Genomic DNA, 114,301 nt, shown 5'->3' with positions numbered 1-114,301 from the left:
GGAGCTCGACGAGAACTACGACCACACGATCGACGTGATCGTGGACCGCGTGAAGCTCGATCCCGCGGACCGCTCGCGGATCGCAGACTCCGTCGAGACGGCGCTCGATCGAGCCGACGGCGTGCTGAAGGTGATCCTCCCGGATGCGCCGGACGGCGCCGCCGACTCCCTGGGGTCCCGCGCTCGCTCGACCGGCGATCTGGCCGGGGGCGCGGATCACGACCACACCGAGATCGAAGCGGTCGATGCAGATGCCGAGGAAGTGGACGAAGCCGCGACCGACGATCGCCTCGTCGTCGAACTCTCCGAGGAACTCGCCTGCACCGACTGCGGCATCGACCTCCCGGAGATCGAGACCCGATCGTTCTCGTTCAACAGCCCGCACGGCGCCTGCCCGGAGTGTGAGGGGATCGGCGAGACGAAGGAGGTCAGCGAGGACCTCGTGATCGAGGACCCCTCGAAGCCGCTCAAGCACGTCTTCGAGCCCTGGAGCTTCAACCGGACGTACTACCGGCGGCGACTCCAGTCCGTCGCGGAGCACTTCGACGTTCCCCTGACGACGCCCTTCGAGGACCTCCCCGACGAGGTACAGGACGCCTTCCTCTATGGCACCTACGAGGACGTCGTCTTCGAGTGGACCACCTCGAACGGCACCCGGCACAAGGAACAGCCCTTCGAAGGGGTCATCCCGAACCTCGAGCGGCGCTACGTCGAGACGGATTCGGACGGCACCCGCGACCACATCGAGGAGTACATGTCGATCACGACGTGCCCGGAGTGTGAGGGGACGCGCCTGAAACCGGTCTCGCGCGCCGTCCTCGTCGACGACACCTCGATCACCGAGGTCAACCGGATGTCGATCGGCGACGCACTCGCACACTTTGAGGGGATGGAGGAAGGCATGAGCGCCCGCGACCGGACGATCGCCGAGGAGATCCTCAAGGAGATCCGGGCCCGGCTCGGCTTCATGTGCGAGGTCGGCCTCGATTATCTCACGCTCGATCGCGAGGCTTCCACGCTCTCCGGCGGGGAGAGCCAGCGGATCCGGCTCGCGACCCAGATCGGCTCCGGCCTCGTCGGCGTGCTCTACGTCCTCGACGAGCCATCGATCGGGCTCCACCAGCGCGACAACGACCGACTGTTGAACACGCTCGAGGAGCTTCGAGACCTCGGGAACACGCTACTCGTCGTCGAGCACGACACCGAGACGATGCGACGCGCGGACACCGTGATCGACCTCGGGCCGGGCCCAGGCAAGCGCGGTGGCGAGGTCGTCGTCCACGGCGACACGGAGGACGTGAAGGCCTGCGAGGAGTCGGTCACTGGCGACTACCTTTCGGGGCGGCGGCAGATCCCCGTTCCCGACGAGCGTCGCGAATCCGACGGGGAACTCGTCGTCGAGGGCGCTCGCCAGCACAACCTCCGGGACCTCGACGTCGAATTCCCGCTGGGGAACCTCGTGGCGATCACCGGCGTCTCCGGGTCCGGCAAGTCGACGCTGATGCACGAGGTGCTCTACAAGGCCCTCGCCCGCGAGATGCACGGCAACACCGAGGTCGACCCCGGCGAGCACGACGGGGTCGAGGGCTACGACGACGTCGAGACGATCCGCATGATCGACCAGAGCCCGATCGGGCGGACGCCCAGGTCGAACCCCGCGACGTACACCAACGTCTTCGATCACATCCGGGAGCTGTTCGCGGAGACGGAGCTCGCCAAGCGCCGGGGCTACGAGGTCGGCCGGTTCTCGTTCAATGTCAAGGGCGGTCGCTGCGAGGAGTGTGGCGGCCAGGGCACCGTCCGCATCGAGATGAACTTCCTCTCGGACGTCCACGTCCCCTGCGAGGAGTGCGGCGGGGCACGCTACAACGCCGAGACGCTCGACGTCGAGTACAAGGGGAAGACGATCGCCGACGTCCTCGACATGACGGTCGAGGAGGCCTACGACTTCTTCGAGCACGACTCCCGGATCGAACGCAGGCTCAAGCTCCTGAAGGACGTCGGGCTCACCTACATGAAGCTCGGGCAGCCCTCGACCACGCTCTCCGGCGGCGAGGCCCAGCGGATCAAGCTCGCCGAGGAGCTCGGGAAGAAAGACAAGGGCGACGCGCTCTACCTCCTCGACGAGCCGACCACCGGGCTCCACCCCGAGGACGAACGCAAGCTGATCGAAGTGCTCCACCGGCTGGCTGATCGGGGCAACACGGTGGTCGTCGTCGAACACGAACTCGACCTCGTCAAGAACGCCGACCACGTAGTCGACCTCGGCCCCGAAGGTGGCGAGGCCGGCGGCGACGTGGTGGCAGCGGGGACGCCCGAGGAGGTCGCGCGAACCGAGGAGAGCCACACCGGTCGGTACCTGCGTGATCTGCTACCCGACGTGGAGCTCGACGGACCGCGTGCCGATCGGGAGGAGGCGGCTGCCCCCGCAGCGGACGACGACTGATCGCTCGCACCGCGAATTTCTTCGCGAGCACCAGTTGATGCCCACGCGCACTCGACGAGTGCCGGCGGCCACGCCTACTGGTTCACACACCACCAGTCGAAGCGACTTTCCGTCGAACGCGGTCGTACTAGCCTGATGAGCAAGGCCACGAAACCGGACGCCCCTCCACGTCGCCGTTCGAGGCCATTCGAGCGATCTACGACCACTTCTGGAGCGTGTTCTTCCGGGGCGTCGCGATCATCGTCCCGGTCATCGTCACGGTCTTTCTGATCAGCGTCGCGCTGTCGTACATCGGCCGGGCGCTCGGACCGTTCGTCGACCTCCTCGAGTACGTCGGATTGATCGACACCTTCCGGCAGGTCGAGCTGGTCAGGTTCCTGATCGACATCGGGATCTACGAGTACGTCGTCGACTTCCTCGCGGAGCTGATCGCGCTGGTGATCCTCCTGGGGATCGTCCTCGCCGTCGGCTCGGTCGGGCACAACCGGTACGGCGAGCGCGTGATCGAGGTGCTGGACATGGCGATCGCGTCGATCCCCGGGATCGGGACCGTCTACAAGAGCTTCCGGCGGATGGGCGACGTGATGCTGACGACGGAGGACGAGAACTTCCAGGACGTCAAGCTCGTCCAGTGCCTGGACGAAGACATGTACGTGATCGGCTTTCAGACCAGTGCCGCGCCCGAGGCCGTCGAGGACGCGACCGATCACGAGGACATGATGACGCTGTTCGTGCCGATGGCGCCCAATCACGTGACCGGCGGCTTCCTCACCTGCGTTCCGACCGATCGCGTCTACGACGTCGACATGACGATCGAGGACGGCGTCAAGAGCATCCTGACGAGCGGCGTCGCGACCGGGAAGGGCGCGGCACAGCGGGACCAGCTGACGCTCGACAACGTTCGCAACGTCGCACAGGTCGATCGGATTCAGGACGCCTTCGCCGGTCAGCAGACCGCGGCGGTCTCACCCGATGATCCGACTGCCGTGCGTGAGGAGCGGGCTGACGAGGAGCCCCCGAACGAGGAGCGAGGAGCAGTGGACGACGCCGACGAAGAGCTCGACGAACTCGACTGAGGCCCTCGGTCAGTCGGCGGCGCCGAGCGGGTCGCGATCTGCGAGCCGGTCACGATCGTGGGGCGCTGCGAAGTCGAGCTCCGGGCCAACCGGGACGAACCCGGACGGGTTGAGCTCCTCGTGAGAGCGGTAGTAGTGGGCCTTGATCTGGTCGAGGTCGACCGTCCGTGCGACGGTGCCGGTCTGGAAGACGTCTCGGGTGAACCCCCAGAGATTCTGATACTCGACGATGCGCTTCCGATTGACGCCGAAGTGGGTGTAGTAGACCGCGTCGAACCGGACGAGCGTCGCGAACAGTCGGAGGTCGGCGAGCGTGAGCCGATCACCGAGCAGGAATCGCTGGTCGGCGAGCACGGATTCCCAGTGGTCGAGCGCGTCGAACACGGTCTCGACGGCCGCCTCGTGGTCGGACTGGCTGTCCGCGAACCCGGCGTAGTAGACGCCGCGGTTGATCGGTCCGTAGAGGGCCTCGATCGCCTCGTCGATCTCGGCGCGGCGGGCCTCGGGGTAGAGATCGACGTCGGCGTTCTCGTCGTTGGGGGCCCGGTCGCCGAACGCCGCGGCCAGCATGCGCATGATTTCGTCGGATTCCCCGTTCACGATCGTCCCGGCTTCCTCGTCCCAGAGCAGTGGCACGGAGACGCGGCCGGTGTAGGTCGGATCGGCGTCGGTGTAGACCTCGCGGAGGAAGTCGTTCCCGCCGATCCTGTCTGGGGTGCAGCCGTCTTTCTCCGGGGTGAACTCCCAGCCGTCGTCTTGCCGGTGGGGATCGACGACGCTGATGCCGATCTCGTCGTCGAGCCCGAGAAGGGCGCGCGTCAGCAGGGTGCCGTGAGCCCAGGGGCAGGCCCACGAGACGTAGAGGTGGTAGCGCTCGGGATCGGGTGGATGCGGGCCATCGGCGTCGATCCTACCGTCGAACGCGTCGGGTTCGAACGGTACGTCGTCGGTCGCGAGGTTCGATACGTCGGCGTGCCAGTCGCCGTCGATGAGTCGTCCCATGTGGATAGGAAGGTGATTGGTCGTGATTCCAGCGCGATCCGGATCGCCTACAGCACGGTGAGGCCCAGGGCGTAGGGCCAGGAGAGCGTCGCGAGGGCGGCGAAGACCGCAGCGCCACCGCCGAGACCGACGTTCTTCAGGAAGTGGATGAACTCGTTCTGGCGGTCCATCCCCTCCTGCGTCCAGAAGTCGTGCATGATCGGCGTGACGCCGACGAGGAAGGCGCCGATCGCGAGCGCGCCGACCAGCGGGAACGCGCCGAGGGCGATCGCCGCCGCGCCGGCCAGCAACGCGAGGCTGGAAAGCGGGACCGTCAGTCCGGCGAGCGGGGCGCCCTTGCTCTTCGCGTAGGCGATCGTCTCGTCCATGTCCTGGAGGTTCCCGACCGCCAGAAATCCGAGCACGCTCGCGAAGGCCAGGCGGCCGAGCAGCAGTGCGAGACCCGCTCCGGTCGATTCAAAGGCCATCAGGCGACCACCTCGGAGACAGCGACGCTGCAGGACGGTCGGTCAGTCGTCGACACGATCGAGTCGAGTGCGTTGGTTCGTTCCATCGCGTGTCGACGAACGACCGCGGACGACATAAGTGTCAGGTATATTATAGTATACCGGGTGGCGTCGGTCGGACCAGGTGTACCGAAGTACACCGGCGGCCTACGAGGACCACCCGCGGCTCTCGGCGGGCAGAGGATTTTTGCACGAACGACCAGTTGTACCGCCCATGCAGGCGGACGACGACGTGGCCGTGGATCCCCAGTCGTGTCCCACGGCCGAGACCATGGACGAGATCGGCACCCAGTGGCGACTCCACGTGCTCCACGACCTGCAGGACGGTGAACTACGGTTCAACGAACTGAAAGAGGCGACGGGAGCGAGCTCGCGGACGCTCTCCCAGAGCCTCGACGCGCTGATGGAGGCCGGTCTCGTCGAGCGTCGGACGGAAGAAGCGGCGCCGATCGCGGTGTTCTACGGACTCACGGAGAAGGGCGAGGATCTGGAGGTGGTGTTCGACGAACTCGACGCCTGGGCCGAGAAGTGGATCGACCCGAGCGAGTACGAGGCCTGACCCCACTGGCGCCTCGCACGCCTCGACGGGCCGAACGTTCGCACGAGGCGGGACCGCGCACCGATGCGTACCAACTGGATTCCACGTCGTGAGGTCGTTCCCGAGTATTATGCTCCGAGCTACCGAACCACACCTTGGTGTCCCCGATGGAAGCCTTCGTCATGCGATCGATCGGAGTGACGGGTATCGTCGAGAAAGAACGGCCCGAGCCAGGGCCGATGGACGCGATCGTCCGACCGACAGTGGGGCTGATCTGCACCTCGGACTGTCACACGGTCCACGGCGCGATCGGCGATCGGGAGGACCTCACGCTGGGCCACGAGGCCGTCGGTATCGTCGAGGAGGTAGGTGATCACGTCGAACGCTTCGAGCCCGGCGATCGCGTCGCCGTCGGTGCGATCACGCCGGACTGGAACTCCACGGCGGCCCAGGACGGCCACCCGTCCCAGTCGAACCAGGCCCTGGGCGGCTGGAAGTTCGCGAACGTCAAGGACGGCGCGTTCGCCGACTACTTCCACGTCAACGACGCCGACGGCAACGTCGCGCACATCCCCGACGGCGTCTCGGACCACGAAGCGTGCTACACGGCCGACATGCTCTCGACGGGCTTCGCCGGCGCGGAGAACGCCGACATCCCGATGGGCGGTACGGTCGCCGTCTTCGCGCAGGGGCCGGTCGGCCTGATGGCGACGAAGGGCGCCCGCCTCCAGGGCGCCGGCGAGGTGATCGCCGTCGAGACGATGGAGAACCGCAAGGAGCTCGCCCGCGAGTACGGCGCCGATCACGTCGTCGACTTCCAGGAGGGCGACCCCGTCGAGCAGATCATGGACCTCACGGACGGCGAGGGCGTCGATTCGGCGATCGAAGCCCTCGGCGCAGACGAGACGCTCAAGGACTGCATCCGCGCGACGAAACCCGGCGGCACGGTCTCGAACGTCGGCTACCACGGCGAGGGCGAGTTCAGGCACATCCCACGCGAGGAGTGGGGCGTCGGCATGGCCGAGATATCGATCGTCACCGACCTCTGTCCCGGCGGAAGCCTGCGGATCCGCCGGCTGCTCAGGATGCTCGAGCAGGACAGGGTCGACCCCACGAAGATGACGACCCACGAGTTCGACTTCGACGAGATCGAGACGGCCTTCGACATGATGGACGAGAAGTCCGACGACATCGTGAAGCCGCTCATCCACTTCGAGTGAGCGGCGGTCGGCCCGTCGAATCGACGGGAGCGACCCCGTCGGACACGTTGCCGTGACGACGGGATAGTACCTGCAATAATATCCAATTGCACTAGTATTACCGAGAGTCGTTGCGATCGTGCCAGTATGGGCGATACTATCGACGTCCGCCAGTACCGCTCCGAGGACGCGGACGAGGTCTGGGACGTTCACGAAGCCGCGCTCCGAGCGTCGCCACTGGCGTTCGTGGAGGAAGCGGCCGTGGACGAGGACATCTGCAACGTCGAGTCCCACTACATCGAGTCAGGCGGCGAATTTCTCGTCGGCGAGCGCCGTGACGCGACCGAAGACCACCGAGCGATCGTCGCGATCGGCGGGTGGCTGCCGATCGACGACCGGACGGTCGAGGTCAAACGAATGCGCGTCCATCCGGATCACCAGCGAAACGGGTACGCGCGGCGAATCCTCGCGGAACTGGAGCGCCGGGCGCGTGCGGCGGGGTTCGAGACCGCGGTGCTGGAGACGATCGAACCGCTTCGAGCCGCGCAAGCACTCTACGAGGACGAAGGGTACACCGTCGTGGAGACGACCGCAGACGACGTGACGGGCGTCGAACGGTATCGGTACCGGAGGACGCTCTGAGACCCGGTTTGTGGGGGTCGCGATTTGCCGCCAGTCGACCCCTTTTCAATGCGAGGCGGGGACGGGAGGGCATGACGCGAGATCCGACCCCGATCGGTTTCGGCACCTGGCAAAACGAAGATCCCGAGCAGTGCGCCGAGAGCGTGAAAAACGCGCTCGAGATGGGGTATCGCCATATCGACACCGCGCAGGGCTACGACAACGAGGATGCCGTGGGCGACGGCATCGCCGCCGCTGACGTCGATCGCGACGACATCTTCCTCGCGACGAAGGTCGACACCGGCGACCTGGGCCACGACGACGTGCTCCGGACGACCGAGGAGAGCCTCGAGAAACTCGGCGTGGACACGATCGACCTGCTGTACGTCCACTGGCCGCTGGACGCGTACGATCCGGAAGGGACACTCTCGGCGTTCGACGAGCTGGTCGACCGCGGCGACATTCGGCACGTCGGGCTCTCGAACTTCAATCCCGAACAGCTCGCGGAGGCACGGGAGATTCTCGACGCGCCGATCTTCGCACACCAGGTCGAGTGTCATCCCTACTGCCAGCAGGAGGAGCACCTCGCGCTGGCGGAGGAGCACGACTATCACCTGGTGGCCTACTCGCCGCTCGCGCAGACCGAGGTCTTCGACGATCCCGTGATTCAGGAGGTCGCCGAGGACCAGGACGCGAGCCCCGCGCAGGTCTGTCTCGCGTGGCTCCGCCAGCGTGGTGCCGTGGCAATTCCGAAGGCGACCAGCTACGAGCACATCGAGGACAACTACGGCTCGCTGGAGGTCGATCTGAGCGACGACGCGATGGAGCGGATCGATTCGATCGAGGAGGAGTACCGCGTGGTGGACTTCGACGGTGCTCCCTGGGACCTGGTCTAGGAATCGCTGCGCTCGGATTCGAATGTTCCGTTCGCGTCGGTAACGTGACCGCAACAGGAGACCACTTGGAAGCCCCCTCCCGCTCGTCGCTCCTAACTCGCTGTGCTCCTCGCCTCGCTCACTTCGTTCGCTCGGCTGCGGTGCTTGCTTCGTTACGAGCGACGAGCGGTCGGCCCCTTCCATTCCCACCGGGGAGGATCTGTCGAGGGTCACGAAACCCCGGTGGACTGTCAAATCCCGCCCAGCAGCCGCCGGCAGCTCTCGTCTTTGCAGAATACGAATCGCAGAAGCGGCGCCGACGGCCGATCTAATCCAGGAAGTCCGGCTCCGTCCGCTTCTCGGCGCGCTCGGCCTCGAGGTGTGCGTAAAAGTCGTCGGGGTCGACGCCGTGCTCCTGGCGCTCCTTCCGGTCGCGGACGGAGAGCGTGCCGTCCTCCTGCTCGTCGTCGCCGACGATGATCTGGTAGGGAACGCGGTCGTCGTGGGCGGCGCGGATCTTGCGCTGGAGCCGGTTGTCGGACTCGTCGACTTCGACGCGGACGCCGGCGTCGTCGAGTTCTGCCGCCACGGACTCGGCGTACTCGGCGTTGTCGTCCGTGATCGGGAGGACGCGGACCTGCTCGGGCGCGAGCCAGAGCGGGAACTTCCCCTCGAAGTGCTCGATGAGCATCATGAAGAAGCGCTCGTAGCTGCCGTAGAGCGCCCGGTGGATCATGACGGGGCGATGTTCCTCGTTGTCCTCGCCGACGTAGGAGAGGTCGAACTGCTCGGGCATCGTGAAGTCGAGCTGGACCGTCGGTCCGTCCCAGGACCGCCCGATCGCGTCCTCGAACTCGTAGTCGATCTTCGGGCCGTAGAAGGCGCCGTCGCCCTCCTCGACGCCGTAGTCGAGCTTCCGGTCCTCGAGGACGGACTCGAGGGCCGATTCGGCCTTCTCCCAGATCTCGTCGGAGCCGACGCTCTTCTCGGGTCGCGTCGCCAGCGACATCTGGTAGTCGAGGCCGAAGGTGTCGAGCACCTCCTTGATCATGTCCATGATCCGCTCGACCTCGGCCTGGATCTGGTCGGGCTTGACGAACAGGTGGCCGTCGTCGATCGTGAATGCCCAGACGCGGGAGAGCCCGGAAAGCTCGCCGCGCTGTTCCTTGCGGTACACCTTCCCGTTCTCGGCGTAGCGGATCGGCAGGTCGCGGTAGGACCAGGCGGAGTCGTCGAAGATCGCGGCGTGGCCCGGGCAGTTCATCGGCTTCAGCCCGAACTCGTCGTCGCCGACCTCGAAGAGGAACATGTCGTCGGCGTAGTTGTCGTAGTGCCCGCTCTCCTTCCAGAGGTCCGTCTTGAACACGTGGGGCGTCTCGACGTACTCGTAGTCCGCGTCGAGGTTGAGGTCCTCGACGAACCCCTCGAGCTCGCGGAGAATCGTCTTCCCGTTGGGGTGGTACAGCGGGAGGCCGGGCCCCGTGCGGTCCTGGATCGAGAACAGGTCCATCTCGTTCCCGATCTTGCGGTGGTCGCGCTCCTCGGCCTCGCGGCGGCGCTCCAGAAACGCTTCGAGGTCGTCCTCGCTCCGGAACGCCGTGCCGTAGATCCGCGTCTGCATCTCGTTCTCCTCGTCGCCGCGCCAGTAGGCGCCGGCGATCTCCAGCAGGTCCACGGCGCCGATCTCGCCCGTGGACTCGACGTGCGGTCCCTTGCAGAGGTCCTCCCACTCGCCCTGGGAGTAGAAGTGGACCGTGTCGTCCTCCTCGGCGAACTCTTCGAGGAGTTCGAGTTTGTAGGGCTGGTCGGCCAGGCGATCGCGGGCCTCCTCGATCGAGACGCGCTCGTACTCGACGTCGAGGTCCTCCTCGACGATCGCCTCCATCTCCTCGCGGATGGCGGGGAGGTCGTCTTCGTCGACGTCGAGGTCGTCGAAGTCGTAGTAGAACCCGTCGTCCGTGGGTGGCCCGATCGCGAGGTCGACGTCGTCGTAGTGGCGCTGTACGGCCTGGGCGAGGGCATGGGCGGCCGTGTGGCGCATTACCCGCAGATACTCGTCGCTGTCCTCGGTGACGATCTCGATCTCGGCGCCGTCCTCGGTCACCGCGAGTTCCTTGCCGACGAGTTCGCCGTCGATCCGGCCACCGGCGGTGGCGTCGCCGAGGCCGGGACCGATCTCGTAGGCGATCTCCTCGATCGTCGATCCACGCGGGACCTCGAGCTCGGAGCCGTCGGGCAGTACGACCGCGATGACGTCTGATTCCTGTTGTGACATGGCTGTGGCTGGGGTGTGTGGCTACGACGAGAACCGGTAGGTGAGGGAGTTATGCGGCCGAGGGCCGGCCTGTAAAGTAGCCACCTACCATCGTGCCCATTCGTACCCGGGAACCGGATATAAGGATTGTGATGGACGCAGACGGGAACGCTGGAGCACTCCCTCAGTTCCCTCGCTCACGCAGCGCGTGGTGCTGCAGTGCCGTCACCGCTCGCCCGTCGCGGAGGTCGTCGGCGAGGGCGGCCGATCGGAGGTCCGCGAGCGACGCCGTATCGACCCGGATCGTCTCGTTCGCGTCGAGGTCCTGTTCCGCGGTCGGCGTACAGCCCTCGGCGACGAAGTAGTGCAAGACGGAGTTCGCGATGCCGTTCACCGGTTCGGTCGTCAGCACGTGCTCGACCGAGTCCGCCTCGTAGCCGGTCTCCTCCCTGAGTTCGCGATGGGCTCCGAGGGTGAGGTCGTCGTCCTCGGGTTCCACGCTCCCGACGGGGATGCCACGGTTCAGCCGGCCGACGGCCTGGCGCCACTCTTCGATGACGACCACCTCGCGGTCGTCGGCGTCGATCTCGGCCGACGTCGCGTCGTCGGCGACGAACGGCAGGACGACGACCGCCGGCGGTTCGGTGAGGTAGTCGTAGTCCGTCTCCGTTCCGTCGGGGAGGCGAACGTCGTCGTGGACGATCTCGAAGCCGGGACACTCGTAGGCGACCTCGGAGGAGAGCGTCTCCCACGCGAGTTCGTCGTCGCTCATATCGGCGAGTCCGGACGCTCCCGAGATGAGTGGTTCGCTTCGGGCGCGAACGAAGAGTTCCCGCAACCCCCTGTGTGAACATCCCCACCAGCCACGGGTAGGGACCCCACGAGCGCCGGGCGTCAGGCCGCCTTGAGGAGATCCGTCGCGCCGATCGACTCGGTGACCATCCACGCGACGAACACGGCGTAGGCGAGCAGGAGGAGGTAGGACTCCCACCGGTAGAGCGTGAGATCGGTCCGCAAGAACGTGAAGAGGAGCACGGTCGCGAGCGTGAGGACGCCGAAGAGCGGGAGCGCGACCGCGAAGTTGATCGTCAGGCTCCCGACGAGCACGACGCCGACGGGGATCGCGACGAGCAGGTCGAACGTGTTCGAGCCGAGGACGTTTCCGAGGCTGGTCGTCCCGTTCCCACCCGACGCCGAACGAACGCTCACCAGCGTATCGGGCAGACTCGTCGCCGCTGCGAGGATCGTCACGCCCGCGAGGAACTCTGGGACTCCGAGCGCTGCGCCGAGGAACTCCACGCTACCAACGAGGAACTCGACGGCGACCAGGATGACGAGGAGGCCTGCGGCCAGCTTGCCCCAGGCCGGGAGGACATCGACGCCCTCGCCCTCGTCGCCGGGCGTGTGATCGCCGACGTCCTGCCACTGGATGAAGAGGTACAGTCCGTAGAGCAATAGCGGGATCACCGCGAGCGGCCGCGTGATCTCGCCGCTGAGGGCGTCGGCACTCTCGACGGGTTCGTAGATCACCGCGAGCGCGAACGTGATGATCAGCGCGGAGACCGCGATCATGTAGAACTGCGCCTCCTTGTAGACGATCGCGCGGTTCGCGTCGAGTTCCTCGCCCTCCGTCGATAGCCCGGAGAGCGCCGGGATCACTAGCACGTTGAACAGCGCGGAGCCGACGATAGCGCCGACGCCGAGGTCGAACGCGCCTGCAAACGCCGCGATCACCACGCTCGCGAACTCCGGGAAACTGGAACCGACGGCGACGACCACCGAGCCCTGGACGACCGGTGGGAGGCCGTAGTACGCCGAGAGGTCTTCAGCGGAGGTCTCGAGCCAGGCGCTCCCGATCCAGACCGCGACCGACGCGATGGCGATCACGACGAGGTGAACCGGGGTGACGTCCGGAACGATGCCGCTGATGACCATGCTAGACGGAACGTCCCGAGCGACGCTACAAGTGAGTGGCTATCCGATCTGGGAAATCGTGAAGCGGAGGGTCGCTACCCCGTAGCGATCAGTCGTACTCGTAGAAGCCCTGGCCGGTCTTCTTCCCGAGGTGGCCGGCTTCGACCTTCCGCTTCAGGAGGTACGCCGGCGTGTAGCGGTCGCCCAGTTCGTCGTGGAGCGTTTCGGAGGCGTGCAGACAGACGTCCAGCCCGATGTGGTCGGCGAGTTCGAGTGGCCCCATCGGCACGTTCGTGCCGAGTGTCATCCCGCGATCGATGTCCTCCTTCGTCGCGACGCCCTCGTCGAAGGCGCGGACTCCCTCGTTGATCCAGGGTATGAGGATCCGGTTCGTGACGAAGCCTGGCTTGTCGTCGGACTCCCAGGTCTCCTTGTCGAGGTCCGCGGCAAGTTCGTGGGCGAGGTCGACGGTATCCGGCGCCGTCGATTCCCCGGTCACGACCTCGACGCCGTCCATGATCGGCACGGGATTCATGAAGTGGAGGCCGACGACGTGGTCCGGACGATTCGTCGATGCCGCGATGGACGTGATCGAGAGCGTGCTGGTGTTCGTCGCGAGGACGACGTCCTCGTCGACGATCCGGTCGAGGTCTGCGAACGTCTCCTGCTTGATCTCGAGGTCCTCGACGATCGCCTCGATCACGAGGTCACAGGGGGCGAGGTCCTCGAGGTCGGTGGTGCCGTCGACCCGTCCGACGATCCGATCGACGTCGTCTGAGGGAATCGCGTCGCGATCCGCGAGCCGGTCGAGGCTCGACTCGATCGAGTCGAACCCGTTCTGCACCAGGTCGCGGTCGACGTCCCGCATCGCGACCTCGTAGCCGGCGGTCGCGAGCACCTGTGCGATGCCGGCGCCCATCGTTCCGGCACCGACGACGCCGACGCGATCGATCTCGTCGAGTGATCGAACCATACTCGAATCGTCGGCAGCCCGATCCCTAAGCGTGCCGATGCCGTCGACGTGATACTCGACATACCAGTCAGATAGTGCACGGGACAGGGACGATACTGCATTCATTTCGACATCGACTCACGAGTCGACTGTGCGAAACCGGGCGATACCAGCGCGCAGGACCGGACCGAACCGAGACCTCTCGATGGAGATACACCCGTCAGACATAGCTACGAAATCGGCCATGACGTTGAAGATACTCCACATGGATCCCCCCGCATGGGACCGCCGGAGACCGCGCAGGAGGACGATCCAGCCGTGACGGGGTCGGGCGAGGAGTCCCGGGAAGCGACCTCGCTCGAGGACCTCTCCTTCGTCGGCGCGTCGACGGCGGCCACGCTCTCCGCTGCTGACATCTCAGTCGAGGACGTCGACGAGAAGACCGTCTCCTACCGCGAACTGGTCGAGGCAGGTGTCAACCCGGGCGTCGCTGGCAAGATCCGGCGGGAACACTCGTTGCACTGGACCCACGACGAGGAGGCGTTCGACCTCGACCGGCGTTCGAAAAACGTGCGTGGGCTGCGTGAGGGCGAACGCGAGTGGGTCGCCTCGACGGAGGGCACCGAACTCGAGGTATCGACCGACCGTCCCGCGAGCCAGAACGATGACAGCGACGGCAGTCAGGACGTCGACGGATGGTACGACGGCAACGGTGATCGGATCGGGACGAACGAAGTGACCGGAACGGCGATGGACGGCGACGCTGCAGACGACGAACTCGCTGGGGACGGCGAAGACCCGTTCTCCGCTGAGGCAGCCTGGCGAGAGCGAGCATCGAGCCCCTCGGTCGCGACGGTCGGTCCGGTTCCAGCCGACGCGGCCGAGGCGCTCGAAACGGTCGGCGTCGAGACCGTCCGACAGCTCGCGACGGCGAACGTGGACCGGCTCGCGACGGAACTCGGACTCGATCGCGACGACCTCGATTACTGGCAAGCACTGGCGGCCCAGCGTATCGAATGAGCTGCGGCGGTGGCCGAAAGTAGCGTCGAGGAGTAACGACTATACAGCTGTGTACCGCGTTACGAAATAGAATGCACTCTCCGGCGCGGTGTGATCGTCCGGGCTGCGATCCGACCCGTCAATCCGGCAGACGACGTCGTTGGACGACGGTGATCCGACCGTGAGCACGGTCCACGCGGACGCGACCGTCGACGAGATTCTCGAAGAGCTGCTCGCCACGGCCCCCGAACTCCGGTCCCTCCAGGCCGCGCGCCGTGGTGGCGAGACGGACGAAGAGAATCCGACCGGCGACGAGTTGATCGCCGCCGACGCTGCCGCCGACGAGCACCTCGTCGACGCTCTCGCCGCCATCGACGGCGTCGGCACCGTGGCCAGCGAGGAGCGCGCCGAACTGGTGGACGCGGGCGACGGACTCTCGGTCACGGTCGATCCGCTCGACGGCTCCTCGAACCTCGCGGCGAACGCACCCACGGGGACGATCCTGGGCGTGTACGACGCCGACCTCCCCGCACCGGGACGCTCGATTCTCGCGTCCGCAATGGTGGTCTACGGCCCAGTGACGACGGCCTACGTCGCGATCGAGGGCGAGGGCGTCACCGAATACGAACTGCCCCCGGGCGACGACGCCGAGCCGACTGTCGCCGAGGCCGACGTCACGATCCCGAACGATCCCACGATCTACGGCGTCGGCGGCGGCGACGACGACTGGCCCGAGCCGGTCGCCGACGTGGTCGACGCGCTCCGCGAGCAGCACAAACTTCGCTACAGCGGCGCGCTCGTCGCCGACGTCTCCCAGGTGCTCACCAGCGGTGGCCTGTTCGCCTATCCCCAGCTCGAATCGAGTCCGACCGGGAAGCTCCGGCACCAGTTCGAGGTCGGCCCGATCGCCTTCCTCGTCGAGTCGGCTGGCGGCGCGTCGACCGACGGCAACGGATCCTTGCTCGATCGGCCGGCCCAGGAGCTCCACGGCCGCTCGCCGATCTACGTCGGGAGCGAGGCTGCGATCGAGCGCGTCGAAGCGATCCTCGGCGATCGAGTCGAGTAACGGAGCGGACCGGTCGCCACACCCGGGGACAGAATCGCACACTAGCGACGGGAATCGCATCGACCGGTGGGGAAAACGGTTTGGGGGTACCACCACCATGCAGAATCATGAAGCTCCGGATCGAGGCGACCGCCAGCGACGAGGAGGCGTCGGCGATCGCCGCCGCGCTCGCAGAGCATCTGGGTGAGTCAGTCGAGGTCGTCGCGGGCGACGGTGACGAACCGATTGCGAGCGCCGATCCGCCGGCGGACGCCTCGGCTGCCGGCGACGCGGACGAGTCCGCGGCCGAAGCGGAAGCGGCGGCGGAGGACCTGGGACCCACTGAACGCGAGGAGCACCTCCGCGAACTGCTCGAGGATCAGTACGAGGGCGGCCCCGAGAAGTACCGCGATCGCCTCGACGAGCAGGGGAAGCTGTTCGTTCGCGACCGACTCAAACTCTGGTTCGGCGAGGACGACGAGGGAAGCGCCGACATCGCGTTCGAGGACGGCACGTTCGCGAACTTCGACTCCTGGCACCCCGACAGCCCCGACGTCGACGAGTACGATCCGGACTCGCGCCTCCCTGCGGACGGCCTCTTGACAGGCGCCGCGGAGTTCGAGGGCCGAGACGTCCACTTCATGGCCAACGACTTCACCGTCAAGGCCGGCTCGATGGCAGAGCGCGGCGTCGAGAAGTTCCTCCGGATGCAACAGCGCGCGCTCAAGTCCGGCCAGCCGGTGCTCTACCTGATGGACTCCTCGGGCGGCCGGATCGACCAGCAGACCGGCTTTTTCGCGAACCGCGAGGGCATCGGGAAGTACTACTACAACCACTCGATGCTCTCGGGGCGCGTCCCCCAGATTTGCGTGCTCTACGGGCCCTGTTTCGCCGGCGCGGCCTACACGCCCGTCTTCGCCGACTTCACGATCATGGTCGAGGGGATGTCCTCGATGGCGATCGCCTCGCCGCGGATGGTCGAGATGGTCACTGGCGAGGAGATTACGGCGGACGAACTCGGCGGTCCAGAGGTCCACACCCAGGAGTCCGGCTCCGCGGACCTGATCGCCAGGGACGAGGAACACGCTCGTGAACTCGTCGCGCAGTTGCTGTCGTACCTTCCCGACAGCGCCGAGGACTCGCCGCCCCAGCAGGAGACGGTTGCGCCCGTCGCGTCACCCGAGGGCATCGACTCGGTGATTCCCCAGCACCCCGATCGGGGCTACGACATGACGGACCTGGTCGATCGGGTCGTCGACGGCGATTCCTGGTTCGAACTCCGGCCGAACTACGGCGGCGAGATACTGACCGGGTTCGCGCGGATCGACGGCCGGCCGGTCGGGATCGTCGCGAACCAGCCCGCGAAGCGCGCGGGTGCGATCTTCCCGGACGCCGCGGAGAAGGCCGCGGAGTTCATCTGGACCGCCGACGCCTACGACGTGCCGATCCTGTACCTCTGTGACACGCCTGGGTTCATGGCCGGCTCCTCCGTCGAAAAAGAGGGCATTCTCGAGAAGGGCAAGAAGTTCATCTACGCGACCTCTTCCGCGACGGTGCCCCAGCAGACTGTCGTGGTGCGGAAAGCCTACGGCGCCGGCATCTACGCGATGGGTGGGCCTGCCTACGATCCCGAGAGCGTGCTGGCGCTCCCCTCCGGCGAGATCGGGATCATGGGCCCCGAGGCCGCCATCAACGCGGTCTACGCACGAAAGCTCGCCGAGATCGAGGACGAGGAGGAGCGCGCCGAGCGCGCCGACGAACTCCGGGAGGAGTACCGGCGTGACATCGACGCGATGCGGATGGCCAGCGAGGTCGTCATCGACGAGGTGATCCCGCCCAGCGAACTGCGAACCGAACTCGCCGCGCGATTCGCCTTCTACGAGGACGTCGAGACCGAGCTTCCCGACAAGAAACACGGCACCGTGCTCTGATTTCGACGGCTGAGAACCAGCGGTGGCGAGCGGTTCTCACTGACGCGGGCGGTGTGACGCGGTAGAAGCCCGTGCGATCGCGTGGTTTGCTCTCGACGGCCGGCGACGACTTCGCTCAGTGAGCAGTCACAACGCACGCGATTCCCGGCCCTGATAATTATATTCGGTCTGTAGTCTGCGATAGTACAATACGTAACCATTATGAAAACAGTGGTCCCACTATTTGGTGGCACCTGCCCCCGTTCCATGGCACTCCTCGAACCCCTCCCGGCGCCCGCCGGACGATCGTCCACCCAGAAGGGCGAGTCGCTGACGGCCCACTTCGGGGCCATACTCGCCCGGAACGAACGGTGGCTCTGGGCCGTCGCGGTCCTCGCGCTGCTCGCCGACGTGGTGACGACGCTCGTCGGACTGCAAACGGGACTCGCGGAAGGGAATCCCGTCGTCGCCGGGGCGCTCGCGGACGCAGGGCTGCTCGGATTTTTCGGCGTCAAAGTCGGCGTCCTCGCGCTCGCGGTCGGTGGACGGATCGCCGCGCCCGGGTTTCGCGTGGCGATCCCGCTCGGTATCGCGGTGCCCTGGCTCGCCGCTGCAGGAACGAACGCATTGTTGCTGTTCGCCGTCGCCTGAGCAGCGTCCAACGACGCGTACACTGGTCGACGGCCCACAATCCCGTCGCCGTCCCCGAAATCCGCCCCGGTCGCATCATTTATGCACGCCCCTGTGCAAGAGCGGGGCATGGTTCGGTGTGAGATGTGCGGCGCCAGTACGTCGTCGCCGAAGACTATCAAGGTCGAGGGCGCCGAACTCGAGGTCTGTTCGGACTGTACGGACTTCGGGACCGAGGTCCGCGACCAGGACGCGAGTAGCTCCACGTCCACCAAGTACTCAACGAGCAGCAGTGGCTCGAGCGGGAGCAGTGGTGGCGGCGGGAGCAGTTCGAGCGGGTCCGGTCGTAGTTCCGGCGGTGGCGGCTCCAGCCAGCGCCGCTCGGACATGTTCGACGACATGGACGAAATCGCCACCGACTACGACGACCGGATTCGGTCCGCTCGCGAGGACGAGGGGCTCTCCCAGGCCGACCTCGCGAACGAACTCAACGAGAAGGCGAGCCTGATCCGCAAACTCGAGCGGGGTGAGACGCTCCCTAGCGACGAGGTCCAGTCCAAACTCGAGCGTCACTTCGATATCTCGCTGTCCGGCAGCGCGGGCACTGACGAGGACGCCGAGTGGGAGGGCGGCGGCGACGCCGGCGAGTACACGCTCGGCGACGTCGTGAAGCGAAAGGACTGAGCGTCGAGGACGCCGCGTTCTGATCGGTTTTCGACGACCGGTGGCGCTCACGCGCTGCCGTCGAATCGCGACCGGATGGCCGACCGTGCGAGCGACTGCTCGGCGGCGTCGAGCAACAGCAGCGCCGCGAACTCCATGGCGGCTCCCCGCGTCGTGGAATCGTCCGCCGGGACGAGCGAGACTGCCTTCTGCACGACTGCACTGGCGGGGGCGACTGAGCGCAAGCGCTCTGCCGCTCGATCCAGGGACGCCTCGACCTCGTGGGCCCGGGACTCGACGCTCGCTACCGTCAGGTCCTGTTCGAGATACGCGAGGAGCGCACCGGGGTCGGCGTCGAGCCGTGGCGAAATCCGCACCGGCTCGCTCGAGGCAGTGATCACCTCGCGAACTGCCTCCTCCTGCATCGCTTGGCCGACGGCCTCGAGCGCAGCCTCCGCGGCCGCGACGGTAACCTCGGCGACCTCGTCGGGGTCCTGCGTGCTCGTCGCGAAGTGCTGGCCAGCGTCGGGGAGGGTCGCGACGCACTCCATGAGAGCCTCGGTCACGCCGGCGAAGTACAGTGGGATCGTCGGATCGGCAGTCGCCTCTTCGGCGACTGACTGAATGGTGTTCTGGAGGCCGGCCGCCCGGCGTTGCACGTGCTCGACCGGCTCCCAGTCGAATCGAGCGTAGACCGCGACGGAGGTTTCGGCGTCTGGCTCGACGGTCGCCTGGCCGTCCTGCACGGCGAACAGGTCGGCGTTCGGCCCGTCGAGTGCCAGGTGGCAGCGATACCGGCCTGCAGGGAGATCGATCGACGCCTGGCCGTCCTCGTCTGTCTCGACCTCGGCGGTTCGGACGCCGATCTCGGGTGGCGTGCCCGTCGCGACGCTCTCTGTGGAGGTCGCGCTGTCGGGGTCCGCTGCGTCGTCGGACTTCGACTCCTCGTCGTCTTCCACCGCAGGCTCGATCTGGACCGTGGCGTCGGCGATCGGGGCGCCAGCGACGAGCGCGGAGACGACGAGCGTGCCCGACGACGGGTCGAGCGCCACGTCGACCGTCGTGAGCGACTCCTCGATCGGGACCTCGACCGTCGCGTCGTCGTAGCCGGGCGCACCCACGACCACAGACACGGACCCGGTGGCGATCGGCAACGTCGTCGTGACCGACCCCGCTTCGACGTCGGCTTGCTTCGTCTCCTCGCGGTCGGTCGTCACAGTTACCTGCCCCTCGGGGACGGCGTCGCCCGTCTGCGCGTCGGTGACCTCGACCTGGAGACCGGGGCGGCCGACCGTCAGGTGAACCGGGATCGGATCCGGCGTCGGCGTCGTCGGTTGCTCCACGGCCAGGTCGACGGCCTCGGACTCCCGCTCGGCGGTCAGCCCCTGGACGACGTACTCCCCCGGGGGCAGTTCGACCTCGGTCGTCGTCCCGGCGAGCCGGGTGGTTTCGACGATCGTACCGTCGGTGGCCTGGGCGACCTCCACGGTTTGCTCGCCGGGCAACTCCCCGTCCTCGTCGTCCGTGAAACGGATCCGGACCGGCACGGCGGTCTCGTCGATCACTCGTCGGGTCGGCCAGGCGCCGATCGTCCCCAGCCCGAGCCTGATGCCGGTCGCGGTCAGGCCCCCGTGAAAGACACCGACGAGCAGTGCGCCGAGGCCGACGACGGCCCCAGCGATATCGACGCTACCCAGTATCGGACCCCCGTAGCGCGACTGGAGGACGGCGATGCAGGCGGCACCGCCGATCCCGCCGAAGAGGAAGTGGCCGAGGACCGCACGAGGGCCGGCTGCTGCCGCTCGTGCGGGCGAGAGCCGCCGGAGCCCGTAGACGCTCGCGACCGCGAGGACGCTCCCGACCATCGCGAGAAAGAGCAGTCCGACGATGGCACCAACGTCGAGCCAGAGCGAGACGAACGCGTCCTCGTCCGGGTCCTCTGGCACCGGATCGGGACTGGAGCCCGTGGGCGGTGGTACGACGGTCAGATCGACGCGGGCCGGCCGGACGCCCTCGCCGACGAGGAGTGCCGCCGCGTCCGTGCTCGGCTCCGAGAGCATGCGCGGGAGCGGCTGTTCCTCACCCGCCGCGAGACTGTCGTCGAGGGGGACGTAGCTGACGTTGCCGTCGCGGAGGAGCAGCCCGTCGTAGGGCTCGATCGCAGCCGGATTCGGCGCGTGGAGGGACCCGTTCGCGATGCGGAGTTGAACGGTCGGACGTGCCGGTGCGGAGACCGGCGTCTGGAGGAGCGTCGTTCCGTTCGGCTCGTCGACCCGAACGTGGATCGAGCCCGCGCCCACCACGCTCGCCGGCACGGGGACGACCCCCGATCGGTCCGCGATCCGAACGTGATATCGGCCGTTCGGATCGCCAGTCGTCAGCGTCAGCGCGATTCGATCGGGGCCGATCGACGGATGGGCGAGCGGCTGGACGACGACCGGATCGGCGTCACGGTAGGCGATCGCGGTTGCACGGCCAGCTGCATCACCGATCGTGAACTGGAGCGGGGCCGCCGTCACGGTCGCGTTCGCGAGGACGGCGTCCGCCGTGATGGACTGGTTCGCCGGGACGCCTGCGAGCGTCCCCGGTGACAGCAGGAGCGTCGCGTTCGGTCCCACGCCAGCGACGGTCGCCGGGAAGCGACTGCCGTTCGCCTCGCCGACGAGCGTCGGGGGCGCGTCGCCGATGCCGCGGACGTCGGCGGGAATCGCCAGCGAACTGGCGCGGAAGGTCGCTGGCCCCGTCTGCTCGATCCAGCGAAGATCTGCCGCGTCCTCGACGACCACTGTCCCCCCGCGACTCGCGACGACAGTGGCAGCCGAGAGATTCGCAGTGGCGTTTCGACCGACGACCTCGGGCACCGGAACGCGAGCGGCGTACCGATCGCCGGATCTGCTCGCCTCGACCGTCGCCGAGCCGTTCGCCGCCGGAACCGAGACGGCGAACGTCGTCTCGTTGCCGAGATCACCCGTCCGATTCACGGACGTGGAGAGGGTGAGCGTGCTCCCGTTTCGCGCCGCCGAACCGATCGACCCGTTTCCGCCCGCCTGCTCGGACGAGTCCTGCTGGGCGGATAGCGCTGAAGCGGCCGCTCCGAGATCGAACTCCGCTGCCGGCGACGAGGCACCGCCGTCGTGGGGAACGGTCGCCCCAGCCGGGGCGGCTCCCAGCGCCCCGAGCACCGCGAGGAGACAGATCACCGCTGCGATCTGGCGAACAGACCACCTCACGGCGCCAGCACCTCGACGATCACGTCTCCGAACGTCACAGCGAGCCAGCCGATCCCGAGGCAGAGCAAGACGAGTCCGACCGCCGCGGGGAGCAGTATCGCCCGTCGCGAGTATGTCGTCCACTCGCCCTGGGCGAGTCGACGGCGTGCCGCCCGTCCCCGTCGGATCGGGAGGAGCGCCCCCGCGACGCCGCCGATCAGGATTCCGATTGCGCCGACTCCGAAGATTCGCAGGCGGAGCGACCAGGTGAGCGACCGCTGCCGATCCCTGAGGACCGCATCGTGTGCCTGCAATCGGTGCCGGGTTCGGTTCTCGAGTCCCGTCGAGCGGGCACCGAGAGCGCGGAGGGCGGCCGCACTACCGGGACCGCCCACGGATGAGTCGGCGACGGCGTACAGTTCCGCCCGGAACTGCTCGCTGGCGTTCCGGTACGCCTCACGCGTGGCCATCGTCTCACCGATCGGATCGCCCGTCGGTTCGCCGCCGTCCTCGACCGTCCCCGTCGCGTTCTCCAGGCGCTGGAGTTGCCGTTCGAGCAATCGCTCCCGTTGGACGTACGTCGACTCGGCGCGCCGGAGCGACGCACGCTGGTCGGCGGAAGCGACCGGGATCGACCCCGTCACGAGCGAGGTCTCGACGGTTCGATCGACGATGGCCAGGGACGGCCCCGATGCAGTCCCTGGCGTGACGAGGGTGCCGAGCGAATCGTTGGTGGGTCCCTCGACGCGAATTCGGAGCCGTTCGTCCGTCGATTCGAGGACGGTCCCCCACTGCAGCGCACCGTCGTCGAGCGTCCGCGTGCTGTTCTCGGACTGGCAGAGGTGGACGACGAGTTCGGAACCGTGGTAGACGGCGACCGTTCCGTCGGGCCCGATCGGATCGTCCGCCGGCGGCGTGGCGACGACGATGGTATCGTTTCCGGCGTCTGCGCATGGCGGTTGTGCCGCCCCAGCACCGCTCGGGACGGCAGCGAGGAAGAGAAGCGAGAGGGCGACGAGGAACACGGGCAGGAGGAGTCGCCTGGCAGGGACCTCAGGCATCCCGCTCACCCCGACGGATGCGGCGACGCTGGTGGAGGTAAGCCGCGATGCTTCCCCCGATCAGCCCGACGCCGATACCCGTGGCCAGCAGCGCCAGGGAGAGCGTCGGATCGGCAGCCAGCGCAGCTTCCAGCGAATCGACGGTAGCGTGACGACGCTGGATCGAGGCCCCGATCGCACGGGTCGAGCCCGATGCTGGACCCGCAACGCGAAACCAGGAGCCGATCGCGGCACGGAGCCCGAGCGGATCCAGCAGCGCCAGGACTGCGACCCCGAGCAGCGCGGCGCCAGCGACGACGGAGCGGCGATCGGGGCGCATGGTGTGATGGTAACGGTGCGGTGTGGACCCAGCAACGCGTGCGTCCACCCGCGGGCAGGTACTTCGAAGGAGTACCGAACGGGAGGGCAAAACCGTTCTGCCAGAATCGTTATAATCCCCCGACGGTCGGTGGCCTTCTCTCCCACGTTCGGATGGCCTGTTTCCACTTCGTTCGGATGGCCACTTCCCCACATTCGGATGAGGCCAGCTCTCTCACGATCGGGCAGCCTGCTCCCCCGCGACGTTGCGCCTCCAGACTCGATTCGCGCCGGCTGACTGGTACGCCACGGCGGGGAGCGACCCGACAGCTTATATCCGAGGCCGGGCCTACCGATCCCCGTGCGGATCGAGAACAGCTTCGTGCCGGTGGAGGGCGTCGGCGACGTGACCGAGCGGAAACTCTGGCGAGCGGGCGTCACCGAGTGGGCAGAGTTCGAGGGGCAGGTCGTCGGACCGACGCGCGCCGACCGCATCGAGTCGTTCGTCGAGGAAGCCGAACGCCGACTCGAGCGGGGCGACGCCCACTTCTTCGCCGATCGCGTGCCGGACGCCGAACACTGGCGGCTCTTCGAGAACGTTCGCGAGGAGACGACGTTTCTCGACATCGAGACGACCGGGCTCGACCAGTACACCGATCGGGTGACGACCGTCTCGATCCACCGCGACGGCGACACGAAGACGCTCGTCCGTGGCCACGACCTCGCGGCCGAGACGCTCCGCGCCGAACTGACCGAGTCCAGTCTCCTGGTCACGTTCAACGGCCGGCGGTTCGACGTGCCGTTCCTCGAAACCTCGTTCGACCTCTCGATCGACCTGCCGCATGCCGATCTCATGTCGATGTGCAACACGCTCGGGTACTCGGGCGGCCTCTCCGCCGTCGAGGGCCGATTCGGCATCGAGCGCGATCGACCCGACATCTCGGGGCGCGACGCAGTCCGGCTCTGGCACGAGTACGAGCGCGGCAAGGACGGGTCGCTTGAAACGCTCATCGAGTACAACCAGGAGGACACAGTCAACATGGAGCCGATCATGGAGCGCGCCTGCGAGGAACTCCACGAAGAGGTCTTCGAAGCTGCTCGACGGGACGACTGAGCGGCTCGGCGTGACGACTGAGTGGCGCTACGCGACGACCGGACGGCACTCGCTGACTCGCGGCCGCTGACCCCAGGTATCAGCGCTACAACCCTTCGTACCGCCAGACGTCCTCTCCCCAGGCAGGGTTGACCACGCCAGGGAGTCGCCGGAGCCGCGGGCGAACCAGCTCCCACCACGGCTCGGGGTCGTCGAACCCGGCCTGGTGGGCTGGGAACACGTCCTCGAAGAACTCGTCGACGCTGACGGCCTCCTGCTCGCGGAGGTGGTCGAACGACGCGCGAATCGCGTCGACGCGCCAGTCCCGCATCATCTCGCTCGTCCCCGGCACCTCGACGTCGGCGAGCAGTTCGTCGACGCGGGCGTCGACGTCGACGGTTTCGACGTCCTCGGGCTCATCGCCGATTGCGGTGCGGCTCCGGTACCAGACGGTGAGTGTCGCTGGCTCGTCGCGGACGGTCTTCCGCCCGACGTCGCCGCGCTCGTGGAGCGTCTCGAGCGCGGTCCTGGCGGTGTGTTCGGTCACGTTCATCGCCTCGGCTACTTCCCGCGTCGTGTGTGGCTCGGCCCCGGTGAAGACCGCGAGGGCGCGCTCGTCGGGGACCGTCTCGGCGTACTGGCCCCAGGCGCGCTCCTCGTTCTCGCTCATATCTGGATCTCACTTGCTCCAGGGGCTTGTTTATTTCGGACAGCTATCTGCAAATTGATACTCGCTCCCAGATCGGGGCGCTGCAGGTGACCGTCGGCGACGGTTTCTCGTCACTGGAACGCGGTCGAATCCTCCGAACCCATTAAGTCGTGGGCTCCGTACCGGCGCTCCATGCCCGCTGGACTCGACGTCGGGGCCGCCAGGATCGTCGCGGCGACGGCGGACGGCACCGACGGCGCGCGCAACGCAGCACTCGCGGTCGATCGAAGCGACTACGTCGAAGACTTCCTCGAGGGCGCGGACACGCCGTCGATCGAGACCGACGACGGGATCGTCGCACTCGGCGACGCGGCGCCCGAAGTGGCGACGATCGCGAACGACTCGCCGACGCGACTGCTCGCCGCCGACTCGACGCTCCCGATCGACGACGTGCCTGCAGCCGTGGAGGCACTGCTCCGGGGACTCGTCGGCGAGGGATCGGGACCGCTCCGGTACGCACCGCCGTCGGGCGTCGACGCGGGCCCGATCGAGGAGGCGGCGAGCGCACTCGGGTACGACCCTGCGCCCGTCGAACCCGGCCTCGCCGTCCTGTACGACGCTCTCGATGCCCCGCCGACCGGGCTCGGCGTCGTCGTCGACGGGACGCGAACGATCGCGACGCTCGTCGTCGCCGGCGTCCCCGTCTCGCGCTCGGAACTCTCCCGGGGCGGCGACTGGATCGACCAGGAGATCGCCAGTGCGACCGGCAACGATCCCGAGGAGGTCGCGGAACTCCGCGCCAACGCCGACCTCGAGGATCCGAACTCCGGCGCGCTCGCGCTTCGCTACGACACGCTCCTCTCGAACCTCGCGATCGCGATCGCCGAGGAATCACCGGCCGTGGACGAGCCAGTACCGATCGTCGTCGCCGGCGCGGCAGCACCGATGGGCATCGACGGCCGACTCGAGGACGCCCTCGACGACGTCGACCTGCCGTTCGCGGTCGCGTCGATCGACCGCGCCGAGGATCCCGAGTTCGCCGCGGCCCGTGGCGCGCTCGTCGCGGCCGAGGATGGCAGCCAGATCGAAACCGACGGCGCCGAGGCCGACCCGGCGACCGCTGGCTTCGCCACCGGACTCGCCGACGAATCGGCAGCGACCATCGCACTCGCGAGCGGTTCGGGAACTGCCGCAAGCGAATCCGGCACTGCCGCGAGTGGAGGAGCCGACGCCGCCCAGAAAGGCGGTGCCGACGCCCCGGCGCCGGCCACTGCTGCGGGCACAGACGCATCCGATCCCGGCGCCAGTGCCGCGAGCGGGTCGCCGGAACTGGACGCCGAGCGCGAGGAGCTTCGCGAACGTCTGCAGCGCCTCGAAGACCGCATCGGCATCGACGACGAGCAGCCCCTCGACGAGGACGTCGCAGCACTGGCCGAGGAGGTCGCTACCCTCGTCGCGCTCCGCGAGGACGTCTCGGCGCTCGAAGCCGCCGTGGAGGACGAGAGCGACGCGGGAGCGTCGGGGGTCGACGTGGAGGCCCTGCAGACCGAACTCGAGACGGTCGCGGATTCGCTCGAATCGCGTGCCGACGATCTCGAGGAGCAGGTGGCGGCCACACCGGACGCCGAGCGCGTCGAGGACCTCGAAGCCAGACTCGAAGCGTTGCCCCCGATCGCGGATCTCGCCGACATGGCCGAGCGCGTCGGGGCAATCGACGCGGAGGAGCTCTCCGAGGTCGCCGACTCCCTCGACGAACAGTCGGCGTCAGCGGAGGCAGTCGAGGAGCGAACCGATGCCCTGGCGGACGACGTCGACGGACTGCATGACGACCTCGATGGACTGCAGGAGGACGTCGACGACCTGCACGAGAATCTCGACGCGCTCGAGGACGTCTCGACAGACCTCGATGCACTCTCCGACGACGTGGACGCGGTCGAGTCGGCGGTGGAATCGCTCGAAGACGACGTCGTGGACGAGGCGACCATCGACGCGATCCGGGAGCGCGTCGACGTGGTCGAGACGACGGTCGAGGACGTCGAAGCCGACTTCGAGGACGCAGCGTCGACCACCGACCTCGAGGACGTCGAGGAGCGCCTCGAAGACGCCGACGAGGAGCTGGACGGAGCGCGAGCGGATATCGAGAACGTCGAGTCGCGGGTCGGCGACCTCGAAGGCGAGGTGCCCGATCCCGACCTCGTCGACGCGCTCTCCGTGGACCTCGAGGCGCTCCGGGGCCGGGTCGAGGAGCTCGAAGCAAGCGTCGAAGATCGATTCCAGGACACCCAGGACAGACTCCAGACCGTCGAAGACGATCTCGACGCGATCGACGCGAACGCAGCCGACGCCGAGGAACTCGCAACGATCGAGAGCGACGTTGCGACACTCGAGAGCACCGTCGAAGACGCGGAAGCCGATCGCGCGGAGCTAGACGGCGCCTTCGACGACCTCCGTGCCGATCACGGTGCAGCGATCGAGGACCTCGAAGCAGACGTCGCCGACCTCGAGACCGCCGTCGAGGAGTTCCCCGACGACAGCGTCGGCATCACGCAGCACCAGAACGCGATCACGCGAGTCGAGAGTCGGATGGACGAGATCGAGAAGACGATCGCCGAAGTCGATGCGAACGCCGAGAGCGGTCCCGGCCGTGCCGCAATCCTCGTGCTCGGACTGGGACTCGCCGCCGTCGGCGGACTCGGCGCAGGACTCGCAACACTCAGCGACCAGGTGGCGCTCGCCGGCGGCTTCGTGGGCGTGCCGCTCGTCGCGGTCGTCGTCGCCTGGTACGTGAGCTAACCGCTGACTGGCCAACGACGACTGGTGGAACGAAGCCGCCCTGCAGAACGTGAGCCATCTGCAAAACGAGAGGAACGTTCGGAGCGAACGCGATCGTCGATAACGAGACCTCCCGTCAGAAACGAACGCGATCGTTGGGAGGAACACAGACCGAACCGCAGAGCGGTCGAGGCGTCTACTCCTGCTTGGGCTGTCCCCAGTACTCCTGCATCCGGGGACGGCTCTGGACGGAGTGAACGTCGAGAGGCTCGTCCTTGGCCTCGATCGCCTCGAGCGCGGCCTTCGCGCTCGGGAGCGTCGAGAAGTAGGTGATCTCCTCCTCGACGGCGGCTTCGAGGGGCTTGCGACGGCGGCTGATGACGAGGTCGACCTCGCCGGACTGGATGGCCTCGACGAACGCCTCGTCGTCCTCGAAGTCGACCAGGTCGAAGTGCTCCTCGTAGCCGGCGCGCAGTTCCTCACCGGCCGCGGAGTCCGGTGCGGGGAACTCGCTTTCCGAGAGGTCGACGACCGCGGTGCCCTCAAGGGGGATCGGCTTGCCGACGGCCATCTGGGCCTTCTGGTAGGCCTTGCCGAATGTGTCGGCGGTGCCCATGACTTCGCCGGTGGACTTCATCTCCGGGCCGAGACGCGGGTCCGACCCCGGCAAGCGGTCGAACGGCAGGACGACCTCCTTGATCGAGGTCTGGCCGGGCACCTGCTCGTCGACGTCGAGGTCCTCGAGGGTCGCGCCCGCCATGACCTTCGCCGCGAGCTTCGCGATCGGGACGCCCGTCGCCTTCGAGACGAATGGGACGGTACGCGAGGAGCGGGGGTTCGCCTCCAGTACGTAGACCTCCTCGTCGCGAACGGCGAGCTGGACGTTGAGCAGGCCGACGGTGTCGAGGGCGCGAGCGATCTCCTCGGCGACCTCGCGGACGCGGCGGTTGACGTCGCGGCCAAGCGAGCGCGGCGGGATCATGCAGGCGGAGTCCCCGGAGTGGACGCCCGCGGACTCGACGTGCTCCATGATGCCCCCGATGAGGACGTCCTCGCCGTCCGAGACGGCGTCGACGTCCAGTTCCACGGCGCCCTCCAGGAAGTCGTCCACGAGGATCGGGCGGTCGGGGCTGACGCGGGCGGCCTCCTCGATGTACTTCTCGAGTGCCTCGTCGTCGTAGACCACGTCCATCGCGCGGCCGCCGAGCACGTAGCTCGGGCGGACGAGGACGGGGTAGCCGATCTCGTGGGCGAGTTCGAGTGCCTCCTCCTTGCTGTGTGCGGCACCTCCGTCGGGCTGTTTGATCCCGAGGTCGTCCATCAGCTCGTTGAACCGGTCGCGGTCCTCCGCGAGGTCCATCGCCTCGACGGTGGTGCCCATGATCTCACAGTCGAGGTCGCGGCGCGCCAGTTCGTCTTCGAGGGGCTCGCCGACGTCGACGGAGGTCTGGCCGCCGAACTGGACCATCACGCCGTCGGCGCCGGTCGCCTCGACGACGTCGGCGACCTCCTCCGCAGAGATCGGCTCGAAGAACAGGCCGTCGGAGGTGTCGTAGTCCGTCGAGACGGTCTCGGGGTTGTTGTTGACGACGTGCGCGTCGATGCCCATGTCGCGGAGGGCCTGCACGGCGTGGACCGAACAGTAGTCGAACTCGACGCCCTGGCCGATGCGGATCGGGCCGCCGCCCACCACGACGACGCTCTCGAGGTCGCGATCGACCTGTACCTCGTCGAACCCGGTCGAGGTGTCGGTCGCGGCGGGTTCACGTGCGGAGTAGTAGTACGGCGTCGAGGCCGCGAACTCGCCGGCGCAGGTGTCGACCTGCTTGAACGAGCGGTCGGGTGTCTGGGTCTCGACATCGGCGACGGTGCCGCCGTCGGCGCGCTCGAGTTCGGAAGCCTGGGTAGCGTCGACGCCCGCAGCGAGTTGTGCGTCGGTGAAGCCGAGTTCTGCAGCCTCGCCGAACTCGCCGTCCTGGGCGTTGCGGGCGGCCCCGGTGATGCGGCCGAAGCGCTCGAGGTACCACTCGCGGATGTCAGTCAGTTCGCGGAGTTCGTCGACGGTGTAGCCGCGGTCGAAGGCTTCGAAGATCGCGTAGGGACGATCGGGCGTGGGACGTTCCAGGTACTCGGCTTCCAGTTCCTCGTCGTCGACCGCGTCCCAGACGACGTCTGGCTCGTACTCGGAGGACCGGAGCGCCTTCAGGAGCGACTCCTCGAAGGTTCGACCGATCGCCATCGCCTCGCCGGTGGACTTCATCGCCGTCGTCAGCTCGAACTCGACGTCCTCGAACTTGTCCTTGGGCCACCGGGGCACCTTCGTGACGACGTAGTCGATCGCGGGCTCGAAGGCGGCAGTGGTCTCGCCGGTGATCTCGTTCTCGATCTCGTGGAGGCGCTTGCCGAGGGCGACCTTCGCGGTGACGCGCGCGATCGGATAGCCGGTTGCCTTGGAGGCGAGCGCGGATGAGCGAGAGACGCGGGGGTTGACCTCGACGACGCGGTACTCGCCGGAGGGCGTACCGTCGTCGCGCCAGGCGAACTGGATGTTACAGCCGCCGTGGATCTCGAGGTCGCGGATGACTTCGAGCGCGACGTTGCGCATCTCCTGGTGGCCCGGGTCGGGGATGACCTGACTGGGCGTGACGACCGTCGACTCCCCGGTGTGGATCCCCATCGGGTCGAGGTTCTCCATGTTGCAGATGATGACCGTGGAGTCGTCGGCGTCGCGCATGACCTCGTACTCCAACTCGATCCAGCCCTCGATGGACTCGGTGATCAGCACCTCGTTGTTCCGGGAGAGGCGCAGCCCTTTGCGGACGCGCTCGTAGAGCTCCTCCTTGTCGTCGACGACCCCGGAACCGGAGCCACCGAGCGTGTAGGTGGTGCGTGCGATGACCGGGAGCCCGCCGACCTCGTCGACGGCGTCGTCGACGAGTTGCTGGAGGTCGTCCTCGCCAAGCTTCTGCGTGGACTCGCCCTCGGGCAGCGAAATCGTCGTCGAGGCGGGGACCGGCTCGCCCAGTTCGTGCATCCGCTGGCGGAAGAGGTCGCGGTCCTCCGTCGCGTAGATGGTGTCCAGCGGCGTGCCCATGATCTCGACGTCGTGCTCCTCGAGGACGCCGAGTTCGGCGAGTTCCGCGGTGACGTTCAGGCCGGTCTGGCCGCCCAGACCCGCGATCACGCCGTCGGGCTCCTCCTTCCGGATGATCTCCGCGATCGCCTCGGGCGTGATCGGCTCGATGTACACCTCGTCGGCCATCTCCGGGTCGGTCATGATCGTCGCCGGGTTGGAGTTGACGAGGACGACCTCCGCGCCCTCCTCCTGGAGTGCCCGGCAGGCCTGCGCGCCGGAGTAGTCGAACTCCGCGGCCTGGCCGATCTGGATCGGGCCCGAACCGATCAACAGGATCGTGCGATCCTCCCCGTCCGAGCCACCGTCGGAGCGGAGCTCCGACGAGGCTCCCTTCGCGTCGCTCGGCTCGCCGCCGTCGGCGGCGAGGACGGCGTCGCCACCATCCTCCGCTGGTGCCTCCGCATCCACGTCGGTCTGCGCGTCACTCATTGCTATCGGATCGGAGTTCGCACATCGTAATAAGGCCGGCGATACAGTGCGAAAAGCGAAATCGAATTTCGAAATTCGAATCTGCGAACCGCTCACACGGGGGTCGTTCGCAGCTCAAGGGGTGCGAAGGGTCAGCGGCCTGCGGGACGCTGGTCGGGATCTCGATCCGCAGGATCCGGTCGCTTACCCTCGCAGCAGGTTCAACACTTCGTCGACGACACCGGGCTCCACGGCGACGACGTACCGGTTGCCCGGCGTCAGCGTCGTATCGGAACGCGCCACTCGTTCGCCCTCGTCGTCCGAGATCACGAGCGTTCCCGTCGGAAACCGGACCTCCGCGAGCTGCTTGTTGGCGGCGGGCGCGCCCTCGGCGACCCGGATCTGCATGATGTCGAGCGTCGCGGTCACGTCCGCGAGGGTCTGGACGTCCGAGCCGACGATCTGGTTGACGGCCACGTGCGCACCCGCTCGCTCGGGGAAGACGACGGCGTCGACGAACCGGGTGTAGCTCTGGGCGTCCGCGCGGTCGATGCGCGCGACGGTGCGAATCTCCGGGGACAGCTCCGAGCACGCCATGCAGGTCGCGAGGTTCACGCCGGTTTCGCCGGTCAGTGCGGCGACGACGTCGGCGTCCTCGACGCCGGCCTGTTCGAGCACGTCCGGATTCGCCGAGTCGCCCTGGATGATCGTCGTCAGCCACTCGTCGGCCAGGTCGTCACAGACGTCGGGGTCCCGCTCGACCACGGTGACGTCGTCGCCGCGGTCGGTGAGGATCGTCGCTGCCTGCCGACCGACCCTGCCGGCACCCGCGATGACGACGTCGAGAGAACGGGGCATGGTTCAGTGATCCCCCTCCGTCCCAAAGGTAGTGTCGGTGTCTCCATCGGAATCGGTCGGGATGGCGTCCTCGGATCCCTGATCCGTGGACCGCCGCCGGTGGTCCGACTCGGTTGGACTCCCAGCGGAGCCCGTAGCATGGATCAATTCGTCTCCTGTCGCATTGGCGTCCAGACCATCTGTCGGGTCGTCGATCGTTCCCGATTCAACTGCGGGCTCGGATCCGTTCCGTCGTCGTTTGAGCGCGTAGTACGCCAGCACGCCGAGAGCGATCCAGCCCGTACTGAGGCCCAGCGCGACCGGGTCGGTGCCGACCAGGTAGCCGACGAGCACGACCGTCAAGACGAGGTTGAATAGGATACCGAGAATCGGCGGGAGCGGATAGAACGGCATCTCGTAGGGACGCTTCATGTCGGGGCGCTCCCGCCGGAGTTTGATGACCGCGCCGTTGACGACGACGAAGGACAACAGGAAGAACAGACTCGACATGTTGCCGGCGCTCTGGGTCGGGAGGAGCGTCGAGCCCAGCATGACGACCGCGCTCGCGAGAATGGCGACGAACGGCGTGCCGTACCGGTGGTGGAGCTGTCCGAATTTCGGGAGGAGCTGACCCTCGCGGCCCATCGAGAACGCCACCCTGGAGGCAGCGATGACGACGGCGTTCAGCGCCGTGAGTGTGGAGAAAACGGCGCCGAAGACGATGATCGCCCCGCCGTTGCGGATGATCGGGATCCCCGTCGGCATGAACTCCGTCGCGGCCGCGGCGATGCCAGCCTCGCCCGCCTCGGCGAGACCACCAGCACCGAGCGTACCGATCGCGACGGTCACGACCGCGAGATAGACGACGACCGTGGCGGCGAGACTGACGAAGATCGCCTTCGGGATGTTTTCGCGCGGGTTCTCGACCTCCTCGGTGACGGTGGTGATGAGGTCGTATCCCTCGAAGGCGATGAACGTCAGCCCCATCGCCGGCACGATGGCGGTCGCACTGGTGCCCTCCGGAAAGAGGGGCTGGAACTCCGCCGACGTGAACTGAGCGGAGGCCACCCCGAAGGCGACGAACACGATAAGGATCGTGACCTTGGTCGCCGTGAAGATCGTCTCGACGCTCCCGCTCGCCGCCGTCGACACCGCGTTGAGCGCGACGAACAGGAGGACGGCGGAGAAAGCCAGCGCGAATCCGGCGGGGACGCCGACGTCGAGCATCGGAATCGCGATGGCGCCGACCTCGTGGGGCGGCGCGACGAGCCCGTAGACGTGGAGCAGTTCGAGGAAGTTCGGCGCGAACCCGAGAGCGTACAGCGCGCCGGCGATCATGTAGGCGAACCACAGCATCCAGCCCATCAGGAAGGAGGCGAGGTCGTCGAAGGTCTCACGGACGAACGCGTACCCGCCACCGCTCTTCGGGATCGCTGCGGCGAGTTCCGCGTAGGACAGGCCCGTGAACGCAGTCCCGACGCCGTTCAAACCGAACACGAGGAGGGCAGCGGGGCCGGCGATGTCCGCCGCGAGGCCGGTCAGGACGAAGATCCCCGCACCGATCATCGCCCCCATGCCGATCATCGTCGCGTCGAGCAGGCCGAGGTTCGCCTCGGGCGAGCGGGTCTGCTGACTACTCATAACGGTGGGTGTGGGGTCGCAGCATCGAGTCGTCCGATACTGGTACGGGCCAGTTGTATCAGGGTTTCCCCCGCCGTCCGTGCCGACTAGCCACGGCCGGGTGGTCCCGGGCGTCCTGGCAAAATCCCGGATCCAGACGATGCGGTCGGCTCCTGGGGGCTAGCCACGGAGGCGAGGTCCGGACGCGCCGGTGAGCGACTGCGAACGGGTCGCACGATCCCTCGAATCACCAGACACCGCCGCGATGGTAGGACTACCCACTCCCGGAAACGATCATACGATATTAAGGCATCTCGCACTCCTCGTCGGCGTATGCACACCTGCAGGGACTGCAAGCAGACGTTCTCGACGGAGCTGGCGCTCGAACTCCACCGGGACACGTGCGCATCGGGCGACCTCCGCTGCCGGAAGTGCGGCGAGCGATTCACGGAGGCCGAGGCCACGAGGGACGGTTGGCATTACGAGTGTCCGACCGAGGACTGTGACGGGGCCGGCCGTGGCGACGCCATCGTCGACGTCGACCGCGAGGGCGTACGGACGCAGGCCTCCCAGTAGATCGGACGGACCGGCGCTCACACGCACCGGGTACCCGGACGCGAAGGGCCAGATTGCTCGTGCGCGGACGTGCAGGGTACTTGTACTCGAAGGCGCAGGATGCTCGCACGTCTCGGTTGCAGCGCGTCTGCGACGTCCCACCCCGAACTGAACGGTTTTTTACCCCTCCCCGGCGGAGAGTCTGGCAATGACCGCTGCCGACGACGAATCTCTGGACTACGAGGCGCTCGGCCTCGTGGCCGGACTCGAGATCCACCAGCAGCTCGACACGGACACGAAGCTGTTCTGTTCCTGTCCCACGGAGCTGCGCGAGCCCGAGGAATCCGACCGACGGTTCACCCGCTACCTCCACCCGACGAAGAGCGAACTCGGGGAGATCGACGAGGCCGCCCTCGAAGAGAGCATGGTCGATCGCGAGTTCGAGTACCTGGCGTTCGACTCGACCTGCCTCGTCGAGGAGGACGACGAGCCACCCCAGGAACTGGACGCCGAGGCGCTCGACGTGGCACTGGAAATCGCCACACTGCTCGACATGACGGTCGTCGACCAGCTCCACGTCATGCGCAAGATCGTCGTCGACGGTTCGAACACCACGGGGTTCCAGCGGACCTCGAAGGTCGCAGACGGCGGCGAAATCTCGACGCCCGAGGGACCTGTCGGCATCGAGGACCTGATGCTCGAGGAAGAGAGCGCCCAGCGCATCGAGGAAACCGAGTCCGGCGTGCGCTTCGGCCTGGACCGCCTCGGCATCCCACTCGTCGAGATCGGCACCCAGCCCGACATTCGCTCGCCCCAGCAGGCCCGCGACGCCGCCGAACGCATCGGAATGCTCCTGCGCTCGACCGGTGCCGTCAAGCGCGGCCTGGGCACCATCCGCCAGGACGTGAACATCTCCATCGCGGACGGCGCGCGCGTCGAACTCAAAGGCGTCCAGAGCCTCGACGACATCGACGACATCGTGCGGAACGAGGTGCGACGACAGAAGCGTCTCGTCGAGATCGCCGAGGAACTCCAGGATCGCGACGCGACGGTTGGCGAACCAAAAGACGTGACCGACGTGTTCGCGGACACCGAGAGCGGCGTGATTTCGGGCGCGCTGAATGCCGGCGGCGAGGTGCACGGCGTCCGGCTCGCCGGCTTCGACGGGCTCGTCGGCGCGGAGCTACAGCCCGATCGCCGGCTCGGCACCGAGCTCTCGGACTACGCCAAGCGCTACGGCGCCGGGGGCATCTTCCACACCGACGAGCTACCGGCCTACGGCGTGACCGAAGCTGAGGTCGAAGCGTTGCGGGACGCCGTGGACGCCGAGACCGACGACGCGGTCGCCATCGTCGCCGCCGATCCCGAGATCGCCGAGCAATCCATCGAGGCGGCCGCGGACCGCGCCGAGGTCGCGATCAGGGACGTTCCCGAAGAGACCCGTGACGCACAGCAGGACGCGACCTCCAGCTACCTCCGACCGCTCCCGGGCGCGGCCCGGATGTACCCGGAGACCGACGTGCCGCCGGTCGAGCCGGATCCCAGCGAGGTCGAGACGCCGGAGCTCCTCACCGAGAAGGAGGAGCGCTACGTCGCCGAGTACGAGCTCGGCGCCGGCCTCGCCGAGCAGGTCGCCTACGGCGAGTATATGCCGCTGTTCGAGACGCTCGTCGAGGACGACGACGTCGATCCGACGCTCGCTGCTGACACGCTCGAATCACTGCTCACCGGACTCCGTCGAGACGACGTACCGACCGAGCGGCTGACAGACGAGCACCTCCGGGACGCGATCGGCCTCGTCGACGCGGGCGAGGTTCCGAACGAGGGACTGGAGGACCTCCTCGTGGCGCTCGCCGAGAACCCCGACCTGACAGCAGCGGACGCCGTCGAGCAGGAGGACCTCGGCGGCGTCTCCGAAGACGAAGTTCGCGAGGCCGTCGTCGAGGTCGTCGAGCGCAACGCCGAGCAGGTCGAAACCGAGGGGATGGGCGCGTTCTCGGGGCTGATGGGCGAGTGCATGGGCGCACTCCGCGGGAAGGCCGACGGCGACGTCGTGAGCGAGGTGCTGCGCGAGGAGATCCAGCAGCGCGCCTGAACGTCGGTCGCCACGGGAGGCTTTTTCGACGAGACGGGCGCGACCGCAATCGTGCCCAGTTCCAGTCTTCGATATTCAGCCCCAGTGGTCGGCGTTCAGTCCCAGTCCTCTGGCTTGACGATGTCGTCCAGGTTCTCGATCGTGATGTCGTAGCCGGCGCTCTCGCCGGGGAGGATGTCGCCAAGCGCGGCGCCGAACGCTCCTGCGGTCCAGATGACCGTCACGCGGGCGAATAGCTCGAGATCAGTTGGGTTGCCCGCCTCGTTGCGGCCCCAGAGGTACATCACGCCGACGGCAGCCAGGAAGGACGCGGCGAGCACGCCGACGAGTCGCCGGGGAACGAATCCGAGGATCGGGTTGCGAATCTGGACCTCCCGAATGTCCGCGACGTAGAGCAACCCGACGCTCATCGCGAGGACGAACGCCAGATTCGCGACCAGGAACACGGGGACGCCCTGCCAGCGGCTGTGTGCGAGGTGCTCTGCGATCACGAACACGCCGTCCTCGACGATCATCGGCATCGAGATGAGGATCGCCCCGACGAACGCCTCGGCGACGTCGCGAGTGGTGTACTTCTGGATCTGGCCGCTGAGGAAGCCGGTCCCGGGGATGCGTTCGGCGAGACTGATGGTCTCCTGGACCTGTTCGCGCTCGTCGTCGGAGTCGACGGTCTGTTCGAGCTCCTCGAGCTGGTCGAGGAGGGCGTCGACGTCGGGGTCGCGGCTCGGCCCGGGCCGCGCCGCCACGGGACTCCCGTGCCCGTCGTCCCCGTCGGAGCCAGTCGCACTCCCGTCTGTCATTCGCCGAAGAATGCGGGAGCGCCGGCATAAACGCACCGCCGGCGGAAGCGACGTGCTCTCGGTCAGGCTCGTCGACCGCGGCAAACAGGGACCTTCAGAGCCCCCAGAACGCCCAGATGCCGGCGGTGGTGACCACCGAGAGGAGGAGCTGCAGCGGGGCGCCGACGCGCACGAAGTCGGTGAACTCGAACCCGCCGGGTCCGTAGACCATGAGGTTCGTCTGGTAGCCGATCGGCGTGAGGAACGGCGTCGCAGCGGCGAAGGTCACGGCCAGCAAGAAGGCGAACTGGTTGGCACCGAGCTGTGCCGCCGTGTCGACGGCGACGGGGAGCATCAGGACGATCGTCGCGACGGGCGTGATCGCGTTCGAGAGCAGGCTCGTCACGAGATAGAAGCAGTACAGGACCGCCAGCAGCGGGAGCACGCCGGCGCTGGCCACGAGCAGATCGGCGAGCACCGTCGCGCCGCCGGTCCGCTCCATCGCGAGCCCGAGGGGGATCACGCCGGCCAGGAGGAAGACGACGTTCCAGGAGACGGCGTCGTAGGCGTCGGCAGGCGAGATGCAGTCGGTCACCATCATTCCGAAGGCGCCACCGAGCGCGGCGACCACGATCGGCGCCGGCGTCACTGCAGCGCCAAGCACCACGACGACCAGGATCGACAGCGCGACCGGCGTGTGCGAAGACAGCGTCGGGCCGTCGTCGCCGTTCGCGTGCGCCTCGAGCACCCGCTCGTCGACGATCCAGATTGCGGGGCTGTCATCGAAGTACTCGATCGTCTGGGGCGTCGTGCGAAGGAGGATGTGGTCGCCGGGTTCGAGGGCGAATTCGCGGAGGCCCGTCCGGTAGAGCTCCCCGTCCCGGCGGACCGCCAGCACGCGGGTCTGGTGGAACCGCTCCAGGCCGATGCCCCTCGCCGTCTCGCCAGCGAACTCCGAGTCCTCGGGAATCACCGCGGTCGCGAGCGTGTAGCCCGTCGGCGCTTCGTCGAAGGTGGCCGCCGTCACGCTCTCTCGGTGGAGGTGCCGGAGGTCGTTGGCCTCCTGGAAGCGGTTGATCGCCTGCAGGGTGCCGTTGACGATCAGGCGGTCGCCCGGCCGGAGCGCCTCGTCGGCGTCCGGGACGGCGTACACCTCGCCGTTTCGTCGAAGCTGGAGGACGGCGATCTCGCCACCGACCGCGACGGACTCGGCGACCTCGTCGACGGAGGTCCCGACGAGGGGCGACCCCTCGCGGACCACGACGCGACCGAGGTGATCCTCCATGTCGAAGCGCTCCAGCGGGTCCGCGTCGACGGGCACCCGGGCGGGCGTCAGGCGCGGGGCGATCGTGACGAGGTACGCGATCCCGACCGCGAGCACGACCACGCCGAGCGGCGTGATCTCGAAGATACCGATGCCCTCGCGACCACGGATCAGCTCCCGCGCAGCGTCGCTGGCGAGGATGTTCGTCGACGTCCCGATGAGCGTGAGCGTGCCGCCCAGGATCGCCGCGTAGGACAGCGGCATGAGCAGTTTCGAGGGTGAAATATCTGCGTCCCGAGCGAGGTCCTGCACCATCGGGATGAACACGGCCACGATCGGGGTGTTGTTCACGAACCCCGCCATCGGGCCGGTCGTACAGACCGTCGCCGCGAGCGCCCGGTCTTCCTCGCCACGCGTGAACGCCGCGAGTTTCACCCCCAGCCACTCCACGATTCCCGTCTCCTGAATCCCGGCACTGAGCATGTACATCGCGACGATTGTGATCGTCGCCGGGTTCGAGAAGCCCGAGATCGCCTCGCGCGGCGTGAGCCCGATCACTGGTTCGAGCAGCGCCAGTACCACGACCACGCCGAGGGCGGTGACGTCGCTGGGGAACGTCTCGGAGACGAAGAGCACGAGCGCGACGCCGATCAGCGCGAAGACGACGATCGCGCCCGTGGAGACCCCCGCGACCGGCATTGGGCGAGCGATGGACGGCGTCGGCTTGAGTGTTGGCTTTGCACGCCGACCCAGCGGTGGCGCCACCGGACTGCCGACCAGATCCAGCAGGCCAACCGCCGCGCTCCGGAGTGCTTTTCGCTCCCCAGCCACAGGTCCCCAGCAATGAACGAGACGCCGGAAGTCCTCCTGACGAACGACGACGGGATCGACGCTGCCGGCATCCAGGTTCTCGAAGCCGGCCTCGGCGAGATCGCGAACGTCACCGTCGTCGCACCGGCGACCGACCAGAGCGCGGTCGGCCGCCAGACCTCGACCGACGTCGTCATCGAGGAGCGAAACGGCGGCGTGGCCCTGACGGGCACCCCGACGGACTGCGTGATCGCCGGCCTCCAGGAGTTCTGCCCGGATCCCGACCTCGTGGTCGCGGGCTGTAACCGCGGTGCAAACCTCGGCGGCTACGTGCTGGGTCGATCGGGGACCGTCAGCGCGGCAGTGGAAGCCGCGTTTCACGGCGTCCCTGCGATCGCCGCCTCGCTGTACGTGCCCGTCGACGACACGGCGTTCGAGGACGCCGAGGTCGAGGAACGGCACTATCGCGAGGCCGTCCGCGCGACGAAGTTCCTCGTCGAGCACGCGATCCCCGCGGGCGTCTTCGACCACGCGGACTACCTCAACGTCAACGCGCCGGTGCCGAGTGGCTACCTCGCCGTAACGGACGATTCCGCTGACGGCCCCGCACCGATGCGAATCACGACGCCGTCCCATCGGTACGAGATGGACGCCGTCCGCGACGGGGATCAGGTCCGCCTCGAAGATCGCATCTGGCAGCTGATGGCCGACGGAGACCTCGAGGAGGAGCCCGGGACGGATCGTCACGCGATCCTCGACGGTGCCGTGAGCGTCTCACCGCTGACCGCGCCCCACACGACGGAGCACCACGAGGCGCTCGACGGGCTCGCGGCGGCGTATCCGCCCGGCGAGTGAGCCGCTGCCGCACGTCCGGCGGAGCTTTTTGCCCCCGGCGTCCGAGGATCCAGGCATGACGGACGTCGAAATCCACTACTGCGTCCCGTGTGGGCACCTCGACCGCGCACAGCAGCTCCAGTACGCGATCCTCGATCAGTACGGGCAGGACGTCGACCGCGTCGCGCTCCGGACCGGTGACGGCGGCGTGTTCACCGTCTCCGTCGACGGCGAGCAGGTGTTCGACGTCGACGAGGACGAGTACGACGCGGACGCGATCGTCGAATCGATCGACGAGCGCTGCTGACCGAAGCGGCGCTGACGCCGGTCCCCGAATCTGAGGCCGTCGAGGCCGCCGTCGTCGAACCCGAACGCACCAGCTACTCCGATCGCTGCTCCTCGACGCAGTCCTCGATCGGCCCGAGGAGGTCGTCGGCGACGGAGTAGGGATCGGTCTCGCGATCGTGAACCGCCTCCGCCAGCGACTCGATCCCACCGCGGCGGTCGATCTCGTCTTCGAGCAGGGCGCCGAGATCCTCGCGGAGCAGCGTCCGGATCTCCTCGGCGTAGCGCATCCTGGCACGCTCTTCGAGCGCACCGGTCGCCTCCAGGTGCTCGTGGTGGTCGTCGAACGCCTCGATGACTGCGTCGACGCCCTCGCCCTTCGTCGCGATCGTCTCGACGACGGGCGTGCGCCAGGTCGTAGCGTCGTCTGCGTCGCCAGCCGCGGCGGCGTCGCCCTCGTCCGCTGTGGGCTCCTCGCCCTCGCCATCGGTCGATCCATCCGCCTCCGGCACGCCGTGGTGGCCCGTGCGCACGACGGGATCGACGTCGCGCTCGAGCTGGAGCATCTCGGTCAGCTCCTGGACGGTCCGATTCGCGCCGTCCAGGTCGGCCTTGTTGACGACGAAGCAGTCCGCGATCTCGAGGATCCCCGCCTTGAGCATCTGGACGTCGTCGCCGGCGCCGGGCTGGACCAGGACGGCGACGGTGTCCGCGGTCCGTACGACGTCGATCTCGTTCTGGCCGGCGCCGACGGTCTCGATGATGATCCGATCCTTGCCGAACGCGTCGAGCGCCCGGACGGCGTCGGCGGTCGCGGCGGCGAGACCGCCGAGCGCGCCGCGAGCCGACATCGACCGCACGAACACGTCCATGTCACCGACGGTCGAGCCCATGCGAATGCGGTCCCCGAGGACGGCGCCGCCGGTGAACGGCGAGGCCGGATCGACGGCGATCACGCCGACGGTGTGTCCGCGGTCGCGGTACTCGAGCGCGAGCTTGTCCACGAGCGTGGACTTCCCGGTGCCGGGGCTGCCGGTGATCCCCACCACGCTCGCGTCGCCGGTGTGGTCGTGGAGCGCGCCGACGAGCTCGCGATAGCCCGGCGTCCGGTCCTCGATGTAGGTGATCGCTCTGGCGAGTGCGCGGTGCTCGCCGGCGAGCAGGTCGTCGACGAGCGCGTCGACGTCGAATGCTGGCGCTTCGGTGGACCGGCCGCCGGCTGGAGCCGCGGGGTCGTCAGTCACCGACTTCTCCGTCATCGTCGGTCCTGCACGTTCTCCCGGACGAACTCGATCGTCGTCTCGAGCTCCGTGCCGGGGCCGAACACCTCCGCGACGCCCATCGCTTTGAGCTCCTGCTTGTCGTCGTCGGGGATCACGCCGCCGACGATGAGGAGCGTGTCCTCGAACGCGCCGTACTCCTCCAGCCCCTCGATGATCTTCGGAACGAGCGTGTTGTGGGCCCCCGAGAGGATCGAGATGCCGAGGACGTCGACGTCCTCCTGAACCGCGGCCTGCACGATCTCGTCGGGTGCGTTGTGCAGGCCGGAGTAGATGACTTCGAACCCGGCGTCGCGGAAGGCCCGCGCGATGACGTGCGCGCCGCGGTCGTGGCCGTCGAGACCGACCTTCGCGACGAGACAGCGAATCGTCCGTTGTTCCCCCTCGACGCTCATACCTCGATTTCGTGGGGCTGGCGTTTGATGCTTACGGGGATTTGGATGCGAGTAAGTGGATGGGAGCGTGCATCGGCGCGCAGGATCGGGCATCCGACCACGTCACCGGAGGCGACGGTTCCTGTCGAGCAGCGACCCCAGGATAACGGGCCGGATGTCGGGAAAGCGGAACCGCCATCTGTGCGGCCGCCAATCCTCGACCAATGGCCGACACCGCCTCGCCGTCGCTCGACGACGGGCCGTCGTGGCTCAAGGACAACGTCGCGGCCGTCACCGCCGTCCTCACCGTCGTCGGGTACGCGCTCGTGATCGCGACGTTCGAGGGCATGATCCCGTTCTATCCGAACATCGGCAAATCGGGCGTCAACCTCCTCGGGCACGCGATCGCCGTCGTCAACCTCGCCGCGACCGTCTGCCTGATCGCTGGGTGGCGCTACGTCAAGCAGGGCAAGATCGAGGCGCACGCGAAGTCGATGACCGCGGCGTTCGCGCTCATCCTCCTGTTCCTCGTGCTCTACCTCCCCAAGGTCGGCGGCGGCGGTGAGAAGCGACTCGTCGAGTCCGTGCCGGATCCGATCGCGCTGGGCTACTTCGTCATGCTCGCGATCCACATCATCCTCTCCGCGATCGCGATGCCGGTCGTCCTCTACGCGTTCCTGCTCGGGATCTCCCACACGCCCGCCGAACTCCGGGACTCGCTGCACCCGCGGATCGGCAGGATCGCAGCGGCGTCCTGGATCCTGAGCCTCGTGCTGGGCGTGGTGACCTATCTCATCCTCAACCACGTTTACAGCTACGAGTTCACGCCCGTCTGATCCTGGCGAGTCGGCGTCCGTGGTCCCGTGCCGTTGGTTGTGGGTGCGCTCGTTCGATCGTATCCGTACCGGGATCGAAAAGGCACCCCGAATCCTGAGAACGCCACTTGCTTTTAAGCACTCGCGCGAACGATATCCGATCACTGATGGGACGCCTATCCGGACTGTTCGCGCCGTCGTCGATCGCCGTCGTCGGCGCGACCGACCGAGAGGGCTCCGTCGGCCGCGCGATCATCGAGAACCTCGACGCCGACTACGACGGCGACGTCGTCGCCGTCAACCCCTACCGGGGGTCGGTGCTCGGCCACACCTGTTACGACGACCTCGAGGAGGCCCCGTACGTGGACCTCGCCGTGGTCGTGGTTCCACCGGACGCAGCGATCGAGACCGTCCGGTCCGCGGGGGAGGTCGGGATCAAGAACGTCGTGGTTATCACGGCGGGCTTCGGGGAGACCGGCAGCGAAGGTGCCACGCGCGAGCAGGAGCTCCAGGCCGTCGCCGAAGAGTACGACCTCAACGTCGTCGGCCCGAACAGCCTCGGGATCATGAGTACGCCCGTCGGGATGAACGCGACCTTCGGCCCCGACAACGCTCTCGACGGGTCGATCTCCTTCATGAGTCAGTCGGGGGCGTTCGTCACCGCCGTCCTCGACTGGGCGATCCAGCAGGACATCGGCTTCAAGGACGTCGTCTCCCTCGGCAACAAGGCCGTCCTCGACGAGACGGACTTCGTCGAGGCGTGGGGCGAGGACGACGACACCGACGTGATCGTCGGCTATCTCGAGGGGATCGATCGCGGCCGCGAGTTCATCGAGACCGCCCGCGAAGCGAACGACGACACGCCGATGGTCCTCGTCAAGTCCGGCCGCACGGAGGCCGGTGCCCAGGCAGCGTCGTCCCACACCGGGACGATGGCCGGCGCCGAGGCCGCCTACGAGGCCGGGCTCGAGCAGGCCGGCGTCCTGCGCGTCGACACGGTCCAGGAGCTGTTCGACGCCGCACGGGCGCTCTCGGGGCTACCCGAACTCCCGAAGGACGACGTCGCGGTGGTCACGAACGCCGGCGGCCCCGGCGTGATGGCGACCGACGCCGTCGGCGACTCGTCGCTGAACCTCGCCTCCTTCTCGGACGCGACGCTCGAGTCCTTCGACGAACTCCTGCCAGACGAGGCGACTGGCTACAACCCCGTCGACGTGATCGGCGACGCCGACGTCGCGCGGTTCCGGGGTGCGCTCGACATCGCACTGAACGACGACGGCGTCGGAGCGGCGATCGTCCTCGCCGCACCGACCGCCGTGCTCTCCTACGAGGAACTCGCCGACGCAGTCGGCGAACTCCAGGCCGAGTACGGCAAGCCGGTCGTCGGCGCGTTCATGGGCGGTGAGAGTGCCGAACGCGGCGCGGCCGCCCTCCGCGAACACGGGATCCCGAACTACTTCGATCCCGCACGCGCCGTCGACAGCCTCGAAGCGCTCTCACGCTACCGCGAGATCTCCGAGCGAACCTACCCCGAACACGAGACGTTCGAGGACGTCGATCGGGAGCGCGCCCGCGAGATACTCGGTCGCGTCGAGGAGCGCTCGGACAACCGGCTGGGCGTGGAGGCCATGGACCTGCTCGACGCCTACGGGATTCCGACGCCAGACGGCGAGGTCGTCGATTCCCCCGCGGAGGCCGAGTCCGTCGCCGCCGACATCGAAGGCGACGTCGTCATGAAGATCGTCAGCCCGGACATCCTCCACAAGTCCGACATCGGCGGCGTCCGCGTCGGCGTCGAACAGGCCGACGTCCGGGACGCCTACGAGGACCTCGTCGCGCGGGCCCACAACTACCAGCCCGACGCGGACGTCCTCGGCGTCCAGGTCCAGGCGATGGTCGACCTCGACGACGCGACGGAGACGATCATCGGCGCGAACCGCGACCCGCAGTTCGGACCGCTGCTCCTGTTCGGCCTCGGCGGTATCTTCGTCGAGGTCCTCGAAGATACGTCGTTGCGCGTCGGGCCGATCTCCGAGCCGGAGGCCCGCACGATGGTCGACGAGATCAAGGCCGCACCCTTGCTCCGCGGCGCGCGGGGTCGGGAGCCAGCCGACGTCGACGCCGTCGTCGAGGCGCTCCAGCGCCTCTCCCAGCTCGTCTGGGAGTTCCCGGCAATCCTCGAACTCGACGTCAACCCCCTCGTCGCCGGCCCCGACGGCGCGAACGCCATCGACGTCCGGCTCACCGTCGACCCCGACCAGCTCGCGGACGAGCCGCGAACCGACGCACCATCGACCACGGACCACTCCACCCCATCCCCAGACCAATGAGCGACACGCTACTCGTCACGGCACTCGCAGACGGCACCGGCAAGACGGCGATCACCGTCGCGCTCGGGCTCCACGCCCGCGAGCGCGAGGAGGACGTCGGCTACATGAAACCGAAGGGCACGCGCCTCCGTTCCCGCGTCGGCAAGACGATCGACGAGGACCCGATGCTGGCCCGGGACCTCCTCGAGTTCGAAGCAGAGATGCACGAGATGGAGCCCGTCGTCTACTCGCCGACGTTCGTCGAGCAGGCGGTTCGCGGGCAGGCCGATCCCGAGGACCTCCAGCGACAGGTCAAGGAACACTTCCAGACGATCGCCTCCGGTCGCGATCGCATGTTCATCGAGGGCGGCGGTACCCTCACGACCGGCGGCATCGTCGACCTGACCGACGCGGACATCGCCGACCTCGTCGACGCGGAGGTGCTGGTCGTCGCCGGCTACGATTCGCCGGGCGACCTCGACGACGTACTCGCCGCCGTCGACTCGATCGGGCAGGACCGGCTCCGCGGCGTCCTGTTCAACGCCGTCGACGACTCGGCCTACGACGGACTCGAGGAGGACGCCGTCCCGTTCCTCGAGGAGCGGGACGTGCCCGTCCACGGCGCCGTCCCACGCGTCCAGGAACTGGCCGGCGTGACCGTCGGCGACCTCGCGGACGAACTCGGCGCCCGCGTCCTCACGAACGTCCCCACGGACGAGTACGTCGAGCGGTTCTCCGTCGGCGCGATGGGCGCGGACTCCGCGCTCCGGCACTTCCGCCGGACCCGCGACGCCGCCGTGATCACCGGCGGCGACCGCTCGGACATCCACACCGCCGCGCTCGAGGCGCCGGGCGTCAACTGCCTCCTGCTCACGGGCGGCCACCGGCCGTCCAGCGCCGTCGTCGGCAAGGCCGAGGAGAAGGGCGTTCCGATCATCGTGGTCCAGACTGACACGCTCACGACGATCGATCGCGCCGAGAAGGTCGTCAGCGGGGGCCGCACGCGCGACGCCGGCGCCGTCGAGCGGATGCAGGAGTTGCTCGGGGACCACGCCGACGTGGACGCGATCTTGAACGGGGAGTGAGACGCTGGCGCTCTTTGTGGCGACGCACGCCGGCCGATCCCTTCGGCCTGGCGACAGTCACGATTGCGCACCCGCCGGACGACCGAAGCGACGACCGTGGGCGGCTGGGAGCGTCCCGGTCGGCCCGCTCGCGGGGAAAGGCGGAAACGGGTGTCCGCCGAAGGGACGCGTATGACGCTCGACGTCGAGATTCCCGATCCGCCGACGCTCCACGGTCCCCAAGACCCTGGCGACTACGACTCCGTCGAGGAGATCGACGCCCACCCGGGCGAACAGCCGGAGCGCGACACGCTAGCGACCGCGCTCGAGTCGGGCGCCTGGGGCGAGGCCTTCGACGACTGGTGCCAGGAGACCTACCTCTCCGAGGAGCAGTTCCAGGCGGTGCTGGACCTGGGCCTGATCGAGGGGTTCGACTTCTACCTGAACCCGTCGGCCGGGGACGTCGGCTACCGCTCGCCCACCGTGCCCGACGACCTCCCGGCGCCGTACGACGAGACGTTCGAGCGTAGTGACCGACAAGACGTCGTGGAGGCGCTGGACGAGCTCGGTCGGACCGTCAGCGAGGTGCTGGAGAACGACTACCTCGTCCGGACTGGCGAGGAGTTCGGGTTCAACTTCGAGGAGTAGTCCCTCTCTCGCCGTCTCGGAGGCCAGTCGCGGCCGTCCCGCTGTTACCTCCCCGTGAGCCACAGTGACAGCACGACCGCGAGCGCGACGCCGAGCACCGCGAGCAGCAGTGCGAACGCGACCCGGAAGCCGGCGGCAGTCGCCAGCACGCCGACGACCCCGGGCGCGATCGCTCCGGCGCCCATGAGCCCCGTCCGAACGACGCCGAGCCCGCCGCCAGCCAGATTTTCGGGGAGCAGCGCCTCGAGGTGTGCAGCGCGAACCGGACGGAAGCCGTGGGCACCAACGCCGAGCGTTGCGACGACGGCGGCCGCGAGCACGGGAACGCCGAACAGTGCGGGTCCGGCCGTCGGCACCGCGACGAGCGCTGCCAGGGACGCCGTCGCGAGGCCGATCGTCCCGGTGATCACCGGCAGCCGCCCCGCTCGGTCGCTGAGCTCGCCCGTCCCGAGCTGGATCAGGCTGACTACGAAAAAGAGCGCGTAGAGCGCGCTCGCTGTGGCGCTCGAGACGCCGGTCGTCCGTGCGAGATACAGCGGTAGAAAGGCGACGACCCCGTTATAGGCGAAGCCGAAACAGAGCGTGACCGCGACGAAGGCGACGAACCGACGGCGCCGAAACGGGGTTGCGTAGGCGCGCAGCGGCGGCCGCTCGTCGGCGTCGGCGTGGGTCGCCGGACGGTCGGGTAGTCGACGGGGCACGCGGATGGAGAAGGCGCCGGCGACGATGACGGCGGTGCCTCCACCGAGGAAGAAGAGGACACGCCAGTCCGCCGTCGCGGCACCGAGTACGACGGCGACGATGGCCGGCGCGACGACGCCGCCGAAGGTTCCGAAGGTGTCGTGAACGCCGAGCGCGCGTCCGCTGCGGGCCGGGTAGGTCCGAGAGAGCAGCCCGATCGCGACGGTCTTGTGGACCCCGGTGCCCGCTCCGACGAGGAGCATTGCAAAGACGAGCAACGCGAACGGCCCCTCGAGTGCGACGACGAAGGCACCGACAGCGGCGCCGATCGCGCCGACGGTCAGGACGCCGACCGGTCCGAGGCGATCTGCCAAGACGCCGGAAGGGAACTGCATCGCCGCGTAGACCAGCATGAAGCCCGTGAACGCCCACCCGAGTGCAGCGGTCGAGACGCCGTATTCGACGCTCAGCGTCTCGAACAGCGGCGGGAACGCGTAGCGCAGTAGTTTCGCGAGGAACCACAGCAGCGAGGTGAGCACGAGTGCATCGTAGCGGCCGATGGTGCGCCGAGTGGAAGCTGGCATGCTGGATCGTCGAGAGCGTATTCGTTCGGGCCGAGCGGCGGCCATCGCTTGTGCGTTCCGCCTCGACGGTCCGGAGCGGTCGTCGCTGCGCGCCGAGCAGCCGCTTTACCGGTGCCGAACCGTCTCCGGGAGCGCGTCTCGGATCAGCAGTAGTCGTTGAATAGTCCGTGGTGATCCCGGAGCGAGCCGTCGGGATCGACGAAGCACATGTTCTTGGCGTCGTGGATCGGGCCGTGGTCGGCCCGGTGGCCGTCGGCCACCAGCGTGTGGTGGAGGAGGTGGGCGGTGAAGCCGACGTCCCGCTCGTCGAGCGCGGAGAGTTCGACGTCGAGGACCTCCGCTCGCTTCTCGTCCTCCATGGCACCCCAGCCGGTCTCGCTCGCGATTAGCCCCTTGCCGACCTCGTTGGCGAAGGAGACGATCTCGTCGATGGAGTCCCTGAGTTCCTCGGGCGTCCGCCCTCGATTCCAGATGAGGTACGGGTGGGTCGAGAGCACCTCCGCGAGGGGTTCGAAGATCTCGACGGCGGCGGGAGTGCCCAGGTTCCCGACGGTGGTCGGCGCCGCCGGGTCGTGAGAGTGGATCCGCTCGTGGACGCGCTCGAGGAACTGGTAGATGACGAGCGAGCGGTCGACCTCGAGGTCCTCGAGCGCGTTCCGATTCTGTATGCTCAGGAGCGGTTCGTTACAGAGGTCCCAGGCGAGGACGCTGTCGTGGTCGGCGTGCTCGCCGAGGATCGCGTCGACGTAGGGTTCGAACCCCTCCTCATAGAGCTCCCCGTCGTGCCACTCGCGGAGGGACTGGGGGTGCAGCCCGCCGAGATGGGGGTAGCTGCTCCAGCCGTTGAACAGCGTGACGATGAACTCGACGTCGTAGTCCGCGCCCATGTCCAGTACCTCGCCGACGCGTTCGGGCATCCGCTCGGGGAACCGGAGGTAGGCGTCGTGAGAGAGCCACAGCCGAACGGTGTTCATCCCCGGGAAGTGTTGCTTCCCGATCCAGAGCTCCTTGCGCATCAGGCTCGGCTGGAAGTCCGTCCCCCAGATCTCCATCCCGTGACTCGCGTGACTCGGTTGGTAGTTGAAACCGCGCACGTCCGCGTACTCCGTGTTGTCGAGCGTCGTGACCATCGGTGAAACTGTATCTGGTGATTGATGGCACGTGGCATAACTCACCGACATGCGGCAAAGGCCAACGGAAGTCCGACGACCGGACGTGCGTGGCGTCGACGAATCGGAGTGAGACGGCCGTTCGTGGCGGCTGCCTCGTAGGGAAGTCGTCGGCGTACATTTCGGTCGTCTCGGTGACGTGGACGTCGGACTGGCCGGAGTGGAGCGCGTCCTCACCGGTCTCCCAGCCGCAGTCGGCAAGGCGGGGGTTCAGCAGTACTCGTTAAAGACGTCGTGGCCGGCCCGGAGCGACCCGTCCGAATCGACGAACGAGAGGTTCCCGGCGTCGTAGATCGGCCCGTACGCCTCGCGGTGCCCGTCGGCGACCGGCGTGTGGTGGAGCAGGTGGGCGGTGAAGCCGACGTCCCGCTCGTCGAGCGCGGCGAGCACGACGTCGAGAATCTCGACGCGTTTCTGGTCGTCGAGTGCTCCCCAACCAGTCTCGGTCGCGAGCAGCGGTTTCTCGACGTCGTTGGCCAGCGCGACGATCTCGTCGAGTTTCTCGTGCAGTTCGGCCGGCGTTTCCGCCCGATTCCAGGCGAGGTACGCGTGCGTCGAGAGCACCTCCGCGAGTGGCTCGAAGATCTCCACGTGGGTACGAGTCCCGATCGATCCGACGGTCGTCGGCGCCACGGGATCGTGGGTGCGGATTCGTTCGTAGACTCGCTCGAGGAACTGGTAGATGACGAGCGAGCGGTCGACGGTGAGGTCTTCCAGCACTCCCTGGTGCTGCACGCTCAACAGCGGCTCGTTGCAGAGGTCCCAGGCGAGGACGCTGTCGTGGTCGGCGAATTCGCCCACGATAGCGTCGACGTACGGCGCGAAGGCCTCGTCGAAGAGCGTTCCGTCGTGCCACTCGCGGAGGGACTGGGGGTGCAGCCCGCCGAAGTCGGGGTAGCTGTGCCAGCCGTTGAACAACGTGACGATGAACTCGACGTCGTAGTCCGCGCCCATGTCCAGTACCTCGCCGACGCGCTCGGGCATCCGCTCGGGAAACCGGAGGTAGGCGTCGTGAGAGAGCCACAGCCGAACGGTGTTCATCCCCGGGAAGTGTTGCTTCCCGATCCAGAGCTCCTTGCGCATCAGGCTCGGCTGGAAGTCCGTTCCCCAGATCTCCATCCCGTGGCTCGCGTGGCTGGGCTGGTAGTTGAAGCCGCTCACGTGGGCGTACTCCGTGTTCTCGAGCCTCGTCACCATCGACAGACAACTAGCCAGAGTTGCGCCCATCGACAATAATTCCACGGCATCTGGAGACGGACGGACCTGCCAGTCAGCGGGCTCGAGGTCGGTAGAGCGGCGTCAGCAGTAGTCGTTGAACAGGCCGTGGTGCGCCCGGAGCGACCCGTCCGGATCGACGAACGACATGTTCTCGGCGTCGTAGATCGGCCCGTGCCCCTCGCGGTGGCCGTCGGCGACCGGCGTGTGGTGGAGGAGGTGGGCGGTGAAACCGACGTCCCGCTCGTCGAGCGCGGAGAATTCGACGTCGAGGACCTCCGCGCGCTTCTCGTCGTCGAGCGCGCCCCAGCCAGTCTCGGTCGCGAGGAGCGGTTTCCCCGCGTCGTTGGCGATCGCGACGATCTCGTCGAGCGTCTCGGCGAGACCCTCCGGCGTGTCGCCCCGGTTCCACGAGTAGTACGGGTGCGTCGAGAGCACCTCGGAGATCGGTTCGAACAGTTCGACGCCGACAGGTGTGCTCATCGTCCCGACCGTCGTCGGCGCCTCCGGATCGTGCGTGAGGATCTGCTCGTAGACGCGCTCGAGGAACCGGTAGATGACGAGCGAGCGGTCGACTTCGATGTCGGCGAGTCCGTCGCGATTCTGGACGGAGAGGAGCGGTTCGTTACAGAGGTCCCAGGCGAGGACGCTGTCGTGGTCGGCGTGCTCGCCCAGGATCGCGTCGACGTAGGGTTCGAACGCCTCGCGGTAGAGCGTGCCGTCGTGCCACTCCCGGAGCGACTGCGGGTGGAGCCCACCGAGTTGGGGGTAGCTGCTCCAGCCGTTGAACAACGTGACGATGAACTCGACGTCGTAGTCCGCCCCCATGTCGAGCACTTCCCCGACGCGCTCGGGCATCCGCTCGGGAAACCGGAGGTAGGCGTCGTGGGAGAGCCAGAGCCGCACTGTGTTCATCCCCGGGAAGTGCTGGTTCCCGATCCAGAGCTCCTTGCGCATCAGGCTCGGCTGGAAGTCCGTCCCCCAGATCTCCATCCCGTGGCTCGCGTGACTCGGTTGGTAGTTGAACCCGCGAACGTCCGCGTACTCCGTGTTGTCGAGCGTCGTGACCATCGATGAATCAGTGTGAGAATCGGTGGCCCGTGGCATAACTCTCCGATTTGCGGCAAAGACTCGCACGAGATTTGCGGCACGTCGTCGACGTACAGGCGAGGAGCCGCTCGGATCGCTCGTGATGGACGTCGATTCGCACCGGCTGCGCGAATACAAAGGATAAATGCCCCCGCCCTCCACCGGGCGGACATGAACGGGAACTCGTTCGGTCGCCTCTTCCAGGTGACCACCTACGGCGAGAGCCACGGGCCGGCGATGGGCTGTACGGTGTCGGGCTGCCCGGCCGGCGTCGAACTCGACGAGGAGCGCATCCAGCGCGAACTCGACCGCCGCAAGCCCGGGCAGTCGATGATCACGACCAGCCGGGGCGAACCCGACGAGGTCACGATCAACTCCGGGGTCCTCGAGGGCTACACCACCGGGACGCCGATCGGGATGGTTATCCAGAACAAGGACGCTCGCTCCGGGAAGTACGAGCCCTTCGTGACCGCACCGCGACCGTCCCACGGCGATTACACGTACTCCGCGAAATTCGGCACCCGAAACTGGGGTGGCGGCGGCCGCTCCTCCGCCCGCGAGACCGTCAACTGGGTCGCGGCCGGCGCGATCGCCAAGGAGGTGCTCGATCAATCTGAGTACGACGTGACGGTCAAGGGGCACGTCAACCAGATCGACGATATCGAGGCCCCCGATGTCACCTGGGAGGAGATGCTCGAGCACACCGAGGAGAACGAGGTCAGGTGTGCCGATCCCGACACCGCGGAGGAGATGCGCGAGCACCTCGAGGAGGTCCAGCAGCACGGCGACTCCGTCGGCGGCTCCGTCTACTTCGAGTGTCGCGGCGTTCCCCGCGGACTCGGCGCGCCGCGTTTCGACAGCTTCGCCGCTCGTCTCGGTCGGATGGTCTTCTCGATCCCCGCGACGACCGCCTTCGAGTACGGGGTCGGCAAAGCGGCTCGCTCGATGAAGGGTCACGACCGCAACGAGGACTGGGAGGCATACGATCCCGAAGCCGGCGACAGCGCTCGCGGCGGCGAGGTCGTCGCCGAGGAGGGCGACCCGGTGCCCGTCGGCAACGACCACGGGGGCCTCCAGGGCGGCATCACCACCGGGGAGCCGATCTACGGCGAGATCTCCTGGCACGCCCCGGTCTCGATCCCGAAAGAACAGACCACCGTCGACTGGGAGACCGGCGAGGAGAAGACGATCCAGGTCACCGGTCGGCACGACCCGTCGCTGCCCCCGCGCGCCGTTCCCGTCGTCGAGGCGATGTTCTACTGTACGATCCTCGACTTCATGCTGCTCGGCGGCCGGATCAACCCCGATCGGCTCGACGGACGCCCCGGCGAGTACGACACCGAGTACCACCCGAGCAGTCCGCGTAACGAAGAGTAGCGCGACCGAACGTGGCGGCGGAGCGGTTCCCGCCGGACGACCGAACGCTCTGTCCGTTCAGACTGACAATACCATCGTCTGCCGATACGGTTCGAAGCCGAGCTTCTCGTAGAACGCGATCGCTCTGTCGTTGTCGACGTCGACTTCGAGAGTCACTTCGTCACAGTCGTGCGCATCTGCCTCGGCCACACCCAGGTCCACCAGCTCCCGAGCGAGCCCGGTGCCGCGGTGCCGTTCGCGAACGTAGAGATCGTCGACGACGACGCGGTCCGGCCGGTCGAATACCGGCGAGGCAGTCTGGCGTTCGATCGCGACGAAGCCCGCGAGATCGGCACTCTCCTCGGCGATGGCGTCCGGATCCTCGGGAGTACCCTCGACCGCGATCCAGAGACCCCGATCCGGTTCGCGGAGCCACTCGCGTCGGAACGCGACCTCCTTGGCGACCAGATCGACCGACTCGTCGAGGCTGTGTGCATCGACGACCCGTTCGAGTTCCCGATGGTACGGCAGCCAGCAGTCCTCGACGAACAGCTCGACGGCGGCGGCGTCTGTCGGAAGCGGGAGGAGCTCCATACGCGCCCTGCTCGTGCGTGCCCAGTAACTGTTACCCCGGAGTCGCAACTGCCCCCCGACCGAACACGAGGCGTCTCGACTGTTCGACTACCCGTCGCCGTCCTCGTCGACGATGACGACCTCGCCGTCGACGACGTCGACGTTGACGAGCGTCTTGACCGTCTGGTCGTCCGCCAGTTCGGTCACACCGCCGACTTTCTTGATCACGGCGACGGTGTCGACGACCTCCGCACCGATGTCGTCGAGTGCACCGAGCACCGCGGAGAGCGTCCCGCCCGTCGAGAGCACGTCGTCGATCACGACCACGCGATCGCCTGGATGGACGTCGTTGACGTACATCTGGCTCTCGCCGTAGCCGGTCTGCTGGTGGAGCGGCGTCTCGCCGTCGAGGCCGTACTGGCGCTTGCGGATCACCACGAGCGGGACGTCCGTCGTCAGTGAGAGCGCCGTCGAGATGTGGATGCCCATCGCCGCGGGCGTGACGATCTTGTCGACGTCCGCGAGTTCGGCCTTGCGGACGATCTTGACGGTGATCTCCCGGAGCAACGACGGATCGAGCGTCGGCACGCCGTCACTCACCGGGTGGACGAAGTAGTGGTAGCCGTCCTTCTCGACGATCGGCGCGTCTCGAAGCGACGCCTGCAACCGGTCCATATCCGGGATTGATCCGGGGGAGCCATAAAGCGCTGTGACACGCCGCCGTGTGGGACGCTGGGAATTCGCGTTCGGGTCAGCGAGGCCACGTCGCCAGCACGAGCGTTCGGTGTTGCTTCCGCCAGACTACTCGAATCGAGTCGCTCCGGGAGACGTTCGCGACGGTCACCGCGTCACCGGCGTCGACGCGCTCGTACGCCGAGAAGTCCGCGAGCGTCCGATTCCCCGACCGAACGAGGAGTTGACGTCCAGGGATCGCGTTCCCGCCGGCGTGCTCCACGGTCAAGGTCTCCGCGCGCTGGTCGTAGGAAAACTCGAAGCTCGCCTGCGGCTGGGAGTCGTCGAAGAAGTGGTTCCAGATCGGGCCGCCGTAGCCCGCTGCGAGGAGGATACCAACGACGACGACGAGCACGACGAGCGCCAGCGCGATGAGCGTCTGGATATTTCCAGAGAGCCCTTCTTCGAGGTGCTGGTCTCCATACACGGCTACTCTCCAGAATCATACCGCCGGCCTGCAAAAAGGGTTCCCGCCCGTCAGCCGAGTTGCTCGTCGGCGAGGATCGCCGAGGAGTCGCCGCTGCTCCAGATGATCCGCACCGCCTGCCCCTGGCTGAGCTGGGCCGTGTTTTCTTCGATCCGAAGCCGATCGCCCGTCGTGATCGGATCCCCCCAGTTGTCATTCACATTGTAGCCGTTCCCGGAGGCGTCGCTCCCGTCCTCGAACACGGTGGTTCCGCCGACGGTGACCTCGAGCGTCGATTTCTTCACGTCGTCGCCGCCGCCGTGCAGCACGACGACGCTGCCCGAGGTGCCATTGCCGTCGAGATTCTCGCTGAACTCCCACTGAGCGTTCGGACTGCTATCGGTCAGATCGCTCCCGATGCCGAGGACGAACGTCCCGATCACGGCGGCGAGGACGATCGTCACGGCCACCATCAACACGACGCCCAGCACGGAGGAGACGGCGTCGTCCTCGCGGTACAGGGCGCGGAGCTCCATCACGGTCGAGGGTAGCCACGCCTGCCATATATCAGTCGTGGCCGACCCGGCGTTTAGATGACTTCGTACTCACCGATGATGGCCGTCCGTCCGCCGCCCTCCGCTTCCCAAATTACCCTGATCGTGTCCCCCTGGTTGATAGTGGGACAGTTAGGAGTGCTATTGCTGATTGTTACAGTTTCAGCTTTCTGCAACGCTCCGGTGCCGGTCCAAGCACAGTCTCCACTGTTCTCGACGGTTACGACCACGTCCTGTTCGGAGAGCCCAGCGGGTCGCACCACGCTAATGACGACTTCACCGGACTCCTGATGAAACTGCATGTCGGATTCGGGCGGCTGCTCCCCCGGTCCAAACCCGAGCACGAACACGCCGACGGTCGTCATCAGCATGACGGCGATTCCGACGAGTAAGACGACGCCCACGACAGGAGAGACGGCGTCGTCGCCCGGTCGGAATCGATTACGGCGCATCGACCGGGACAATGTAGCGGGGGTACTAATGTTTCGTGGTGGGAGCACCGGAAGGAGTCGGCCTGCTCCGTGAACGGGGCTTCGACCGCGCCGAGCGCTGGATTCATCCCACGTGCCCGAGACGTGCGGGTATGTTCGGGCACGACGAGCTCGCCGGGATGGTCGACGCGTTCGGCGCGCTAGACCGGGCCGAACTCGAGCGGGCCTGCTCGGAGACGGCGTTCCGGCGTGGGGAGGAGTTCGACGAGGCTGCAGTACAGGCGGCCATCGACGACGCCGTCGACGCATACGCGCTCGTCGAGCACGACGGCCGGCTCGTTCCCGGGCCCGCTGCCTTCCCAACGCTACCGGACGGCGCCGAGGACCTCCCACACATTCTCGACCTCGAGCGGCGCGACGTCGATCGCGACGCAGTCGCTGCGGCCGTCGCCGAACGCTTCGAGCGGGAGGTCGACGCCGCGATCGACGCAGGGGACGACGAGGCCTGTGCCGACCTGCTGGATCGAAGTTACGAGGTCGAGTCCTGGGGACCGGTCGATCTGGACGACGCCAGAGAGCGCCTCGACGCCGCGCGCGAGGAGTGATCGGCTGCCGACCGGCGGACGGCCGGCGGCTCCCGAGGACAAACTGTCGCCGACCGCCAAACGCTAAGTCGTGGCTCGCCTACGCCGGGCCATGCGGCTGGACCTGTCCGCGGTCGTCGGATGTGATCCCACCGTCATTCGGGACCAGCCGCGGGACGCCGCCGTGCTCGCCCCCGTGATCGAGCGCGACGACGGCCACTCGTTGCTGTTCATCAAGCGCTCGGAGGACCTCGGCGAACACCCCGGCCAGATGAGTTTCCCCGGCGGTGGAGCGGAGCCCGAGGACGTCGACCTCCAGGCGACCGCGATCCGCGAGGCAGACGAAGAGATCGGCCTCGACCCCGAAGAGGCGCGGATCCTCGGGCGTCTCGACGCGATCCGGACGGTCACCGACTACGCCGTCTCGCCGTTCGTGGGAATGGTCCCCGACCGGGAGTACGCACCGGACGGCGTCGAGGCCATCGAGGTCGCGATCCTGTCGGTCGCCGACCTCACCGATCCGGCCAACTACGAGTTCGAGACGCGCGACCACCCGACCTACGGCGAGGTCGTCGTCCACTACTTCCACGTCGACGGCTACACCGTCTGGGGCGCGACCGGTCGCATCCTCGTCGACCTCCTCGAACTGACGACCGACTGGCGCGCACCGGTCCGCTCACGGAGCGACGTCGGGTGAGTCGCTCCCGTGGCATCGACCCGGCATCGACACCGTACTGGGAGTCCACTGCAAACCCGCAACCTGTTTGGGTCGGGTCGCTTACTACCAGTCAATGAACGTCGCACCTGGTGGGTTTCGGTACGGCCTGACGCTCGTCGCCGCCGGCGCGGTCGCGCTGTTGATCCACCCGGTCGTGACGGCCGTGCTCGGCGCCGCAGGCGTCGCAGCGGTCTGGTTTCATCGGGATCCCAATCGGTCGATCCCCGAAGACGGCGTCCTCGCGCCTGCCGACGGCAAGATATCCGTGATTCGGAACGAGGAGGGCAGACTCCTCGTGGGCACGTTCATGAACGTCCACGACGTCCACGTGAATCGCTCGCCGCTGTCCGGGACCGTGACCAGTTCCGAGCACCAGCCCGGCGGCCACAGGCCGGCGTTCTCGAAAGAGTCCGACCGTAACGAGCGCCAGATCCTCGCGGTCGAGACCGACCACGGTCCGATGACGGTGACGCTCATCGCCGGGGCCTTCGCCCGCCGGATCCATCCCTACGTCGAGGCAGGCGAGGACCTCGAACGCGGTGAGCGGATCGGGCATATCTCCTTCGGGAGCCGCGTCGACGTCCTGTTTCCACCGGGCATCGAGGAGGCAGACCTGGCAGTCGAGCACGGCGAGTCGGTCCGGGCCGGCGAGACGGTACTGGTCGAGTCCGACAGCATCGAGTAGCCACGGCCGAGTTCGGAAGTCGATTCCAGCGCCGCCGGAAGTGGACAGTTCGGAACAGGTTCAAGTCGGATCCAGCGGCGAACGCCGCTATCCCCTGAGCGACGGGCCCGGCTCGGCCGACGCGGGTGCGTGGACGACCGACCGGGACGACGACCAGTCCACCTGCTCGATCTACGGGAACGTGATCCGCTCGTCGACGGGATCGACGACGGCGCGGCCACCGATCGGGACCGGGACCGTCGGCGCCGTGTGACCGACCTCGACGTCGAAGACGATCGGCGCCTCGGGGTTGTACTCGCCGACGATCGTCTCGATCGTCTCGCGCTGGCGCTCGCGGTACGCAGCCCGCTCTTCGGGTCCCGGTCGCTCCCACGGGGACCGGGCTTTCGCACGACCGACGAGCACGCCGTCGATCGCGTCGAGAATCCCGCGCTCACCCATCGCGAGCAGCGCCATCCGTACCTCTTCTGCACTCGGCAGTTCCTCGGACGGCTCCAGGAGGAGGACGCACCCCTCGAGGTCGCTCGCCTCGGGCGCGTAGCGATCGGCTGCCAGGAACGGAACTAACACGTCGAGACAGCCACCCCATACGCGTCCGTCCGCTGGCTCGTCACCGCCAGCCCACCGCCAGCCAGGATTGTCCTCGAACTCGCGACGCTGGTCCAGCGTGTCCGGGTCGGCCCAGTCGAGGTCCTGGTCGGTGAAACGGTCGGCTGGCTCGATCTCCCCGATCGACTCCTCGAAGAACGCTCGCTCCAGGTACTCGACGCTGTACTCGCTCATCGATCCCTGCATCGCGAGCGTGGTCATGACCGACCCGCCGTAGTAGGAGACGACGCCCTCGTTCCAGAGGTAGCTCGTGAGGTTCGCGTTGTCGCTGATGCCGTAGAAGCGGGTGGGATGCTCGCGCAACACCGCGGGATCCAGGTGCTCGAGGATCCGTAGCTGGTCCGAGCCCCCGATCGTCGTTACGACGCCGCCGATCTCCGGATCCCGGAAGGCGTCCACGACGTCTCCAGCCCGTTCCGCGGGATGGGCGGCGAGGTACTCGTCGTCCTTCGTCGCGGTCGGGTACTCGACTGGCTCGAGGTCGAAGACGGTCCGGAGTCGCTCCAGACCGAGTTCGTAGACGTGCGGGTAGGCGGCTGCGATGCCTGACGACGGTGCGACGATCGCGACGCGGTCGCCTCGCTCCAGCGGCGGAGGCGTGACGAACTCCGGCATACTACGGGCTGCTCGGTCTCGACAGATAGTGGTTCTGCCACCGTGTGAACGTGTGACGATCGTGGTCGCCCTCAGGGCGCTGGAAAGCCGGAGAGGTCGATGTCCGTTCGCCGGCCGTCCAAGAGTTCGAACCGCGCTCCGCGGTGGCGTTCCAGCCAGTGGAGGAGCACCCCTGCCCACGAGAGTTTCTCCACCTTCGGACCCTCGGCCGCATCGAAGTCCCAGCCAGGGAAGATCAGCCGATCCGCCCCGACCGCGTCCGCGAGGAACGCGGCACGGTCGCCGTCGGTGAAGCCGCCGTAGTTGACGAGCGGGTCGACTGGCTCGGCCTGCGTCGTGCCGAGGAGTCGTTCCGTCGGGAAGCGCGGAACGTAGCGCTCGAGCGCGGACCGATTGTCGCCGTGAGCGTGCACCGCGACAGGGACGCCGTCCTCGGCAAGACCGATCGTCCCCTCGGGATCGCCATCGAGGTCGGTGACGACGAGGTCGGGGACGAGTCCAGCCGCTGCGAGTCTGACGCCGGCGTCGGAGGCGGCCACGACCGCATCGGCGCCGCGAGCGACGGCGAGGTCTGCTTCCAGCGAGGGTGCAGCGCCAGCGATCGCCACGGTTCCGCCGAGGCGTAGCGAATCGAGTTCGAACCGATCGACGCGCTGTGCGAGCCAGTCCCGAGCGGCCTCGTCGCCCGCCCGGTCGTAGCCGAAGTCGGCGAGAATCGCGTCGTAGAACGGTTCCCAGGTCTCGTAGTCCACGTGAAATCACAGCCTACCAGTGGCTACTGAGCAGTTGGTCCCCAGGAAACCGCTGTCGCGGGCCGGAATGGCGATCGTGTACCCCTACCCGAGCGCCCTCCCGGCGTGCATCCGAGGGTTGCATGGCATCCGTCATAAGTTTTCTCTTAGGGTAGGAAGTGCCTGTATCGCCTTTGAAAGGCGTTCGAGCCCGTCGCTGTCTGCGATTCTCGCCGACAAAGCAGATATTTCCTGATAAGACCCGCCCACGAGCGTCTGACGATCGCCAGTCATCAGCACATCCGCCGACCGTGCCTCGGTTTCGAGCAGGGTTCGCGCCGACGAGTCGAGTCCCTCGATCGCGAGCACCGTGCACACCGCGGCAGGTCCGAGAGCGAGGTCGCCGTCGGCTTCGTCCAGGTATCGGCGTGCCTCGCGTTCCGTCCGAACGTCGAGACGGGCGACCGTCACGTCGCCAGCCGCGGCGGTCGCCGGATCGTCGTCGAACGCGTCGGCGATCTTCGCGGCGTCGCTCGTCTCGGCGACGTCGTGCGTTCGTATCACGTCGGCACCGCGTTCGATCGCCATGGCGGTCGCGGCCAGACTGACGGGCAGTGCGTCCTCGGTTGATCGATCGGCGATCGTCCGGAGGAAGTTCTTCCGGTTGATCGAGACGAGGATCGGCCGGCCGAGCGCGCGGAACTCGCGGAGTCGGCGGAACGTCTCCCGGTCGTCGCGGAGCGTCTTGCGCTCGCTCCAGCCACCGAAGGCAGGATCGACGATCGTCTTGTCCGTCAGGCCGTTCTGCTTGAGCGCCTCGTACACCCGATCGACGTAGTCGGACTGCTCGAACCACTCCTGTGAGCGCCTCTCGGCCCAGTCGGTGTCGTCGACTGCACCGGGTCGTTCGAGGTCCGGTGGACTCGCCATCTTCGCGACGGCGACGTCGTACTCTGCACACACATCGGGCATTCGGGGATCGGCGAACCCGCAGATGTCGTTCACGACGTCGAAGCCGCGATCGATCGCGGCTTCCGCGACCTCGGCGTAGCGGGTCTCGATCGAGAAGACGGCGTCGCCGCTCGTGGATTCCATCGCCTCGACGGCGACGTCGAGGCGATCCAGTTCCTCCTCGGTGGAGAGGACGTCGTAGCGCTTGTTCGCGCTCTCGAGGCCGACGTCCACGATGTCCGCGCCCTCCCCGATCAACTCCTCGTCCACGTAAGTAGCGGCCTCGCCTGGGTCGTCGTAGACGCTCGGATCGTAGGGCGACTCCTCGCTGACGTTCAGGACGCCCATGATGCGCGGGGGGTGGCCGGTGCCGATCGACAGCCCCGCAGCATCCACGCTTCGCATACCCTTGCAAGGGCTGGGTCACTTTAATGGCGACCGATTCCGGCACGTGACTGGGCCCGTCGACGACGTGAGGACGCGTCGACACCGGCAGGTGCGTGACCTCGCCTCGGACGGCTTCGCAGACGCTATAGGCGCTCGGGAGCTACCTGCTGGACATGGCCAAGGTGAGTGTGGGACTTCGGGGGTGGCGCTTCGAGGAGGACGCCGTCTTCGACGAGGACGGTGAGTTCCTGCCGCTCGACGAGATGGACGAGGACGCGCGCGACCGGCTCGTCCGTCTCGCCGAACTCGTCGCGTCGCCGTGTGACGCCTGCTGGCTCGTCCACGGCGACGAGAACATCTCCGAGTGCAACGTCGCGGAAGCGGTCTACGGCGAACTCTCCGCCGAAGTCATCGTCTGCCGCGAGCACGAGCGCGACCTCGTCTACTGGTACCGCGAGGAAGGCGGCAAACAGTATCGGGGAACGGAGGAGTTCCAGGACGCCTTCTTCGAGTGGTTCGACGACGGCGGCCGCGCGCCCGAGGACTTCGAGGGCATCGAACACGTGGACACGGATCCCCTCGAGGTTCCGACGCCGAGCGTCCCCGATGCGGAGGAACGCGCCGAGCGCTGGGAGGTCACCGATCGGATCGACCTGACGGACGTCGACCTCGACCAGGACTACCCCTCGAACTGAGATGTCCGATCGGCAGGCTGCCTCGTCGGGCGAGGGCGGTGCCGGAGCACCGGCTGTTGCGGTCGTCGATCCCCAGACGCCCGGGAACGTCGGAACGATCGCGCGAGCGATGAAGAACTTCGGCTTCTCGGAGCTGTTGTTGATCGACGCGCCAGAACTCGATCCCGAGGGCGAGGCGTACGGCTTCGCCGGGCAGGCGCGCGAGGACATTCTCCCGGATCACGAGCGGCCGAGCTTCGAGGACCTGATCGAGCACTACTACACCGTCGGGTTCACCGCGACGACGAACGAGAACGCGACCAGCCACGTCCGGTATCCGTTCGCGACGCCGGCCGAACTCGCCGAGGAGCTTACCGACGTGGACGCGCCGGTCTGCTTCGTCTTCGGGAGGGAGGACAACGGACTGACGAACGAGGAACTCTCCCGCATCGACCGGATCTGCGCGATCCCCGCGAGCGCCGACTACCCGGTCCTCAACCTCGGCCAGGCAGCGACGATCTCGCTGTACGAACTCCGGGGGCTCGCGATGGACGAGACCCAGCTTCCCGACCCCGACCACGACCGTGCAGCCGAAGGCGAGATCGAACGCCTCTACGATCACTTCGAGGACTTCCTCGCGTCGAACGGCCACCCGAAAGAGAAGCGCCCGAAGGCCGGCCGGATGTTCAGGCGGTTGATCGGCCGCGCACATCCGACGAACCGGGAGGCGAGCACGCTCACGGGAATCTTTCGCCGCGGCGCGCAGTTCGCGGATCCGCCCGAGGAAGCACGAGAGGAGTAACCACCACGCGATTCGTCCCGGTGCCAGCGACGCCCGTTCGCGACCGGAACCCCCTGAGCGCGTCCCATTCCAGAGACGACTTTACCCCCGCCCACCAAGCCCCGGGTATGAATCACGAGCGTTCGCGGGAGCTGTACGACCGGGCCCTCTCCGTCATGCCCGGCGGCGTCAACTCGACGGTCCGGGGTGCCACCGAGCCGTACCCGATCTTCGCCGAGTCTGGCGACGGCGGCCACGTGATCGACGCCGACGGCAACCGGTACGTCGACTGGCTGATGGGCCTCGGACCGCTGCTCTACGGCCACGACACCCCCGAGCCGGTGAGCGCGGCGATCCAGTCCCACGCCAGCAACGGACCGATCTACGGCGTCCCGACGGAGATCGAGGTCGAGCACGCGGAGTTCGTCGCACGGCACGTCCCGAGCGTCGAGATGCTCCGCTTCGTGAACTCCGGCACGGAAGCCACGGTCTCCGCGCTCCGCCTCGCTCGCGGGCACACCGGCCGCGACAAGGTCGTGGTCATGCAGGGCGGCTACCACGGTGCCCAGGAGTCCACGCTCGTCGAGGGCGAGGGCGACCACGTCCAGCCATCCAGCCCCGGCATCCCGAAGAGCTTCGCACAGCACACGATCCCGGTGCCGTTCAACGACGAAGCGGCGATCGCCGACGTCTTCGAGGCCCACGGCGACGAGATCGCGGCGGTCCTGATCGAGCCGATCCTCGCGAACTACGGCATCGTCGAGCCGGTCGAGGGGTACCACGAGACCGTCCGGGACCTCACCGAGGATCACGGCGCGCTCCTGATCTGGGACGAGGTGATCACTGGCTTCCGCGTCGGCGGGCTCCAGTGTGCGCAAGGCAAGTACGGCATCGAGCCCGACCTCACGACCTTCGGCAAGCTGATCGGCGGCGGCTTCCCCGTCGGTGCGATCGGCGGGCCCGCCGGGATCGTCGAGGGGTTCACCCCCAGCGGCGACGTGTTCCAGGCCGGCACCTTCTCGGGCCACCCCGTCACGATGGCGGCGGGGCTCGAATCCCTGCGGTACGCCGCCGAGCACGACGTGCACGACCACGTCAGTCGGCTCGGTCAACGGCTCCGTGACGGCCTCGAAGAAATCGTCGCGGAGCGAGCACCGGGCTACGAGGTCGCCGGCGTCGACGGCATCTTCAAGGTCCACTTCACCCGAGAGGGCCAGGGGCCAGTGCGGAACGCCGCGGACGTCAAGGCCGGCGAGACCGACCGCTGGCGACGCGTGTTCCGGCCCGCGATGCTCGAGAAGGGCGTCCTCCTGAGCCAGAACCAGTACGAATCGCAGTTCGTCACCTACGCCCACACCGAGGAGGACGTCGAGGAGACGCTCGCGGCCTACGAGGCCACGATCTGAAACGGCGACAGATTCGATGACTCCACAGGGCGGCACCTACACCCTACTCGTCGCCCTCGACGGCCGGCGGCGAATCGAGGTCGGCGCTCTCGGGGAGATCACCTTCGATCACCGCTGGTACGCCTACACCGGGAGCGCGCTCGGGCCGGGCGGATTCTCGCGGGTCGATCGTCACCGCGAGATGGCCGCAGGGGAACGGGACGTGCGGCACTGGCACGTCGACTACCTCCTGGGCCACCCGGGGACCACCATCGACGCCGTCTGGACCACGCCCGGTGCCGATCGAGAGTGTGCGATCGCAGCCGATCTGCCCGGCGACCAGGTCGCGGCGTTCGGCGCTTCCGATTGCGAGTGCGCTACGCACCTCGTGGGCGCCGACGAGCGAGCCACGCTCGCCGACGCGATCGCCGACGTGCACGACCTCGGGCCGGCGAATCGCGAGGCGTGAAACCACGTCACAGAGTCCTGCGGAACCATTAGGAGGCCTCCGACCCTGTATTCGTACACGATGATGCTGCCCACGCACGTCCTCGCCGGGCTCGCGATCGCCCTCCCCATCGCGACGATCGCCCCCGAGTTAGCGCCGGCAGCGTTCGCCGGTGCGGCAGCTGGGAGCGTCCTGCCCGACCTCGACATGTACGCCGGGCACCGCCGGACCCTCCACTTCCCGGTGTACTACCTGCCCCTCACTAGCGTCGCGGCGATCCTCGCGCTGGCAGTCCCGATGGGCGCGACGGTGGGACTCGCCTACCTCTTCGCCGGGGCCGCACTCCACTGCCGGATGGACGAGTTCGGCGGGAGCCTCGAACTCCGGCCCTGGGCGGAGCGCTCCGAGCGCGGCGTGTACGACCACTACAACGACGAGTGGCGGGCGCCCCGCCGCCTGATCCAGTACGACGGTTCGCCGGGCGACCTCGCGATGACCGGACTGCTCGCCCTCCCGCTGCTCGTTCTGACGGGAGAGCCGGTGAACTGGCTCGTGATCGCGGCGATGCTCGTCGGCATCACCTACGCGGTGCTGCGCAAGTGGCTCGCCGACGTCGTCGAGCAGGTGATCGCACTGACGCCGCGCTCGATCGTCGCGTACCTGCCCGGGCGCTACCGCGAGAGCTGATTATCGGGGCGGCGTCGGTCCCTGTTTCAGGGTTTATACACCGAGGCGCCCGACGAGCACCCTCGCAGCGACGCCTCGGCGGAGTGAACAGTGTGAGGATGTCCCCAGTGCAACCGCTCCACCGTGGGAAATCTCGAAGAGAGAACCGTGCCGCAGATCGGCCGTCGTTACTCGTCGTCCTCGCCGAGGAGCTCGTCGAGGTCGGTGTCGCCGGACTCGACGATTTTGGCGTTGATCTGAGCGACGGCGTCGCTGATCTCGCGGCCACGGACGGTGACGCGCTTGCGCTCGCCGTCGCGCTCGGGTTCGAAGCCGACGCCGCCGGTGAGGAGGACCTCCTTCAGGTCCGGGCCGTCGACGTCCGCGCGGAGCGGGCGACCCGCGTCGTCGGAGCCGCCGGTCAGTTCGATCGTGTAGCCGTCGAGACCGACGGCGTCGCCGTCGACCTCGTCGCCGAGTGCGCGAGAGGCGAATCGGTTCGCGTCCTGTCCGTCGACTTCCCGCTGGAAGGTCCGACCGGAGTCGGGGTCGGAAACGACGACCTGAAAGGGTGCCATGGGCGTGAAAAGTCGGGGCCGATTCAAAAGTACGTCGGAACGCCGTCGTGGACCCCGGGAGCCGGTGCTGGACGCGGGGTCGCCTCCCAAGCATACCACGACGCCCGGTCCGACGTTCACTTTCACCGAGGCTGGCGAGCGCCTAAGCCTGCAAGAAGCGATGTTCGTAGTATGGGCACCAGTACCGAACCGACGGCCGAGGAGGTCACCCGGCCCGACGGCCGTCCGTGTCCCTCCTGCGGCGAGACGATGTACCACCGCCACTGCAAGTACGTCTGTCCCCGGCACGGCGTCGTCTACGACTGCGCGGACACCTTCTATTGATCCGTCGACGGGCACGCGATCGCCCAGCGCGGGCTACTGCCCACCGAGTGGCACGCTGACCCGGTGCCCGTATCGTCTGTAGGCAGGGCCAGCGAGCACGGCGATGGCCGCGAGCGTGGTGAGCGCGGCGAGTCTGAACCCGCCGGCGGTCGCACCCTCCGCCGAGAGCGTGGCGAGTGACGCACCGACCGCGACGGCCGCGAGCGACCACGGCGTCTCGCCGACCAGCACCCCTTTGGCGAAGTCCCGGAATCGAACGCCGGCGAGCGAGGCGGCGACCGTCACCGCGTCGGCGGGAATCGGGGCGAGGCGAGCGGCGGTGACGCCACGGACCGGTCCGGTGGTGACGAGGTACTCCTCGGCGATCGACCCGACGCGATCGGCACCCGGCGCGTCGGTCCCGAGCCACCGTGCGAGGTAGAACGGTCCGACAGAGGTGACGATAGCCCCGGCGAGTGCAACCGGCAGGCCGACCACCACGCCGTAGCCGTACCCGACGACGACCGCGACGAGGGTCGGGGGCCAGAGGACGAGTGGCCGGAGGAGGTAGAGTCCCAGGACCACGGCTGCGAACAGCAATGGATCGGCCGCCGCTCCCTCCGCGACACCGAGCAGGCGATCCGGTGAGTGGAGCAGCGCCGCGAGCGACACGCTCGCGACGACGAAGGCGAGCGTGAGCGTCCGCCAGCCGCGGTGCACGTCAGGTGGACCGCCGGCCAGTGAAGTGAACGTTTCCCCTTCGGTGCGGACGACGGCCGACCGGAACCGGGGCCGTCGGCGCAAGCGATTAGCCCCCGGCGTTCGAGGAGCGAGGCATGGTGGGGAATCGGGACGGAACGGACGAGCCGGACGGAATCGGAGCTCCGGACCGAGTGGGGAATTCGAATCGAGCGGGAGATCCGGACCGAGCGGGAAATCCGAGTCGAGCTGGGGGTCCAGACGATGCCGCAGATCCAGTCGAGCTCGGCGTCGCACTGCTCAAGCGCCTTGAGCACGCTGAACTGTCCGTCGCCGACGCGATGGACCGGATCGAACTCGTGACCACCGATCCCGCGCTGCAGCGTCAGATTCTCCGAGAGGCCGAAGACAGGGGCGCGATCGAGCGCGACGACGACGTCGTCCGGCCCGCTGGTGACGCGTTCGTGCGCTTCGAGTCGGAGGTCGTCGTTCGGGAAGGCGAGTTCGACTGCCAGCGCTGTGGCGCGTCGATCACCGAGGGACACTTCATCAAACTCGAGGACAGCGAGATCGGCGCCTTCGGCTCTTCGTGCGTGCGCAAAGTAACCGGACGGGAGTGACTGGGCGGGTGTGACTGGACGAGAGCGGCCCGACGACAGTGGCTGGTCGAGCGTGACCGGACAAATGTGACCGGGTGGGTGTGACTGGACAATGGCGACCCGACGGAAGTCCACCGGCTCGAAAACGGAACCGACTATCGCCCGCGACGGAGCTCCTCGACGAGCTTCTCGATCGTCTTGTGCTGGCGCGTGAGCAACTTGTTCTGCTTCTGTACTGCGGCGCGCAGCTCTGCGACCTCCTCGGCCAGTTCTTCCGTCGGATCGGTCGCCGGTTCGAAGCCAGCGTCCTGGAATTCGGCGTCCGGTTGCTGAGCGCCGGAGGAAGTCGGCTGCGAAGCGGACGGCGAGGTCGCCGACGAGGACCCCGTTCCGGCGTCGGTGGGAGAATCACTGGCGTCGGAACCGGGCGATTCCGGTTCTCCCGCCGCTCCCGCATCCGCCGTGGCCGTCACGTCAGTCTGTGTAGTCTCGTTCGACGCCGCGTCTGTCGTCGGTTCGGTCGCCGCCCCTTCCGGCGTCGCATCGTCCGGTTCCGGAGCTCGCTCGTCCGGCTCCGCCGGCGCTCGGTCCGCGCCATCGGATTCGGACGCAGCGGGCGCCGGCTCGGACGGCGCGGAGGACGACCCGTCTTCCAGATCCCGCGGATCGGGGTTCCGGCCGTCCTGCGTGGTATCGCCCGCACTGAGCGGCTCGACACCCTCGCCAAAGTCCATCCCGCCGCTGGACTCCGTGGACGCCTCCGCGTCCGACTCCTCCTCGGCGTCGGTCCGCTCGGGTTCGGCGGGCGCGAGCGCGTCGTTCAGGTCCTCCTCGGGGCGAAGGCCGTGGAAGCGCCGGAGGGCGTCCTCCAGCGTCTCCCGGACCTCCCGCGAGCGGTCGCTGGGGGTCTTGATCCGCTCCGCCCGGCCGTCGACCTCGATGATGAGCTGCGTCGCGACGCTTCCCTTCTCGGCGTAGACCGCTGTGACGTCGGCGAAGGGATACTCCTCGAACTCCAGGTCCCAGAGCATCCCGCCGACGTGTTTGACCAGGCGATCGTCCGTGATCACGAGGGTCAACTCCGAGAAGAGGTACGAGTCGACGACGGACTCGCCCTCGCCGATGACGTCATTCGATCGGAGGACCCCGGCCAGGATCGACGGGATCGCGGCGTCGGCTGCACTCGAAGGCAGCGTGAACTCCTCGGTTCCCTCGATCGGATGTTCGAGCGTGATGCGCGTCTTGCGTCGGCCCTCCGAAAGGGAGAGCGATTCGGCGTTGTGACTGTAGGCTTCGACCGATTCGTCGCTGAGCAGTCCTTCGCTGCGATAGATCAGCGTTCGCGTCGGCGTGACGAACAGCGCGTCGTCCCCGCCGAGGTCGACGGTGGCGGCGACCTCCTCGCCGTCGAGCGCCTCCTCGACGATGCCAGGAACGTCCATATCACCGCCTCGCAGCCCGGTGGCTTAAAACCCCGAGGCGATCCCGGCCCAAAGCGCCGAGGGCGGCGTGGGCACCCGCCTCGCGGCTGCCCGAGATGAGAGGGCTTAAGACCACCAGCGGAGAAACCCAGAGCGAGCCCGGGTGGCTTAGCTGGACATAGCGCCGCACTCATAGGGTTCCGAGCTTCGGTGCGGAGTTCGCATGTCCGAAACGGGGACTGCCGAGCCTCGAACCTGGGACATGCGGAGATCGAGGGTTCGAAGCCCTCCCCGGGCACTGCTTTCCGCAAGGAACGAACGCCAGTGAGTGACGACACCGGAAGCAGTGCCCGGAGTCGGCGAGAACCCGTAGGTCCTGCACGAGCGACGCGAGCGGCGAAGGCGCGAGCCGTCCAGCGAGTGCAGGGCAGGAAATGCGAGCGGAGCGATGCATTTCCGTGGTTCGACAGCCCTCCTCGGGCACTGTTCCTACGCAACCGCCGAGCGACAGCGAGGTGTGTTGCGTTCGGTCGTGCCCGGGGAGGGCATCCGGCCCGAAGGTTCCACGCGAGTGACCAGCGGGAGCGAGCGACTCGCACGACCAGTGAACCTTTGCCCCTCGCACCGTTCGGATTGAGTTATGCTCTCGGCAACTGCCCTCCAGGAGAACCCCGAACGGGTCGCCTCCCTCGTCGATCACACGAACGTCGATCCCGCCGCGACGCGGGCAGACATTCGCCAGCTCTGCGAGGAAGTCCTCGAGTACGGATTCTGCTCCGCGGTCGTCGTCCCCTACCACGCGGAACTCGCCCACGAGATGGTCGGCGACGAGGCGAACGTCGCCGCAGTCGTCGGGTTCCCCTACGGGATCCAGAATTCGGAAGCCAAGCGGGCCGAGTGCCGAGCGATTGCGGAGTTCGTCGACGAGTTCGATATGGTGATGAACAGGACGGCGTTCGCGAACGGGGACGCCAACGCAGTCGTCGAGGACGTGGAGGCGGTCAGAGACGCCGTCGGCGACGCGACGCTGAAGTGCATCGTCGAGTCGCCAGCACTGTCGGCCGAAGAGACGACCGAAGCTGCCGAACTCGTCGAGGCCGGCGGCGCGGACTACGTCAAGACCGCCGTCGGCTACGACGGACCGACAGATCCGGCCGAGGTGGAGGCGATTCGACGGGGCGTGGATCCGGAGACGGGCGTGAAAGCCTCCGGTGGAATCAGCTCCTTCGAGGAAGTTCTGGAGATGGTCGAAGCGGGAGCAACCCGCATCGGGGCCTCGTCCGGGGTCGAGATCGTCGAGTCGAGCCGGGAGTATCGAGCGACGGAGTAGGTCGCCGTGTGCATAGCCCAGCCTGCCAGTGATGGCCACCCTGCTGTCGTGCCCGCGTGAGTCCCGATAGCTGCATCCAGCGTCGGGCTACTGGCTACGCTCGCAGCGACCGATCCGAGAGGAACGCGATCAGCTCCTCGGGGTCGCCTGTCGTCCCTGACTCGACGTAGTAAGATGCGCATGCGTTTCCGCAGGCGGTCGCCGTCTCCCAGTCCCACCCACGGGCGAGGGCGTACCCGAGGCCACCGGAGAATCGATCGCCACCGCCTGCCTGTCTCGTGGGCCGGTCGACCTGGAGATTCGGGAGGGTGCACAGTCCATCGGCCGTCGCGGTGGCGGCCTCCTTCTTCGCGTGCATGACCGCTGCCGTGATTCCCAGTTCCTCCCTGATCGCGAGCAGCCGCTCACCGTCGTCCTCGAGGGAGCCAGGCAGAATCGACGCAGTCGCGCGAATCTCCTCTCTATTGGCGTTGAAGACCACGTCGAACGTCTCCTGGAGGGCCGAGAGGGCGGCACACATGGATTCGAGTTCCCCGGGAGCGCACCCGACGACGTCGCCGGGGTCGAAGACGAATGGTCGACGTGGGAACGTCGCGTCCCCCAGCCGGTGAAAAGCGTCCTCCAGGCCGGGCACGCCGGCCCAGTTGCTACAGCAGATGGCATCGGCGTCGAACGCGGCGTCGAGGTCGGTGACCGATTCCAGACGCTCGAGCGTCCAGTCACCCACGTCGCCATCGCTGACGAGCATGAGGTCCCTGTCGTCGAAGGAGAGCACGTAGACGTCCGCCGGCGTCCCCATCGAGACGGTCTCGAAGGGGAGCGACGTGAATATCTCCGCATCGAAGTGGCCGTACGCGGTGACGGCGCTTCCGAGTGCGTGTAGCTGCAGCGCGGCATTGACGGACTGGCCGCCGGATTCGACCGACTCGACGTCGAGTCGAAAGGAGGATCGATCCCCGGTGATCGCTCGACTGAACGCCTCGCGAGTGTGCGTGGACGGCCCGACGGAATCGGCGAGGCTGCAGAAGTGATCGACGCTGCCATCCGGGAGGGTCGTGACGGTCGGCGACGCGGGGGCTTCGAGTCGGTCGATCAACCGGGCGTAGGCCATCTCCTCGGAAAGAGGCACGCCGGCGTACATAGAACCGGTGGTCAACGGGGGACAGTTACGAGGCTCCAGCCGATAGCACCCCTACAAAGGCGGGGTCGGCCACAGATTCAAGCCGATCACCCATCAGGATAGCCGTATGTACCTGGGCGACGAAGCCTGGCCGGACCTCGGCAGCTACTTCGAAGCGCATTCGCTCGCAATCGTTCCGCTGGGATCGACCGAACAGCACGGCCCGCACCTCCCGCTCGCGACGGACCACCTGATCGCGGAGGGGTTCGCCCGCGAGGCCGCCGAGCGGACAGGGCTCCTCTGCACGCCGACGATCAACGTCGGCGTGAGTACGCACCACCGGCAGTTCACGGGAACCGCGTCGGTGGACCCGCAAGCGTTCAGAGACTACGTCGAGTCGTTCACGCGGAACCTCGCCTACCAGGGCGTCGATCGGGTGATCTACGTCAACGCGCACGGCGGGAACGTCGAGCACCTGCGGGAAGTCGGTCGGAAACTCCGCAACGAGGAGCTCGTCTACGCTATCGAGTGGATGTGGGACGAGAGCATCCCGGACCTCGTCGACGACCTGTTCGCGGTGAACGGGCCCCACGCCGGCCCGAAGGAGACGGCGCTGATCCAGCACCTCGCCGGGGACCTCGTCCACGACGACCGCATCGAAGAGGCCCGTGACGGTGGGCTCACGAATCTCGGCCGGGCGCACGGCCGGAAGTTCGGTGCCCGGACGTTCTACGACGCGGCGGAAAACAGCGAGAACGGCGCCTTCGGCGACCAGACCGACGCGTCGGCAGCGAAAGGCGAGACGCTGTTCGAGGCGGCGACCGACCAACTGGTCCACCTCTGTGAATGGCTCGACGAGCAGGACTTCGAGGATCTCACGCCGAAACCGCACGTTCGCGAGCGGAGCGATCCGTCGTAGTCCTCCGTCGAGCCGACGAGGACTGATCGAGGGCCGAGCGTGCTCGATCGCCGCCAGCGAAAGGATTAGTGACCGACGACTGGAACGGCTGCTGTGACCGACCCCCGAGTGCTGCTCCCCCACCAGGTACCAGCGGAAGCGGCCGACGAACTCAGCGCGGAGCTTCGAGCGCAAGCGCCGGACCTGCCGATCGCCGTGGCAGCGGACGAATCCGAGACCGAGACGCTGCTGGACGACGTCGAGGGCGTCGTCACCTGGGAGTTCGGCCCGGAGTGGATCGAGCGAGCGGACGACCTCGAGTGGATCCACGTGCTCTCCGCCGGCGTCGACCACTTCGACCTCGACGCGGCCGAGTCGGCCGGCGTCCGCGTCACCAACGCGTCGGGGATCCACGCAGAGCCGATCGCCGAGCAGGTCGTCTGCTACGCGTTCCTCTTCGAGCGCGGGATCCTCGCGGACCTTCGACGCCAGCCCAGCCGCACGTGGGAGCGCCACGACGGCGAGGAGATCTCCGACAAGACGATCGGAATCGTGGGCGTCGGCGCGATCGGCAGCCGCGTCGCAGAGCGACTCGGCGCGTTCGGTGCGACGACGATCGGCACCAAGCGAGATCCGACGACCGGTGGCGACGGCGTCGACGAACTCTATGGGGCCCAGGACCTCGACGTGGTCCTCGATCGCTCGGACTACCTCGTGATCGCCTGCCCGCTCACCGACGAGACCGAGGGCATGATCGGCGAGGCAGAACTCGCAGCGCTGGACGACGAGGCCGTGCTCGTGAACATCGCTCGCGGCGAGATCGTGGACGAGGACGCCCTGGTCGACGCCCTTGAGGCCGACGAACTGGGCGGCGCCGCACTTGACGCGTTCGCGGAGGAACCCCTGCCGGAAGACTCGCCGCTCTGGACGATGGACGACGTCGTCGTGACGCCCCACGTCTCCGGAACGTCGCAGTTCCTTACCGACCGCAACGCCGCGCTCGTCGTCGAGAACTGGGCGGCGCTGCAGGCCGGCGAGGCGCTGACGAACCGCGTCGTCTGAGCGGATCGACGGAACGCAGTCGGCCCCACCGAGCGGCCGCCGCGGTCCCAAGTACCTTCTCCCCGGCGCTCCTGGGTGCCTCCATGGCAGCGACGAGCCGCGCCTGGTACTTCGCAGCGCGCCCCGAGGGTGAACCGGATCTGGACTGTTTCGACCTCCGCGATCACGAGGTTCCCGACCCCGACCCCGGCCAGCTACTGGTCGAGGTCCGCTATCTGTCGGTCGATCCCTACATGCGCGGTCGAATGCGCGACAGCGAATCCTACGCGGAGCCGTGGGAGGTCGGCGACGTGCTGCAAGGCATCGTCGTCGGCGAAGTCGTCGAGAGCGAGCACGATCGCTTCGAGACCGGCGACCTCGTCACGGGCGAGGGCGCATGGGCCGAGCACAGCCTCCTCGACGCCCACGAGGTCGCGCCGGTGGATCCGCGGGTGGCTGACCCGCCGGCATACCTCGGCGCGCTCGGAATGCCCGGGCGGACGGCGTACTTCGGCCTCCTCGAGGTCGGCGACCCGAAGCCGGGCGACACCGTCGTGGTCTCTGGGGCCGCGGGAGCCGTCGGCTCGGTCGTCGGTCAGATCGCGACGCTGAACGGCTGTCACGTCGTCGGCTTTGCCGGCAGCGACGAGAAGACCGACTGGCTCACGGAGGACCTCGGCTTCGACGCCGCGATCAACTACGAAGCGACCGACGACTACCGCGCAGCGCTCGAGGACGCCGCACCCGACGGCGTCGACGTGTACTTCGACAACGTCGGCGGGCCGATCACGGACGCCGTCTTCACGAAACTGAATCTCGACGCGAGCGTCGCGGTCTGCGGGCAGATCGCCCACTACAACGACGAGGAGGTGCCGATGGGGCCACGGAAACTACCGATGCTCATCGCGCCGCGTGCCAGCGTGGAGGGGTTCCTCGTCGGTGACTTCTCGGGGCGATTCCGGGAAGCGAGCGAGCAACTCGCGGAGTGGGTCGCGAGCGGGCAGATCGAGCACCGCGAGACCGTCGTGGAGGGACTCGATCGCGCACCGGAGGCGTTCCTCGGTCTCTTCGCCGGCGAGAACATCGGGAAGCAGGTGGTGCAGGTGTCCGGGCCAGACGCCTGAGGATCGCGGGAAACGGCTCTCCGCAGCGCTACCCCCTCACGTCTGTGGCGTTCCCTTGACGTCTGTCGCTACCTGAACGGCCGTCGCGTTACCCGGACGACTGTCGCGTGACCACCTACGTCCACCGCGCTACCCCCACGTCCACCGCGCGTCGAAGACGTACCGGTAGACCCCACTCACGAGGATTCCGGCGGCGTTCGCGAGGAGGTAGGGCACGCCCTGGTACTGGACCAGCGCGTAGAGCACCCCGATCTGGATGGGAATCGCGGTGCCGCGAACGACGTTCGTCTGCGCGAGACCGACGAGGAACTCCCGGGTTCCGGTGTTGCGATCGGAACGGAACGTCCAGCGATTGTTGAGGACGTACTGGAAGACGATGGTACACTCGATCGCGACGACCGCACCCAGCAGGTAGTGGAGGCCGCCGGCGTCGACGAACAGCCACAGCAAGACGAGCTGGAGTCCGGCGGCGACCACGCCGACCGCGACGAACTTGCGGAGTTGCGGCGCGATCGGGCCGCTGAGTAGATTCCGCAGGAAGGACCGTAGCATCTACTGGTATCCGAGTGCCGTGAGCCGTGCCTCGACCGCGTCGTCGACCTCGTCGTCACCGGCAGCGTCCCCGCCGTCACCGAGCGTGGTGACGTGGGCCTCCGCGATCGAGGCGAGCCGATCGATCACGTCCCGCTGCTCCGGCGTCGGATCGTCCGCGAGGTTCGTCTGCTGGGTGGGATCCGCGCGCCTGTCGTAGAGCTCCGTCTCCCCGGTTTCCACGTTCTCGATGTAGGTCCAGGGGCCGTCACGGACGCTCACGAGGAGGTCGCCGTCGTCGAGCGTCCGAGGGATGGGTTGCGTGGTGACCGTCTCCCCGCGAACCGTCACCGAGATCACCGGCTCGTTCGGCGGCGTCTCGCCGTCGAGGATCGTCGGGACGAGCGAGGTGCCGCGCCAGTCGGGGTGTCCCTCGACGCCGACGAGTTCGGCAGCAGTCGGGGGGATCGTGTCGAGTCCGACCTGCTGCTCGATCCGACGCGACTCGGCGCCGGGCACGTCGACGATGTAGGGGACGTGCATCAGCTCGTCGTAGAGCTTCGGGTAGTGGGAGAGGTGACCGTGTTCCTGGAACTCCTCGCCGTGGTCGCCCGCGAGGACGACGGCGGTGTCGTCGGCGTGGCCGACCACGTCAAGAGTGTCGAGGAGCCGACCGATGCTCGCGTCGACCTGCCGCACCGTCGCCTGGTAGAGCGTCCGGAGGTCTTCGAGGGTCCGGTCGCCGACCTCCCAGCCCAGGCCCGTGTAGGTGTGGGCCAGGAGCTTGCGGTGGAGGCCGAGGCGGGAGTCGGTGACCTCCTTGACGTACCGCTTCGCCGGGACGTACGGCGTGTGGACGTCCATGTAGTGGACCCAGAGGAAGAACGGATCGTCGTCCTCCCCCGCATCTTCCAGGAAGTCGGTCGCGGCGTGTTCGACGTCGAACATCCGCGCCGTGTCGAGGAACGGCCGGTCGTCGGTCTGGCGACGAACGACCTTGCCGACGCGACGGAACGGTGCGGTCGCGACCTGGAGCCAGGCCTCGACCGTCGGGTGCGTGGCGAGGTATCGGCCGTAGAGCCCGTCGCCGACGTTGGCGACGAAGGAGTCGAACTCGTCGAAGCCCGCGTCGTAGCCCCAGTGGGAGCTGAGGAAGCCGTTGGCGGCGTTGAACCCGGCCGTGTCGAACCCCGCCTCGGAGAGGACGGAGGCGAGCGTCGTGCCGGCGTCGACGCCGATCGAGCCGTCGCCCTCGAAGACGTGCCGCGAGGCGAGCATCGAGGGGAAGGAGAATGGCGTCCAGTTGCCGGTGGCGTAGGCGTGTTCGAAGAGGGTGCCATCGGCTGCCAGCTCGTCCATGATCGGCGTTCGCCGGTCGGGATCGTACGCGCCGAGCGCGTCGGCCCGGAGCGAGTCCACTGTGACCAGCAGCACGTTCGAAACGGGTGGTGTATCGGTCATTGTCGTCGTGTGCCCGCGTCGCATGGAGGAGCCCGAGCCCAGCGGGGGCCGGCTGGGGTGCCGTGGGGATCGTGAGTGATCGTCCCTCCTGAATCCCGCGATCCATTCCCGCTCCGTGGCAACCGCCTCGTCTGCACGTACTAGGGAAGGGAAAGCGAGGGGTATTGGTGTTACGGCATCCTCGTCGGGACTCAGTAGGAGGCGAGATACCAAGAGAATGTGGGTCTCAGCGCCCAGACCAGCGGGTCACGGTTCCACTTCGCCGCAGCGGAGCGTGATCGCGCCCCCAAACGACCTCAGGCGACGTCGTGATCGCCGAGTGCCAGGAGCCAGTCGTCCGGATCGGTCAGATCGAGCGCGTCGCCCCGGTGACCAGCACCGTCGTCCGTGCTCGCTGCCGCCGGTTCGAACGCGTCGTCGAGGGGTCGCACCGCGTGGTACGTCGCGGCCGAGAACCGGGAGAGCGGGAAGGAGTCGTCCCGAAGGAATCCGCTTCGACGGAGCACGCCCGGGAAGAGTCCCGTCGGTGCTTTGAGGACGCTCGCGTCGGGGTTATCGGTCACGACCGCCCGAACGATCGCTTCGAACGCCTCCGCGTCACCCACCGCCTCGGTCATCGGCTGTACGTCGAGCACGCGGACGAGTTGCGATCCATCGACCGATTCGGAGGCGACGACTGCGGTCGTCACGACGCCCCCGTCACGCCGCGCGACGTACGTCGTCGTCTCCCAGCGAGGGTTGGCGAACCGCCACTCGAGGTACGCGCGATCCCTGGGAACGTGGAGCTTCGGCGGAACTGACGCGTCGTAGCGCTCCGAGACCGTCTCGACGGGGACGCCCCGAACGCGACTGATGGAGACGTCGGCGTGTGCTGGGGCGAACCGATCGCACATGCGGAGTCCGCCCCGAACGATCGGCGAGGCTGCAGTGGCGAACAGGGACGGCGTGGACCGAGACCCGGTCGCCTCGCGCATGGCGACGGCGGCGGGATCCTGGACGCGATACCGACACGTGGCCGTGGCGATCGCCTGCCAGTCGAACTTCTGGATGCCGGGAAGTAGCTGCTCGTTCGGGAAGTTGAACAGGAGGTCGGCGTCGGCCCCCACCGACGAGAGGAGGGACTCCGTCATCGCGCTGAAAATGCCTTGGCGGCGGTACTCCGGGTGCACGATCCAGTCCACGGGCTGGTAGGCGTCGAGCACCTCGTCGCCAGCGCGAAGTCGATACGGGAGCAGCGGCTCCGCCCCGACGAGCTGCCCGTCGGCCTCGGCCACGATCATCTCGATCCCATCGGAGCGGGGGTTCGCCGCGAATCGCCAGTCGAACCACGCCCGCGACTTCGTCGTTCCCCACACGGTCTCGTAGAGGGACAGGAACCGATCGGCGTCCCCGGACTCGTAGGGCCTGATCGAGTACTCCGCGGCCTGCCCCTCGGGAGACGTCTGACTCATCCTCTTGCCCGCCGCTGCGCGCCGTGGGGCCTTTGGTAGTGCTACTATACGGTTCGAGTCGGTACACTATTGGCTTGCTACGGACAAGCCCGTCCTGAATGAGGGAGAGTCTCGCGACGATCGGCCGCGACCTGGGCCGAATCCTTCAGGTGCTGTCCGTGCTCGTCGCGGGAACTGCCCCGATCGCGGTTATCTGGCGGGAATTCTACGTGCTGCCAGCCGTCGCAGCGTCCTGTCTCCTCCCGCTCGCAGTGGGAACGGGACTCGCGAGGACCTTCGCAGACGCGAACGATCCCGGGAAGCGTCACGCGATGGTGATCGCGGCCGCGGGGTGGTTCCTCGTCGCGTTGCTTGGAGCCCTCCCGTTCTACCTGATCGCCTGGACCGTCGCCCTCGATCCGCCCATGCTAGCCGCCCCAGCCGGCAGCGAGACGCTCGCAGCGTTCCGGAATCCGCTGAACGCACTCTTCGAGAGCATGAGTGGGTTCACTGGAACCGGCCTCACGATGACCCAACGCGAGCCCGCCCTCCCCGCGACGTTGCAGTGGTGGCGTTCGACGACGGAGTGGATCGGTGGCGTCGGCGTGATCGTCCTCACGACTGCCGTGCTCGCCCGTCCCGGTAGCGGGTCACTGACGCTCTACGAGAGCGAGGCCCGCTCGCGAAAGATCCACCCCAGCGTGGTCTCGACCGTGCGGACGATCTGGTGGATTTTCCTGCTGTTCACCGTCAGTGCAATCGTGCTCCTGTGGACAGCCGGGATGCCGCTCTGGGAAGCCATCAACCACGGTATGACGGGGATCTCGACCGGCGGGTTCAGCGTCACCGACGCGAGTATCGGGAGCTACGACAGCGCCGTCATCGACCTGACGCTCGTGCCGATCATGATCGCAGGGAGCATCGCGTTCCCGATCCACTACCTCATGTTCCAGGGCGAACTCCGGAACGTCTACCGGGACCCACAGACGCGGTGGCTCCTCGGGCTGTACGCAGCCGGAACGATCTTCCTGACGGCCTTACTCCTCGATGGCGGACCGTACGACGGCCTCCGGGAAACCGCGCGATTCGGACTCTTCCAGTTCGTCTCTGCCCTCTCGTGTACGGGATTCCAGACGGCCGGCTCGCTCGGGACGGAGTGGTCTCCGGCCTCTCAGCTCACTGTCGCCGGTGCGATGACGATCGGCGGGGCCGCGGGGTCGACCGTCGGCGGCATCAAGATCATCCGCCTGATTATGCTCGTCCAGGGAACGCGCCACAGGATCGCTGGCATCTGGATCCCGAGCACTGCCGTCCGGCGGCTTTCTATCGGAGACCGCCGGCTTCGCGAGACCGAGACTGCTCGCGAGATCGAGGAGGCAGCGATCGTCTCCTTCCTCTGGGTCGTCTTCCTGGGTATCGGCATCTACGTGCTGTTGCTCACGGTCGACGGCGGACAGTTCACCCTCGAGAACGTCGTCTTCGAGGTGGCGAGTGCACAGGGCAACGTCGGCCTCTCGTCCGGGATCACCGGCCCAGGAATGCCGACGCCGGCGAAGCTCGTGTTCCTCCTGAACATGTGGATCGGCCGCCTCGAGATCATTCCCGTCCTCGTCTTCCTGCGAGGGATGTTCTCCTGGGGCGGACTGTACGAGTGACGTTGCGACGCCGTCGAAGGCCGAGAGAGAAACCCAGTACGGGGAAACCGACCGAGCGTTAGAAGTGGTCCTCGGGGTGTCCGAAGACGTCCGTCAGTTCGGGCGTCGCGCCGCTTCCGGAGTACACGGTGACGAGGTCACCGGGCTCGATGCGCGTCGGGCCCCGCGGCGTGATGGGCGATCCATTCCCGTTGCGCTCGATCGCCACGATCAGCACGTCCGCTCCCAACAGATCCGCTTCGGAAGCACCCTGGAGCGTCTTGCCGGCGATGGGTGCGCCCTCGTCGACGGTGATCTCGAACACTTCGGCCTCCTCGCCGATCCGCATGTAGTCCTCGACGGAGGGTAACCGAAGCGACCGAAAGAGGTCACGAGCGATGAGTCGCTGGGGGTTCTGCATCGTGTGGACCCCGATACGCTCGAAGAGCGGCATGTGCTCCGGGTTGCGAACGACGGACAAGATCTCGGGCACCCCGAACTCCTGGGCGAGCAGACTGACCATCACGTTCGTCGCGTCCTGGTCGGTCGTCGCGACGATCGCGTCGGCACGCTCAGCACCCGCGTCCTCGAGGGTCTCTTTGACCGTGCCGTCTGCGTTGAGCACGAGGCAGTCGAAGTCGTCGGCGATCTCGTCGGCACGCTCCGGGTCGCGCTCGATGGCGACGACCTCCTCCCCGTTCTGGATGGCGATGTCGATCAGCGGTGCGCCGATCTCCCCCGCGCCCACGACGATCACGTACATCGTTGCAGGCGTCGACCGAGCACCGCTAAAGGGTGTCGATGGCCGTCGCGAAACCATAGCGGGGTAGTACTCGACGAGAACTCGAATGCATCGACCGAGCAGCCGAGCGGACCGCGGACCCCGCAGTGAGTCCGCAATTCGCATCGCTTATCACTCGGCCGTACGCCAGCACTGGTGAACTCGCCACTTCGGCGAGGCCACTACCGTGACGTGGAAAGTCGACTGGCGGGCGAGCGTGGCGCTGACGGGAACGGTCTGCAAGTACCTCGCGATCACCATGGTCGTGCCGCTCCTGACGGCGATCGTCTACGGCGGCGACCTGCTGGTCTTCGTCGGGACGATGACGCTCACCGTCGGGATCGGGCTCCTCCTCGAACGCATCGAACCGCAGCCCGACCTCGGCGCACGCGAAGCGACGCTGCTCGTCACGATCGTCTGGTTCGTCGTCGCCGTCGTCGGGGCAATCCCGTTCGTCCTCGCGGGCTGGGGGACCGAATCGACCCTCGCACACCCCGTGAACGCCCTCTTCGAGTCGATGTCCGGGTTCACGACGACGGGGGCGACGGTGATGGGGGACATTTCGTTCGACCAGCACTCCCGGGCCTTGCTCATGTGGCGCCAGCTCATGCAGTGGCTCGGCGGCATGGGGATCATCGTCCTGATGGTTGCAATCCTCCCCGAGCTGGCGATCAACGGCAGCCAGCTCCTCCAGGCCGAAGCGCCGGGCCCGGAGCTCCAGAAGCTCACCCCGAAGATAGCGGAGACCGCGCGAGTGCTATGGCTCGTCTACTTCGGGTTCACCATCGTCTACGTCGCCTTACTCTACAGCCTCCATCTCCTGGGCTTCGCCCCGGACATGACGTTCTACATGGCGTTGTCCCACGGCTTCACCACGCTTCCGACGGGTGGGTTCTCCCCCGAGGCCGACTCGATCGCCGCCTTCTCCGCGGCAGTCCAGTGGGTCGTGATCCCGTTCATGGTCGTTGCAGGCACCAACTTTGCACTGTTCTGGGCCACGATCGGACGCAACAGGCGCGCCCTCGTCGAGGACACCGAATTTCGGGCGTACGCGGGAGCGATCGCGGTGTTCAGTGCCCTCGCGAGTGCGACGCTGTATCTCGGCACTGCACCGCCACTCGGCGCCCTGGGCGGTGTGACGGAGGGAATCGCCGGCGACGCGCTCCGCCACGGGACATTCCAGATCGCCTCGCTGCTCACCTCGACGGGGTACGCGACCAGTGACTTCGCGTCGTGGGGGCCTGCCGGCCAGATGACGCTCCTGATCGCGATGTTCGTCGGCGGGTCCGCAGGGTCGACTGGCGGTGGTATCAAGGTCATCCGCTGGGTGATCGCGCTTCGAGCAGTCCGCCGTGAACTGGTTACGAGCGCTCACCCGGACGCAGTCCAGCCCGTCAGGCTACGGGGACGCGTCGTCGACGAGGACGCAGTGCGTGGCGTGCTCGTGTTCACCTTCCTCTACATCTTCGTGTTCGGGATCGCAACGTTGCTGCTCACGCTCGACGCTGCCAGGATCGGGTACGAACTCAACGGCTACGAGGCGATCAGTGCCTCGCTGGCGACGCTCGGCAACATCGGGCCCGGGTTCGGGAGCCTCGGGCCGTTCGGGAGCTACCTCGAGTTCCCCTGGACATCGAAGCTCCTGATGGTGTTTTTGATGTGGTTCGGTCGTCTGGAGATCATCCCGGTCCTGCTGGTCTTCTCTGGATCCTTCTGGAACCGATAGCCGTCGAGTCGACGAGATAGCAGGGTCGACGACTAGGGGAGCGACGTTCCACAATTCCTCGGGTCGATGTCGGACGAAGAGCGCTGGCGACCGGGCGCCCGAATCTCGTGGTCGAGCGGCCGCCTCAGAGCAGATCGAGGACGGTGTCGAGGACCTCGTTGTCGACGAAGACGACGACGTGGTCACCGTTCTGGATCACCGTGTCTCCACGCGGCGTGACGAGTGACCCACCCCGCGAGATGGCACCGACGACGATCCCGTCGGGTAGTTCGGACGTCGACTCCACGATGGTCCTGCCCGCGAGGTTGCTCGATTCGTCCACTTCGAACTCGATGACCTCCGCGAGGTCGCCCTCGAGCATCGCGACCTTCTCCGTGCGGCCGGCGCGCGTGAACCGAACGATCTCCTCCGCCGTCTCTTCGCGCGGACTGACGGCCACGTCGACGCCGACGGTCTCGAAGAGGTCAGTGTACGACCCTTCCGACACGACGGTCACTGCGCGCTCGGCCCCCATGCGCTTGGCGAGCAGCGAGACGAGGAGGTTCTTCTCGTCGCTGTCGAGACAGGCGACCACGAGGTCGGCGTCACCGACGCTCTCGCGCTCGAGGAACTCGCGATCGGTCGCGTCGTTGTTGAGGACCATCGTGTCCGGGAGGATCTCGGCGAGTTCCCGCGCGCGATCGGGGTTCTGTTCGATCAACCGCGGACGCTTCCCGTGTTCCTCGAACACGCGAGCAGTCTGGTGGCCGACCTTGCTGCCGCCGACGATCACGATGTCGCCGTGTTCGGCGTCCTCCTCGGCGGCCAGTTCCTCGGCGAAGTCACGGATGTTCTCGGGACTGCCGATGACGACGATTCGATCCCCGGACTGAATCCGGGAGACCCCGCTGGGGACGACGACGTCGCCGTCCCGAAAGATCGCCGCGAACGTCAGGGATTCCCAGCGATCCGCCTCGCTGACGGTCTGGTTGGCGACGGGACTGTCCTCCCGAATTTCGAACTCCGCCATTCGAATCAGGCCGCCTGCGAACGCGTCCACGTCTTGGGCCCCGGGGAGCCCCGCGATCCGGAAGATGGCTTGCGCTGCGAGCAGATCCGTACAGACCATGAAATCGACGCCAAACGCCCCAGGGGCACCACGCCAGGTTTCGAGCAGCCGATGGCGCTTGACTCGCGCGACGGTGAACGCGTCGGAAATCGTCTTCGCTGCCCCACACGTCACGATGTTCGCTTCGTCGTCGTCCGTAGACGCGATGAGCATGTCGGCGTCCTCGATGCCAGCCTCCCGGAGTGTCTCGACGTCCGTTCCGTCCCCCTCGATCGCCAGCACGTCGTGGGCGTAGGTGAGTTCGTCGACCAGTTCGGGATCGAGTTCCACGACCACGACCTCGTGGCTGTCGGCGAGGTTCGTCGCTATCGTCCGACCCACCTCGCCGGCACCTACGACGATTACGCGCATCGGAAGCCACCCCCACGCCAGCGAATCCTGCGCTCTCCGCACAGCCAATGCTCGTTCATTGTCGGCGCTTCCGGCGGTGAGGGTAAGTCCGTTTCGGGAGATAAGCGGGGAGACGTCCTTATCGGGAGAAATGTGGCGTAAAATCCGTCCCGGGAGAATGGCGCTGCAATGCCCATCTCGGGCCCCAGTTACGCGCCTGCTGGCGTGACAGCGCACTTTCACTGTCACTTCGCGGCTTACGAGACTTTATGCCGGAGGACGCACGAAATCTGTGCGATGGCAACCGGGGTGGACCAGCAGGAGTACGTCGACACCTTCGAGCAGTTCTTCCGCGAGTACTACCGCACGGAGATCGGCGCGCTCGCCCGGGGATATCCCAGCGAGCAGAAGTCGCTGGTCGTCGACTACGACGACCTCTACCGCTTCGACCGCGAACTCGCAGAGACCTACCTCGAACAGCCCGAACAGCTCCAGCGCTCCGCAGAGGAGGCACTGCGACTCTACGACCTCCCCGTGGACGTCACCCTCGGGCAGGCCCACGTACGGCTCCGGGGGCTCCCCAGTTCGACCGACATCCGGGAGATCCGCGCGAGCGACGTTAACACGATGGTCAGCGTGCGCGGAATCACGCGCAAGGCCACCGACGTGCGCCCGAAGTGTACCGAGGCCGCCTTCCGGTGCGTGCGCTGTGAGACGCTGACTCGCGTGCCCCAGGAGGGTGGGAAATTCCAGGAGCCCCACCAGTGCCGCTCCTGCGAGCGCCAGGGGCCCTTCCGGCTCAACGAGGACCAGTCGGAGTTCGTCGACGCCCAGCGCATTCGCGTGCAGGAGTCACCAGAGGGACTCCGCGGCGGCGAGACGCCACAGGCGATCGACGTCAACATCGAGGACGACGTGACCGGCGAGGTCACGCCGGGCGATCACGTCGTCGTGACCGGCATCCTCCGGCTCGATCAAGACGGCGAGAACGAGTCGCCGATCTTCGACGTGTACATGGAGGGCGTCTCGGTGGAAGTCGAGGAGGAGCAGTTCGAGGACATGGACATCACCGAGGAGGACACCGCCCAGATCCTCGAACTCTCCCAGCGCGACGACGTCTACGAGCAGATGATCGGCGCTATCGCGCCGACGATCCACGGCTACGACGAGGAGAAGTTGGCGATGACGCTCCAGTTGTTCTCCGGCGTCACGAAGCACCTCCCGGACGAGAGCCGGATCCGGGGCGACCTCCACATCCTCCTCATCGGTGACCCCGGTACCGGGAAGTCACAGCTCCTGCAGTACGTGCGCAACATCGCGCCCCGTTCTGTCTATACGTCAGGCAAAGGTTCGTCCTCGGCTGGTCTCACGGCTGCCGCCGTCCGCGACGACTTCGGCGACGGCCAGCAGTGGACGCTCGAGGCCGGTGCACTGGTCCTCGCCGACCAGGGGATCGCCGCGGTCGACGAGCTGGACAAGATGGAGGCCAACGACCGCTCCGCGATGCACGAGGCGCTCGAACAGCAGTCGATCTCTATCTCGAAGGCCGGGATCAACGCGACGCTCAAGAGTCGGTGTTCGCTGCTCGGCGCGGCCAACCCGAAGTACGGCCGCTTCGACCAGTACGAGCCGATGGGCGAGCAGATCGACCTCGAACCCGCGCTCATCTCGCGGTTCGACATCATCTTCACTGTCACCGACCAGCCCGATCCCGAGAAGGACCGCGAGCTCGCCGACCACATCCTCGAGGCCAACTACGCCGGCCAGCTCAACACGCAGCGCGAGCAGATGTCCGCGCCAGACGTCACGCTGGACCAAGTCGAGGACGCCCAGGAGACCGTCGAGCCGACGATCGATCCGGAGCTCCTCAGGAAGTACGTCGCCTACGCCCAGCAGAACTGCTACCCCAGGATGAGCGACGAGGCTCGCGAGGCGATCCAGGAGTTCTACGTCGACCTCCGGTCGAAAGGCGCCGACGAGGACGCGCCGGTGCCGGTGACCGCACGGAAGCTGGAGGCGCTCGTCCGGCTCGCAGAAGCGAGCGCGCGGGTCCGACTCGCCGACGAGGTCGCGGTTGAGGACGCCGAGCGGGTCATCTCGATCGTCCGCTCCTCGTTGCAAGACATCGGCGTCGACCCGGAGACGGGACAGTTCGACGCCGACGTCATCGAGACGGGGACCTCGAAGAGCCAGCGCGACCGCATCAAGAACCTCAAAGCGCTCATCGACGACCTCGCCGACGAGTACGAGGAGGGGGTCCCCGTCGACGCCGTCTACGACCGCGCCGACGAGATCGGCATCGGCGCGGAGAAGGCCGAGCGCGAACTCGAGAAACTCAAACAGAAGGGCGAGGTGTACGAGCCGAAAACCGACCACGTCCGTACGACCTGAATGGATCGCATCTCCGCCCTCCGGAACGTCGAGGACGCCCTCAGCGAGTTCGAGCGAGGCGAGATCGACCTCGCGAGCATGGAGCAGCAGATCCAGGCCGTGCTCCGGACTTACGCGACGGACTTCGAGGACGAACGAACCGCCGTCTATCGCGTCGACCCGATCGAGGACCGTGCGGTCGTCATCGTCGCGAACTCACCGGGGGAGGCACGCGATCGCGCCGCAGCGCAGGTCGGTGGCGACTGCGAGCACGCGGACGTGGAACGACTCGGTGGCGATCACTGAGACGCGTCGGACGAGCGGTGCCACTTCGACCAGACCCGACCTGGCCGATACTGTTTAGTCTGGCCTGCCCCCATCTGACGTATCTCCCAGATGTCGCTTCCGGAGCTCCCAGACGGCGACCAGCCAGCGACAGTCCTGCTCCTCGCACCCGGCTTCGGTGACGCCGGAACGGCGGGGTGCTCCGGCCTGTTCGCGAACAGTGGCGCCGAGAACCTGCTCTACGTGACGTGGTCCGGCGATCCCTCGGATCGACTGGCACACGCCCGAGAACACGTCGACGACGTGGAGCGGGCACGAGCCGTCGTCGTCGGTGATCTGAGCGGGCCGCCATCGGGGCCATTCGACGCCGTCGAAACCGTCAACGCCCCGACGGACCTCACCGGCGTCGGCATCGCCGTCACGGAGTTACTCTCCCAGACGGAAGGATCGACCGCCGTCTGCTTCGACTCCGTCACTGCACTCCTGCAGTACGTCGACCTCGACACGGCCTTCGAGTTCCTCCACGTGTTCGCCGGCCGACTCCATCGGTACGACGCCGTCGGGCACTTCCACATGGATCCGGGCGCCCACGACCCGCAGGTGGTCGCCCAGGTCGCCTCGCTCCTAGACGGGAAACTGGTGCTCGACGACGACGGGGACGTCGAGGACGCCGCCGCTTCGCTCCGTGACTGGAATCGTTGAATTTTAACCAGGCTGTGCGGACTGTTTTGTCGTGCTGCTCGTCGTCACGTACTCGCGGGCCGCCCGGCAGACCCTTCGCAACGTCTGCAACGCTCACGAGGAGACTGTCGTCAGGCGATTCGGCCGTGCGGCGCTTCTCGAGGAGACGGCGATGGGCGCCTTTCTCGGCCTGCGGCTTCGGGCCAAACACGGCGCCGACGTCCAGCTAGAGCGAACGGCTCCGTTCAACGAGTTCGAGGCCGTCGACGCGGACGTCCGCGACGCCGCGGCGGCCTACGAGGCACGCGACCGACCGAGCACGCCGTACGCGAAGTTCGCCGCGGGGACCGACCATCCGGACCCGAGCGAGCTACGCGACCGCGACGTCGCCGACCGGCGGGAGGGCTGAACGTGCCGGTGCTCGACGGCGAGCGGGGACGGTCGTTCGACCTGCGGGACCGCGAGATCACCGCCGAGGACGTCTCTGCGGCGATCCGGACCGAGTCCGCACCGATCGACCTGCGCTGTGCGGAGCGGGGGCCGATCCACGAACGCGTGGGCGTCGTCGAACCGGATCGGACCTACCCCCTGCAGGCTGCCCTCGCGGCGGTCGCCCGCGAGCGTGGGCTGGAAGCCTCCCAGGGTTCCGAACTCGCCGAGGTCAGGGCCAGACTCGCGGCTCTGGAGCTACCCACCGTGTCGCTGGCCGAACAGCGACGTCGGATCGCCGACACGGACGACGCTGCGTCCCTGGAAGAACAGGTCTCGACACTCAGGGGGCAGCTAGAAGCGGCCCGAGAGCGCGGCGAGGACCACGAGGCACTGGCGGAGGCGCGAGAACGAGCGGTCGCCGAACTCGCTGAGCGCCGGACGGAGCGCATCGCCGCGGAACAGTCGCTCGATCGCGCACGACGGTCGGCACGCGAGGCGCGTGATCGCCGCGAGGACCGCCTCGAGCTCGAAGATCGCGAGCGAAACCTCGAACGTGCTGCCCGTCGAGAACTGGCCGGCGAACTCCAGGCTGCATTCGATCGCGCACTGGACGCGCTGCCCGGCGACGCGACCGCGGGCGAGTCTCCCGGGTCCGTCGAGGGACCCGCTGCGATCGGCGCGCTCGCAGTCTGTCGCGTCGCCAGAATCCGCGCGCCGGTCGTCGTCGCAGGTGACTGGTTCGACGCCGCCACTGCGGCAGCCGCAGCGCTCGACGCCCCGGTCGTGCTCGTCGACGCCTGAGGAGCGCAGCAGCCGACGGACGAGTGGTGCTATCGCATCTGGACGAATCGGACGCCGCCGTGGGACTCGCGGTCGAGCGTCCCGTCCTCGCGCTTCGTGTGCCGATAGAGCGTCTGCTGGCTCGTGCCGATCGGCGCGAGGACGTGGCCACCGACCCGCGTCTGCTCGACGACCGGATCCGGGAGATCGGCCGCCGCGCACGTGAAGTAGGCCGCGTCGAAGGGCGCGTGCTCGGGCCAGCCGTCGCGACCGTCGCCGATCCGGACCTCGACCTCGTAGCCGAGTCGATCGAAGGTCGCCCGTGCTCGCTCGGCGAGCACGTCGCTGTACTCGACGCTGTAGACGGTTCCGTCCTCGCCGATGAGTTCCGCAGTCACCGCGGCGTGGTAGCCACAGCCAGTGCCGATCTCGAGGACGTCGTCGCCCGGGTCGACCTCGATCAGTTCCGCCATGATCCCGACCATGTGGGGTGCGCTGATGGTCTGTCCGTCGCCGATCGGCAGCGGTCGATCCGCGTATGCCTCTTTGCGCCGACCCTCGGGAACGAACTCGTGGCGCGGGACCGCACGGAGCGCGTCGGCGACGGCGGAATCGGTGATCCGGCCGTGGGAGACGAGGCGATCGACCATTGCCTTTCGGTGGGACTCGAAGTCGTCGGCGCCGGGATCGGAGCTAAACAGGCCCATGGGTGGAATGTCGGTCGATGGGGTGAGTGCGGTTCGGGGGTGGCCGGGCTACCAGGCCGACCAGGCGTCGGAGGTCTCGTCGCGGGCGTAGACTCGCTTGATATCTTTCGCGACGGCCTCGTCGCCGTCGAAGTCCAGTTTCTCGTACTCGTACCCGGTCGCGTCGTCGCGGATCGCGATGCCCTCGACGCTGAACTCCTCCTCGCCGAAGGAATCCGAGTCGCCGACGACGAACTCGTAGTCGCCCGGGACGTGGACGGTCGTGCTGTACGTCTCCTCGCGGCCGCCGTCACTGGGGTGGACGGTCACGTTCACCGCGACGTTCCCGACCGCGCGAGTCCAGATCGTCGTGGCCTCCTCGGCGGTCGTCTCCTCGACGCGGCGATCCTGTCCAATCTCCACGCTGGTGACGCGAACGGAGAAGATGCCATCCTCGGTCTCGAGGAGGAACTCGTCGCCCTCTGCGATGGTCTCCTCGGGATCGACGTCGGTCCTGGCAGTGAAGGAGTCGCCGGACTGGGAGACGACGACGTCGCGCTCGACGGTGTCGTCACTCGGCAAGGCCTCCTTGTGTACGTGATCGCACTCCGTGCAGCGGACGGTCGCCTGGCCGCCCGGCGACAGCACCTCGTGGACGGTCTCCTGCTCCTGGGAGCAGGCCGGGCAAACCAGCGCGACGCGCTCGATAGAATCGCTCATACACCGATCTATCGGCCAGAGCGGGAAAAGCCGTCGGACTGGGGTGCTCGCAGGATCCGTGTGACGGCCACGGCTGCGCCAGTTCGAGCCGACCGACGCACCCGCACACGGAGGGCTTTTTGACGGGTAGCCCGACCACCCGATCATGGAACTCCGGGGCGAGCGAGAGTGCACGGACTGTGGCGCCCGCTGGTCGTACTACGACACCGGCGCGATCGTCTGCCCGGAGTGTTCGAGCCCGGACACTGTCGCCGTCGACGAGCAACGCGCCGTCCACACCGACTCCCCAGTCGAGTTCGACCTCACGCCGATGCGAGCCGCGATCGACGACCTCCCCCGGCAGGAACTCGGCGAGCAGACCGCAGACGCGTGCCGCGAGTACGTTCGCCAGCGCGGCTTCGTCAGCGGTGGCGACCTCCTCCCTATCGACGACACCTACCTCGCCGCGCGAGAACTGGCGGGCGTCGCCGACACCGTTCGGCGGGCCCACTCCCTGACGGACGACGAAGAGTGGTACTTCCTCGAACTGCTGCGCGGCGCGGACGCTGGAGAGCGTCCCGATCCAGAAGACGTCCCGGAGTCGATGTGGCCGGTGCGAGGGCTCGCGTACGCCAACGCAGTCCGGGACTACCGGCGCGACGTGCGGCAGTGGCTCGACGCAACCGACGACGTTCCGGGACCAGCGTACGCTGGCGAGGTGCTCGGGACGATCGAAGATCACGTTCGGCGGATGCGGGCGCTCCAGGGAGACGTTCCACCGAAGCAGGCCGAAGGGCTGGTCGTAGCGGCTCGCGGGCTCGGATCGTACCTGCGAGCCGAAGATGCCGACGGTCTGGCCCTGGCACGCGAAACGCTGGACGGACTGGAAGGGCAGTAAGCTTCGACCGCTCCACCCCGTCGAGCGACTACTCGAGCCGGAGCCTCTCGGCGAGCGTCCCAACCGTCGGGCTCGTCAGCGTGTGCTCGGCGAGAATCTGACTACTGCCGTCATCTGGATTCGACCAGCCGAGTAGGATGTCCGTCGACGCCGCCATGGAGTTGCCCCGACCTTCCGTGGGGACTACCAGCGTCGTTCCTGCCGTGACGTCGGTGCCATTCGGTGCGGATGCGGTGCTACCACTGGCCCGGACGGAGAGGGTTCCCGACGGGACGGTGTCACCGCCAGCGTGGGTGAAGGTGACCGCGGTGACGCTGCCGTCGGCGTCGGTCCGCTCGGACGACTCCCACTGGACACGCGGTGCGACCGGCGCGTCGTCGGCGGATGCGTCGTCGTACACCTTCCACTCGCCGTTTTCCGTGCGCAGTTCCAGGCGAATCGACGGGAGAGTCTGCCGCTCGGAGGAGTCGTCGGGAACGGCACTGAGCCGCGCTTGAACTGTGGCCGTATCGCCGGACTGCTCGACGACCTCGACGCTTTCGACGCGCGCGTCGACGGCCTGGAAGCTATCGGCTTGCGACTGGGTCAACGGATCGAGGTCGGCCTCACTGTGGATGTAGGCGTTCGCCTCCTCGACGTCACCCGAGAAGGCAGCTTCGTAGAGGCCGCGAACGGCACCAGCGGGACCGTCGTCGCCACCGTCGTTCGAATCACCCGATCCCGGGAGGACGTCGGAACAGCCGGCGAGGCCGCCGGCAATCCCGACGGCACCGGCAAGGAAGGCACGTCGTTGCATACGTCGACGTCCCCCGGATTGCAAGTAAGGATTGTCGTTCGACGGCGTAGCCGTCGATCCCACCAGCAGTTCGCGACGATCCGGCAACACCCCCTGGGATCGAAACCGAATACCGACGGGCAGCCGGAACTGCGCGTAGATGACCGAGTACACCGTAGCCGTTATTGGCACCGGGCCAGACCCGGCAGCGCCGTCCACCGAGGGATTCGCGATGGGGTACCGACACGCCGAGGCCGTCGTCGCAAACGAGCAGTGCGAACTCGTCGCCTGTGCCGACGTCGTGCCCGAGAACGCGGCCGCGTTCGCCAGGGAATTCGACCTGCCAGAGTCGGCTGCCTTCGAGGACTACGAGACGATGCTCGCCGAGGCGGAGCCCGATCTGGTGACCGTCGCAGTGCCGCCGTCGATCCACGAGGAGATCGTCGTCGGGTGTGCGGAGTCGGGGATTCCACGCGGCGTGCACTGCGAGAAGCCGATCGCCGACACGATCGGAGCCGCCCGGCGGATGGTCGAGACCTGCCAGGAGTCCGACGTCCAGCTCACCTTCAACCGACAGCGCCGCTTCGGCAAGCCGTTCACCGAGGCGAAGCGGCTGCTCGACGACGGTGCGATCGGCGATCTCCAGCGAGTCGAGATCACCTGGGGCGACTTCATGGACACCGGTGCGCACACGATCGACCTCGCTGGCATGTACGCCGACGAAGCCACGCCAGAGTGGGTGATCGCGAACCTCGACTACCGCGAGGAGGACAAGCGCTTCGGCGTCCACCAGGAGAACCAGATGTGGGCGCAGTGGCGCTACGACTCCGGCGTGTACGGCGTCATGTCGACCGGCGCCGGCGACGACTTCCTCGATACCGCGATGGCCCTCCGCGGCGAGGAGGGGTCGATCCACATCGACGTCGAGGGCGGACCGATGCTCGAACTGCGGCAGGGCGAGGAGCGCGAGGCAATCGACGTGGACGGCGAGAACATGCACGCCACTGGCTCCGAGGGCGACGATCGCTACGGCAGCTACTTCCACGACCGGGCGATCGACGACGTCGTCGCTGGCCTCGACGGCGAGAAGGCCAGCGAACTCCGCGGCGAACTCGGCCTCCAGACGGCCGAGGTCATCTTCGGCGGCTACGAGTCCGTCCGCAAGCGGGGTCGCGTCGAACTGCCCGCCGACGTCGAGGACAACGCGTTCCTCGACCTCGTCGACTCGGGCGAACTCTCCCCGGAACCGAGTGACGAGTAACGGCGTCGCGCCGGGCACTGGTTTTCGCGGGCCCGCGGACGCTCCTCAGAGGTCGACGCCGACGTCGGCAGCGACCTCGCGAACGTAGTTCGCTGCTCGCTCGTACTCCTCCGGGTCGTCGAGGTGCTCCAGCAGGAGTGGCAGGTCGTCGTCGAGCGCGTCGAGCGCCGACAGGAGTGCGTGGTAATCGAGCGTGCCGGCACCGGGCCGCACCTCGTCGACGTGGGTCGTCAACTCGTCGCGGAGGACGACGTCCTTCAGGTGGACCGTGCTGATCTCCTCGCCGAGTTCGTCGACGAACCGCTCGACGAAGTCAGCGTTCCGCGCGACGCGCTCGGGACTCGACAGCATATTCACTGGGTCGAAGTGCACACCGTACGCGTCCCGATCGACCGCCTCGAGGAGCCGGTGATGGCTTTCGACGTCGTGCGGGAAGATCCATGGCATCGGTTCGAGCGCGTATTCCGCGGTCTCGGGGTCGACGCGGTCGATGATTTCCTGAACAGACGCGACGACCCGCTCGAACGTCTCCTCGGTGAAGTTCTCGGGATGGGGCGCTGCCCAGCCGTTGCCGCGCGAGCCAGCGACGTTGACACAGCAATTCGCGCCGATCTCGTCGGCGAGTTGGAGGTGGCGTGCGCAGGCGTCGATCGCGGCTTCTCGCTCGTCAGGATCGTCGGCGATCGGGTTGTGCTCCCAGGCGCCGACCTCCGCGATCACGACGCCGGCTTCGTCCGCGGCGTCGACGAAGGCCTCGATCGTCCGCGGATCGGCGTCGGGGTCGACGGGTGCAGTCGCTGCCGTATATCCCCGCTCGTCTAGCGCGTCGATCCACGCCGCTGGCGTGTCGAACTCGTCGTGAACGGGGCCACCCAGGTGCATGGGACGATCCAGCACCGGTGGCACCAAGAAGGCTCGACTCGCGGAAAGCCCCCGATCGGCGACCGGAGGACCGTCGCTCACTCCGCTGCCTCGACCCGGAACTCGCCACCGCAGTCCCGACACCGATACCGCTCGGGCTGTTCGACCAGTTTCGAGCGCCGGTAGCGTGCGATCCGGGACTCGCAGTCCTCGCAGATCACCCACCACTCGGGATCGGTGAAGCGCTCGCAGTTGATCGGCGCGTCGAGGTCGTCGGCGAGGGCCTCGAAGGCGGCGCCGTGGGTGGCGTCGCCGTCCTCGGCGAGCAGGTGGACGTGGATGAGTTCGTGACGAACCGTCGCCGCGGCGGCCTCCCAGCCGTGCTCGGTGAAGTGCGCTCGGGTGATGACGACCGACTCGGGGTTCCCGTCGCGGTGTTTGACCGCGCCGGCCCGTCGCTTGGCACGCTTGCTCACCGACCAGTCGAGGTCGGAGACGTCGACTGAGAGGTCGTGTCGGTCGACGACCTCGCGGGCGTAGAGCTTGGCTGCGGCGAGGAACTGCTCGTCGCTGGCGGCGGCGTCGACGGCGAAGCGTTCGAGGAGGTCGTCGTCTGGCACGTGTCGTGACTGGAATCGTCGCGTCGCTGGAGTGCTCAGGGGAGGTCCACGTCCACGTCGTGGTGCAGGCCGGCAGCCTTCACCGTGTTGTAGAGGAGCATCGCGCGCGTCATCGGCCCGACGCCGCCGGGGACGGGCGTGATCGCCTTCGCCTTCGGCTCGACCGAGTCGAAGTCGACGTCGCCGACGAGTTCGTAGCCCTTCTCCGTGTCGGCGTCGACGGAGTTGATCCCGACGTCGATCACGGTCGTCCCCTCCGAGACCATCTCGCCGTCGATGAACTCCGGGACGCCAGCCGCGGCGATCAGGATGTCCGCGCCGCGGGTCTTCTCGGCGAGATTCTGGGTGCGGGAGTGACAGACCGTGGTCGTCGCGTTGCCGCCGGGCTGCTTCTGGATCAGGAGGTTCGCCATCGGCTTGCCCACGATGTCCGAGCGGCCGACGACGACGGCGTCCTTGCCCTCCGGATCGACGCCGGCGTCCTCGAGGAGCTTCTGCACGCCGTGGGGCGTGCAGGGCTTGAACCGGGCCTCGCCGGCGACGAGGCGGCCGACGTTCTCGGGGTGGAAGCCGTCCACGTCCTTCTCGGGGTCGATCATCCGGAGTACCCGGGACTTGTCGACGTGATCGGGGAGTGGTAGCTGGACGAGGATCCCGTTGACGTCGGGGTCGGCGTTGAGTTCCTCGATCACGTCGTAGAGATCCTCGGCGGGGTCCTCGGCGTCGAGGGTCACGTCGCGAGTCTCGATGCCGACCTCCTCGCAGTCGGATTGCTTCATGGAGACGTAGGTCTCGCTCGCGGGGTCCTCGCTCATCAGGACCGTCGCGAGACACGGCTGGACGTCCTGGTCGGCAAGCCGGTCGATCTCTTCGGAGAGGTCGTCCCGGATCGCCTGCGCGACGGCGTTGCCGTCGATGATCTCGGCCATGTGAGGAGAGGTGTATGCCGGAGCCTTCAACGCTCGGGTTCGTGCGGCACTCGCGAGTGGGAGGCTGGATCGACGGAGCCACTTCCGAGCCGCTACGCCAGATCCGCCACGGCGGGTTCGACGGGTTTGCCCTCCGCAACAGTCTGCTCGTTCGTGTGGTTCCGGACCGGCTGGAGGACCGCTCGCGACGCCACACACGCCCAGTGAGTGGGGTTAATAGGCCGCAGGCGCTGGGAATGTCTATGGACGAGGACGGGCCCGGCGACGAGTCGGTCCGGGACGCCATCGAGCAGTCCCGACACGGCGCACCCGCGGCCGGCAGCGTGGTGCGCGACCAGTTCGAGACGCACGAGGTGTTCCAGCGGATCGTCGCTGCGGCCGACGAGGAGGCGACGACCGGCACCCGGGAGCTGTTCTTCAGCGGCCTCGCGGCCGGCTTCGCCATCACGGTCACCTTCCTGCTGTACGCCTCGCTGACGGCGTCGACGGGCCGCGACCCGATCCTCAGCGCGCTCCTCTATCCGATCGGCTTCGTGTTCATCATCCTCGGTGGCTACCAGCTGTACACGGAGAACACGCTCCCGCCGGTGGTACTCGTGCTCGAACGGCTAGCGAGCATCCCGCGACTCCTCTCGATCTGGGGGACGGTGCTCGCAGGCAACTTTGCCGGCGGCGCAATCGGGGCGATCGTGCTCGCACGGACCGGCGTGCTGTCCCCGGCTGGCACCGACGCAGCCGTTTACATCGCCTCGAGGGGCTACGAGACGGCGTTCTGGAGCCTCTTCTTCAAGGCCGCGTTCGCCGGCTTCATCGTCGCGGGCGTCGTCTGGCTCATCTACGCGGTCAGGGACAGCGTCACGCGATTCCTCGTCGTCTACGTCGCCTTCCTGACGATCCCCTACGCCGACCTCTTCCACGTCGTGGTCTCGTTCACGGAGGTCGTCTTTCTGGTTGCGAGCGCCGAAGCCGGGTTACTGGACGGACTCGGCCAGTTCGTCCTGCCGGTCTTGCTGGGCAACACCGTCGGCGGCGTGGTGCTGGTGACCGTCGTCAACTACTTCCAGACGACGGAGCAGCGGCTTCACGTCGCGCGACACGACGCGGTCGATCGGACCCTCGACGCACGGGAGCTGGTGTTCGGCCGACGAGCCGGGCGGTCCTACATCCCCTCAGAAGACGACTGATCGTTCGAACGACCGTTAGCTGGAGCGTTCGGGGTCGGTGACGGCGTTTCAGTCGGACTCGCCGTTTCCGTCGGTCTCGCCGCTTCCCCCGGTCACGACACTTCCCCCGGCCTCCCCGCTTCCGTCGATATCGCCACTTCCGTCGGCGTCATCACTTCCGTCGGCGTCGTCCTCCGCCGCGTCGTCCTCCGCCGCGTCGTCGTCGTCAGGTCGACCGTCGCCCTCGGCCAGAGAGTCGAGGGCGATGCCCAATCTGCGCTCGATCAGCCGTCTGAGAAGCGCGATCATCACGAAGAGGATCCCGCCGACGACGAAGAAGTCGATCAGGTAGAGTTCGATCAGTTCGACCGCCGTCAGTCGACCGAGCACGACTTCGCCGATGACCGAGAGGAATGCCAGCGTGACGAGCAGGAGGACCGCCGGCGAGAGCAGGAGCAACAGCCCCACGAGGATCAGGATCAATCGGTCCGGGGGGTCTGGTAGCTGCACGGGGGGTATAGGAGGCGAGACGTGAAAAACACTGTACAGGAATCGTCGTGGTTTCCGATCGAGACCGGTGCGTCGATATCGTCGATCCGATCGGGGGATGGCTGATCAGGGACGGCCGACCCACCGACCCCCGGGCCTCGACCTCGGTTGTCACGTACCGGTTCGTAGATCGCCAATATTCATCGGTTGAACCCAGCGACCAAAGACGAACGTCGGTCAGTCGACGACGGGACGGACAATCACTGCGAAACGGCGACGACTCGCAACCGTCGATAGTCGGCGACCCACTCCTCACCCGTCCAGAGGTCTGTCCGACACCGATCCTCGACGGCCTCGATCACTGCCGACCGCTCGTCGTCGGAGAGCGGATCGAGCAGTTCGTCGCCGAATCCTTCGATCCAGTGTTCCAGCCCGTCCGCACCGTCGAGCGGCGTCGGCCGATCGAACAATCGGAGGTCGCGGACCTCGAAGCCACCAGCTTCGAGGAGGGTGGCGTACTCTCCCGGAGAGGGGAAGTACCAGCCGTGCTGGCCGGGAGAGCCCCGCTCGACGAGTTCGGCTTCGAGGGCATCAGTAATCGTCGCGACGTTACCGACGCCGCCGAGTTCTGCGACCAGTCTGCCGCCCGGGCGGAGCGCGTCGTGGATCGACGATACCACGGCTTCCTGATCGGAGATCCAGTGGAGCGCGGCGTTCGAGAAGACGGCGTCGACGGTGGCGTCGAACGGAAGTGAACGGGCGTCGGCCTGGAGGAACTCGACGGCGGGGTAGCTCGAGCGCGCCTCGGCGACCATCGACGCCGAGCGATCGAACCCGATTGCGTGCCCACTCGGGCCTCCGTCGGGATGGTCGACCTCCCTCGCGATCGCTGCCGTGAGGTGTCCCGTTCCGCAGCCGAGGTCCGCGATCCGCTCGCCTGGAGCGGGATCGAGCAGTTCGACGAGATCCTGGGACGACTCGTAGACGAACGCGTGATCCGCCTCGTAGCGATCGGCCTCCCACTCGTTGTCGACGGCGCCGTCCTCGGCCATAATTCCACGCCGGACGGCACCCACTCAACTGTACCTGATCCGTGCGCACCCACCGCAAGGACAGCGGACGAAGGACGACAAACACGGCGAGCAAGAACGGCGGGGACGGACCGAGAAAACGAGCGTAACGAACGGGGCAAGGACGACCTGCGGTTACAAACCGACGTCAGTTTACGTTGGTCCCACCGCTTGAATCAGACGCAGCAGCGCCTTTCGGTTCGTCACTGCCGCTCTCAGCAGCGGTGTATCGATCGCCGCTGGCGTCGTCCGGTGACTCGCTCGACGTTTCCTCCTCCGCGAATCGCGTTGCGAGGAGGGCCGCGCTCGGGTCCAGGCCACGATACAGGTGTACCGCGACGAAGACGACGATGGGGAACGCCAGCAGCAGGAACGCGAAGTCGTAGATCCAGACGGTGCTGTCGAGTAGCGGAACGGCCACGCCAGCGAAGCCACTGTGAGCGACGAGCACCGCCACCAGCACGACCGTCCACTGCGCGACGGCCGCGATCTCTTCGACCACCTCGCGCGGGCCGTCGAGACTCAGTTTCGCGAGGAGCGCGATCCGCGGCGCCGCGTAGAACAATAGCACGACGACGACGGCGGTGGCAATCGCGCCGAGGACAGCGGCGAACCTCACGGCCGTTTGCGGCACGATGCGGTCGAGCCCGGGGAGCAACGTGAGGAGGTAGCCGAGGAACGCCCCCGCTCCAGCGGCGAGCAATAGTTTGGCGACGAGTCTGGCCGAACCTTCGTCGACGCGATTCGAGACCTCGATGCTGTCGAAGTTCATGCGTGCATCCGATGCGAGGCCCCCGGGGCACTTTGAACGGGGCGACGGTCACCGTCGGATTGGTGGCGATTTACCGGAATTTGGTCGAGTTACGGCGGATCCACCGATCGAGCCGAACGCTTACGTCGGCTGGCGATCTTCACCCGCTCGTGACCGACTGGACGCGGGAGTTTCCGTTCGAACTTCGCGTCTGCCGCTGGGCCGAGCACGAGTGGCCACCGGGGGAGGCGTCGCTGCAGCCAGACCAGTGCGTCATCGTCGGCCGACAGCTCGGCACCCGCGAGCGCCGCTGGGACACCGTCGTCGCCATCTGCGACGCCGAGGCCCTCCGGACGCGAGCCGTCTTTGGCGAGCGAGCGCTCGATCGAAACCTCCTGCGCGTCGTGCGGAACGCGCCGTTCGACTTCGAGTGGTATCGCGACGCCCTGGAGCTGTGGACCACCGACTGGCGCTACGTCCGCGAGGCGGTCAAGGACGCCGCCGACCGGGACCTGATCGAGACGCGCCGCCGGAACAACCGGATCGAACTCCGCCGGCGCTGGGAGTACCCCGACTGGCTCGAGGCGTTGATCGCCATCGAGAACAAGCCGGATCTGGATCGAAGCGCCGCCGACGCGCTCGCCGATCAGATGCAACGCGACGTAGCCTTTGGCCTGGCCGACGAGGCCTGGGTCGCGACGCTGAAGACGGGCGAGTCGGCAGAGCCAGGCCTCCTCGCCGACATGCCCGTCGAGGCCGGCGTGCTCGCGGTCGACCCCGAGGCGGGCGACGCCGACGTGCTCTGGCATCCCCGCTCGCTCGCCGTCGAGGCCCCCGGGACTCGAATCGTCGATCGCCCCACCGGGAGCGAGTACGACCAGTCCGCGGCCGAGTTCGAGTACGTCGACGCCGAGTGGAAGGCTCTCGCGAGACTCGCGATCGCCGAACGGCTCTACGAGCGCGGGTGGCGCTCCTACGTCGACTCGATGCAGCCGGACTGCCGGCACTTCGAACTGGAGACCGTCGGCGAGGACGGGACCGCTGCCCTCCAGCCCCACTGCGCGGCCAAACAGACGTGCCCGACGTCATGGGAGTGCTCGGGGCGTTGCAGCGAGTACGAACCCGAGCCGCCGGCGTGGCGGTCGAAGGGCTGGCCGATCGAGGGCGGACCGGGGAAGGGGCTCCGCTCGGTGCTGGAGGCACGGCGGGCGAGAAAGCGACCGAAGTGACGAAGCTGCGGTTCGAGAGCGCGCGCGAGAGAGAGAGAGAGCGGGATCGATTGCCGGGAACTCAGTCCTTGATCTCGACCGTCAGGTCCTCGCGCGGCACGGCGAGCCGGAAGGTGGGCACCGAGCGGTACTCCACTTCGACCGCCTCCTGCCGGCGGAGCCGCTGGAGCGCCGACCGCACCTCGTCGACCTCGGGGTCGCGATCCGTGTGCTCCCGGAGGGCCTGGAGCACGGCGACGACGCTCTTCGATCGCTCGTCGGGGCCCGGCAGGACCTCGATCACGTCGGCCTGGAGTGCGGTGACGCGAACCGTGCCGACGCCGTCGCCGTCTTCACCGGGCTCGACCCCCGGCTCCACGTCGACGAGGTCGGCGGCCTCGCTCGTCGCGCGGATGAGGCTGTTGTCGTCCCGGAAGGTGTAGTCGGCGAGCTGGCCCGTGAGGTAGCTGTGGACGTCGCTCCCGCTGTCCATCCCCCAGCGATCCTGTAGCTCGCTGTTCTTCGTGGGCTGGAGCTCCACCACGTCCGCGAGCCGACTGTGGGCCTCCTCCGAGAGGGTCATCGGGTGCAGCTAGGTCTGGGGCGGGTACTGTGTGTGTCGGTTCGGAGCGAGCGGCTGCTCGGTGACGCTTCCGACGCGTAGAGTCACTCGACGCCGCTTGCGACGAGTGCAGTCGCTCGATGGCTGCTCCGAGACGAGTGGACGCGAGAAACGAGGTACCGCCCTCAGAGTTCGCCGAGCTTCTGGAGGAGCTGCCCGCGGTACTCCTCGTCGCTCTGGATCCCCTTGCGCTCGAGGACGTTCCGCTCGAGTTTGTCCAGCGCGACGTGGAAGGCGTTTCGCGCACCGTAGCCCTCGCCGCTGCCAGCGATCTGCCCCTTGTTGGTCCGGAGGCGGATCTGGCACTGGATCAGCGGGGTGCCACGCAGCTTCTCCTTGTGCTTGTGGAACCGCACGTGTGCGTGCTGGACCTGCATCTTCTGGTACTTGTCCGCGACCTCCTCGATGGCCTCGCGGACGTCCTGGCGGGAGATGGTGTCCAGTAGCTGGATGTTGGTGATCTGGACGTCCATGTGCTGCTCTTCGGTGTAGGAGAGCGCACGCAGGACGTCGGTCTTAGTGAGGATTCCCTGGACCAGACGGTCGTCGTCCGCGGGCGTGACGACGAGCCCGCCGATGTCGTGGTCGAGCATCTGCTCGACGGCGACCCTGGCGTCGGTGTCGGTGGTCGTCGTCACCACGGGGTTCGCCATGACGTCGTAGACCGGGAGGTCGAGGATCCGATCGATGTCGCCGGCCCGATCGCCTTCACCCATCACGTCCATGTTCCTGACGGCGACCTCGCTGATGTCGTGGGTCGTCACGATGCCGGAGAGATAGCCGTTCTCGTTGACGACCGGAAGCCGGGAGATCGTGTTCTCCCGGAGGCGATTGATCGCAGTGCCGATGCCGTCGTCCTCGGCGATCGAGACGACCTCGTCGGTGTAGATGTCGCCGACGGTGAGGGCGTCGAGGTGTTCGAGCACCGCCTCGAGAATGGCGTCGGCAGTGACGATTCCCCAGAATCCGCCGTTCTCGAAGACTGGTGCGACCTTGGTGCCGCCCTCGACGAGCTGGCGGGCGGTGTCACGGAGGTCCTCGTAGCGATCGATCTTCGGCGCCGGATCGTTTCGGCTCGGTTTGATCAGCGCCCCCACCTTTGCGTCGTCCTCGACGTGAGACTGCAGGAGTTCTCGCTCGCCAAGGACGCCAGCGTACTCGCCGTCGCGCGTCACGATGATCCCCTTGGAGTTCTCCTCCTGGAATCTCGCTCGCGCCTTCCCGAGACGAGTGTTGACGTCGATTGCGACGTACTCCTCGGTCGCGATAGTAGAAACGTCCATCGTGCTCACCTGTGGGGATTTGACAGGCACGGTCTTCAACGTACCGACCGTTTCGGCGCCGGAGTCCCCGACATTCCAAGCGAATTCGTATCTCGATTTCCGGGTGGTCGGATCGATTCCGGTAGCCTCAGGGCTCGCTGACGCCCCGATCCGTCGCGAGCTGATCGATCAGCTCCAGGGGCGTCGCGTCGTAGGCAGGGTTCTCGATGTCGAACCCCTCGGCGGGCTCTCTGAGCACCTCGACGGGGTCCCGGAAGTCGTTCTCGAAGACGAAGCCCGAGTCGACGATCTTGGCACTCGATCCAGTCACGGTCACGGGGACGCCGACGTCCTGTGCCGTCGCCGCGAGCGGGTAGGTGCCGACGCGGTTGTAGAGCGTATCGCCGACGACGCAGGTCATCCCGGTGAGCACGCGATCCACGGACTGGAGGACGTGCCCGGCGGCCGAGTCGACGACGAGCGTCGGGTCGACGCCGTCGATCTCCGCGAGCCGACGGGCGGTACGGCGGCCGAGGAAGCGCGGGCGGGCCTCCGTGACGTACACGTCGAGTTCTGCACCCGCCGACGTCGCTCGTTCGATCGCGCCGATGACGGTCGAGGAGTAGTCGTGGGTGAGCACGACGTCTCCGTCGGAGAGCAACTGGGCGGCCGTCGCCGAGGCCTCGTCCTTCGCGACCTCGACGACGCCGATCGTCGCGTCGACGGCAGCCTCGAGGCCGTCCTGGGCGGCGTCGACGGTCTCGAACGCCCCGTCGTCCACCGCCGACTCGATCTCGTCGAGCACGGTCGCGAGCGAGGCGTGGGAGGGGTTCGCCCGCCGGAGGGCGCCGGCGTTGCGCTCGAGGTCGCGCTCGAACTCCTCGACGGTTGCGTACTCGCGGTCTGCGAGTTCGGTGAGCGCTCGCGCTGCCTTGATGGCGACCTCCGAGGAGCTGTGGGTCCGCATCGCCTCGATCTCGGCGGCCGTCTCGTCGATCATGGATGCAACTGCGCGGCAATCCGGCAAAGGCCTTGCGGGATTCGGGGTCCGCGGGCCCCTCGAGTGCCGGATTACCCCGACGAGGCGAGGAACGGTGCCACTTCGTCGAGGAACGCGTCGGGACGTTCACGAGGCGGCCAGTGGCCACAGTCCTCGATCACCGAGAGCGATCCCGCCGGTATCCGGGCCGCAGCGTCCTCGGCCCACGCCAGCGGAATCAGCGGATCGCTCGCGCCGTTGACGACCAGCGTCTCCACGGCGAGGTCTTCGAGGCGGTCCTCGTAGTGGGTCCGGACGCCGTCGGGCGAGAACTCCGCGCGCTGGAAGTCCACGAAGGCCCGGCCCGCACCAGGGTCGTCGAGCCGTTCGGACACCGCCGAGAGGAAGGCGGGATCGAGGTCGTCGGCGTCGGCGACGAACGGCGCGATCGTCGACCGGGCGGCGCCGGGCAGTACGCCCGCGATCTGCTGGCCGATCGTGCGTGCGAACGGCGCGTTCGCGAGGACGTAGGCCGCGCTCCCGCCGGGAACGGCGTCGCGGAGCCCGTAGCTGTCGACGAGGACGAGCGATCGCACGGCCTGGGGCGACTCGATCGCGACGCCGAGCGCCGCACCGCCGCCCATCGAGAGCCCCACGAGCGACGGTCGCTCGACCGGAATCGCGGCGAGGAAGTCCTGCAGCACCGCCCGGTAGTACGCACCGTTCGGTTCGGCATCAGGATCCGGGCTCTCGCCGTAGCCCGGCCAGTCGGGGGCGTAGACCCGGAAGTCGTCCGCGAGCGCGGGGATCGCGTGGTGCCAGGAGAGCGCGGCGTCGTCGATGCCGCTGCCGTGGAGCAACACCACCGCTGGATCGTCCGGATCCCCGGCCCGCAGATAGTGGAGGCGACGACCCCCGGCGTCGACGTAGAGCGAATCCGCGTCGGGAACGGTGGGGTGGCCGATCATCGGGGGAGGGGCGTGAGAGCAGTCATTGGTCGAACTCCGACTCGGTGACACGGACGACGACCGTCTCCTCGACGTCGCGGAGGTCGTACTCGGGCAGTCCGTCGTCGGTTCGGCGGGCGTAGAGGGGTTCGACGAGTTCGCCGGGCGCCGAGGGTGCGTCGCGCTCGATCCCGTAGATCGTACAGTACTCGGCGGTCTCCTCGGGTCGAACCCGGTCGGACCGGACGGCCTCCGCGAGCGACCGGGAGAGCCACTCCGTCTCGCTGACGGACGAATCCAGGACGAACGCGTCCTCGGCGAAGCGGACCACGTACCAGTTGAGGTCGTTGAGCAGGGAGACCGCGGCGCCGAGACTCACCGTCTCCAACCCGACCGCGTTCGCGAACGGCTGGTCGAGGTCATAGGTCGAGAGGGCTTCCCTGGAGGTGTCCCGGGAGAGCAACTCGAAGCGGAGGTCGTGTTCCTCGTCTCCCAGGAGACAGACGCGGGTCACTACGACCTCCTGTGAGCCCCGTCGCCTTGGCGATTTCGCCTGCGTGGACAGGGATCGGCGAGTCGCCAGCCGCGACCGCTCCCCGTCGCAAGCCACGAGGTGTCCCGAAAGACCCAGGGTCAAGCACGCGAGTGCCTCGCCCATGAGCGCCGAGTGGCCTGTGGTCGAGTCCGCGAGGGAGTACGAAACCGGCTGGTTCGACGGCGGCTACGACCTCGTCGAACAGCCCGACGGGTCGACGAAGCGCTACTACTGGGCCGAACTCGCGCCAGCGGTGGTCGTCGTGGGAATCGTCGACGGCGATCACGTCGAACGCGACCCGACGGACGACGCCGGAGCGGATGAAGAGGAGAGAAACGAACCGCACGTCGTGTTCGTCGAGCAGTACCGGCCGACGATCCGGGAGACCCAGTTCGAACTCGTGGCCGGAATCGTCGACGAGCACGACGGTGGGCCCGCCGAGACGGTCGAAGCAGCGGCCTACGAGGCGGCCGCGAAGCGAGAGCTCCGCGAAGAGACAGGCTACGTGGCCGAAGACGTCGCAGTACTCGAGTCCTACGCGGTCGCGACCGGCGTCCTCCGACATCGCCGCGGAATCGTGGTCGCGACGGGCCTCACGCCGGGCGAACCCGATCGCGACGACAACGAGTTCCTCTCCGTCGAACCCGTCCCGGTCAGCGACGCACTCACCGTCGCCAGGGAACCGCCGACGAACGACGCGACCCTCGAGGGGCTACTGCTGGCCGACGCCGACGGCTATCTGGTGGACTGAGACGCAGTCGCCGGCTGCCCATTCCGCCGGACTCGACGGCGACGCGACTCGGCGAGGCGGGACAGCTACGACGTGGTCGGCGAAAATCAGGCGACGTTGAAACCCTTGTCCCGGAGGAAGTCCTCGATGCGACCGGTGTGATTGCCCTGGAGCTCGATGTGGCCGTCCTCGACCGTGCCACCGCAGGCGAACTTGCTCTTGAGGTCCGAGGAGAGACTGTCGAGATCCACGTCGCTGGGATCGAACCCGTCGACGATCGTTACCTCTTTTCCGTATCGGCGCTCGTCGATGCGGATCTGGATCTCCTGGGAGTCCTTCGCCACGTCTTCGCAGACGCAGAGCTCCTCAGGCAACCCGCACGTCGAGCAGACTTCCGACATTACGAGTTCCAACTTGGGAAGCGTGGTATTAAACCCTGTCGCCGAGGCACTCTCGTCGTCCGGTTACGAGCCCACGGCAGTGCGAAACGATCCGCGGGCGCGTACCCCTTTCAGACCGGGGAGAGGAGATCACTCGCGATCGCCCAGCACCGGCAGGTCCCGACGTGCGAGGTCGTCGACGAGTTCGACGAGTTCGTCGGCGGTCGCCCGATCGATATCACCGGCGTAGCGAGCCCGCTCGTGGAGTTCGAAGGCACGGTGCACCCGGGAATCCACGCTACGGGGGAGCCGCCTCCGGTACTCGCGGCGCGTCTGTCCGGATTCACGTGCTCCGTACCGGCGGGCGAGCAGTGCGTCGAGGCGCTCCATCGCACGCTCGACGTCGGTTTCGGGGTCGCGGCGGCGCTGCCAGAGCACGGCACCCCTGTCGCGAATCCGGTGCTGGAGGCCGGCCTGTCTGCCACCGGCGACGGCCCCGGCCACGAGCAGGAGTGCGATCACCAGGGTATCGAACCCGCCGAGGAGCCGATCTCCCGAACGTTCGGTGGTAGCGTTGGGGAGCGAGCCGTTCTCGCCATCGGCTGCGGTGCCGCCGAGCGTCGTCACGTTCGGCTGGACGTAGTCGACGCTGGACCCGTTACCTTCGATCGAGTACCCGACGCCTGAGTACAGTCCGCCCCGGTCGAGACCGGAGTCCGAGTCGGAGGTGTTCGTCCCGTTGGTCGTCGAGCCGTTCGGAGCGCCGTCGGTCCCGTTCGGCGTCGGCGTGGTCGTCGTGTTCTCGGGCTGGTCGAAGCGAAGTTCCTCGCCCGAGCTCTCGGGGACGTCGACGCTGGCAGACTCGTTGGTCCGAGCCGTTTCGACCGCATTCCGTCGCGCGTCCCGAACGTCGCCGGTCGGCGTCGGATCGAACTCCACCCAGCCGACGTCCGGGAAGTACACCTCGACCCAGGCGTGGGCGTCGGTGCCGCGGACGACCCACGTGTCGTTCCCGACGTACTGACCGCTCGTGTATCCGACCGCGACCCGCGCCGGGATGCCCTGGGTCCGGAGCATGGTCGCCATCGTCCCAGCGTAGTAGACGCAGTAGCCGGCGTCCATCTCGAAGAGGAAGCTGTCAGCCAGCGTGCCCGACGGGGCAGAGACGTTCTGAGAGTACTCCTTGTTGTCTTCCAGGTACGACTCGATGGCGCGAGCGGACTCGAAGGAGTTCGAGGACTGGGACGTCACCTGGTCGGTCAGGTTAGAGACACGCTCGGGAACGGTGTACTGTGGAAGCCCGGTGTAACGTTCCTCGATCGACAGCGGATAGTCCGTGCCGGCCGTTCGAAGCTGGTTCACGGTTGGCGTGGGAACGCTGCTCTCGATGGTGTAGTTCGTCCCGTTCGGAAGGCGGCCGTCGACGGTGAGCGCGCCCGTACTCGTGACGTCGACATTGTTCCTATCGAGGTTCCGAACGCCGATGGGGTAGGCCGCCGCTGGCAGATCCGTCGCCTCGGTCCGGAGCTGATACTGCTGGAGGACCGTTCGAGCACTCCCTGGCGGCCCGTCGAGTGTGCCGAGGTACGGGCTCGAGAGCCCGGATTGCGTCCAGCTATCGCCGGTGTAGGTGTCGAGGACACCGACGCGCCACCGCTGTTGTGACGGTGATTCGACGACGAAGCGGACGTCCGGTGAGAGGTTGATCGGGCCGCCGGCCGTCACGTCGTCGCCGTCGAGGAGCTGCTCGTCGAGCGGCGTCGCCTGCTGGGCCGAGGCGCCACCGCTATCGCCACCGACGCCCTGCGGTTCCAGCGCGCTCGCGGAGCCGGAGGGAACCATCGGGACGACCACCGCGAAGACGGCCATCACCGCGACGAGTGCGACGAGCAGATCCGCAGCAGTGACGGCGCCGTCCCGGCGGTCGAGTTCCCCAAAGCCGAGCGCGAGAACGGCACCGACGGTTCCGAGGAGCGTCTCCAGCAGGGTCGCGTCGCCGGTGAGCGCGAGGAAGACGAGTAACCAGCCACCGGCGGCGACTGCGTACTCGTACCGCCCGCGCAGTGCGAAGTAGGTGGTGAGGAAGACGGGAATCGGGATCAGCGCAGCGATCCAGACGTCGACCGCTGCGAGTTCGAGCACCGAGATGCCGCTGAGCATCGAAACACTGTCCGTGGTCACCCTGGTGATCATCTGCGGATCGATCGTCGGAACGGCGGACGTGTAGTACCAGACGCCGCCGAGCACAGCACCGATGCCAGCGATCTGTAGCACCCGGCGTTCCTGGACGCCCCGGAACAACACGCCGAGGCCGAGGCCGACCGCGATCCCACCCGCGAGCCAGGCCGTTCCGCCTGCGACCGTCGTCACCCAGTAGAGCGTCGAGCAGTACCCGACGGTGAGCGCAACGAGGCCCAGGAGTGACAGCGTCCGGGGTGAAGGAAACAGCCTGGCGGCGTCGATGCCGACCGCGGTGCGCCGCGCACCGTCGGAGCGGGTGCTCACGAGACCACCTCGCGCGACGGCTCGGCGCCGTCGTCGACTCCGTCCGCGGCCTCCACGTCGTTGCTCGTCTGGGGACGGCCGTGCGTGAAGGGGACGGCGTGGCTGCCGGCGTGAACGACTGCCTCGCCGTCGGCGGCCGAAATCCGGATCGTCGAGTCGGCGGCGGTGGGCTCCCCGGCCTGGAGCCGAGCCAGCGCCGCCAGGATGGACTCGCGCTGGGCCGAACCGACGCCCGCATCGATCGAATCGCGAGGCGTCTCGATCCCGACCTCGACGCCCTCGTCGAGGAGGGTGACGGCGACGCTCGCGGCGGCCCGCGCGGCGGCGTCGACGGTCGCTCGATCCCCGCTCGGAGCGACGGCGAGCCGGACGGCGTCCGTCGGGGTCCGACCGACGAACTCCTTGACCACCAGGGCTTCGTCGGGCTGTTTCGCGCTCGACTTCCAGTGGACGTCACGGAGGGAATCGCCCCGGACGTACTCCCGGAGGGAGTCGAACTCGTCGCGCCCGGGACGTTGCTCGAGGTCGACTACTGTCTCGAGCGCGGAGCGGACTCCCCGCGGCGGGTCGACCAGTTCGGGGTAGACGAGGATCTGCTCCCGTGCGTCGACGGGCTGGAGTTCACGTTCGGCCAATCCGAGGACGTCAGTGACAGTGATCGAGAGTGGTCCAAGCCGGTGAACGCCCCGGCGCGTGTAGCGGACGTCGTAGGAGACGGTCGTACTCGTCTCGGTGACGTCGTAGGCGGCATCGGGGGCAGAGAGACCCGCACCGACGCGGTCGCGGAGCTCGTAGATCCCACTGCCACAGCCCCCGATCTGCAGTGAGACTGCGTGGGTCTCGTCCGGGTGGCCGTCGGGAGGAGCCGTTCGATGAATCGTCGGTGCTGGGGCTCGGCGGACGCTCACGAACGACGCGACGAGCGCCACGACCGCGGGTGCGACGATCGCGTTGAGCGAGCGGGCGCCGAAGACTGACCCGAGAAGGATACAGCCGACTGTGACCAGAACGACGAACTTCCCGCGGCGCGTGAGATATGCGTCCATCTGCGTCAGTCTGGCGTGATCGTCTCGAGCGCGCGATCGAGGAGGTCGTCGGAGGACTCGGCGTCGACGCCCGTGCGAATGCGATGGGTGAGCACCGGGCGAGCCTCGGCCTTCACGTCGTCGGGGACGACGAACTCGCGGCCGTCGAGTACCGCGCGGGCCTGGGCGGCCTGGAGGAGCGTGATCGTTCCTCGCGGGCTGACGCCCAGCGCTGCGTTCTCGCGCGTGAATCGGGCGAGTTCGGTCGCGTACGTTCGGACTGGCTCGCGGACGGTGACCTCCGCGACGGTCCGGCCGAGTCGCTGGAGCGTCTCGACGTCCGTCACGGGACTCAGGGAGTCGATCGGGTGCGTCCCGAGCACGCGATCCACCATCTCGTTCTCCTGGTCGGCGTCGGGGTAGCCGACGGAGAGCTTCTTCATGAAGCGATCGAGTTCCGCCATCGGTAGTTCGTACGTACGATTGGGTTCGACCGCGTTCTGGGTCGCGATGACGGTAAACGGCGACGGCAGCGACCGCGTCTCGCCGTCGACGGTGACCTGCTCTTCCTCCATCGCTTCGAGCAGCGCGGACTGCGTCTTCGGTGGCGCACGATTGATCTCGTCACCGAGGACGAGGTTCGCGAAGACGGGGCCGGGCTGGAACTCGAACTCCCGGGTCTTCTGATTGTAAACGCTGACGCCGGTAACGTCCGAGGGCAAGAGGTCCGGCGTGAACTGGATCCGCCCGAACGTGCTGTCGACCGAGCGGGCGAGGGCGCGGACGAGCATCGTCTTTCCGACGCCCGGAACGTCCTCGATCAGGACGTGTCCGCCGGCGAGCATCGCGCCAAAGACGTGCTCGATGGTGGCACGCTGGCCGACCATGACCTGCTCGACGTTCGCCACCACGTCGTCGGCTACGGTACCGGCCGCGTCGATCGGAAGGGGTTCGACCGATCCCTCCAGTGAAGCGTCGTCGACTCGTGATGTGTTCGTATCCGTCATTGTAGGCTGGGGTCGTCGATCCGGCTTCCCGCGAACGGACGCGGAGGGGGCACAACACCCGTAGTAATGGGATCCTGCTTTGTAACGTTGCTGTCCGTGGAACGTTAGTCGGTGCCGGAAATGCGAAATCTGCGCACGACCGAGCGGTCGGACTTCGAGTGACTTCGGCGGTCCTCGAGCGCCAGCGGCCGGTGCACTTGTGACTGGACGCGTGGGGGCAGCAGCTACTCGTCCCCGTGGCCGGTCCTCACCGAACCGGTGCCGCCACGGATTCGACGATCGTCTCGTCGTCGACCACGAAGTTGTACGCCTGCTCGTCGTCGTTCCAGAGGACGAGGACGGACTCGAGGGTCAGGAGGTCGCCGTAGCCCGCAGTCGCGAGCGACCGGTTGAGCGACGTCTCCTTGGTCAGCACTGCGAAGTGGTCGACCTGCTGGCTGCCGTCGCCGATCCGGAAGAGTGGGTGGCCACCCTCGGAGAGATCCGCAGAGAGTTTGATCGCCGCGCAGTCGACGCGGTCGGAGACGTGTTTCTCGGACTCTGCCAGCGGCGCCCAGTCGCCCCGATCCGGTCGGAACGCCACGCGGCGTTCGCCGTCCCAGCGTAGCGTGGCGTACGCGTACTGCACGTCGACGTTGACGAACTCGCCCTCGGCGCCGGCAGGCTCGTCCAGCCGTCGCTGGAACGCGGGCACGTCGATATCGGGCCGGACCGCGAACGACCAGCCCTCGTCGGCCGGCGTCCAGTTCGGCCAGAGCCGGACCGTCGGCGAGAACACGGTCGCCCGTTCGTCGCCCGACGGGAGGTCCGACACGTCACCGATCCCCTGCGGTTTCGTGCCGTCGGCGAGCGCCCGCTCGACGCCGCGGAGCACGCCGGTCGTCCGTCTGTCGGCCGGCGAGAGCAGCACCATCGCGCCGTCGTCCGCCACGAGGTCGGTATACCGTTTCGCCGTCGCGACGGGATCGTCGAGTTCGCTCAGGACGTTTGCGAACAGCACGAGGTCGTACTCGGGCGTGCCCGGTTCGCCAGCGGCGTCGAACGCGAAGTCCTCTGCGGTCGTCCGGTGAACTTCGAAGTCGACGTGGTCGCCTGCGTCCTCGACCATCGCCTCGAACACGTCGGCGCTGGCGCTCGGTTCGATCGCGTCGTAGCGAACCAGCGCGTCGTCGGGCACGGCGTCGGCGATCCCCAGCGCCGGGCCGCCGGTGCCCGCGCCGACCTCGAGAATCCGCAGTTGCCGGTCGAGTAACCCAATCTCGGCCAGTTCGGCGACGGGATACTGGACCGCGGCGTAGTAATCCGGGAGGTGATAGAGGGCGTAGGCGAGGGCCGCGGTCTCGTCGTCGTACGTGACCGACCAGCCGCGGTGGTAGGCCTCTTTCAGGTCGCGGATCGCGTCTCGCAGGTCGTTCCCGGACTCGCCCAGGTGCCAGTCCTGGCCGAACGCGTCGACCAGCAATTCCTCGAGACGGGTGGCGTACGATTCCGGGAACTCGGTGACGGGCAGCCGTGGCGGGTCGATCGTTCCCTCCTCGACGGGGACGAAGGTCCCGTCCTCGCGCTCGACGATGCCGAGGTCGAAGGACTCCTCGCGGAGCACCTGCCGGACGACCGCGGGGTGGGGGCCGCCCTCGACGTACTCGCTGATCTCCTCGGGGTCGAGTGGCCGGACGTTCCGGAGGTACTTCGCGTTCGACCGGATGGCCTCGCGGTCAGGCATCGTCCTCTGGAGCGGCGGATTGGTCGTCTGCTCGGGCGGATGCGTTCTCTTCGGACCCATCGCCGTCGGCGGCCAGTTCGGGTCGGGCTTCGACGACGAGTTCCCGGAGCTCGGCTGGATCGGCGTCTGCGACCGCCGCAGCGGCCTCGGCGACCGCGTCGGCGCCGTCGAAGCGATCCTGGATCTCTGCGTACACCCCTGGATCACCCTTCGTCACCTGTTCGAGCACGTCGTCGAGGGCGGCCGAGACCGGCGTCGCGAACCCGTCAGGCACCGACTCGCGCGCGAGGCCGTAGGCGACGATCGCCGCGTGGGCAGCAGCCTGGACGCTCTCCATGGCGGTGTCGTGTTCCTCGGGCGTCGTCGCGAACAGTTCGTTCCCGGCGGCTTCCAGATCCGCGAGCACCGCGTCGATCTCCGGTCCAGCAGCGTCGACGACGACCGCGACGCTCCCGGGCGCGTTCTCGGGGGCGAAGAGCGGGTGCAGGCTCGCTCGCTCGAGTTCCGGTGCCTGTGTAGCCATCGCGTCGAGGGCCGTTCCCATCTCGCCAGTGACGTCGAGGACGGCGTGACGAGCACGGCCAGCCTGGCCGGCGATCGCGTCTTCAGCTGCAGACATTGGTACAGCAATCGCGACGACGTCGAACGACTCCGCGCCGTCGAGTGCTGCGGTCGAACCGCCGACGGCAGCAGCGGCCTCCGCTGCCGCCTCCGGATCCCGGTCCGCGAAGGCGACCTCGGCATCGACGGTGCGGGCGAACCACCGGCCCATGGTGCCCGCGCCCACGACGAGTAGCTCCATTGGCGGCGAATTGCACACCGTCGGCAAAAAAGGCGCGCGTTCGCGGACGACTCGCAGCCAGGAGCCGATCGTCTCCGCTACTCCAGTACCAGGCCCCTCGGCTACTCCAGCACCAGGTCCTTCGGGTAGTCGACGTAGTTCTCGAACCCGTCCTCGGTCACGACGACGACGTCTTCGATTCGCATTCCGCCGACGGCGGGATCGTAGAGCCCCGGTTCGACGGTGACCACGTGGCCTGGTTCGAGTTCCTTCCCGTCGGGAGCGAGACGGGGGAGTTCGTGCACTTCCAGACCCAGCCCGTGCCCGGTCCCGTGGATGAAGCCCGTCTCCGTGGTGTCGTCGCTCCGGAGCGTCTCGTATCCCTCGGCCTCGTAGAGATCACAGACTGCGTCGTGGACGGCTTCACCGGTCGCGCCGGGTTCGATCGCGTCGAAAGCGGCCTCTTGCGCAGCGATTGTCACTTCGTGTCGGCGGACGACTTCCTCGCTCGGCTGGCCGCGGACGAACGTCCGCGTCATGTCGGCGTGGTACTTCGTCTCCTTGTCCCGCGGAAAGATGTCCACGACGATGGGTTCGTGTGCGGGGAGCGGGCCGCTACCGCGGTTGTGTGGATCGGCACCGTCGGCACCGCCGGCGACGATCGTTTCGTCGAGGGCGCAGCCCTCCCGCAAGAGGGCGATCTCGATCTCGGTCTTGACGAACTCGCTCGTCAGCGGGTCGCCCCCGTGGTGTAGCGTGGCGTCCTGATCGTCCGCGGCATCGGCACCAGTGACGATCTCGGCGCCACCGATCAGTTCAGCGGCGCGGTCCATCGCCGCCTCGTTGGCCCGCTGGGCCGCCTTCAGGTGCCCGACCTCCTCGTCGGTCTTCCGGGCGCGGATCGTCGCGACGGTCTCCTCGAGGTCGGCGGTCACCTCGATCCCCTGCGCTCGGAGCCCGTCCGCGGTCGCCGTCGGGAACCGATCCGGGACCAGCACGTGTTCGACGCCGTGATCGGCGACGAACGCAGCGATCGTCCGATTCCGACCCTCGAGCGCACCGTGCTCTGCGACGTGCTCGCGGTGGTCGTAGTCGGCGTTGCGGGCGACGGTATCGGCGCTGCTCTCGGATTTGGCACGGCCGTACTCCAGTTCGGAGACGAGGAGGTGGACGCCATCGGGCGTGTAGCAGGTGAGGAAGGGATCGGGCGCGCCGAAGCCGGCGAGGTAGTACTGGTCGGCCTCCGTCGCGTCCGCGTCGATCAGGTAACCGTCGGCGTCGTGCTCGGCGAGCGCAGCGTCGAGCGGAGCGGAGTTGCGCATGCTCCCATCTGCGTGCGAGGGTGGCAAAACGCTAGCGCTCCGCGAACCGTTCAGAGCAATCGGGTTGCGTGATCGAACGTCACAACCGAACCGTGCGATCGAACGCCAGGATCGAACCGTGCGATCAAACGTCCCTATCGAACCGTGTGATCGACCGCCAGGATCGAACCGTGCGATCAAACGTCCCTATCGAACCGTGTGATCGACCGCCGGAATCGAACGTATCGATACGTCAGGTCGAGTGAGGCCGCCTCACTCCAGCGGATCGCGCTTCTCCTCGCCGCCGAAACCACCGACCGATACCGACGCGTCCACGGCACCGATGGGCGCGATGCCACCGGCGATGATCGCCGAGCCAGCGAGCACGGCCGCCGAGAGGACGACGAAGGCGTTGTCGTCGTAGCCGGCGAGGCTCGCACCCGCGTCGACGACGAACACCGTGATGAAGAAGGTGAGGACGGCGAGGACGATCATGAGCGCTGCTGCGAGGAGATTCCCTGCAATCTGGCCGAGCGTCGAGCCGCTTGCTGACATGGGTACGTGCGGTGCCTCTCACTCGCCCACCAAGTATCTGTGGCGCGCCGGACCCGTCGACCATGTTCGGGGACAGCCTCCGAATCGTGGCGCGACCGCCACGCTCTTAGCGACCGCCGTCGACCCCTCAGCCATGAACGTCGAGATCGGCGCCTCGTCCGTGCAGGGCACCGCGAGCGCGCCGCCGTCGAAGAGCTACACCCACCGCGCGATTCTCGCGGCGGGCTACGCCGACGGCGCGATCGTCGAGGACCCACTCTGGAGTGCCGACACGCAGGCCACGGCCGGCGCCGTGGAGGCGTTCGGCGGCACCGTCGAGCGCAAGGCGAACGGCGACCTCTCGGTGACTGGCTTCGGCGGCACACCAGCCGTGCCCGACGACGTGATCGACTGCGAGAACAGCGGGACGACGATGCGGCTGGTGACGGCCGCGGCTGCGCTCGCGGACGGGAAGACGGTGCTCACCGGCGACTCGTCGCTCCGATCCCGCCCGCACGGCCCGCTGCTCGACGCGATCGAGCAACTCGGGGGGACGGCCGAAAGCACCCGCGGGAACGGCCAGGCACCGCTCGTGGTCGGCGGCCCGATCGCTGGCGGGACCGCGTCGATCCCCGGCGACGTCTCCTCGCAGTTCGTGACCGCCCTGTTGATGGCCGGGGCAGTCACGGAGTCGGGCGTCGACGTCGACCTCAAAACCGAACTCAAGTCCGCGCCGTACGTCGACGTGACCCGCGAGGTGCTGGCGGATTTCGGCGTCGAGACCGCCGAGGTCGACGGCGGGTACGAGGTCCGGGGCGGACAGCGATACGATCCGGACGGCGGGAGCTACGCCGTCCCGGGTGACTTCTCCTCGATGTCGTACCTGCTGGCCGCCGGTGCCGTCGCGGCGCCAGACGGACTGACCGTGACCGGCGCCCGGCCGAGCGCGCAGGGCGACAGCGCTATCGTCGATATCCTCGAATCGATGGGGGCGGACCTCGGCTGGGATCGCGACGCCGGGACGATCGACGTCGAGCAGTCCAGGCTCTC

Annotated in this window: 108 protein-coding genes, 1 tRNA gene and 1 pseudogene (2 of these 110 only partly in view); 50 read left to right on the top strand and 60 right to left on the bottom strand. The window is 67.5% G+C overall.

The features are described 5' to 3' along the window. Positions 1–2,446 carry the 3' portion of an excinuclease ABC subunit UvrA gene (uvrA, locus tag L593_RS13085; protein WP_020447449.1) on the top strand. The gene continues 575 nt to the left of window position 1, outside the view, so 2,446 of the gene's 3,021 nt are visible here — the last part of the coding sequence; the start codon falls outside the window, past its left edge; the stop codon is at positions 2,444–2,446. 215 nt (positions 2,447–2,661) lie between these two features. Further along, on the top strand, positions 2,662–3,522 hold the full coding sequence (locus L593_RS13080; RefSeq protein WP_020447448.1) for a DUF502 domain-containing protein: 861 nt from the start codon (positions 2,662–2,664) through the stop codon (positions 3,520–3,522). A gap of 9 nt (positions 3,523–3,531) precedes the next feature. On the opposite strand, the gene L593_RS13075 is transcribed toward L593_RS13080, so the two are convergent. Together L593_RS13075 and L593_RS13070 are read right to left on the bottom strand one after the other, a co-directional pair. After that, on the bottom strand, positions 3,532–4,524 hold the full coding sequence (locus L593_RS13075; protein WP_020447447.1) for a glutathione S-transferase family protein: 993 nt from the start codon (positions 4,522–4,524) through the stop codon (positions 3,532–3,534). 47 nt (positions 4,525–4,571) lie between these two features. Beyond that, positions 4,572–4,991, bottom strand: a complete 420-nt coding sequence (locus L593_RS13070) for a DoxX family membrane protein (protein ID WP_020447446.1) — start codon at positions 4,989–4,991, stop codon at positions 4,572–4,574. Between the two features lie 253 nt (positions 4,992–5,244). Here L593_RS13070 and L593_RS13065 point away from each other — a divergent pair, with 253 nt between their 5' ends. The 4 genes from L593_RS13065 to L593_RS13050 all read left to right on the top strand — a co-directional run bounded on the left by L593_RS13065 (position 5,245) and on the right by L593_RS13050 (position 8,284). Then, entirely contained in the window at positions 5,245–5,589 is a 345-nt protein-coding gene (locus L593_RS13065; protein WP_020447445.1) for a helix-turn-helix domain-containing protein, read from the top strand. Positions 5,590–5,735: 146 nt separating this feature from the next. Beyond that, the gene (locus tag L593_RS13060; RefSeq protein WP_020447444.1) at positions 5,736–6,788 is read left to right on the top strand and encodes an NAD(P)-dependent alcohol dehydrogenase; all 1,053 of its coding nucleotides are present in this window, start codon (positions 5,736–5,738) and stop codon (positions 6,786–6,788) included. A 126-nt stretch (positions 6,789–6,914) separates the two neighbouring features. Continuing rightward, positions 6,915–7,409 (top strand): GNAT family N-acetyltransferase, encoded by a 495-nt coding sequence (locus L593_RS13055; RefSeq protein ID WP_020447443.1) that lies wholly within the window; start codon positions 6,915–6,917, stop codon positions 7,407–7,409. 71 nt (positions 7,410–7,480) lie between these two features. Then, positions 7,481–8,284: an aldo/keto reductase gene (locus L593_RS13050; protein ID WP_020447442.1), complete on the top strand. Its 804-nt coding sequence runs from the start codon at positions 7,481–7,483 to the stop codon at positions 8,282–8,284. A gap of 307 nt (positions 8,285–8,591) precedes the next feature. On the opposite strand, the gene thrS is transcribed toward L593_RS13050, so the two are convergent. The 4 genes from thrS to L593_RS13030 form a co-directional block, all read right to left on the bottom strand. After that, complete coding sequence (thrS, locus tag L593_RS13045; RefSeq protein ID WP_020447441.1) at positions 8,592–10,538, bottom strand: threonine--tRNA ligase; 1,947 nt, start codon at positions 10,536–10,538, stop codon at positions 8,592–8,594. Between the two features lie 163 nt (positions 10,539–10,701). Further along, positions 10,702–11,289, bottom strand: coding sequence for an NUDIX hydrolase (locus L593_RS13040; RefSeq protein WP_049894508.1), 588 nt, complete (start codon positions 11,287–11,289; stop codon positions 10,702–10,704). A 122-nt stretch (positions 11,290–11,411) separates the two neighbouring features. Then, positions 11,412–12,452: a sodium:calcium antiporter gene (locus L593_RS13035; RefSeq protein ID WP_020447439.1), complete on the bottom strand. Its 1,041-nt coding sequence runs from the start codon at positions 12,450–12,452 to the stop codon at positions 11,412–11,414. Between the two features lie 88 nt (positions 12,453–12,540). Next, positions 12,541–13,404, bottom strand: coding sequence for a 3-hydroxyacyl-CoA dehydrogenase family protein (locus L593_RS13030; RefSeq protein WP_020447438.1), 864 nt, complete (start codon positions 13,402–13,404; stop codon positions 12,541–12,543). Positions 13,405–13,662: 258 nt separating this feature from the next. On the opposite strand from L593_RS13030, the gene L593_RS13025 reads away from it, so the two are divergent. The 5 genes from L593_RS13025 to L593_RS16330 all read left to right on the top strand — a co-directional run bounded on the left by L593_RS13025 (position 13,663) and on the right by L593_RS16330 (position 18,651). Beyond that, on the top strand, positions 13,663–14,403 hold the full coding sequence (locus L593_RS13025) for a hypothetical protein (RefSeq protein WP_020447437.1): 741 nt from the start codon (positions 13,663–13,665) through the stop codon (positions 14,401–14,403). A 160-nt stretch (positions 14,404–14,563) separates the two neighbouring features. Further along, positions 14,564–15,448: a class 1 fructose-bisphosphatase gene (locus L593_RS13020; protein WP_049894507.1), complete on the top strand. Its 885-nt coding sequence runs from the start codon at positions 14,564–14,566 to the stop codon at positions 15,446–15,448. Between the two features lie 107 nt (positions 15,449–15,555). Then, positions 15,556–17,358, top strand: coding sequence for an acyl-CoA carboxylase subunit beta (locus tag L593_RS13015; RefSeq protein ID WP_020447435.1), 1,803 nt, complete (start codon positions 15,556–15,558; stop codon positions 17,356–17,358). Between the two features lie 246 nt (positions 17,359–17,604). Continuing rightward, the gene (locus tag L593_RS13010) at positions 17,605–17,988 is read left to right on the top strand and encodes a DUF5658 family protein (RefSeq protein ID WP_020447434.1); all 384 of its coding nucleotides are present in this window, start codon (positions 17,605–17,607) and stop codon (positions 17,986–17,988) included. 108 nt (positions 17,989–18,096) lie between these two features. Then, on the top strand, positions 18,097–18,651 hold the full coding sequence (locus L593_RS16330; protein ID WP_049894159.1) for a multiprotein bridging factor aMBF1: 555 nt from the start codon (positions 18,097–18,099) through the stop codon (positions 18,649–18,651). A 47-nt stretch (positions 18,652–18,698) separates the two neighbouring features. Here the strand turns inward: L593_RS16330 and L593_RS13000 are convergent, their stop codons facing one another. Genes L593_RS13000 through L593_RS12990 form a run of 3 tightly spaced genes read right to left on the bottom strand, consistent with a single transcriptional unit; the run spans position 18,699 to position 23,219 of the window. Next, a complete protein-coding gene (locus L593_RS13000; protein ID WP_049894158.1) occupies positions 18,699–21,860 on the bottom strand; it encodes a hypothetical protein in 3,162 nt (1,053 codons plus the stop codon). Next, a complete protein-coding gene (locus L593_RS12995; protein WP_144060764.1) occupies positions 21,857–22,900 on the bottom strand; it encodes a hypothetical protein in 1,044 nt (347 codons plus the stop codon). The genes L593_RS13000 and L593_RS12995 overlap by 4 nt, the downstream gene beginning before the upstream one ends. Continuing rightward, positions 22,893–23,219 (bottom strand): hypothetical protein, encoded by a 327-nt coding sequence (locus tag L593_RS12990; RefSeq protein WP_020447430.1) that lies wholly within the window; start codon positions 23,217–23,219, stop codon positions 22,893–22,895. The genes L593_RS12995 and L593_RS12990 overlap by 8 nt, the downstream gene beginning before the upstream one ends. A gap of 339 nt (positions 23,220–23,558) precedes the next feature. Here L593_RS12990 and L593_RS12985 point away from each other — a divergent pair, with 339 nt between their 5' ends. Further along, complete coding sequence (locus L593_RS12985) at positions 23,559–24,311, top strand: ribonuclease H-like domain-containing protein (protein WP_020447429.1); 753 nt, start codon at positions 23,559–23,561, stop codon at positions 24,309–24,311. A gap of 85 nt (positions 24,312–24,396) precedes the next feature. Here L593_RS12985 and L593_RS12980 read toward each other — a convergent pair whose 3' ends face one another. Next, positions 24,397–24,960: a FaeA/PapI family transcriptional regulator gene (locus L593_RS12980; protein WP_020447428.1), complete on the bottom strand. Its 564-nt coding sequence runs from the start codon at positions 24,958–24,960 to the stop codon at positions 24,397–24,399. A 171-nt stretch (positions 24,961–25,131) separates the two neighbouring features. Between L593_RS12980 and L593_RS12975 the strand changes: the two genes are divergently transcribed. Beyond that, positions 25,132–27,732: a hypothetical protein gene (locus L593_RS12975; RefSeq protein WP_020447427.1), complete on the top strand. Its 2,601-nt coding sequence runs from the start codon at positions 25,132–25,134 to the stop codon at positions 27,730–27,732. Positions 27,733–27,907: 175 nt separating this feature from the next. On the opposite strand, the gene carB is transcribed toward L593_RS12975, so the two are convergent. The 3 genes from carB to L593_RS12960 all read right to left on the bottom strand — a co-directional run bounded on the left by carB (position 27,908) and on the right by L593_RS12960 (position 33,733). After that, complete coding sequence (gene carB / locus L593_RS12970; RefSeq protein WP_020447426.1) at positions 27,908–31,276, bottom strand: carbamoyl-phosphate synthase large subunit; 3,369 nt, start codon at positions 31,274–31,276, stop codon at positions 27,908–27,910. Between the two features lie 183 nt (positions 31,277–31,459). Then, entirely contained in the window at positions 31,460–32,113 is a 654-nt protein-coding gene (locus tag L593_RS12965; RefSeq protein ID WP_020447425.1) for a TrkA family potassium uptake protein, read from the bottom strand. A gap of 3 nt (positions 32,114–32,116) precedes the next feature. After that, positions 32,117–33,733 carry an APC family permease gene (locus L593_RS12960; RefSeq protein ID WP_020447424.1) on the bottom strand — a complete coding sequence of 539 codons (1,617 nt, stop codon included), beginning with the start codon at positions 33,731–33,733 and terminating at the stop codon, positions 32,117–32,119. A 312-nt stretch (positions 33,734–34,045) separates the two neighbouring features. On the opposite strand from L593_RS12960, the gene L593_RS12955 reads away from it, so the two are divergent. After that, entirely contained in the window at positions 34,046–34,288 is a 243-nt protein-coding gene (locus tag L593_RS12955; protein WP_020447423.1) for an HVO_2901 family zinc finger protein, read from the top strand. Positions 34,289–34,475: 187 nt separating this feature from the next. Next, on the top strand, positions 34,476–36,362 hold the full coding sequence (gatE, locus tag L593_RS12950; RefSeq protein ID WP_020447422.1) for a Glu-tRNA(Gln) amidotransferase subunit GatE: 1,887 nt from the start codon (positions 34,476–34,478) through the stop codon (positions 36,360–36,362). A 95-nt stretch (positions 36,363–36,457) separates the two neighbouring features. Here gatE and L593_RS12945 read toward each other — a convergent pair whose 3' ends face one another. Both L593_RS12945 and L593_RS12940 read right to left on the bottom strand, forming a co-directional pair. Beyond that, the gene (locus tag L593_RS12945; RefSeq protein ID WP_020447421.1) at positions 36,458–37,162 is read right to left on the bottom strand and encodes a hypothetical protein; all 705 of its coding nucleotides are present in this window, start codon (positions 37,160–37,162) and stop codon (positions 36,458–36,460) included. 94 nt (positions 37,163–37,256) lie between these two features. Further along, positions 37,257–39,104: an SLC13 family permease gene (locus L593_RS12940; RefSeq protein WP_020447420.1), complete on the bottom strand. Its 1,848-nt coding sequence runs from the start codon at positions 39,102–39,104 to the stop codon at positions 37,257–37,259. 144 nt (positions 39,105–39,248) lie between these two features. Between L593_RS12940 and surE the strand changes: the two genes are divergently transcribed. Further along, the gene (gene surE, locus L593_RS12935) at positions 39,249–40,070 is read left to right on the top strand and encodes a 5'/3'-nucleotidase SurE (RefSeq protein WP_020447419.1); all 822 of its coding nucleotides are present in this window, start codon (positions 39,249–39,251) and stop codon (positions 40,068–40,070) included. A 55-nt stretch (positions 40,071–40,125) separates the two neighbouring features. After that, positions 40,126–40,356 (top strand): SelT/SelW/SelH family protein, encoded by a 231-nt coding sequence (locus tag L593_RS12930; protein ID WP_020447418.1) that lies wholly within the window; start codon positions 40,126–40,128, stop codon positions 40,354–40,356. A 73-nt stretch (positions 40,357–40,429) separates the two neighbouring features. On the opposite strand, the gene meaB is transcribed toward L593_RS12930, so the two are convergent. Then, entirely contained in the window at positions 40,430–41,593 is a 1,164-nt protein-coding gene (gene meaB / locus L593_RS12925; protein ID WP_020447417.1) for a methylmalonyl Co-A mutase-associated GTPase MeaB, read from the bottom strand. After that, on the bottom strand, positions 41,590–42,009 hold the full coding sequence (locus tag L593_RS12920; protein ID WP_020447416.1) for a cobalamin B12-binding domain-containing protein: 420 nt from the start codon (positions 42,007–42,009) through the stop codon (positions 41,590–41,592). Before L593_RS12920 ends, meaB begins: the two co-directional genes overlap by 4 nt. Before the next feature lie 203 nt (positions 42,010–42,212). On the opposite strand from L593_RS12920, the gene L593_RS12915 reads away from it, so the two are divergent. From L593_RS12915 to L593_RS12900, 4 genes are all read left to right on the top strand, one after another. Next, complete coding sequence (locus L593_RS12915) at positions 42,213–42,824, top strand: DUF420 domain-containing protein (RefSeq protein ID WP_020447415.1); 612 nt, start codon at positions 42,213–42,215, stop codon at positions 42,822–42,824. 146 nt (positions 42,825–42,970) lie between these two features. Beyond that, the gene (locus L593_RS12910; RefSeq protein WP_020447414.1) at positions 42,971–45,133 is read left to right on the top strand and encodes an acetate--CoA ligase family protein; all 2,163 of its coding nucleotides are present in this window, start codon (positions 42,971–42,973) and stop codon (positions 45,131–45,133) included. After that, complete coding sequence (locus L593_RS12905; protein WP_020447413.1) at positions 45,130–46,197, top strand: phosphotransacetylase family protein; 1,068 nt, start codon at positions 45,130–45,132, stop codon at positions 46,195–46,197. Before L593_RS12910 ends, L593_RS12905 begins: the two co-directional genes overlap by 4 nt. 171 nt (positions 46,198–46,368) lie before the next feature. Continuing rightward, positions 46,369–46,824 carry a hypothetical protein gene (locus tag L593_RS12900; protein ID WP_020447412.1) on the top strand — a complete coding sequence of 152 codons (456 nt, stop codon included), beginning with the start codon at positions 46,369–46,371 and terminating at the stop codon, positions 46,822–46,824. Positions 46,825–46,868: 44 nt separating this feature from the next. On the opposite strand, the gene L593_RS12895 is transcribed toward L593_RS12900, so the two are convergent. From L593_RS12895 to L593_RS12880, 4 genes are all read right to left on the bottom strand, one after another. Further along, positions 46,869–48,089, bottom strand: a complete 1,221-nt coding sequence (locus L593_RS12895; RefSeq protein ID WP_020447411.1) for an MFS transporter — start codon at positions 48,087–48,089, stop codon at positions 46,869–46,871. 143 nt (positions 48,090–48,232) lie between these two features. Then, positions 48,233–49,219, bottom strand: a complete 987-nt coding sequence (locus tag L593_RS12890) for a cellulase family glycosylhydrolase (protein ID WP_020447410.1) — start codon at positions 49,217–49,219, stop codon at positions 48,233–48,235. Positions 49,220–49,468: 249 nt separating this feature from the next. Continuing rightward, positions 49,469–50,455 carry a cellulase family glycosylhydrolase gene (locus L593_RS12885; protein ID WP_020447409.1) on the bottom strand — a complete coding sequence of 329 codons (987 nt, stop codon included), beginning with the start codon at positions 50,453–50,455 and terminating at the stop codon, positions 49,469–49,471. A 102-nt stretch (positions 50,456–50,557) separates the two neighbouring features. Continuing rightward, positions 50,558–51,544 carry a cellulase family glycosylhydrolase gene (locus L593_RS12880; protein ID WP_020447408.1) on the bottom strand — a complete coding sequence of 329 codons (987 nt, stop codon included), beginning with the start codon at positions 51,542–51,544 and terminating at the stop codon, positions 50,558–50,560. A gap of 189 nt (positions 51,545–51,733) precedes the next feature. Between L593_RS12880 and aroC the strand changes: the two genes are divergently transcribed. After that, entirely contained in the window at positions 51,734–52,939 is a 1,206-nt protein-coding gene (gene aroC / locus L593_RS12875) for a chorismate synthase (RefSeq protein WP_020447407.1), read from the top strand. 57 nt (positions 52,940–52,996) lie between these two features. On the opposite strand, the gene L593_RS12870 is transcribed toward aroC, so the two are convergent. From L593_RS12870 to L593_RS12850, 5 genes are all read right to left on the bottom strand, one after another. Next, positions 52,997–53,512: an N-acetyltransferase gene (locus L593_RS12870; protein ID WP_020447406.1), complete on the bottom strand. Its 516-nt coding sequence runs from the start codon at positions 53,510–53,512 to the stop codon at positions 52,997–52,999. Positions 53,513–53,599: 87 nt separating this feature from the next. Next, complete coding sequence (gene hpt / locus L593_RS12865; protein WP_020447405.1) at positions 53,600–54,166, bottom strand: hypoxanthine/guanine phosphoribosyltransferase; 567 nt, start codon at positions 54,164–54,166, stop codon at positions 53,600–53,602. A 76-nt stretch (positions 54,167–54,242) separates the two neighbouring features. Then, positions 54,243–54,650, bottom strand: a complete 408-nt coding sequence (locus L593_RS12860) for a type IV pilin N-terminal domain-containing protein (protein WP_020447404.1) — start codon at positions 54,648–54,650, stop codon at positions 54,243–54,245. 50 nt (positions 54,651–54,700) lie between these two features. After that, a complete protein-coding gene (locus L593_RS12855) occupies positions 54,701–55,165 on the bottom strand; it encodes a type IV pilin (RefSeq protein ID WP_020447403.1) in 465 nt (154 codons plus the stop codon). A gap of 53 nt (positions 55,166–55,218) precedes the next feature. Then, complete coding sequence (locus L593_RS12850; protein ID WP_081638714.1) at positions 55,219–55,635, bottom strand: type IV pilin; 417 nt, start codon at positions 55,633–55,635, stop codon at positions 55,219–55,221. Between the two features lie 131 nt (positions 55,636–55,766). On the opposite strand from L593_RS12850, the gene L593_RS12845 reads away from it, so the two are divergent. The 3 genes from L593_RS12845 to L593_RS12835 all read left to right on the top strand — a co-directional run bounded on the left by L593_RS12845 (position 55,767) and on the right by L593_RS12835 (position 57,601). Beyond that, entirely contained in the window at positions 55,767–56,219 is a 453-nt protein-coding gene (locus L593_RS12845; protein WP_020447401.1) for a hypothetical protein, read from the top strand. 91 nt (positions 56,220–56,310) lie between these two features. Beyond that, complete coding sequence (locus tag L593_RS12840) at positions 56,311–56,895, top strand: CoA pyrophosphatase (RefSeq protein ID WP_020447400.1); 585 nt, start codon at positions 56,311–56,313, stop codon at positions 56,893–56,895. A 94-nt stretch (positions 56,896–56,989) separates the two neighbouring features. After that, the gene (locus tag L593_RS12835) at positions 56,990–57,601 is read left to right on the top strand and encodes a protein sorting system archaetidylserine decarboxylase (RefSeq protein WP_020447399.1); all 612 of its coding nucleotides are present in this window, start codon (positions 56,990–56,992) and stop codon (positions 57,599–57,601) included. A gap of 171 nt (positions 57,602–57,772) precedes the next feature. Here the strand turns inward: L593_RS12835 and L593_RS12825 are convergent, their stop codons facing one another. The 3 genes from L593_RS12825 to folP all read right to left on the bottom strand — a co-directional run bounded on the left by L593_RS12825 (position 57,773) and on the right by folP (position 60,912). Further along, on the bottom strand, positions 57,773–58,825 hold the full coding sequence (locus tag L593_RS12825) for a S66 peptidase family protein (RefSeq protein ID WP_020447397.1): 1,053 nt from the start codon (positions 58,823–58,825) through the stop codon (positions 57,773–57,775). Between the two features lie 71 nt (positions 58,826–58,896). Beyond that, positions 58,897–59,577 (bottom strand): 6-hydroxymethylpterin diphosphokinase MptE-like protein, encoded by a 681-nt coding sequence (locus L593_RS12820; protein ID WP_020447396.1) that lies wholly within the window; start codon positions 59,575–59,577, stop codon positions 58,897–58,899. Positions 59,578–59,709: 132 nt separating this feature from the next. Beyond that, entirely contained in the window at positions 59,710–60,912 is a 1,203-nt protein-coding gene (folP, locus tag L593_RS12815) for a dihydropteroate synthase (protein WP_049894153.1), read from the bottom strand. Positions 60,913–61,067: 155 nt separating this feature from the next. On the opposite strand from folP, the gene L593_RS12810 reads away from it, so the two are divergent. From L593_RS12810 to L593_RS12790, 5 genes are all read left to right on the top strand, one after another. Then, positions 61,068–61,589, top strand: a complete 522-nt coding sequence (locus L593_RS12810) for a hypothetical protein (RefSeq protein ID WP_020447394.1) — start codon at positions 61,068–61,070, stop codon at positions 61,587–61,589. Between the two features lies 1 nt (position 61,590). Further along, entirely contained in the window at positions 61,591–62,370 is a 780-nt protein-coding gene (locus tag L593_RS12805; protein ID WP_020447393.1) for an RNA methyltransferase, read from the top strand. 107 nt (positions 62,371–62,477) lie between these two features. Next, entirely contained in the window at positions 62,478–63,755 is a 1,278-nt protein-coding gene (locus L593_RS12800; RefSeq protein WP_020447392.1) for a glutamate-1-semialdehyde 2,1-aminomutase, read from the top strand. Between the two features lie 16 nt (positions 63,756–63,771). Further along, positions 63,772–64,203, top strand: coding sequence for a DUF123 domain-containing protein (locus L593_RS12795; protein ID WP_020447391.1), 432 nt, complete (start codon positions 63,772–63,774; stop codon positions 64,201–64,203). A gap of 60 nt (positions 64,204–64,263) precedes the next feature. Continuing rightward, positions 64,264–64,869 carry a hypothetical protein gene (locus L593_RS12790; RefSeq protein WP_020447390.1) on the top strand — a complete coding sequence of 202 codons (606 nt, stop codon included), beginning with the start codon at positions 64,264–64,266 and terminating at the stop codon, positions 64,867–64,869. A 167-nt stretch (positions 64,870–65,036) separates the two neighbouring features. On the opposite strand, the gene L593_RS12785 is transcribed toward L593_RS12790, so the two are convergent. Beyond that, positions 65,037–65,426, bottom strand: a complete 390-nt coding sequence (locus tag L593_RS12785) for a 30S ribosomal protein S6e (protein WP_020447389.1) — start codon at positions 65,424–65,426, stop codon at positions 65,037–65,039. Between the two features lie 171 nt (positions 65,427–65,597). Here L593_RS12785 and L593_RS16105 point away from each other — a divergent pair, with 171 nt between their 5' ends. Beyond that, positions 65,598–65,750: an HVO_2523 family zinc finger protein gene (locus L593_RS16105; RefSeq protein ID WP_020447388.1), complete on the top strand. Its 153-nt coding sequence runs from the start codon at positions 65,598–65,600 to the stop codon at positions 65,748–65,750. A 33-nt stretch (positions 65,751–65,783) separates the two neighbouring features. Here L593_RS16105 and L593_RS12780 read toward each other — a convergent pair whose 3' ends face one another. Further along, the gene (locus L593_RS12780) at positions 65,784–66,449 is read right to left on the bottom strand and encodes a TVP38/TMEM64 family protein (protein WP_020447387.1); all 666 of its coding nucleotides are present in this window, start codon (positions 66,447–66,449) and stop codon (positions 65,784–65,786) included. Positions 66,450–66,565: 116 nt separating this feature from the next. Here L593_RS12780 and L593_RS12775 point away from each other — a divergent pair, with 116 nt between their 5' ends. Then, positions 66,566–67,048: a DUF5830 family protein gene (locus L593_RS12775; RefSeq protein WP_020447386.1), complete on the top strand. Its 483-nt coding sequence runs from the start codon at positions 66,566–66,568 to the stop codon at positions 67,046–67,048. Between the two features lie 134 nt (positions 67,049–67,182). On the opposite strand, the gene L593_RS12770 is transcribed toward L593_RS12775, so the two are convergent. After that, entirely contained in the window at positions 67,183–68,469 is a 1,287-nt protein-coding gene (locus tag L593_RS12770) for a hypothetical protein (RefSeq protein WP_020447385.1), read from the bottom strand. Between the two features lie 136 nt (positions 68,470–68,605). Between L593_RS12770 and L593_RS12765 the strand changes: the two genes are divergently transcribed. Further along, positions 68,606–68,746, top strand: a tRNA-Met gene (locus L593_RS12765). A gap of 342 nt (positions 68,747–69,088) precedes the next feature. Continuing rightward, positions 69,089–69,778, top strand: a complete 690-nt coding sequence (gene deoC / locus L593_RS12760; RefSeq protein WP_020447384.1) for a deoxyribose-phosphate aldolase — start codon at positions 69,089–69,091, stop codon at positions 69,776–69,778. A gap of 94 nt (positions 69,779–69,872) precedes the next feature. On the opposite strand, the gene L593_RS12755 is transcribed toward deoC, so the two are convergent. After that, positions 69,873–70,919 (bottom strand): PfkB family carbohydrate kinase, encoded by a 1,047-nt coding sequence (locus L593_RS12755; RefSeq protein ID WP_020447383.1) that lies wholly within the window; start codon positions 70,917–70,919, stop codon positions 69,873–69,875. A 106-nt stretch (positions 70,920–71,025) separates the two neighbouring features. Here L593_RS12755 and L593_RS12750 point away from each other — a divergent pair, with 106 nt between their 5' ends. From L593_RS12750 to L593_RS12740, 3 genes are all read left to right on the top strand, one after another. After that, complete coding sequence (locus tag L593_RS12750; protein ID WP_020447382.1) at positions 71,026–71,817, top strand: creatininase family protein; 792 nt, start codon at positions 71,026–71,028, stop codon at positions 71,815–71,817. Positions 71,818–71,910: 93 nt separating this feature from the next. Next, on the top strand, positions 71,911–72,858 hold the full coding sequence (locus L593_RS12745) for a D-2-hydroxyacid dehydrogenase (protein ID WP_020447381.1): 948 nt from the start codon (positions 71,911–71,913) through the stop codon (positions 72,856–72,858). 83 nt (positions 72,859–72,941) lie between these two features. Next, positions 72,942–73,961 carry an NADP-dependent oxidoreductase gene (locus tag L593_RS12740; protein ID WP_020447380.1) on the top strand — a complete coding sequence of 340 codons (1,020 nt, stop codon included), beginning with the start codon at positions 72,942–72,944 and terminating at the stop codon, positions 73,959–73,961. A 129-nt stretch (positions 73,962–74,090) separates the two neighbouring features. On the opposite strand, the gene L593_RS12735 is transcribed toward L593_RS12740, so the two are convergent. The 3 genes from L593_RS12735 to L593_RS12725 form a co-directional block, all read right to left on the bottom strand. After that, complete coding sequence (locus L593_RS12735; protein ID WP_020447379.1) at positions 74,091–74,513, bottom strand: GtrA family protein; 423 nt, start codon at positions 74,511–74,513, stop codon at positions 74,091–74,093. Then, a complete protein-coding gene (locus L593_RS12730) occupies positions 74,514–75,953 on the bottom strand; it encodes a sulfatase (RefSeq protein ID WP_049894151.1) in 1,440 nt (479 codons plus the stop codon). Positions 75,954–76,249: 296 nt separating this feature from the next. Further along, entirely contained in the window at positions 76,250–77,404 is a 1,155-nt protein-coding gene (locus L593_RS12725) for a GNAT family N-acetyltransferase (RefSeq protein ID WP_020447377.1), read from the bottom strand. Between the two features lie 98 nt (positions 77,405–77,502). Here L593_RS12725 and L593_RS12720 point away from each other — a divergent pair, with 98 nt between their 5' ends. Then, complete coding sequence (locus tag L593_RS12720; RefSeq protein WP_020447376.1) at positions 77,503–79,038, top strand: TrkH family potassium uptake protein; 1,536 nt, start codon at positions 77,503–77,505, stop codon at positions 79,036–79,038. Positions 79,039–79,096: 58 nt separating this feature from the next. On the opposite strand, the gene L593_RS12715 is transcribed toward L593_RS12720, so the two are convergent. Further along, a complete protein-coding gene (locus L593_RS12715; protein WP_020447375.1) occupies positions 79,097–79,780 on the bottom strand; it encodes a TrkA family potassium uptake protein in 684 nt (227 codons plus the stop codon). Positions 79,781–79,985: 205 nt separating this feature from the next. Between L593_RS12715 and L593_RS12710 the strand changes: the two genes are divergently transcribed. Next, positions 79,986–81,524 (top strand): TrkH family potassium uptake protein, encoded by a 1,539-nt coding sequence (locus L593_RS12710; RefSeq protein WP_049894149.1) that lies wholly within the window; start codon positions 79,986–79,988, stop codon positions 81,522–81,524. Between the two features lie 124 nt (positions 81,525–81,648). Here the strand turns inward: L593_RS12710 and trkA are convergent, their stop codons facing one another. Then, on the bottom strand, positions 81,649–82,983 hold the full coding sequence (trkA, locus tag L593_RS12705; RefSeq protein ID WP_020447373.1) for a Trk system potassium transporter TrkA: 1,335 nt from the start codon (positions 82,981–82,983) through the stop codon (positions 81,649–81,651). Positions 82,984–83,259: 276 nt separating this feature from the next. Here trkA and L593_RS12700 point away from each other — a divergent pair, with 276 nt between their 5' ends. The 5 genes from L593_RS12700 (at position 83,260) to L593_RS12680 (ending at position 87,531) form a co-directional block, all read left to right on the top strand. Next, complete coding sequence (locus tag L593_RS12700) at positions 83,260–85,353, top strand: minichromosome maintenance protein MCM (RefSeq protein WP_020447372.1); 2,094 nt, start codon at positions 83,260–83,262, stop codon at positions 85,351–85,353. Further along, on the top strand, positions 85,354–85,638 hold the full coding sequence (locus L593_RS12695; protein ID WP_020447371.1) for a hypothetical protein: 285 nt from the start codon (positions 85,354–85,356) through the stop codon (positions 85,636–85,638). 90 nt (positions 85,639–85,728) lie between these two features. Next, on the top strand, positions 85,729–86,319 hold the full coding sequence (locus L593_RS12690) for a hypothetical protein (protein WP_020447370.1): 591 nt from the start codon (positions 85,729–85,731) through the stop codon (positions 86,317–86,319). 31 nt (positions 86,320–86,350) lie between these two features. Beyond that, the gene (locus L593_RS12685) at positions 86,351–86,707 is read left to right on the top strand and encodes a hypothetical protein (RefSeq protein ID WP_020447369.1); all 357 of its coding nucleotides are present in this window, start codon (positions 86,351–86,353) and stop codon (positions 86,705–86,707) included. Between the two features lie 2 nt (positions 86,708–86,709). After that, complete coding sequence (locus L593_RS12680) at positions 86,710–87,531, top strand: hypothetical protein (RefSeq protein WP_049894147.1); 822 nt, start codon at positions 86,710–86,712, stop codon at positions 87,529–87,531. 29 nt (positions 87,532–87,560) lie between these two features. On the opposite strand, the gene L593_RS12675 is transcribed toward L593_RS12680, so the two are convergent. Both L593_RS12675 and L593_RS12670 read right to left on the bottom strand, forming a co-directional pair. Beyond that, positions 87,561–88,217: a protein-L-isoaspartate(D-aspartate) O-methyltransferase gene (locus L593_RS12675; protein WP_020447367.1), complete on the bottom strand. Its 657-nt coding sequence runs from the start codon at positions 88,215–88,217 to the stop codon at positions 87,561–87,563. A gap of 48 nt (positions 88,218–88,265) precedes the next feature. Then, positions 88,266–88,916 carry an HVO_0476 family zinc finger protein gene (locus L593_RS12670; protein ID WP_020447366.1) on the bottom strand — a complete coding sequence of 217 codons (651 nt, stop codon included), beginning with the start codon at positions 88,914–88,916 and terminating at the stop codon, positions 88,266–88,268. A gap of 145 nt (positions 88,917–89,061) precedes the next feature. On the opposite strand from L593_RS12670, the gene L593_RS12665 reads away from it, so the two are divergent. Then, positions 89,062–89,793, top strand: coding sequence for a hypothetical protein (locus L593_RS12665; protein WP_020447365.1), 732 nt, complete (start codon positions 89,062–89,064; stop codon positions 89,791–89,793). A gap of 28 nt (positions 89,794–89,821) precedes the next feature. Here L593_RS12665 and L593_RS12660 read toward each other — a convergent pair whose 3' ends face one another. Further along, positions 89,822–90,589 (bottom strand): hypothetical protein, encoded by a 768-nt coding sequence (locus L593_RS12660; RefSeq protein ID WP_020447364.1) that lies wholly within the window; start codon positions 90,587–90,589, stop codon positions 89,822–89,824. A gap of 139 nt (positions 90,590–90,728) precedes the next feature. On the opposite strand from L593_RS12660, the gene L593_RS12655 reads away from it, so the two are divergent. Continuing rightward, on the top strand, positions 90,729–91,829 hold the full coding sequence (locus L593_RS12655) for a Gfo/Idh/MocA family protein (RefSeq protein WP_020447363.1): 1,101 nt from the start codon (positions 90,729–90,731) through the stop codon (positions 91,827–91,829). A 45-nt stretch (positions 91,830–91,874) separates the two neighbouring features. On the opposite strand, the gene L593_RS12650 is transcribed toward L593_RS12655, so the two are convergent. The 3 genes from L593_RS12650 to folD form a co-directional block, all read right to left on the bottom strand. Further along, complete coding sequence (locus tag L593_RS12650) at positions 91,875–92,711, bottom strand: sugar phosphate isomerase/epimerase (protein WP_020447362.1); 837 nt, start codon at positions 92,709–92,711, stop codon at positions 91,875–91,877. Between the two features lie 77 nt (positions 92,712–92,788). Further along, positions 92,789–93,310 (bottom strand): SprT-like domain-containing protein, encoded by a 522-nt coding sequence (locus tag L593_RS12645; protein ID WP_020447361.1) that lies wholly within the window; start codon positions 93,308–93,310, stop codon positions 92,789–92,791. A gap of 35 nt (positions 93,311–93,345) precedes the next feature. After that, entirely contained in the window at positions 93,346–94,239 is an 894-nt protein-coding gene (gene folD, locus L593_RS12640) for a bifunctional methylenetetrahydrofolate dehydrogenase/methenyltetrahydrofolate cyclohydrolase FolD (protein WP_020447360.1), read from the bottom strand. A 236-nt stretch (positions 94,240–94,475) separates the two neighbouring features. Between folD and L593_RS12635 the strand changes: the two are divergent. Further along, positions 94,476–95,417 (top strand): annotated as a pseudogene (locus tag L593_RS12635) (formate/nitrite transporter family protein); the annotation flags it as partial. 54 nt (positions 95,418–95,471) lie between these two features. On the opposite strand, the gene L593_RS12630 reads toward L593_RS12635, so the two are convergent. The 3 genes from L593_RS12630 to L593_RS12620 form a co-directional block, all read right to left on the bottom strand. Beyond that, on the bottom strand, positions 95,472–95,912 hold the full coding sequence (locus L593_RS12630) for a hypothetical protein (protein ID WP_049894145.1): 441 nt from the start codon (positions 95,910–95,912) through the stop codon (positions 95,472–95,474). A gap of 239 nt (positions 95,913–96,151) precedes the next feature. Then, positions 96,152–96,943, bottom strand: a complete 792-nt coding sequence (locus L593_RS12625) for a trans-aconitate 2-methyltransferase (RefSeq protein WP_020447357.1) — start codon at positions 96,941–96,943, stop codon at positions 96,152–96,154. A gap of 166 nt (positions 96,944–97,109) precedes the next feature. Beyond that, the gene (locus tag L593_RS12620; protein ID WP_020447356.1) at positions 97,110–97,733 is read right to left on the bottom strand and encodes a hypothetical protein; all 624 of its coding nucleotides are present in this window, start codon (positions 97,731–97,733) and stop codon (positions 97,110–97,112) included. A 149-nt stretch (positions 97,734–97,882) separates the two neighbouring features. Here L593_RS12620 and L593_RS12615 point away from each other — a divergent pair, with 149 nt between their 5' ends. Next, positions 97,883–98,941, top strand: coding sequence for a DUF5787 family protein (locus L593_RS12615; protein ID WP_049894496.1), 1,059 nt, complete (start codon positions 97,883–97,885; stop codon positions 98,939–98,941). Positions 98,942–99,002: 61 nt separating this feature from the next. On the opposite strand, the gene L593_RS12610 is transcribed toward L593_RS12615, so the two are convergent. The 5 genes from L593_RS12610 to L593_RS12590 form a co-directional block, all read right to left on the bottom strand. Next, positions 99,003–99,503: a DUF5797 family protein gene (locus L593_RS12610; protein WP_020447354.1), complete on the bottom strand. Its 501-nt coding sequence runs from the start codon at positions 99,501–99,503 to the stop codon at positions 99,003–99,005. A 164-nt stretch (positions 99,504–99,667) separates the two neighbouring features. Then, positions 99,668–100,825: a CBS domain-containing protein gene (locus L593_RS12605; protein ID WP_020447353.1), complete on the bottom strand. Its 1,158-nt coding sequence runs from the start codon at positions 100,823–100,825 to the stop codon at positions 99,668–99,670. A 127-nt stretch (positions 100,826–100,952) separates the two neighbouring features. Further along, entirely contained in the window at positions 100,953–101,804 is an 852-nt protein-coding gene (locus tag L593_RS12600; protein ID WP_020447352.1) for a translation initiation factor eIF-2B, read from the bottom strand. Positions 101,805–101,875: 71 nt separating this feature from the next. Further along, on the bottom strand, positions 101,876–102,751 hold the full coding sequence (locus tag L593_RS12595; protein ID WP_020447351.1) for an alpha/beta fold hydrolase: 876 nt from the start codon (positions 102,749–102,751) through the stop codon (positions 101,876–101,878). A 22-nt stretch (positions 102,752–102,773) separates the two neighbouring features. Then, entirely contained in the window at positions 102,774–103,244 is a 471-nt protein-coding gene (locus L593_RS12590) for a DUF5804 family protein (protein ID WP_020447350.1), read from the bottom strand. Positions 103,245–103,386: 142 nt separating this feature from the next. Between L593_RS12590 and L593_RS12585 the strand changes: the two genes are divergently transcribed. Continuing rightward, positions 103,387–104,016 (top strand): NUDIX hydrolase, encoded by a 630-nt coding sequence (locus L593_RS12585; RefSeq protein ID WP_049894143.1) that lies wholly within the window; start codon positions 103,387–103,389, stop codon positions 104,014–104,016. A gap of 86 nt (positions 104,017–104,102) precedes the next feature. Here the strand turns inward: L593_RS12585 and yciH are convergent, their stop codons facing one another. From yciH to L593_RS12545, 8 genes are all read right to left on the bottom strand, one after another. Further along, positions 104,103–104,396, bottom strand: a complete 294-nt coding sequence (yciH, locus tag L593_RS12580; RefSeq protein ID WP_020447348.1) for a stress response translation initiation inhibitor YciH — start codon at positions 104,394–104,396, stop codon at positions 104,103–104,105. A gap of 129 nt (positions 104,397–104,525) precedes the next feature. Further along, positions 104,526–106,880, bottom strand: a complete 2,355-nt coding sequence (locus L593_RS12575) for a transglutaminaseTgpA domain-containing protein (RefSeq protein ID WP_020447347.1) — start codon at positions 106,878–106,880, stop codon at positions 104,526–104,528. Continuing rightward, on the bottom strand, positions 106,877–107,926 hold the full coding sequence (locus L593_RS12570; protein ID WP_020447346.1) for a DUF58 domain-containing protein: 1,050 nt from the start codon (positions 107,924–107,926) through the stop codon (positions 106,877–106,879). Before L593_RS12570 ends, L593_RS12575 begins: the two co-directional genes overlap by 4 nt. Positions 107,927–107,931: 5 nt before the next feature. Then, complete coding sequence (locus tag L593_RS12565; RefSeq protein WP_020447345.1) at positions 107,932–108,912, bottom strand: MoxR family ATPase; 981 nt, start codon at positions 108,910–108,912, stop codon at positions 107,932–107,934. Positions 108,913–109,159: 247 nt separating this feature from the next. Beyond that, on the bottom strand, positions 109,160–110,635 hold the full coding sequence (locus L593_RS12560) for a small ribosomal subunit Rsm22 family protein (protein WP_020447344.1): 1,476 nt from the start codon (positions 110,633–110,635) through the stop codon (positions 109,160–109,162). Continuing rightward, positions 110,628–111,437, bottom strand: coding sequence for an NAD(P)-binding domain-containing protein (locus L593_RS12555; protein ID WP_020447343.1), 810 nt, complete (start codon positions 111,435–111,437; stop codon positions 110,628–110,630). Before L593_RS12555 ends, L593_RS12560 begins: the two co-directional genes overlap by 8 nt. Before the next feature lie 101 nt (positions 111,438–111,538). Further along, positions 111,539–112,738: a Xaa-Pro peptidase family protein gene (locus L593_RS12550; protein ID WP_020447342.1), complete on the bottom strand. Its 1,200-nt coding sequence runs from the start codon at positions 112,736–112,738 to the stop codon at positions 111,539–111,541. A gap of 252 nt (positions 112,739–112,990) precedes the next feature. Then, positions 112,991–113,272: a hypothetical protein gene (locus L593_RS12545; protein WP_020447341.1), complete on the bottom strand. Its 282-nt coding sequence runs from the start codon at positions 113,270–113,272 to the stop codon at positions 112,991–112,993. 133 nt (positions 113,273–113,405) lie between these two features. Here L593_RS12545 and aroA point away from each other — a divergent pair, with 133 nt between their 5' ends. Further along, positions 113,406–114,301: the 5' portion of a 3-phosphoshikimate 1-carboxyvinyltransferase gene (gene aroA, locus L593_RS12540; protein ID WP_020447340.1), read on the top strand. Its footprint extends 400 nt past the window's final position; only the first 896 of its 1,296 coding nucleotides appear in the window; the start codon lies at positions 113,406–113,408; its stop codon lies beyond the right edge, outside the window.

The organism is Salinarchaeum sp. Harcht-Bsk1 (assembly GCF_000403645.1).
Classification (GTDB): domain Archaea; phylum Halobacteriota; class Halobacteria; order Halobacteriales; family Salinarchaeaceae; genus Salinarchaeum.
Note: the sequence above shows the minus strand (reverse complement) of the source record. Positions and strands in the feature narration are given on the sequence as shown.

Coding starts and splice junctions, on each gene's coding strand:
- L593_RS13075 (WP_020447447.1), bottom strand. CDS start 4,524: ATGGGACGACTCATCGACGGCGACTGGCACGCCGACGTATCGAACCTC.
- L593_RS13070 (WP_020447446.1), bottom strand. CDS start 4,991: ATGGCCTTTGAATCGACCGGAGCGGGTCTCGCACTGCTGCTCGGCCGC.
- L593_RS13065 (WP_020447445.1), top strand. CDS start 5,245: ATGCAGGCGGACGACGACGTGGCCGTGGATCCCCAGTCGTGTCCCACG.
- L593_RS13060 (WP_020447444.1), top strand. CDS start 5,736: ATGGAAGCCTTCGTCATGCGATCGATCGGAGTGACGGGTATCGTCGAG.
- L593_RS13055 (WP_020447443.1), top strand. CDS start 6,915: ATGGGCGATACTATCGACGTCCGCCAGTACCGCTCCGAGGACGCGGAC.
- L593_RS13050 (WP_020447442.1), top strand. CDS start 7,481: ATGACGCGAGATCCGACCCCGATCGGTTTCGGCACCTGGCAAAACGAA.
- thrS (WP_020447441.1), bottom strand. CDS start 10,538: ATGTCACAACAGGAATCAGACGTCATCGCGGTCGTACTGCCCGACGGC.
- L593_RS13040 (WP_049894508.1), bottom strand. CDS start 11,289: ATGAGCGACGACGAACTCGCGTGGGAGACGCTCTCCTCCGAGGTCGCC.
- L593_RS13035 (WP_020447439.1), bottom strand. CDS start 12,452: ATGGTCATCAGCGGCATCGTTCCGGACGTCACCCCGGTTCACCTCGTC.
- L593_RS13030 (WP_020447438.1), bottom strand. CDS start 13,404: ATGGTTCGATCACTCGACGAGATCGATCGCGTCGGCGTCGTCGGTGCC.
- L593_RS13025 (WP_020447437.1), top strand. CDS start 13,663: ATGGGACCGCCGGAGACCGCGCAGGAGGACGATCCAGCCGTGACGGGG.
- L593_RS13015 (WP_020447435.1), top strand. CDS start 15,556: ATGAAGCTCCGGATCGAGGCGACCGCCAGCGACGAGGAGGCGTCGGCG.
- L593_RS13010 (WP_020447434.1), top strand. CDS start 17,605: ATGGCACTCCTCGAACCCCTCCCGGCGCCCGCCGGACGATCGTCCACC.
- L593_RS16330 (WP_049894159.1), top strand. CDS start 18,097: ATGGTTCGGTGTGAGATGTGCGGCGCCAGTACGTCGTCGCCGAAGACT.
- L593_RS12995 (WP_144060764.1), bottom strand. CDS start 22,900: ATGCCTGAGGTCCCTGCCAGGCGACTCCTCCTGCCCGTGTTCCTCGTC.
- L593_RS12990 (WP_020447430.1), bottom strand. CDS start 23,219: ATGCGCCCCGATCGCCGCTCCGTCGTCGCTGGCGCCGCGCTGCTCGGG.
- L593_RS12980 (WP_020447428.1), bottom strand. CDS start 24,960: ATGAGCGAGAACGAGGAGCGCGCCTGGGGCCAGTACGCCGAGACGGTC.
- L593_RS12975 (WP_020447427.1), top strand. CDS start 25,132: ATGCCCGCTGGACTCGACGTCGGGGCCGCCAGGATCGTCGCGGCGACG.
- carB (WP_020447426.1), bottom strand. CDS start 31,276: ATGAGTGACGCGCAGACCGACGTGGATGCGGAGGCACCAGCGGAGGAT.
- L593_RS12965 (WP_020447425.1), bottom strand. CDS start 32,113: ATGCCCCGTTCTCTCGACGTCGTCATCGCGGGTGCCGGCAGGGTCGGT.
- L593_RS12960 (WP_020447424.1), bottom strand. CDS start 33,733: ATGAGTAGTCAGCAGACCCGCTCGCCCGAGGCGAACCTCGGCCTGCTC.
- L593_RS12955 (WP_020447423.1), top strand. CDS start 34,046: ATGCACACCTGCAGGGACTGCAAGCAGACGTTCTCGACGGAGCTGGCG.
- gatE (WP_020447422.1), top strand. CDS start 34,476: ATGACCGCTGCCGACGACGAATCTCTGGACTACGAGGCGCTCGGCCTC.
- L593_RS12945 (WP_020447421.1), bottom strand. CDS start 37,162: ATGACAGACGGGAGTGCGACTGGCTCCGACGGGGACGACGGGCACGGG.
- L593_RS12940 (WP_020447420.1), bottom strand. CDS start 39,104: ATGCCGGTCGCGGGGGTCTCCACGGGCGCGATCGTCGTCTTCGCGCTG.
- surE (WP_020447419.1), top strand. CDS start 39,249: ATGAACGAGACGCCGGAAGTCCTCCTGACGAACGACGACGGGATCGAC.
- L593_RS12930 (WP_020447418.1), top strand. CDS start 40,126: ATGACGGACGTCGAAATCCACTACTGCGTCCCGTGTGGGCACCTCGAC.
- meaB (WP_020447417.1), bottom strand. CDS start 41,593: ATGACGGAGAAGTCGGTGACTGACGACCCCGCGGCTCCAGCCGGCGGC.
- L593_RS12920 (WP_020447416.1), bottom strand. CDS start 42,009: ATGAGCGTCGAGGGGGAACAACGGACGATTCGCTGTCTCGTCGCGAAG.
- L593_RS12915 (WP_020447415.1), top strand. CDS start 42,213: ATGGCCGACACCGCCTCGCCGTCGCTCGACGACGGGCCGTCGTGGCTC.
- L593_RS12910 (WP_020447414.1), top strand. CDS start 42,971: ATGGGACGCCTATCCGGACTGTTCGCGCCGTCGTCGATCGCCGTCGTC.
- L593_RS12905 (WP_020447413.1), top strand. CDS start 45,130: ATGAGCGACACGCTACTCGTCACGGCACTCGCAGACGGCACCGGCAAG.
- L593_RS12900 (WP_020447412.1), top strand. CDS start 46,369: ATGACGCTCGACGTCGAGATTCCCGATCCGCCGACGCTCCACGGTCCC.
- L593_RS12895 (WP_020447411.1), bottom strand. CDS start 48,089: ATGCCAGCTTCCACTCGGCGCACCATCGGCCGCTACGATGCACTCGTG.
- L593_RS12890 (WP_020447410.1), bottom strand. CDS start 49,219: ATGGTCACGACGCTCGACAACACGGAGTACGCGGACGTGCGCGGTTTC.
- L593_RS12885 (WP_020447409.1), bottom strand. CDS start 50,455: ATGGTGACGAGGCTCGAGAACACGGAGTACGCCCACGTGAGCGGCTTC.
- L593_RS12880 (WP_020447408.1), bottom strand. CDS start 51,544: ATGGTCACGACGCTCGACAACACGGAGTACGCGGACGTTCGCGGGTTC.
- aroC (WP_020447407.1), top strand. CDS start 51,734: ATGAACGGGAACTCGTTCGGTCGCCTCTTCCAGGTGACCACCTACGGC.
- L593_RS12870 (WP_020447406.1), bottom strand. CDS start 53,512: ATGGAGCTCCTCCCGCTTCCGACAGACGCCGCCGCCGTCGAGCTGTTC.
- hpt (WP_020447405.1), bottom strand. CDS start 54,166: ATGGACCGGTTGCAGGCGTCGCTTCGAGACGCGCCGATCGTCGAGAAG.
- L593_RS12855 (WP_020447403.1), bottom strand. CDS start 55,165: ATGGAGCTCCGCGCCCTGTACCGCGAGGACGACGCCGTCTCCTCCGTG.
- L593_RS12850 (WP_081638714.1), bottom strand. CDS start 55,635: ATGCGCCGTAATCGATTCCGACCGGGCGACGACGCCGTCTCTCCTGTC.
- L593_RS12845 (WP_020447401.1), top strand. CDS start 55,767: ATGTTCGGGCACGACGAGCTCGCCGGGATGGTCGACGCGTTCGGCGCG.
- L593_RS12840 (WP_020447400.1), top strand. CDS start 56,311: ATGCGGCTGGACCTGTCCGCGGTCGTCGGATGTGATCCCACCGTCATT.
- L593_RS12835 (WP_020447399.1), top strand. CDS start 56,990: ATGAACGTCGCACCTGGTGGGTTTCGGTACGGCCTGACGCTCGTCGCC.
- L593_RS12825 (WP_020447397.1), bottom strand. CDS start 58,825: ATGCCGGAGTTCGTCACGCCTCCGCCGCTGGAGCGAGGCGACCGCGTC.
- folP (WP_049894153.1), bottom strand. CDS start 60,912: ATGCGAAGCGTGGATGCTGCGGGGCTGTCGATCGGCACCGGCCACCCC.
- L593_RS12810 (WP_020447394.1), top strand. CDS start 61,068: ATGGCCAAGGTGAGTGTGGGACTTCGGGGGTGGCGCTTCGAGGAGGAC.
- L593_RS12805 (WP_020447393.1), top strand. CDS start 61,591: ATGTCCGATCGGCAGGCTGCCTCGTCGGGCGAGGGCGGTGCCGGAGCA.
- L593_RS12800 (WP_020447392.1), top strand. CDS start 62,478: ATGAATCACGAGCGTTCGCGGGAGCTGTACGACCGGGCCCTCTCCGTC.
- L593_RS12795 (WP_020447391.1), top strand. CDS start 63,772: ATGACTCCACAGGGCGGCACCTACACCCTACTCGTCGCCCTCGACGGC.
- L593_RS12790 (WP_020447390.1), top strand. CDS start 64,264: ATGATGCTGCCCACGCACGTCCTCGCCGGGCTCGCGATCGCCCTCCCC.
- L593_RS12785 (WP_020447389.1), bottom strand. CDS start 65,426: ATGGCACCCTTTCAGGTCGTCGTTTCCGACCCCGACTCCGGTCGGACC.
- L593_RS16105 (WP_020447388.1), top strand. CDS start 65,598: ATGGGCACCAGTACCGAACCGACGGCCGAGGAGGTCACCCGGCCCGAC.
- L593_RS12775 (WP_020447386.1), top strand. CDS start 66,566: ATGGTGGGGAATCGGGACGGAACGGACGAGCCGGACGGAATCGGAGCT.
- L593_RS12770 (WP_020447385.1), bottom strand. CDS start 68,469: ATGGACGTTCCTGGCATCGTCGAGGAGGCGCTCGACGGCGAGGAGGTC.
- deoC (WP_020447384.1), top strand. CDS start 69,089: ATGCTCTCGGCAACTGCCCTCCAGGAGAACCCCGAACGGGTCGCCTCC.
- L593_RS12755 (WP_020447383.1), bottom strand. CDS start 70,919: ATGTACGCCGGCGTGCCTCTTTCCGAGGAGATGGCCTACGCCCGGTTG.
- L593_RS12750 (WP_020447382.1), top strand. CDS start 71,026: ATGTACCTGGGCGACGAAGCCTGGCCGGACCTCGGCAGCTACTTCGAA.
- L593_RS12740 (WP_020447380.1), top strand. CDS start 72,942: ATGGCAGCGACGAGCCGCGCCTGGTACTTCGCAGCGCGCCCCGAGGGT.
- L593_RS12735 (WP_020447379.1), bottom strand. CDS start 74,513: ATGCTACGGTCCTTCCTGCGGAATCTACTCAGCGGCCCGATCGCGCCG.
- L593_RS12730 (WP_049894151.1), bottom strand. CDS start 75,953: ATGACCGATACACCACCCGTTTCGAACGTGCTGCTGGTCACAGTGGAC.
- L593_RS12725 (WP_020447377.1), bottom strand. CDS start 77,404: ATGAGTCAGACGTCTCCCGAGGGGCAGGCCGCGGAGTACTCGATCAGG.
- L593_RS12720 (WP_020447376.1), top strand. CDS start 77,503: ATGAGGGAGAGTCTCGCGACGATCGGCCGCGACCTGGGCCGAATCCTT.
- L593_RS12715 (WP_020447375.1), bottom strand. CDS start 79,780: ATGTACGTGATCGTCGTGGGCGCGGGGGAGATCGGCGCACCGCTGATC.
- trkA (WP_020447373.1), bottom strand. CDS start 82,983: ATGCGCGTAATCGTCGTAGGTGCCGGCGAGGTGGGTCGGACGATAGCG.
- L593_RS12700 (WP_020447372.1), top strand. CDS start 83,260: ATGGCAACCGGGGTGGACCAGCAGGAGTACGTCGACACCTTCGAGCAG.
- L593_RS12695 (WP_020447371.1), top strand. CDS start 85,354: ATGGATCGCATCTCCGCCCTCCGGAACGTCGAGGACGCCCTCAGCGAG.
- L593_RS12690 (WP_020447370.1), top strand. CDS start 85,729: ATGTCGCTTCCGGAGCTCCCAGACGGCGACCAGCCAGCGACAGTCCTG.
- L593_RS12675 (WP_020447367.1), bottom strand. CDS start 88,217: ATGGGCCTGTTTAGCTCCGATCCCGGCGCCGACGACTTCGAGTCCCAC.
- L593_RS12670 (WP_020447366.1), bottom strand. CDS start 88,916: ATGAGCGATTCTATCGAGCGCGTCGCGCTGGTTTGCCCGGCCTGCTCC.
- L593_RS12665 (WP_020447365.1), top strand. CDS start 89,062: ATGGAACTCCGGGGCGAGCGAGAGTGCACGGACTGTGGCGCCCGCTGG.
- L593_RS12660 (WP_020447364.1), bottom strand. CDS start 90,589: ATGCAACGACGTGCCTTCCTTGCCGGTGCCGTCGGGATTGCCGGCGGC.
- L593_RS12655 (WP_020447363.1), top strand. CDS start 90,729: ATGACCGAGTACACCGTAGCCGTTATTGGCACCGGGCCAGACCCGGCA.
- L593_RS12650 (WP_020447362.1), bottom strand. CDS start 92,711: ATGCACCTGGGTGGCCCCGTTCACGACGAGTTCGACACGCCAGCGGCG.
- folD (WP_020447360.1), bottom strand. CDS start 94,239: ATGGCCGAGATCATCGACGGCAACGCCGTCGCGCAGGCGATCCGGGAC.
- L593_RS12625 (WP_020447357.1), bottom strand. CDS start 96,943: ATGGCCGAGGACGGCGCCGTCGACAACGAGTGGGAGGCCGATCGCTAC.
- L593_RS12620 (WP_020447356.1), bottom strand. CDS start 97,733: ATGAACTTCGACAGCATCGAGGTCTCGAATCGCGTCGACGAAGGTTCG.
- L593_RS12610 (WP_020447354.1), bottom strand. CDS start 99,503: ATGACCCTCTCGGAGGAGGCCCACAGTCGGCTCGCGGACGTGGTGGAG.
- L593_RS12605 (WP_020447353.1), bottom strand. CDS start 100,825: ATGGACGTTTCTACTATCGCGACCGAGGAGTACGTCGCAATCGACGTC.
- L593_RS12600 (WP_020447352.1), bottom strand. CDS start 101,804: ATGATCGACGAGACGGCCGCCGAGATCGAGGCGATGCGGACCCACAGC.
- L593_RS12595 (WP_020447351.1), bottom strand. CDS start 102,751: ATGATCGGCCACCCCACCGTTCCCGACGCGGATTCGCTCTACGTCGAC.
- L593_RS12585 (WP_049894143.1), top strand. CDS start 103,387: ATGAGCGCCGAGTGGCCTGTGGTCGAGTCCGCGAGGGAGTACGAAACC.
- yciH (WP_020447348.1), bottom strand. CDS start 104,396: ATGTCGGAAGTCTGCTCGACGTGCGGGTTGCCTGAGGAGCTCTGCGTC.
- L593_RS12570 (WP_020447346.1), bottom strand. CDS start 107,926: ATGGACGCATATCTCACGCGCCGCGGGAAGTTCGTCGTTCTGGTCACA.
- L593_RS12565 (WP_020447345.1), bottom strand. CDS start 108,912: ATGACGGATACGAACACATCACGAGTCGACGACGCTTCACTGGAGGGA.
- L593_RS12560 (WP_020447344.1), bottom strand. CDS start 110,635: ATGCCTGACCGCGAGGCCATCCGGTCGAACGCGAAGTACCTCCGGAAC.
- L593_RS12555 (WP_020447343.1), bottom strand. CDS start 111,437: ATGGAGCTACTCGTCGTGGGCGCGGGCACCATGGGCCGGTGGTTCGCC.
- L593_RS12550 (WP_020447342.1), bottom strand. CDS start 112,738: ATGCGCAACTCCGCTCCGCTCGACGCTGCGCTCGCCGAGCACGACGCC.
- L593_RS12545 (WP_020447341.1), bottom strand. CDS start 113,272: ATGTCAGCAAGCGGCTCGACGCTCGGCCAGATTGCAGGGAATCTCCTC.